The sequence below is a fragment of the Epibacterium ulvae genome, from assembly GCF_900102795.1.
Taxonomy (GTDB): Bacteria; Pseudomonadota; Alphaproteobacteria; order Rhodobacterales; family Rhodobacteraceae; genus Epibacterium; species Epibacterium ulvae.
This window is the reverse complement of the sequence record NZ_FMWG01000008.1, coordinates 1-113,765: the sequence shown is the minus strand read 5'-3', so window position 1 is coordinate 113,765 and position 113,765 is coordinate 1. Positions and strand designations below refer to the sequence as shown.

The 113,765-nt window shown below is 53.8% G+C and carries 111 protein-coding genes, 1 tRNA gene and 3 pseudogenes (1 of these 115 running past the window's edge); 61 read left to right on the top strand and 54 right to left on the bottom strand.

Annotated features, from left to right (window positions below; all coding sequences use genetic code 11):
* Both BLP79_RS13360 and lipB read left to right on the top strand, forming a co-directional pair.
* A protein-coding gene (locus BLP79_RS13360; protein WP_090219716.1) for a TRAP transporter large permease crosses the window boundary here: on the top strand, positions 1–774 show its 3' portion. It extends 627 nt beyond the left edge of the window; only the last 774 of its 1,401 coding nucleotides appear in the window; its start codon lies beyond the left edge, outside the window; it ends in the stop codon at positions 772–774.
* Positions 707–1,549, top strand: a complete 843-nt coding sequence (lipB, locus tag BLP79_RS13355; RefSeq protein WP_269799325.1) for a lipoyl(octanoyl) transferase LipB — start codon at positions 707–709, stop codon at positions 1,547–1,549. Before BLP79_RS13360 ends, lipB begins: the two co-directional genes overlap by 68 nt.
* Positions 1,550–1,607: 58 nt before the next feature.
* On the opposite strand, the gene BLP79_RS13350 is transcribed toward lipB, so the two are convergent.
* Positions 1,608–1,859, bottom strand: a complete 252-nt coding sequence (locus BLP79_RS13350) for a DUF6552 family protein (protein ID WP_090219861.1) — start codon at positions 1,857–1,859, stop codon at positions 1,608–1,610.
* 98 nt (positions 1,860–1,957) lie between these two features.
* Here BLP79_RS13350 and BLP79_RS13345 point away from each other — a divergent pair, with 98 nt between their 5' ends.
* Positions 1,958–2,830: a LysR substrate-binding domain-containing protein gene (locus BLP79_RS13345; protein ID WP_090219714.1), complete on the top strand. Its 873-nt coding sequence runs from the start codon at positions 1,958–1,960 to the stop codon at positions 2,828–2,830.
* A gap of 33 nt (positions 2,831–2,863) precedes the next feature.
* On the opposite strand, the gene BLP79_RS13340 is transcribed toward BLP79_RS13345, so the two are convergent.
* Positions 2,864–3,280: an HIT family protein gene (locus tag BLP79_RS13340; protein ID WP_090219713.1), complete on the bottom strand. Its 417-nt coding sequence runs from the start codon at positions 3,278–3,280 to the stop codon at positions 2,864–2,866.
* Positions 3,281–3,513: 233 nt separating this feature from the next.
* Between BLP79_RS13340 and ctaD the strand changes: the two genes are divergently transcribed.
* Entirely contained in the window at positions 3,514–5,187 is a 1,674-nt protein-coding gene (gene ctaD / locus BLP79_RS13335) for a cytochrome c oxidase subunit I (RefSeq protein ID WP_090219711.1), read from the top strand.
* Between the two features lie 148 nt (positions 5,188–5,335).
* Here the strand turns inward: ctaD and BLP79_RS13330 are convergent, their stop codons facing one another.
* A complete protein-coding gene (locus BLP79_RS13330) occupies positions 5,336–5,695 on the bottom strand; it encodes a DUF7684 family protein (RefSeq protein WP_139163214.1) in 360 nt (119 codons plus the stop codon).
* A 269-nt stretch (positions 5,696–5,964) separates the two neighbouring features.
* Between BLP79_RS13330 and BLP79_RS13325 the strand changes: the two genes are divergently transcribed.
* A complete protein-coding gene (locus tag BLP79_RS13325) occupies positions 5,965–6,537 on the top strand; it encodes a DUF2244 domain-containing protein (RefSeq protein ID WP_408607953.1) in 573 nt (190 codons plus the stop codon).
* Positions 6,538–6,596: 59 nt separating this feature from the next.
* Here the strand turns inward: BLP79_RS13325 and BLP79_RS13320 are convergent, their stop codons facing one another.
* The gene (locus tag BLP79_RS13320; protein ID WP_090219708.1) at positions 6,597–7,070 is read right to left on the bottom strand and encodes a GatB/YqeY domain-containing protein; all 474 of its coding nucleotides are present in this window, start codon (positions 7,068–7,070) and stop codon (positions 6,597–6,599) included.
* 184 nt (positions 7,071–7,254) lie between these two features.
* Here BLP79_RS13320 and carA point away from each other — a divergent pair, with 184 nt between their 5' ends.
* The gene (gene carA, locus BLP79_RS13315) at positions 7,255–8,418 is read left to right on the top strand and encodes a glutamine-hydrolyzing carbamoyl-phosphate synthase small subunit (protein WP_090219706.1); all 1,164 of its coding nucleotides are present in this window, start codon (positions 7,255–7,257) and stop codon (positions 8,416–8,418) included.
* Positions 8,419–8,543: 125 nt separating this feature from the next.
* Positions 8,544–10,520: a glycosyltransferase gene (locus tag BLP79_RS13310; RefSeq protein WP_232716495.1), complete on the top strand. Its 1,977-nt coding sequence runs from the start codon at positions 8,544–8,546 to the stop codon at positions 10,518–10,520.
* Here the strand turns inward: BLP79_RS13310 and BLP79_RS13305 are convergent.
* Entirely contained in the window at positions 10,450–11,100 is a 651-nt protein-coding gene (locus BLP79_RS13305) for a GntR family transcriptional regulator (protein WP_090219704.1), read from the bottom strand. The two genes, BLP79_RS13310 and BLP79_RS13305, sit on opposite strands and share 71 nt — an antisense overlap.
* A gap of 167 nt (positions 11,101–11,267) precedes the next feature.
* Here BLP79_RS13305 and BLP79_RS13300 point away from each other — a divergent pair, with 167 nt between their 5' ends.
* From BLP79_RS13300 to BLP79_RS13290, 3 genes are all read left to right on the top strand, one after another.
* Complete coding sequence (locus tag BLP79_RS13300) at positions 11,268–11,924, top strand: pyrimidine 5'-nucleotidase (protein WP_090219703.1); 657 nt, start codon at positions 11,268–11,270, stop codon at positions 11,922–11,924.
* 103 nt (positions 11,925–12,027) lie between these two features.
* Entirely contained in the window at positions 12,028–12,276 is a 249-nt protein-coding gene (locus BLP79_RS13295; RefSeq protein ID WP_090219701.1) for a hypothetical protein, read from the top strand.
* A gap of 93 nt (positions 12,277–12,369) precedes the next feature.
* Positions 12,370–13,584, top strand: a complete 1,215-nt coding sequence (locus BLP79_RS13290; protein ID WP_090219699.1) for a UbiH/UbiF family hydroxylase — start codon at positions 12,370–12,372, stop codon at positions 13,582–13,584.
* A 57-nt stretch (positions 13,585–13,641) separates the two neighbouring features.
* Here BLP79_RS13290 and BLP79_RS13285 read toward each other — a convergent pair whose 3' ends face one another.
* The 3 genes from BLP79_RS13285 to BLP79_RS13275 all read right to left on the bottom strand — a co-directional run bounded on the left by BLP79_RS13285 (position 13,642) and on the right by BLP79_RS13275 (position 15,736).
* The gene (locus tag BLP79_RS13285) at positions 13,642–14,766 is read right to left on the bottom strand and encodes an aminotransferase class V-fold PLP-dependent enzyme (RefSeq protein ID WP_090219697.1); all 1,125 of its coding nucleotides are present in this window, start codon (positions 14,764–14,766) and stop codon (positions 13,642–13,644) included.
* Positions 14,767–14,828: 62 nt separating this feature from the next.
* Positions 14,829–15,284, bottom strand: a complete 456-nt coding sequence (locus BLP79_RS13280) for an Lrp/AsnC family transcriptional regulator (protein WP_090219695.1) — start codon at positions 15,282–15,284, stop codon at positions 14,829–14,831.
* Positions 15,281–15,736 carry an Lrp/AsnC family transcriptional regulator gene (locus BLP79_RS13275; RefSeq protein ID WP_090219694.1) on the bottom strand — a complete coding sequence of 152 codons (456 nt, stop codon included), beginning with the start codon at positions 15,734–15,736 and terminating at the stop codon, positions 15,281–15,283. The genes BLP79_RS13280 and BLP79_RS13275 overlap by 4 nt, the downstream gene beginning before the upstream one ends.
* Before the next feature lie 130 nt (positions 15,737–15,866).
* Here BLP79_RS13275 and ilvC point away from each other — a divergent pair, with 130 nt between their 5' ends.
* The 3 genes from ilvC (at position 15,867) to BLP79_RS13260 (ending at position 18,926) form a co-directional block, all read left to right on the top strand.
* The gene (ilvC, locus tag BLP79_RS13270) at positions 15,867–16,889 is read left to right on the top strand and encodes a ketol-acid reductoisomerase (RefSeq protein ID WP_090219692.1); all 1,023 of its coding nucleotides are present in this window, start codon (positions 15,867–15,869) and stop codon (positions 16,887–16,889) included.
* Positions 16,890–16,985: 96 nt separating this feature from the next.
* Positions 16,986–17,885, top strand: a complete 900-nt coding sequence (locus tag BLP79_RS13265; protein WP_090219691.1) for a DMT family transporter — start codon at positions 16,986–16,988, stop codon at positions 17,883–17,885.
* A gap of 114 nt (positions 17,886–17,999) precedes the next feature.
* Complete coding sequence (locus tag BLP79_RS13260; RefSeq protein WP_090219689.1) at positions 18,000–18,926, top strand: DMT family transporter; 927 nt, start codon at positions 18,000–18,002, stop codon at positions 18,924–18,926.
* On the opposite strand, the gene folP is transcribed toward BLP79_RS13260, so the two are convergent.
* From folP to BLP79_RS13220, 8 genes are all read right to left on the bottom strand, one after another.
* The gene (folP, locus tag BLP79_RS13255; protein WP_090219688.1) at positions 18,923–19,918 is read right to left on the bottom strand and encodes a dihydropteroate synthase; all 996 of its coding nucleotides are present in this window, start codon (positions 19,916–19,918) and stop codon (positions 18,923–18,925) included. The two genes, BLP79_RS13260 and folP, sit on opposite strands and share 4 nt — an antisense overlap.
* Positions 19,915–20,832 carry a dihydroneopterin aldolase gene (locus tag BLP79_RS13250; protein WP_090219687.1) on the bottom strand — a complete coding sequence of 306 codons (918 nt, stop codon included), beginning with the start codon at positions 20,830–20,832 and terminating at the stop codon, positions 19,915–19,917. Before BLP79_RS13250 ends, folP begins: the two co-directional genes overlap by 4 nt.
* 123 nt (positions 20,833–20,955) lie before the next feature.
* Positions 20,956–21,603: a cell wall hydrolase gene (locus tag BLP79_RS13245; protein WP_090219685.1), complete on the bottom strand. Its 648-nt coding sequence runs from the start codon at positions 21,601–21,603 to the stop codon at positions 20,956–20,958.
* A 170-nt stretch (positions 21,604–21,773) separates the two neighbouring features.
* On the bottom strand, positions 21,774–24,350 hold the full coding sequence (locus BLP79_RS13240) for a putative PEP-binding protein (RefSeq protein ID WP_090219684.1): 2,577 nt from the start codon (positions 24,348–24,350) through the stop codon (positions 21,774–21,776).
* Positions 24,351–24,491: 141 nt separating this feature from the next.
* Positions 24,492–26,651 (bottom strand): glycine--tRNA ligase subunit beta, encoded by a 2,160-nt coding sequence (glyS, locus tag BLP79_RS13235; protein ID WP_425284207.1) that lies wholly within the window; start codon positions 26,649–26,651, stop codon positions 24,492–24,494.
* A gap of 129 nt (positions 26,652–26,780) precedes the next feature.
* Positions 26,781–27,293: a DUF6446 family protein gene (locus BLP79_RS13230; protein WP_090219681.1), complete on the bottom strand. Its 513-nt coding sequence runs from the start codon at positions 27,291–27,293 to the stop codon at positions 26,781–26,783.
* 6 nt (positions 27,294–27,299) lie between these two features.
* The gene (locus BLP79_RS13225; RefSeq protein ID WP_090219679.1) at positions 27,300–27,998 is read right to left on the bottom strand and encodes an FkbM family methyltransferase; all 699 of its coding nucleotides are present in this window, start codon (positions 27,996–27,998) and stop codon (positions 27,300–27,302) included.
* Between the two features lie 18 nt (positions 27,999–28,016).
* Positions 28,017–28,946 (bottom strand): glycine--tRNA ligase subunit alpha, encoded by a 930-nt coding sequence (locus BLP79_RS13220; protein WP_090219678.1) that lies wholly within the window; start codon positions 28,944–28,946, stop codon positions 28,017–28,019.
* Positions 28,947–29,163: 217 nt separating this feature from the next.
* On the opposite strand from BLP79_RS13220, the gene BLP79_RS13215 reads away from it, so the two are divergent.
* Positions 29,164–30,924 carry a trypsin-like peptidase domain-containing protein gene (locus tag BLP79_RS13215; RefSeq protein ID WP_090219676.1) on the top strand — a complete coding sequence of 587 codons (1,761 nt, stop codon included), beginning with the start codon at positions 29,164–29,166 and terminating at the stop codon, positions 30,922–30,924.
* A 78-nt stretch (positions 30,925–31,002) separates the two neighbouring features.
* On the opposite strand, the gene BLP79_RS13210 is transcribed toward BLP79_RS13215, so the two are convergent.
* From BLP79_RS13210 to BLP79_RS13195, 4 genes are all read right to left on the bottom strand, one after another.
* Positions 31,003–31,644, bottom strand: a complete 642-nt coding sequence (locus BLP79_RS13210) for an SDR family oxidoreductase (RefSeq protein WP_090219675.1) — start codon at positions 31,642–31,644, stop codon at positions 31,003–31,005.
* 26 nt (positions 31,645–31,670) lie between these two features.
* Entirely contained in the window at positions 31,671–32,141 is a 471-nt protein-coding gene (locus BLP79_RS13205) for a DUF1178 family protein (protein ID WP_090219673.1), read from the bottom strand.
* Between the two features lie 108 nt (positions 32,142–32,249).
* A complete protein-coding gene (locus BLP79_RS13200) occupies positions 32,250–33,014 on the bottom strand; it encodes an EcsC family protein (protein WP_090219672.1) in 765 nt (254 codons plus the stop codon).
* A gap of 46 nt (positions 33,015–33,060) precedes the next feature.
* Positions 33,061–33,561, bottom strand: coding sequence for a GNAT family N-acetyltransferase (locus BLP79_RS13195; RefSeq protein ID WP_090219670.1), 501 nt, complete (start codon positions 33,559–33,561; stop codon positions 33,061–33,063).
* 84 nt (positions 33,562–33,645) lie between these two features.
* Between BLP79_RS13195 and BLP79_RS13190 the strand changes: the two genes are divergently transcribed.
* Entirely contained in the window at positions 33,646–34,248 is a 603-nt protein-coding gene (locus BLP79_RS13190; protein WP_090219668.1) for a flavin reductase family protein, read from the top strand.
* 105 nt (positions 34,249–34,353) lie between these two features.
* On the opposite strand, the gene BLP79_RS13185 is transcribed toward BLP79_RS13190, so the two are convergent.
* The gene (locus tag BLP79_RS13185) at positions 34,354–35,988 is read right to left on the bottom strand and encodes a SulP family inorganic anion transporter (protein WP_090219666.1); all 1,635 of its coding nucleotides are present in this window, start codon (positions 35,986–35,988) and stop codon (positions 34,354–34,356) included.
* 190 nt (positions 35,989–36,178) lie between these two features.
* On the opposite strand from BLP79_RS13185, the gene BLP79_RS13180 reads away from it, so the two are divergent.
* The 6 genes from BLP79_RS13180 (at position 36,179) to BLP79_RS13155 (ending at position 42,136) form a co-directional block, all read left to right on the top strand.
* Positions 36,179–37,861 carry a pentapeptide repeat-containing protein gene (locus BLP79_RS13180; RefSeq protein ID WP_090219664.1) on the top strand — a complete coding sequence of 561 codons (1,683 nt, stop codon included), beginning with the start codon at positions 36,179–36,181 and terminating at the stop codon, positions 37,859–37,861.
* A gap of 164 nt (positions 37,862–38,025) precedes the next feature.
* Positions 38,026–38,904 (top strand): S-methyl-5'-thioadenosine phosphorylase, encoded by an 879-nt coding sequence (locus tag BLP79_RS13175; protein ID WP_090219663.1) that lies wholly within the window; start codon positions 38,026–38,028, stop codon positions 38,902–38,904.
* 96 nt (positions 38,905–39,000) lie between these two features.
* Complete coding sequence (locus BLP79_RS13170; RefSeq protein WP_090219661.1) at positions 39,001–40,032, top strand: DUF418 domain-containing protein; 1,032 nt, start codon at positions 39,001–39,003, stop codon at positions 40,030–40,032.
* A 55-nt stretch (positions 40,033–40,087) separates the two neighbouring features.
* Positions 40,088–40,720, top strand: coding sequence for a LysE family translocator (locus tag BLP79_RS13165; protein WP_090219660.1), 633 nt, complete (start codon positions 40,088–40,090; stop codon positions 40,718–40,720).
* A 129-nt stretch (positions 40,721–40,849) separates the two neighbouring features.
* A complete protein-coding gene (locus BLP79_RS13160) occupies positions 40,850–41,389 on the top strand; it encodes an adenine phosphoribosyltransferase (protein WP_090219658.1) in 540 nt (179 codons plus the stop codon).
* A 264-nt stretch (positions 41,390–41,653) separates the two neighbouring features.
* Complete coding sequence (locus tag BLP79_RS13155; RefSeq protein ID WP_090219656.1) at positions 41,654–42,136, top strand: fasciclin domain-containing protein; 483 nt, start codon at positions 41,654–41,656, stop codon at positions 42,134–42,136.
* A gap of 15 nt (positions 42,137–42,151) precedes the next feature.
* On the opposite strand, the gene BLP79_RS13150 is transcribed toward BLP79_RS13155, so the two are convergent.
* The 10 genes from BLP79_RS13150 to coxB form a co-directional block, all read right to left on the bottom strand.
* Positions 42,152–43,573 (bottom strand): FAD-binding oxidoreductase, encoded by a 1,422-nt coding sequence (locus tag BLP79_RS13150; RefSeq protein WP_090219654.1) that lies wholly within the window; start codon positions 43,571–43,573, stop codon positions 42,152–42,154.
* 62 nt (positions 43,574–43,635) lie between these two features.
* Positions 43,636–44,226: a GNAT family N-acetyltransferase gene (locus BLP79_RS13145; RefSeq protein WP_090219653.1), complete on the bottom strand. Its 591-nt coding sequence runs from the start codon at positions 44,224–44,226 to the stop codon at positions 43,636–43,638.
* The gene (locus BLP79_RS13140; protein WP_090219651.1) at positions 44,226–45,488 is read right to left on the bottom strand and encodes a M16 family metallopeptidase; all 1,263 of its coding nucleotides are present in this window, start codon (positions 45,486–45,488) and stop codon (positions 44,226–44,228) included. The genes BLP79_RS13145 and BLP79_RS13140 overlap by 1 nt, the downstream gene beginning before the upstream one ends.
* Positions 45,485–46,873 (bottom strand): threonine synthase, encoded by a 1,389-nt coding sequence (thrC, locus tag BLP79_RS13135; RefSeq protein ID WP_090219650.1) that lies wholly within the window; start codon positions 46,871–46,873, stop codon positions 45,485–45,487. The genes BLP79_RS13140 and thrC overlap by 4 nt, the downstream gene beginning before the upstream one ends.
* Positions 46,873–47,550: an SURF1 family protein gene (locus tag BLP79_RS13130; protein ID WP_090219648.1), complete on the bottom strand. Its 678-nt coding sequence runs from the start codon at positions 47,548–47,550 to the stop codon at positions 46,873–46,875. Before BLP79_RS13130 ends, thrC begins: the two co-directional genes overlap by 1 nt.
* Positions 47,551–47,677: 127 nt before the next feature.
* A complete protein-coding gene (locus BLP79_RS13125) occupies positions 47,678–48,490 on the bottom strand; it encodes a cytochrome c oxidase subunit 3 (RefSeq protein WP_090219646.1) in 813 nt (270 codons plus the stop codon).
* Positions 48,491–48,513: 23 nt separating this feature from the next.
* Positions 48,514–49,089 carry a cytochrome c oxidase assembly protein gene (locus tag BLP79_RS13120; protein WP_090219645.1) on the bottom strand — a complete coding sequence of 192 codons (576 nt, stop codon included), beginning with the start codon at positions 49,087–49,089 and terminating at the stop codon, positions 48,514–48,516.
* On the bottom strand, positions 49,089–49,253 hold the full coding sequence (locus BLP79_RS13115) for a cytochrome C oxidase assembly protein (protein WP_090219643.1): 165 nt from the start codon (positions 49,251–49,253) through the stop codon (positions 49,089–49,091). The genes BLP79_RS13120 and BLP79_RS13115 overlap by 1 nt, the downstream gene beginning before the upstream one ends.
* A gap of 1 nt (position 49,254) precedes the next feature.
* Positions 49,255–50,196, bottom strand: a complete 942-nt coding sequence (cyoE, locus tag BLP79_RS13110; protein ID WP_090219642.1) for a heme o synthase — start codon at positions 50,194–50,196, stop codon at positions 49,255–49,257.
* Positions 50,197–50,296: 100 nt separating this feature from the next.
* Positions 50,297–51,196, bottom strand: coding sequence for a cytochrome c oxidase subunit II (coxB, locus tag BLP79_RS13105; RefSeq protein ID WP_090219856.1), 900 nt, complete (start codon positions 51,194–51,196; stop codon positions 50,297–50,299).
* Positions 51,197–51,388: 192 nt separating this feature from the next.
* Between coxB and tldD the strand changes: the two genes are divergently transcribed.
* Complete coding sequence (tldD, locus tag BLP79_RS13100) at positions 51,389–52,810, top strand: metalloprotease TldD (protein ID WP_090219855.1); 1,422 nt, start codon at positions 51,389–51,391, stop codon at positions 52,808–52,810.
* 226 nt (positions 52,811–53,036) lie between these two features.
* Positions 53,037–54,188, top strand: coding sequence for a DNA-processing protein DprA (gene dprA, locus BLP79_RS13095; protein ID WP_090219640.1), 1,152 nt, complete (start codon positions 53,037–53,039; stop codon positions 54,186–54,188).
* Between the two features lie 26 nt (positions 54,189–54,214).
* Here the strand turns inward: dprA and BLP79_RS13090 are convergent, their stop codons facing one another.
* On the bottom strand, positions 54,215–54,412 hold the full coding sequence (locus BLP79_RS13090) for a hypothetical protein (RefSeq protein WP_090219639.1): 198 nt from the start codon (positions 54,410–54,412) through the stop codon (positions 54,215–54,217).
* Between the two features lie 500 nt (positions 54,413–54,912).
* On the opposite strand from BLP79_RS13090, the gene topA reads away from it, so the two are divergent.
* From topA to BLP79_RS13075, 3 genes are all read left to right on the top strand, one after another.
* On the top strand, positions 54,913–57,597 hold the full coding sequence (topA, locus tag BLP79_RS13085) for a type I DNA topoisomerase (RefSeq protein ID WP_090219637.1): 2,685 nt from the start codon (positions 54,913–54,915) through the stop codon (positions 57,595–57,597).
* A gap of 153 nt (positions 57,598–57,750) precedes the next feature.
* Positions 57,751–58,473 (top strand): CoA transferase subunit A, encoded by a 723-nt coding sequence (locus BLP79_RS13080; RefSeq protein ID WP_090219636.1) that lies wholly within the window; start codon positions 57,751–57,753, stop codon positions 58,471–58,473.
* Entirely contained in the window at positions 58,473–59,102 is a 630-nt protein-coding gene (locus tag BLP79_RS13075; protein WP_090219634.1) for a 3-oxoacid CoA-transferase subunit B, read from the top strand. The genes BLP79_RS13080 and BLP79_RS13075 overlap by 1 nt, the downstream gene beginning before the upstream one ends.
* A gap of 113 nt (positions 59,103–59,215) precedes the next feature.
* Here BLP79_RS13075 and BLP79_RS13070 read toward each other — a convergent pair whose 3' ends face one another.
* Both BLP79_RS13070 and BLP79_RS13065 read right to left on the bottom strand, forming a co-directional pair.
* On the bottom strand, positions 59,216–60,019 hold the full coding sequence (locus tag BLP79_RS13070; protein WP_232716499.1) for an SDR family NAD(P)-dependent oxidoreductase: 804 nt from the start codon (positions 60,017–60,019) through the stop codon (positions 59,216–59,218).
* Between the two features lie 180 nt (positions 60,020–60,199).
* Entirely contained in the window at positions 60,200–61,003 is an 804-nt protein-coding gene (locus BLP79_RS13065; protein ID WP_090219631.1) for a lytic transglycosylase domain-containing protein, read from the bottom strand.
* Positions 61,004–61,369: 366 nt separating this feature from the next.
* Here BLP79_RS13065 and BLP79_RS13060 point away from each other — a divergent pair, with 366 nt between their 5' ends.
* From BLP79_RS13060 to BLP79_RS12995, 14 genes are all read left to right on the top strand, one after another.
* Positions 61,370–61,588 carry a hypothetical protein gene (locus BLP79_RS13060; RefSeq protein ID WP_090219630.1) on the top strand — a complete coding sequence of 73 codons (219 nt, stop codon included), beginning with the start codon at positions 61,370–61,372 and terminating at the stop codon, positions 61,586–61,588.
* Between the two features lie 23 nt (positions 61,589–61,611).
* On the top strand, positions 61,612–61,884 hold the full coding sequence (locus BLP79_RS13055) for a Flp family type IVb pilin (protein ID WP_232716501.1): 273 nt from the start codon (positions 61,612–61,614) through the stop codon (positions 61,882–61,884).
* An 82-nt stretch (positions 61,885–61,966) separates the two neighbouring features.
* A complete protein-coding gene (gene cpaB, locus BLP79_RS13050) occupies positions 61,967–62,824 on the top strand; it encodes a Flp pilus assembly protein CpaB (RefSeq protein ID WP_090219628.1) in 858 nt (285 codons plus the stop codon).
* Positions 62,825–63,019: 195 nt separating this feature from the next.
* Positions 63,020–64,414 (top strand): type II and III secretion system protein family protein, encoded by a 1,395-nt coding sequence (locus tag BLP79_RS13045; RefSeq protein ID WP_090219626.1) that lies wholly within the window; start codon positions 63,020–63,022, stop codon positions 64,412–64,414.
* An 18-nt stretch (positions 64,415–64,432) separates the two neighbouring features.
* A complete protein-coding gene (locus tag BLP79_RS13040; RefSeq protein ID WP_090219625.1) occupies positions 64,433–65,059 on the top strand; it encodes an OmpA family protein in 627 nt (208 codons plus the stop codon).
* A 200-nt stretch (positions 65,060–65,259) separates the two neighbouring features.
* Positions 65,260–66,492 carry a CpaE/TadZ family protein gene (locus BLP79_RS13035; RefSeq protein WP_090219623.1) on the top strand — a complete coding sequence of 411 codons (1,233 nt, stop codon included), beginning with the start codon at positions 65,260–65,262 and terminating at the stop codon, positions 66,490–66,492.
* Positions 66,493–66,516: 24 nt separating this feature from the next.
* The gene (locus BLP79_RS13030) at positions 66,517–67,959 is read left to right on the top strand and encodes a TadA family conjugal transfer-associated ATPase (RefSeq protein WP_090219621.1); all 1,443 of its coding nucleotides are present in this window, start codon (positions 66,517–66,519) and stop codon (positions 67,957–67,959) included.
* Positions 67,959–68,927, top strand: coding sequence for a type II secretion system F family protein (locus tag BLP79_RS13025; protein ID WP_090219620.1), 969 nt, complete (start codon positions 67,959–67,961; stop codon positions 68,925–68,927). The genes BLP79_RS13030 and BLP79_RS13025 overlap by 1 nt, the downstream gene beginning before the upstream one ends.
* Positions 68,928–68,937: 10 nt before the next feature.
* Complete coding sequence (locus tag BLP79_RS13020; RefSeq protein WP_090219618.1) at positions 68,938–69,912, top strand: type II secretion system F family protein; 975 nt, start codon at positions 68,938–68,940, stop codon at positions 69,910–69,912.
* Between the two features lie 159 nt (positions 69,913–70,071).
* On the top strand, positions 70,072–70,638 hold the full coding sequence (locus BLP79_RS13015) for a tetratricopeptide repeat protein (protein ID WP_090219617.1): 567 nt from the start codon (positions 70,072–70,074) through the stop codon (positions 70,636–70,638).
* Positions 70,639–70,666: 28 nt separating this feature from the next.
* The gene (locus BLP79_RS13010; RefSeq protein ID WP_090219615.1) at positions 70,667–71,515 is read left to right on the top strand and encodes a tetratricopeptide repeat protein; all 849 of its coding nucleotides are present in this window, start codon (positions 70,667–70,669) and stop codon (positions 71,513–71,515) included.
* A 4-nt stretch (positions 71,516–71,519) separates the two neighbouring features.
* Positions 71,520–72,041 (top strand): prepilin peptidase, encoded by a 522-nt coding sequence (locus tag BLP79_RS13005; RefSeq protein WP_090219614.1) that lies wholly within the window; start codon positions 71,520–71,522, stop codon positions 72,039–72,041.
* A 170-nt stretch (positions 72,042–72,211) separates the two neighbouring features.
* Positions 72,212–73,519: an ATPase gene (locus tag BLP79_RS13000; protein ID WP_090219612.1), complete on the top strand. Its 1,308-nt coding sequence runs from the start codon at positions 72,212–72,214 to the stop codon at positions 73,517–73,519.
* A 225-nt stretch (positions 73,520–73,744) separates the two neighbouring features.
* Entirely contained in the window at positions 73,745–75,616 is a 1,872-nt protein-coding gene (locus tag BLP79_RS12995; RefSeq protein ID WP_090219610.1) for a methyl-accepting chemotaxis protein, read from the top strand.
* A gap of 62 nt (positions 75,617–75,678) precedes the next feature.
* Here the strand turns inward: BLP79_RS12995 and iolB are convergent, their stop codons facing one another.
* Both iolB and iolG read right to left on the bottom strand, forming a co-directional pair.
* Positions 75,679–76,485 (bottom strand): 5-deoxy-glucuronate isomerase, encoded by an 807-nt coding sequence (gene iolB / locus BLP79_RS12990; protein WP_090219609.1) that lies wholly within the window; start codon positions 76,483–76,485, stop codon positions 75,679–75,681.
* A gap of 9 nt (positions 76,486–76,494) precedes the next feature.
* Positions 76,495–77,487: an inositol 2-dehydrogenase gene (gene iolG, locus BLP79_RS12985; RefSeq protein WP_090219852.1), complete on the bottom strand. Its 993-nt coding sequence runs from the start codon at positions 77,485–77,487 to the stop codon at positions 76,495–76,497.
* Positions 77,488–77,619: 132 nt separating this feature from the next.
* On the opposite strand from iolG, the gene BLP79_RS12980 reads away from it, so the two are divergent.
* The 9 genes from BLP79_RS12980 (at position 77,620) to BLP79_RS12940 (ending at position 84,462) form a co-directional block, all read left to right on the top strand.
* Positions 77,620–78,636 carry a LacI family DNA-binding transcriptional regulator gene (locus BLP79_RS12980; protein WP_090219608.1) on the top strand — a complete coding sequence of 339 codons (1,017 nt, stop codon included), beginning with the start codon at positions 77,620–77,622 and terminating at the stop codon, positions 78,634–78,636.
* A gap of 149 nt (positions 78,637–78,785) precedes the next feature.
* Positions 78,786–78,860: transfer RNA gene (locus BLP79_RS12975), tRNA-Gln, on the top strand.
* 243 nt (positions 78,861–79,103) lie between these two features.
* A complete protein-coding gene (locus BLP79_RS12970; protein WP_090219607.1) occupies positions 79,104–79,658 on the top strand; it encodes a metallophosphoesterase in 555 nt (184 codons plus the stop codon).
* A gap of 255 nt (positions 79,659–79,913) precedes the next feature.
* The gene (locus BLP79_RS12965; RefSeq protein ID WP_232716502.1) at positions 79,914–80,492 is read left to right on the top strand and encodes a TetR/AcrR family transcriptional regulator; all 579 of its coding nucleotides are present in this window, start codon (positions 79,914–79,916) and stop codon (positions 80,490–80,492) included.
* Between the two features lie 2 nt (positions 80,493–80,494).
* The gene (locus tag BLP79_RS12960) at positions 80,495–80,953 is read left to right on the top strand and encodes a hypothetical protein (RefSeq protein WP_090219604.1); all 459 of its coding nucleotides are present in this window, start codon (positions 80,495–80,497) and stop codon (positions 80,951–80,953) included.
* Positions 80,954–81,104: 151 nt separating this feature from the next.
* Entirely contained in the window at positions 81,105–81,557 is a 453-nt protein-coding gene (locus BLP79_RS12955; RefSeq protein ID WP_090219602.1) for a hypothetical protein, read from the top strand.
* A 2-nt stretch (positions 81,558–81,559) separates the two neighbouring features.
* On the top strand, positions 81,560–82,216 hold the full coding sequence (locus BLP79_RS12950) for an OmpA family protein (protein WP_090219601.1): 657 nt from the start codon (positions 81,560–81,562) through the stop codon (positions 82,214–82,216).
* A gap of 605 nt (positions 82,217–82,821) precedes the next feature.
* Positions 82,822–83,289 carry a type III toxin-antitoxin system TenpIN family toxin gene (gene tenpIN, locus BLP79_RS12945; protein WP_090219599.1) on the top strand — a complete coding sequence of 156 codons (468 nt, stop codon included), beginning with the start codon at positions 82,822–82,824 and terminating at the stop codon, positions 83,287–83,289.
* Positions 83,290–83,595: 306 nt separating this feature from the next.
* Entirely contained in the window at positions 83,596–84,462 is an 867-nt protein-coding gene (locus tag BLP79_RS12940; protein WP_090219598.1) for a HEPN domain-containing protein, read from the top strand.
* A 239-nt stretch (positions 84,463–84,701) separates the two neighbouring features.
* On the opposite strand, the gene BLP79_RS12935 is transcribed toward BLP79_RS12940, so the two are convergent.
* From BLP79_RS12935 to BLP79_RS12910, 6 genes are all read right to left on the bottom strand, one after another.
* Positions 84,702–86,087 carry an aldehyde dehydrogenase family protein gene (locus BLP79_RS12935; protein ID WP_090219596.1) on the bottom strand — a complete coding sequence of 462 codons (1,386 nt, stop codon included), beginning with the start codon at positions 86,085–86,087 and terminating at the stop codon, positions 84,702–84,704.
* Positions 86,084–87,757 carry an acetolactate synthase large subunit gene (locus BLP79_RS12930; RefSeq protein WP_090219595.1) on the bottom strand — a complete coding sequence of 558 codons (1,674 nt, stop codon included), beginning with the start codon at positions 87,755–87,757 and terminating at the stop codon, positions 86,084–86,086. The genes BLP79_RS12935 and BLP79_RS12930 overlap by 4 nt, the downstream gene beginning before the upstream one ends.
* Positions 87,758–87,844: 87 nt before the next feature.
* Positions 87,845–89,353 carry an FMN-binding glutamate synthase family protein gene (locus BLP79_RS12925; RefSeq protein ID WP_090219593.1) on the bottom strand — a complete coding sequence of 503 codons (1,509 nt, stop codon included), beginning with the start codon at positions 89,351–89,353 and terminating at the stop codon, positions 87,845–87,847.
* 53 nt (positions 89,354–89,406) lie between these two features.
* Positions 89,407–90,630, bottom strand: a complete 1,224-nt coding sequence (hemA, locus tag BLP79_RS12920) for a 5-aminolevulinate synthase (protein WP_090219850.1) — start codon at positions 90,628–90,630, stop codon at positions 89,407–89,409.
* 121 nt (positions 90,631–90,751) lie between these two features.
* Entirely contained in the window at positions 90,752–91,015 is a 264-nt protein-coding gene (locus tag BLP79_RS12915) for a hypothetical protein (RefSeq protein WP_090219591.1), read from the bottom strand.
* A gap of 3 nt (positions 91,016–91,018) precedes the next feature.
* Entirely contained in the window at positions 91,019–91,624 is a 606-nt protein-coding gene (locus BLP79_RS12910; protein WP_090219590.1) for a cytochrome P460 family protein, read from the bottom strand.
* A 63-nt stretch (positions 91,625–91,687) separates the two neighbouring features.
* Between BLP79_RS12910 and BLP79_RS20285 the strand changes: the two are divergent.
* A pseudogene (locus tag BLP79_RS20285) lies at positions 91,688–91,903 on the top strand (LysR family transcriptional regulator); the annotation flags it as partial.
* A 15-nt stretch (positions 91,904–91,918) separates the two neighbouring features.
* Entirely contained in the window at positions 91,919–92,599 is a 681-nt protein-coding gene (locus BLP79_RS12905) for a LysR family transcriptional regulator substrate-binding protein (protein ID WP_232716504.1), read from the top strand.
* A gap of 294 nt (positions 92,600–92,893) precedes the next feature.
* Here BLP79_RS12905 and BLP79_RS12900 read toward each other — a convergent pair whose 3' ends face one another.
* A complete protein-coding gene (locus BLP79_RS12900) occupies positions 92,894–93,916 on the bottom strand; it encodes a hypothetical protein (RefSeq protein WP_139163213.1) in 1,023 nt (340 codons plus the stop codon).
* A gap of 354 nt (positions 93,917–94,270) precedes the next feature.
* Here BLP79_RS12900 and BLP79_RS19540 point away from each other — a divergent pair, with 354 nt between their 5' ends.
* The 4 genes and pseudogenes from BLP79_RS19540 to BLP79_RS20280 form a co-directional block, all read left to right on the top strand.
* Positions 94,271–94,504 (top strand): helix-turn-helix domain-containing protein, encoded by a 234-nt coding sequence (locus BLP79_RS19540; protein ID WP_139163212.1) that lies wholly within the window; start codon positions 94,271–94,273, stop codon positions 94,502–94,504.
* 182 nt (positions 94,505–94,686) lie between these two features.
* The gene (locus tag BLP79_RS19535; protein WP_139163211.1) at positions 94,687–95,019 is read left to right on the top strand and encodes a hypothetical protein; all 333 of its coding nucleotides are present in this window, start codon (positions 94,687–94,689) and stop codon (positions 95,017–95,019) included.
* Between the two features lie 464 nt (positions 95,020–95,483).
* A complete protein-coding gene (locus tag BLP79_RS12885) occupies positions 95,484–96,050 on the top strand; it encodes a hypothetical protein (protein ID WP_090219581.1) in 567 nt (188 codons plus the stop codon).
* A 13-nt stretch (positions 96,051–96,063) separates the two neighbouring features.
* Positions 96,064–96,198 (top strand): annotated as a pseudogene (locus BLP79_RS20280) (IS481 family transposase); the annotation flags it as partial.
* Positions 96,199–96,421: 223 nt separating this feature from the next.
* Here BLP79_RS20280 and BLP79_RS12880 read toward each other — a convergent pair.
* Together BLP79_RS12880 and BLP79_RS12875 are read right to left on the bottom strand one after the other, a co-directional pair.
* Positions 96,422–97,987, bottom strand: coding sequence for a hypothetical protein (locus BLP79_RS12880; protein WP_090219579.1), 1,566 nt, complete (start codon positions 97,985–97,987; stop codon positions 96,422–96,424).
* Between the two features lie 67 nt (positions 97,988–98,054).
* Positions 98,055–99,578 carry a VPA1262 family N-terminal domain-containing protein gene (locus BLP79_RS12875; RefSeq protein ID WP_139163210.1) on the bottom strand — a complete coding sequence of 508 codons (1,524 nt, stop codon included), beginning with the start codon at positions 99,576–99,578 and terminating at the stop codon, positions 98,055–98,057.
* Positions 99,579–100,331: 753 nt separating this feature from the next.
* Here BLP79_RS12875 and BLP79_RS20010 point away from each other — a divergent pair.
* The 4 genes from BLP79_RS20010 to rlmF all read left to right on the top strand — a co-directional run bounded on the left by BLP79_RS20010 (position 100,332) and on the right by rlmF (position 103,111).
* Positions 100,332–100,586 (top strand): metallophosphoesterase family protein, encoded by a 255-nt coding sequence (locus BLP79_RS20010; RefSeq protein WP_232716506.1) that lies wholly within the window; start codon positions 100,332–100,334, stop codon positions 100,584–100,586.
* On the top strand, positions 100,570–100,842 hold the full coding sequence (locus tag BLP79_RS20005) for a hypothetical protein (RefSeq protein ID WP_232716508.1): 273 nt from the start codon (positions 100,570–100,572) through the stop codon (positions 100,840–100,842). Before BLP79_RS20010 ends, BLP79_RS20005 begins: the two co-directional genes overlap by 17 nt.
* 634 nt (positions 100,843–101,476) lie before the next feature.
* Positions 101,477–101,938, top strand: a complete 462-nt coding sequence (locus tag BLP79_RS20275) for a dihydrodipicolinate synthase family protein (RefSeq protein ID WP_408607954.1) — start codon at positions 101,477–101,479, stop codon at positions 101,936–101,938.
* A gap of 252 nt (positions 101,939–102,190) precedes the next feature.
* On the top strand, positions 102,191–103,111 hold the full coding sequence (rlmF, locus tag BLP79_RS12860; protein WP_090219573.1) for a 23S rRNA (adenine(1618)-N(6))-methyltransferase RlmF: 921 nt from the start codon (positions 102,191–102,193) through the stop codon (positions 103,109–103,111).
* A gap of 86 nt (positions 103,112–103,197) precedes the next feature.
* Here rlmF and BLP79_RS12855 read toward each other — a convergent pair whose 3' ends face one another.
* The 3 genes from BLP79_RS12855 to BLP79_RS12845 all read right to left on the bottom strand — a co-directional run bounded on the left by BLP79_RS12855 (position 103,198) and on the right by BLP79_RS12845 (position 105,307).
* Entirely contained in the window at positions 103,198–104,175 is a 978-nt protein-coding gene (locus BLP79_RS12855) for an Lnb N-terminal periplasmic domain-containing protein (RefSeq protein WP_090219571.1), read from the bottom strand.
* 74 nt (positions 104,176–104,249) lie between these two features.
* On the bottom strand, positions 104,250–104,534 hold the full coding sequence (locus BLP79_RS12850; RefSeq protein WP_090219570.1) for a YiaA/YiaB family inner membrane protein: 285 nt from the start codon (positions 104,532–104,534) through the stop codon (positions 104,250–104,252).
* Positions 104,535–104,620: 86 nt separating this feature from the next.
* Positions 104,621–105,307 carry a PspA/IM30 family protein gene (locus BLP79_RS12845; RefSeq protein ID WP_090219568.1) on the bottom strand — a complete coding sequence of 229 codons (687 nt, stop codon included), beginning with the start codon at positions 105,305–105,307 and terminating at the stop codon, positions 104,621–104,623.
* A 106-nt stretch (positions 105,308–105,413) separates the two neighbouring features.
* On the opposite strand from BLP79_RS12845, the gene BLP79_RS12840 reads away from it, so the two are divergent.
* Positions 105,414–106,028, top strand: coding sequence for a TetR/AcrR family transcriptional regulator (locus BLP79_RS12840; protein WP_090219566.1), 615 nt, complete (start codon positions 105,414–105,416; stop codon positions 106,026–106,028).
* A 186-nt stretch (positions 106,029–106,214) separates the two neighbouring features.
* On the opposite strand, the pseudogene BLP79_RS12835 reads toward BLP79_RS12840, so the two are convergent.
* From BLP79_RS12835 to BLP79_RS20185, 6 genes and pseudogenes are all read right to left on the bottom strand, one after another.
* A pseudogene (locus tag BLP79_RS12835) lies at positions 106,215–106,790 on the bottom strand (tyrosine-type recombinase/integrase).
* A gap of 539 nt (positions 106,791–107,329) precedes the next feature.
* Positions 107,330–109,981, bottom strand: coding sequence for a TRAP transporter large permease subunit (locus BLP79_RS12830; protein ID WP_090219565.1), 2,652 nt, complete (start codon positions 109,979–109,981; stop codon positions 107,330–107,332).
* Between the two features lie 10 nt (positions 109,982–109,991).
* The gene (locus BLP79_RS12825) at positions 109,992–110,999 is read right to left on the bottom strand and encodes a TRAP transporter small permease subunit (RefSeq protein ID WP_232716510.1); all 1,008 of its coding nucleotides are present in this window, start codon (positions 110,997–110,999) and stop codon (positions 109,992–109,994) included.
* 78 nt (positions 111,000–111,077) lie between these two features.
* Positions 111,078–112,166 carry a TRAP transporter substrate-binding protein gene (locus BLP79_RS12820; protein WP_090219563.1) on the bottom strand — a complete coding sequence of 363 codons (1,089 nt, stop codon included), beginning with the start codon at positions 112,164–112,166 and terminating at the stop codon, positions 111,078–111,080.
* 396 nt (positions 112,167–112,562) lie between these two features.
* Complete coding sequence (locus BLP79_RS12815; RefSeq protein WP_170830500.1) at positions 112,563–112,907, bottom strand: RidA family protein; 345 nt, start codon at positions 112,905–112,907, stop codon at positions 112,563–112,565.
* A 203-nt stretch (positions 112,908–113,110) separates the two neighbouring features.
* A complete protein-coding gene (locus BLP79_RS20185; RefSeq protein WP_269799326.1) occupies positions 113,111–113,383 on the bottom strand; it encodes a RidA family protein in 273 nt (90 codons plus the stop codon).
* On the opposite strand from BLP79_RS20185, the gene BLP79_RS20000 reads away from it, so the two are divergent.
* The gene (locus BLP79_RS20000; protein WP_090219560.1) at positions 113,382–113,675 is read left to right on the top strand and encodes a transposase; all 294 of its coding nucleotides are present in this window, start codon (positions 113,382–113,384) and stop codon (positions 113,673–113,675) included. The two genes, BLP79_RS20185 and BLP79_RS20000, sit on opposite strands and share 2 nt — an antisense overlap.
* Positions 113,676–113,765: the final 90 nt, after the last annotated feature.

Sequence of the window (113,765 nt, the reverse complement as noted above, 5' to 3'; positions counted from 1 at the left end):
GGTATGGCGATGACTATCAAAGGCTTTGGCCCAGCGGTTTCTGGTTTCACGTGGAAAGAGCGCCTTGTCTCGCTTCCGCCTGCCTTGCCAATTGTCTTCGTCGTCCTGACCATTATCCTCTTTGTTTACAATCCGTTTGGCGGTGAGGCTTGGGGCACACCTACGGAAGGCGGCGCAATCGGGGCCTTTGTGGTCTTTCTGATGGCACTGTATCAGGGCATGCGCTGGAGCGAACTTCGCGACGCGCTGATGGAAACTGCAAAACTGTCTGTGATGATTTTCACCATCATCTGGGGCGTGTTGATCTATGTGCGCTTTTTGGGTTTCGCAGATCTGCCCGGTGCGTTCTCTGATTGGATCACGTCACTGTCCATGTCGCCGATGCTGATCCTGATCTGTATTCTGCTGGCCTATGCGGTGCTGGGGATGTTCATGGATGCAATTGGCATGCTCTTGCTCACGCTACCTGTTGTCTATCCAGCTGTTATGGCACTCAACGGTGGAGAAGCCGTTACAGCAGCCGAAAGCACCTTTGGCATGTCTGGTCCGATGTGCGCGATCTGGTTCGGTATTCTTGTAGTGAAAATGGCCGAATTCTGCCTGATCACCCCACCTATCGGCCTGAACTGTTTTGTCGTCGCCGGGGTGCGCGATGATCTGACGGTGCAGGATGTATTCAAAGGCGTGACGCCGTTCTTTATCGCCGATGCGGCAACCATCGCCCTTTTGGTGGCCTTCCCCTCCATCGTGCTTTGGCTGCCGTCGCTGGCATAAACGTCAACATAGCTCTCTCAAAAGGCCCTGTTTTAACACGCAGGGCCTTTTTCGTCTGGGCTTGGCAGCAAAGCTGCAGCAAGTTAAGCAGAGCCGACACTCATCGAGACAGACAGGACAAGACCCCGTGGTAGAATGGATCACCTCAGATCAGCTGGTTTCCTATGACGAGGCTGTCAGCTTTATGGAAACACGCGCCGCCGCCATTGCGGCAGGTGAGGCGGATGAATGCATCTGGTTGGTGGAGCATCCTCCACTTTATACCGCAGGAACCTCTGCCAAGCGGGAGGACCTTCGCGATGCTGATCGCTTTCCCGTATTTGAAAGCGCCAGAGGCGGCCAATATACCTATCACGGCCCCGGACAGCGCGTCGTTTATGTGATGCTCAACGTTGGCGCACGCGGCAAAGACGTGCGCAGATTTGTCAAACAGCTTGAAAACTGGGTGATTGCAACCTTGGATCAGTTCAACGTCAAAGGCGAGATCCGAGAGGGGCGCGTGGGCGTCTGGGTGGAACGCCCGGAAAAGCCCCTGACCGCAACCGGCAGCCCAGCCGAGGACAAAATCGCTGCCATCGGTATCCGCCTGCGCCGTTGGGTCAGCTTTCATGGGATATCCATCAACGTTGAACCCGACCTAACCCATTTTGAAGGTATCGTGCCCTGCGGCATCAACGATCACGGCGTCACCAGCCTCGTGGATCTGGGCCTCCCCGTCACCATGGACGACGTAGATGTCGCGCTAAAACAAACGTTTGAAGAGGCCTTTTCTTAAAGACGTTCGGTCATCGGCCATCTGCGAATATCAACGGCGACACATTTTAATCGGTTGATCAGCTGCTGGACATACCCGCCAACATCGCTCCAAGTGCAACAATATGCACCAGGATCAAAGCCTTATCATTCCAAAGAACCCCAACCATCATCCAGCCGAACACCCCGACAAGGAAAAGATAAAGGTTCCAAGGAGTCCATCCAAATCCGGTGGCGGTATAACCTAGAATTTGAATGGCCGACGCCGCCCATTTTATCACAAAAACAAACCGCTCAGATCGCAAACCCTGCGCCGCATTTTCTACTGACATTTTCATCTCCATCACATTGCACCTCCACATTTAAAAGCTAAAACTGACAATTCCGATTGAGATTTGATGTTTCATGCCAATAGAATTACTATTGCCATATGACAGATCTTCCCCCTCTGAACGGATTGCGTGCCTTCGACGCTGCTGGGCGGCGGCTTAGCTTTCGGGCAGCCGCAGAAGAACTTGGCGTGACGCAAGGAGCTGTGGCACAACATGTGCGGCAGTTAGAGGCGCATTTGGGCCTGAAACTCTTTGATCGCATCCCTCAAGGCCTCGCACTGACCAGCGAAGGGCGCGCTTATCATGCAAGAGTGGCACCGGCATTTGCGGATCTGCGTGCAGCGACGTCGATGCTAAAACCCGATCTCGGGAAAGTATTGATCAGCGTCACCCCGTCTTTTGCCGCAAAATGGTTGATCCCGAACCTGCCAGATTTTTCCTCAACCCATCCTGAGATTGACTTACGCATTCTGGCGACCGAAAAAATTTCAAGCTTCTATAGTGATGGAATTGATCTGGCTGTAAGACAGGGCACGCCACCCTTTGGAGCTTCGCTGGACGCAACGCTTGTCTTCAAGCAAGATGTGATCGCAGTCGCATCACCGGATATGCTGGGTGCAAATTCGCTTCCCATGCATCGCAACACGCTCGCAGAATTGCCTAAAATTCATGACAGCCATGATATGTGGCCCGCAGCCCTCGCCTCTCTCAATGTTTCTGACACACACAAACGAGGGCTACGGCTAAGCCAAACAGCTTTGGCCATCGATGCCGCTGTTTCTGGGCAGGGTGTCGCGCTTGTCAGCCGCTTTTTGGCACAAAAGGACATCACGACAGGACGTCTGGTCGAGCTGATGACATTGCCGGATATCCACAGTCAGGACTTCTATCTACTACGCCCACGCAAGACTGCTCAACACCAAGCGGCGAATACGGTCGCCGCTTGGCTGCAAACACGGGCTCAGGCATAGCTCCTTGGGCACCCTGACCTCAGAACCCAAAGACTAAAGCGCCGCGCGAATTTTTGATGCAATTGCTTTGATCTGCTCCATGTCGCCCATTTGCCCCGGCGCACGCAGTGGCACGCCGTCGTGGCGCGGCAGAATGTGGAAATGTAGATGGAAGACTTCCTGGCCACCGGCAGCCTCGCTGAACTGCTGCAGCGTCACACCATCGGCCTCAAGCGCCGCCTTGGCTGCAACTGCAAGCTTCTGTGCGGTTTGAGCAACCGCCGCGATTTGGTCTGCACTTGCATCCAAAAGGTTGCGGCAAGGTGTCTTGGGGATCACCAAAAGATGCCCATCCACCCGCGGCATAATGTCCATAAAGGCCAAAGTATCTTGATCTTCAAAAACCACCTCTGCGGGGATCTCCTTGCGCAGGAGTTTGGCAAAAATATTATCGTTATCATAAGCTATCATAGCGGGATCCCTTGAATTTCCACTGTCTCAACCCTTTGTTTACCCATAAGGCACATCGCATGCCAGATGTTGCGTGAAAGCCAAAAGGCCCAGCATGAGGTCAAATATTATTGATCCAAATCAAAGTCGCCCATTGAAGGTGGGCGTGCTGCGCTCTAGAACCTGTTGTTGAGTCTTGGCCGATCGGGACCTGTTCCTATGGCCTTACATTATGCAACAGGAGGCACCCACCGATGGCAGACGCAGCCATTCATGGTCACGGCCACGAGGACGAGCGGAGTTTTTTCACCCGCTGGTTCATGAGCACGAACCATAAGGATATCGGCATTCTCTACCTGATCGTTTCGGCGATTGTTGGTCTTATTTCTGTTATGTTCACCGTTTACATGCGGTTGGAGCTAATGGATCCCGGCGTTCAATACATGTGCCTTGAAGGCGCACGCCTGACGGCTGCAGCCGTGGGCGAATGTACCCCGAACGGCCACCTCTGGAACGTATTGATCACTGGCCACGGCATCCTGATGATGTTCTTTGTGGTGATCCCCGCGCTCTTTGGTGGTTTTGGCAACTACTTCATGCCACTGCAAATCGGCGCGCCCGACATGGCGTTCCCGCGCATGAACAACCTGTCCTTCTGGATGTATGTTGCAGGCACCTCGCTGGCGGTAGCATCCGTTCTGGCACCTGGCGGCAATGATCAGCCTGGTTCTGGTGTGGGTTGGGTTCTGTATCCACCGCTTTCAACCAATGAAGGCGGCTATTCCATGGATCTCGCGATCTTTGCGGTCCACGTGTCTGGTGCCTCATCGATCCTTGGTGCGATCAACATGATCACCACCTTCCTGAACATGCGTGCCCCCGGCATGACCCTGTTCAAGGTGCCACTGTTCTCATGGTCGATCTTTGTCACATCTTGGCTGATCCTTCTGTCCCTGCCGGTTCTGGCGGGCGCGATCACCATGCTGTTGATGGACCGGAATTTTGGCTTCACCTTCTTTGATCCTGCGGGCGGCGGCGACCCGATCCTTTATCAGCACATCCTGTGGTTCTTTGGCCACCCGGAAGTGTACATCGTGATCTTGCCCGGCTTTGGTATCATCTCACACGTGATTGCGACCTTCGCGCGTAAGCCTGTGTTTGGCTATCTGCCCATGGTCTGGGCGATCATCGCCATTGGTGTTCTGGGCTTTGTTGTTTGGGCACACCACATGTACACCGTCGGCATGTCGCTGAACCAACAGGCTTACTTCATGCTGGCCACTATGGTCATCGCGGTGCCCACAGGCGTTAAGGTCTTCTCCTGGATCGCAACCATGTGGGGCGGCTCGATCGAGTTCAAAGCACCTATGATGTTCGCCTTTGGCTTCCTGTTCCTGTTCACCGTTGGTGGTGTAACCGGTGTGGTTCTGTCACAGGCTTCTGTCGACCGTGCTTACCACGACACTTACTACGTTGTGGCACACTTCCACTACGTGATGTCTCTGGGTGCCGTCTTTGCGATCTTCTCGGGCGTTTACTTCTACTTTGGTAAGATGACTGGCCGCCAATACAACGAGCTGGGCGCGCAGATTCACTTCTGGATGTTCTTCATCGGTGCAAACCTGACCTTCTTCCCACAGCACTTCCTGGGTCGTCAGGGCATGCCACGCCGCTACATCGATTATCCTGAAGGGTTCGCATATTGGAACAAGATCTCGTCTTACGGCGCGTTCATCTCCTTTGCCTCCTTCCTGCTGTTCTTTGGTGTTGTGATCTACTCACTGCTGCGCGGTGCACGGATTACCCAGAACAACTACTGGAACGAATACGCGGACACGCTGGAATGGACCCTGCCGTCCCCTCCACCAGAGCACACCTTTGAAATCCTGCCCAAGCAGGAAGACTGGGACCGCTCCCACTCGCACTAAGATGTGTTGAAAAACAAAAAGCCTCGAAGGAAACTTCGAGGCTTTTTTGATAGGCGAGGCTACATAAGCTCTCCTTATTTAAATTAAATGGCGGCTTCGAGCCCATACCTCCCAAACGCTGCGGTGTGTTGCGCTCGAATGGCAGCTTTCAAGCGGCGAGGTAAAGCTTCTCGATCAACTCACTGCGTTCGTGATACGCAAAATCAAGAACTAAGATATCTTCAAGCATCACTTCAGAATAATCAGTGCAGTGTTTTGCAAACTCCACGACTTTTTCAAGCGTTTCGTCTTCATGCCAAGTTGTCATGACGAATTTGCCCTCGGGGTAGTCGCCGAAGTTATAGACCTCTAGAAATGCCCAATCGACGCTATCGTCCCATGCAGAACAATCAATTCCCCATGCCAACGAATAGAGGCATCCAGCTTTAACAAGAGCTTTGCTGATCTCGTTCCGATAGTCCCTACCAACTTCGCGCTCGATAAGTATCAGGCACTTGAATTTGGTCATCTCCTTCGGCAAGGAAATAGAGACGTCAGTAGGTAAGAAAACGTAATTGAACATCTGCATAAAGTGACATTCAGGCCGCCTATTAGTCAAGGTGAGGGATAAGGGGGTATGAAACCTTAGCCACATCAGACCTGGAGATGTACTTCAATAGCGTCAGCTTTGTTTGCACCGCCGACATCCCCTCGCTCCATTAAGAACCGCTTTAGGCGCGCGACCAGAACACATTTTACAATCAGAAGACCGATCCCCGTGCTGTTCAAGCCGCAGTCATGGCAGGCACAGTCAGCGCCCCTTGCACAACCATGGCAAACACCTCACTTTTGCTCGAAAGATCACAAGACCACGGTACCCGCAGCATGCCTTATGCTTGGACAACCCCACCCAGCGACACTGGCGGTGAACTCCACCTTTGGCCGCATCAATCCCTGCCTATCGAAGGCTATGTGCGTATCTTAACCTTTGCGGCACTTATGCTGGCGCTGCCCTTGTTGATGGTGCTGGGCTCCACATTGATGTGGGGGCTGTTGCCCTTTGTGTTGCTGGCACTTTTTGGATTAAAATGGGCGCTGGATCGCAACCGGCGCAGTCAACAGATCTTAGAGGTTCTGACGCTCTCAGACTCAAAGACCACATTGCAGCGCAAGAACGCAGACGACAGCCAGCAGGACTGGCAGTGCAATCGCTATTGGGTTCAGGTTCACCAACATGACACCGATGGCCCCATCCCTTGCTATATCACCCTCAGCGGAAATGGGCGCGAGGTGGAAATCGGCGCGTTTCTGAGCCTTGAGGAACGCCAAAGCCTTTACCAAGATTTATGCCGCCAATTTCGTGCAGCTTAAAGAAAACCCCGCTCCACAAAGGAACGGGGTCTTTGGAATTCAGCGATCTCTTGCAGAGATCAGCAATTACCACCTTGGCACAGCTGGTCTTTGACCATGGGGCCGACTTTGCCAAAATCCATCTGGCCAGTATATTTCCCCTTGAGCACGCCCATCACTTTGCCCATGTCGCGAATTGATTCGGCACCAGCCTCAGCAACGGCTGCGCGAATGGCATTCGCAACTTCGTCCTCATCCAGCTGCTGTGGGAGAAACTCTTCGATGATCGCGATCTCTGAGCGTTCCTGTTCCGCCAGATCCAGCCGACCGCCTTCTTCGTAAGCGCGCACACTTTCGTTGCGTTGCTTGGTCATTTTCCCAAGAATTGCAACGACTTCGCTATCGCCTATCTCGATCTCATCGCCATCAATACGGGCGGCAATCTCTTTGTCTTTGATCGCAGCATTAATCAGCCGCAATGTGGCAAGCCGGGATGTCGCCTTGTCGCGCATCGCTTGCTTCAGGGCTTCGTTAACCCGTAAACGCGTGTCCATATCTCTCTTCCATACCTAGGGTATTTGGAAGGTTGAGCTTTACCCAATTGCATCCCCTACATCAAGCCGGACCCGTTCTCCTGTTTTCAAGACAGAGAGCACACAAAACACGCAGAGCTGGCTTGACCGCCCTTCCGACTGCCCTTAAAAGCCGGGAAGTTTTGCCCAGATTGGAGACAGTGTCATGCCCCTCCCCGCCCAATCCAAGCCCACAGCCTGTTTGGCCCTCGCAGATGGGACCGTCTTTTACGGAACCGGATTTGGAGCCAATGGCGAAACCGTAGCAGAGCTTTGCTTTAACACAGCGCTCACCGGATATCAGGAGATCATGACGGATCCGTCTTATGCCGGACAAATCGTGACCTTCACTTTCCCACATATCGGCAACGTCGGCGTCAACCCAGACGATGATGAAACCGGCGACCCCGTTGCAGCGGGCATGGTTGTGAAATGGGATCCAACGCAATCCTCTAGCTGGCGCGCAACCGAAGAGCTGAAAGCCTGGCTCACCCGCACGGGCCGCATTGCAATCGGCGGCATCGACACGCGCCGTCTGACGCGTGCAATCCGCCAACAGGGGGCACCACACGCCGCGCTTGCCCATAACCCAGATGGGGAGTTTGATGTTGAAGCGCTGGTGGCAAAGGCGCGGACATGGTCCGGCCTTGAAGGTCTGGATCTGGCAAAAGACGTGACCTGTGCGCAAAGCTATAAATGGGATGAAATGCGGTGGGCTTGGCCTGACGGTTTTGCGCGCCAGAATGCGCCCAAGCACAAAGTGGTCGCGGTTGACTACGGTGCAAAACGCAACATTCTGCGCTGTCTGGCTTCGGCAGGCTGCGACGTGACCGTCTTGCCTGCAACTGCCACAGCCGAAGAGGTTCTGGCCCATAATCCTGACGGCGTCTTTCTGTCCAACGGTCCCGGCGATCCGGCAGCGACCGGCACATATGCCGTCCCAATGATCAAAACCATTCTGGACAGCACCGAGCTGCCGATGTTTGGAATTTGCCTCGGTCACCAGATGCTGGCTTTGGCTTTGGGCGCAAAAACTGTGAAAATGAACCACGGCCACCACGGCGCGAACCACCCTGTAAAGGAAAACGCTACAGGCAAGGTTGAAATCACCTCAATGAATCACGGTTTTGCGGTTGATGCGCAATCCCTGCCCGACGGCGTTGAAGAAACACATGTATCGCTGTTTGACGGGTCAAACTGCGGTATCGCGATGACGAATCGCGCCGTATTCTCGGTACAGCAGCACCCAGAGGCCAGCCCCGGCCCGCAAGACAGCTATTACTTGTTTGAACGCTTTGCTCAGGCCATGGACGATCGCAAAAGCGCGTAAACATCGTTAAAAAAAGCAAACCCGCGTGCTGCCTCGCTGCACGCGGGTTTCTTGTTAAGATTACATTAACCATCCAGCGGAATCCTGAACAAGTTATCCACACTTACTTGTTCAAAAGGTGTTTCATGGGTGAGATATGGACCTCTGCAGCCCTGCGCAGACGCAGTCAGCACCAACCTGCCCAGCGTTCCTTTGGACTGCGCCCCAAACGATTGGGGGAAACCCTACTCCAGGGTCAGGCCATAAGCGGCGATCATCTGATGCGCGCTTTGGTCTTACAACAGCATCAACGTGCATCTTTGGGAGATATCCTTGTATCTGAAGGATGGGCGGAGCGTTCCACGGTGCTCATGGCACTTGCACAGCAATACCAGATGCAGACTGTCAATCTCAGCGGTCGCCCTCTCTCCAAACGCCTTCTGGAACGCAAACCTGTTGATTTTTGGCTCGGCCATTGCATCGCGCCATGGATGCAGCTGGGCTCTACCGTCATCTTTGCCATTGCACACCCCGAACAGCGAACACACCTGCGCCAGCTGCTCGCGCCAAGCTTTGGAGACATCCGTTTTGTTTTGACAGACGAAGACGCCATTCGCACCGGTGTTGCCCGTCACATGCAACATAGTCTTGTTCACCGCGCCGTAACCAAAACACCAAACGCCTACAGCTGTCGCGATCTTATGTCTCCTCGTCGATGCCGTATGGTGTGTCTGATTCTGATCTCGGCTGTTCTTGCCTTCGCCCTTGCCCCCAAAACAATCTTTCTAGGGCTGACGGCCCTTGCGATGCTGTCCCTTCTTCTGTTCACATCCTTGCGTCTTGCTGGCTTGATCCATGCTTTGGGAAAACGAGGCAAATCAGCCGATTCACGGACTGGACCTACCCCACGTAAGCTCAAACGCCTGCCGCGCCTCTCGGTTCTGGTGCCCCTCTACAAAGAAGCAGATATAAGCCGGGATTTGTTGCGCCGACTTGGGAAACTCTCGTACCCACGCAGCCTACTTGAAATCTTTCTGGTGCTGGAAGAACATGACGCCGTGACCCGCGCCGCCGTTCAGGCGGTGACATTACCCGACTGGATCAAAGTGATTGAAGTGCCTGCCAATGGCACGCTCAAAACCAAACCACGGGCCATGAACTACGCGCTTGAATTTTGTCGGGGTGATCTTGTCGGGGTCTGGGACGCCGAAGATGCTCCTCAAGGGAATCAACTTGAACAGGTTGCCAAAGCTTTCGCCAGCGCCGACAAAAATGTTGCCTGCTTTCAAGGGGTCTTGGACTATTACAACCCAACAGCCAATTGGCTGGCGCGCTGTTTCACCTTGGAATATGCCAGCTGGTTTCGCCTGATCCTGCCCGCCATGTCACGTCTTGGCCTTGTTTTACCGCTTGGCGGCACAACCATGTTTATCCGGCGCAGCGTCTTACAAGAGGTCGGCGGGTGGGACGCACATAATGTCACCGAAGATGCGGATCTTGGTGTGCGTCTTTACCGCGCAGGCTATGAAACACGCATGTTACCTGCCACCACCTACGAAGAGGCCAATTGCCGCATCTGGCCTTGGGTAAAACAACGGTCGCGCTGGCTTAAAGGGTTTATGATCACCTACCTTGTCCATATGCAACGCCCCGGGCGCTTGGTGCAGGATCTGGGCTGGCGAAAGTTCTTTGGCTTTCAATTCTTCTTTATTGGCGCGGTTGGTCAATTCCTGTTCGCCCCGGTTTTATGGACCTATTGGATCGTTTGGTTCGGCAGCCCTCACCCAATTACAACCGCACTGGGGCCTTCGGTGCTGTCACTGTTCTTTGCCGTGATGGTGGCTTGTGAGCTTACATCAATCTGTGTCGCCACCGCAGCTGCATTTGTGATCAAACGGCCAAGCCTTGCGCTTTGCGCGCCAACCCTGCTGTTTTATTTTCCGCTCGGCACCATTGCCGCCTACAAAGCCCTGCGTGAATTGCTCAACCGGCCGTTTTTCTGGGACAAGACCCATCATGGCTTTCACAGTGATCTGCCCAGCCCACCAGCCCCTAGGGTTTTATCCGATCCCCAGCCTCACGCTGCAATCGGGTCACAAACGCCACTGAAATATGATCTTTAAGCGCCTGTGAAGCCGCATCCCCATCTCGTTGTTCAATGGCGTCAACGATCTTCTTGTGTTCGGCCTGTGCAATCTTGCCACGCCCTTCTGCCGCCAAAGACGTTGTCGCCATCAAAGCCATCGTGCGATGCACAAGATTGAGCTGTTGAACCAGATAGCGATTGTGTGACGCCAGATGGATTTGTTCATGGAACCGTCTGTTGGCCTTTGCCAGCTCGTTGGGCTGATCAACCAGAGCATCATCCGCGTGCACCATGTGTTTCAACACTTGGATCTCTTCAGAGTTTGCATGCTTTGCTGCCAAACGTGCCGCCAACCCTTCCAACTCGCGCCGAACCACATAAAGCTCGGCCATCTGGTTGTGATCCAGCGACGCCACGATCAGCGATCGCCCATCCCGTTCCAGCAAGGATTGTGTTTCAAGGCGCTGCAAAGCTTCGCGAATGGGGGTGCGAGAAACGCCAAACCGCTCGGCCAGATCACTTTCCACCAAACGATCACCAGGCTTGTAGACACCCACATCAATCGCCTCAAGGATCAAGGCATAAGCATCTTTTTGGTTCGTGCGGCTCTGGTTCATTCTGTCCTCGGTGGGTCAACCCACAATATGTAGAGTTTCACAATCTCTACAGCCCCCTTCATGCCAATCAAGCCCAGCTACACAAAAGAGCGCATAAATACACCAAAAATCAGAGCAAACCTCAGTTTGCATTGCTCAAAAGCGGAAAGATGCCTAACACCGCGTGTATGATCAAAGCGCAGTTTTCCCATGTTCGCCACTGGGTGTTCGATCTCGATCACACCCTGTATCCCCCGGCCACCAATCTGTTTGACCAGATCGAGGTCAAGATGACGCGCTATGTTGTCGAAACCCTCGGTGTAAGCGAGGCCGAAGCGGATCATCTGCGCGCAACCTACTGGCGCCAATATGGTACCACGCTCGCAGGCCTCATGCGCGAGCATCAAATCGATCCCGATCCCTATCTTGTCGCCGTTCATGACGTTGACATGTCGCATCTCACCCCTGCCCCCGATCTTGCAGGCCATATTGCGGCCTTGCCAGGACGTAAAATTGTCTACACCAACGGATCTGCGCCTTACGCGCAACGCGTGCTGGCCGCGCGCGGGCTAGACGGGCTGTTTGATGATGTGTTTGGCGTCGAACATGCGAATTACCAGCCCAAACCAGAACGCGCCGCCTTTGACATGGTTTTTAACCGCGCAGGCGTTGTGCCAGAACAGGCCGCTATGTTCGAAGATGATCCGCGCAATTTGGCCGCACCGCATGCGTTAGGCATGCGCACCGTACATGTGGCTGAGCGCGCGAAACCTGCACCCCACATTCATCACCATACCGATGATTTGACAGGGTTTTTAGCACAACTTACAACGGACAATCCTTAAAATCCGCGCAAAAAGCCGCAATTCGCTACCAGATGTCGCATGGTCTGGCCACAGTCAAAGACCTATCTGAAGCGCATCATTTCTTGCGCCCGGAGTGCCTTAGATGTCGACCATTACCCTGCCCGATCGCCTGTCTCTGACTGAAAAAATCATTTTCGCCATCCCCCTCTTTGGCCGCATCGCCAAAGAGGTCTCATACGGGCCAGAAGAAAACCTGTACTATGCGCTCGCAACCTTTCTTTGCCTGTGGGGATGTTCAGCGCTTTTGTTTGGCCTGCCGGGCCTTTATCTGCCAGCTCTGGGTCTCGTCCCTGTGATCTGGCTTGCCTTGTTGGCGATCACGCGCGGCTGATCTCGTTAAATTCAGCCCCCTGCGCGACCAAGACGCATGTACTTTGCCGTCGCCCCCCCCTATCTCTGAGTTAAGACGATAGAGGTGGTGGTGATGACACAGACAGGGAAACAGACAGAGCGCTGCGATATTCTGATATCGGGGGGCGGGGTTGCTGGGCTGACCGCAGCGGCGGCATTTGGTGCGTCCGGATTCTCTGTGATTTGTGTCGATCCAACCCCACCAGTCACAGAGCGTGATGCCAAAGGCGCAGATCTGCGCACCACTGCCTTTCTGCAGCCTGCGCAAACCTTGCTTGAAACCATCGGACTATGGCCGCGCTTTGCAGATCACGCCGCCCCCTTGCAGGTGATGCGCATCGTGGATGCCGGAGGGGCTGAACCCACCGCGCGCGTGGTCAAAGAGTTCAATGCCGCAGAAATCTCAGAAAAACCCTTTGGCTGGAACCTGCCCAATTGGCTGCTGCGGCGCGAACTGATCGCCCGTCTGTCTGACCTGCCCAATGTGGACTTTCGTGCAGGCGTGGGCAGTCAATCTCTCTTTACCCGCACCGATGAAGCGCGCGTTACCCTGACGGATGGCAGCCAGATTACAACCCGGCTTGTTCTGGCCTGTGATGGGCGCAACTCTCCTATGCGTGACGCAGCGCACATCCCGGTGCGCACCACCACCTATGGGCAAAAAGCACTGGCTTTTGCGGTAACGCACCCAGTGCCCCATAAAAACGTTTCAACCGAGATCCATCGCAGCGGCGGCCCTTTCACGCTGGTCCCCTTGCCTGACTATCAGGGCAAGCCGTCTTCAGCCGTGGTCTGGATGGAGCGCGGCGCCCGCGCACGTGATTTGCGGAACCTTCCCGTTGATGCCTTTGAAGCAGAAATGACGCGGCGCAGCTGTGGCCTATTCGGCGATCTCACGCTGGCCTCACGACGCACACTCTGGCCCATCATCAGCCAATCTGCACAGCATATGGCGGGGGAACGCGTGGCGCTGATGGCAGAAGCCGCCCATGTGGTGCCTCCAATTGGAGCACAGGGACTGAATATGTCCCTAGGTGATCTTCAAGCCCTGCTGGATCTGGCCCAAACACGCCGCGAGGGGCTTGGGGATGTTGCAATGCTCAATGCCTATCACAAAGCACGCCACGCAGAAATCTTATTGCGGGTCAAAGGCATTGATCTGTTGAACCGAACCTCCATGCTGGCCCCCCGTCCCTTGCGTGACCTGCGCGCGCTTGGCCTTGGGGCCTTGTATTCCTTGCCGCCGGTGCGGCGGACGCTGATGCAAATGGGGCTTGGCATGAAATAACGCTGTCACGGCAGACAGACGGAAAAGGCCGCTCTGATCAGAGCGGCCTTTAATTTATTACAGCACCTGATCCAGTGCTGTTTTCAGGCGCGCTATCGTGGCCTCCACGTCATACAGCTTGTCGAGACCAAACAGGCCAAGGCGGAAGGTGCGGAAATCATCAGGTTCATCACATTGCAGCGGCACACCGGCAGCAATCTGCATACCAATGGCGGCAAATTTCTTACCGTTGTGGATCTCTGCATCCGCAGTGTAGCTGACCACAACGCCCGGCGCGCCAAAGCCATCCGCAGCAACGGATGTGATACCTTTGTCTTTCAAAAGCGCACGCACCCCGTCGCCCAGCGCGAACTGGGCCTCGCGCAGCTTTTCAAACCCATATTCCTTGGTTTCCAGCATCGTATCACGAAACACCCGTAAGGCATCTGTTGGCATCGTTGCATGATAGGCATGACCGCCATTTTCATAAGCCTGCATGATTGCACGCCACTGTTTCAAGTTCAGCGCGAAACTATCAGATGCCGTCTCAGCCAGACGAGCTTCAGCCCGCGCGGACAACATCACCAGCCCTGCAGAAGGTGACGCACTCCACCCTTTTTGAGGCGCAGAAATCAACACATCCACGCCAGTGGCTTTCATATCAATCCAGGCGCAGCCGGATGCGATGCAATCCAGAACCATCAGCGCACCGACCTCATGGGCCGCATTCGCCAATGCGGTGACATAGTCATCCGGCAGGATCACACCTGCTGCGGTTTCCACATGCGGTGCAAAAACGATATCCGGCTTTTGGGCGCGGATTTCGGCAACCACGTCCTCGATTGGCGCAGGCGCAAAAGGCGATGGCGCAGAATGACCCGTCTGACGCGCTTTCATTACAGTCGCGCTGGCGGTCAGACCACCCGTTTCAAAAATCTGGCTCCAACGATATGAGAACCAGCCATTGCGCACCACCAAAGCTTTTGCGCCTTTAGCGAATTGCCGTGCAACAGCCTCCATCGCATAGGTACCTCCACCGGGCACCAGCGCAACCGCATCGGCTTCATAGACCTCTTTCAGCATTGCGTTGATGTCCAGCATGACCTGCTGAAACGTCTTTGACATATGGTTCAACGACCGATCGGTGAAAACCACTGAAAACTCATCCAGACCCTCTGGGTCTACGTTGTCCAAAATCGCCATCAGGGCATCCTTTCCTTATGCTGCTTTCTGGCTACCCTGTGGAGGGGACAGGCGCAACGTTTCTACAGCGGTCCCGGGCGGCGTTCTTCGCTAAGCAAGACATTTGCATCCACATTACCAACCCCCGGCAACGTCATCACGCGACGGCGCAGCACCCGTTCAAAATCGGCAATATCGCGCGCTGTAACCCGCAGTCGATAATCATACATGCCTAAAACATGCTCCACCGTCTGCACCTCGGGGATGGCGGTCACCGCCCGTTCAAAGGCCTCAAGGCTGACCAAGCCTTTCGTCGCAAGCTTGATCCCCAGAAAAACCGTAACGCCAAAACCCAGTTTTTCCTTGTCCAGATCCAACCGCCGTCCCGCGATAATCCCAACCTCTTGCAACCGCTTGATCCGCCGCCATGTGGCAGGCTGGCTCAACCCCAAACGACGTCCCAACGCGCCCGCGCTTTGGGTTGCATCTTCAGCTAAAGCGCGCAGCAGGCTGCGGTCGATTTCATCTAACTCCATCATAGCGGTAAAGTTTCGTCTGATTTGATTCGGGACACATGCATCAGGGCTTCGATGTCAGCGATATGTGGCAGGGCCAGAATACGGCTGCGGTAGATCTGTTGATAATGCGTCATATCATGGGCAATGACTGAAAGGCGTACATCTACACGGCCCAGAAAGGTCTGAATTTCGATCACTTCAGGGATCTTACGTGCGCCTTCAATAAAGTCATCAAACGCCCGCATTTGGGTTTTATCCAGCGTGATCCGCAATGACACCTCAACCTCATAGCCGAGCGCGCGCCAATCGATCACAGCCCGCTGCCCACGCAACACGCCACTGTCGCGCAGCTTGTCCAGCCGACGAGTCAGCCGCGCTACGGTAAGGCCAATCTGCGTCCCAAGGTCAGGAATCGACTGGTCGGGATTGTTTTGCAGCAGGCGCAGAATGCGCCGATCCAGATCATCAAGCATAAATCACATGATATTTTTAAAATTTACGAATGAAAACATCAAAACTAGGCGAAATACACATGTATTTCAGGCTCGCACCCGACAAAACTCTGTCTATGATCGCCGCAACACTAACAAAAGGATGCCGATCATGCGCGTTTATTACGACAACGATTGCGATGTGAACCTGATCAAAGACAAAAAAGTTGCCATTCTGGGCTACGGCTCACAGGGTCACGCGCACGCGCTGAACCTGCGTGACTCTGGCGCAAACAACCTTGTTGTTGCGCTGCGTGAAGGCTCCCCTTCTGCGAAAAAAGCCGAAGGCGAAGGCCTGAAAGTTATGGGTATCGCAGAAGCTGCAGCATGGTGTGATGTGATCATGTTCACCATGCCCGATGAATTGCAGGCTGACACCTATAAAAAATACGTCCACGACAACCTTAAGCCTGGGGCAGCCATCGCATTTGCACACGGCCTGAACGTACACTTTGGCCTGATCGAGCCCAAAGAAGGCGTAGACGTGATCATGATGGCGCCTAAGGGCCCCGGCCACACCGTGCGCGGCGAATACACCAAAGGTGGCGGCGTGCCTTGCTTGGTTGCTGTTGACACCGACGCCACCGGCAATGCGCTGGAAATCGGCAAATCCTACTGCTCCGCAATCGGTGGTGGTCGTTCCGGTATTATCGAAACCAACTTCCGCGAAGAGTGCGAAACCGACCTGTTTGGTGAACAAGCTGTTCTGTGCGGTGGTATCGTTGAACTGATCCGCTGCGGCTTTGAAACACTGGTTGAAGCAGGTTACGCACCTGAAATGGCCTATTTCGAGTGTCTGCACGAAACCAAGCTGATCGTTGACCTGATCTATGAAGGCGGCATTGCCAACATGGATTACTCGATCTCAAACACTGCGGAATACGGTCAGTACGTCACCGGCCCACGGATCCTGCCTTACGAGCAGACCAAGAAAGCCATGAAAGAGAGCCTGGCGGACATTCAGTCCGGTAAGTTTGTACGTGACTTCATGCTGGAAAACGCGGTGGGTCAGCCCACCATCAAAGCGTCCCGTCGTGCCAATGACGAGCACCAGATCGAAGTTGTCGGCGGCAAACTGCGCGATATGATGCCTTGGATCTCGGCTGGTAAAATGGTCGACAAAGAGAAAAACTAAGGCCCTTGCGGTTTAAGCCGCAGCCTTTTTCCTCTGCGGGGCGTTTCGAGCAATCGGAACGCCCTTTTTAATTATACTTTCAAAGGCCTCAGTTTCATGAATGTAGGTTTGCACAATTGGATAAAACTCTTGATGCTTGGCTGCATCTGGGGCGCATCGTTTATGGGTGTTGCCGTCGCGCTGGAAGGCTATACGCCGCTCACAATTGCCGCCCTGCGCATCTCCCTCGCTGCCATCTGCCTTACAACGCTGGTTTGCATCACGGGGCCCGGGCTGCCCGCATTCAACACCGCGGAAGGACGCATCGTCTGGCTTTGCGCCCTGTTGATGGGGGTCTTTTCCAACGCGGTGCCGTTTTCTCTGCTCAGTTGGGGCATGACACAGGTTGCCAGCGGGTTTGCTGGGGTCACGATGGCAGTGGTGCCGCTTTTTGTGCTGCCGCTTGCTCATATTCTGATCCCCGGTGACAGGATGAGCCTGCGCAGCACAATCGGATTTTGCTGCGGCTTTGTTGGCGTTGTGGTTCTGATCGGGCTTGATGCCTTTGCCAGCACAGGTGCGGATCTGGAAACCCTCGCGCGCCTTGCCTGTGTTGCGGCAGCCCTGTGTTACGCCATCGGTGCAATCGTGACCCGCCTGTGCCCCAACACCAATATGCTCTCCCTCTCTGCTGCCGCCCTTCTCTGTGGTGCTGTCCTTATTCTGCCAATTGCACTGGTAAAAGAGGGGATTCCCTCGTCTGCACCGGTACGGTCAACCTTTGCAGTCATCGCCCTTGGCCTCATCCCAACAGCACTGGCCCAGGTGATGCTGGTTCAAGTGATCCGCAGCGCCGGACCAGCCTTTTTGTCCTTGGTCAATTATCAGGTACCAGTCTGGTCTGTAATCTTTGGGTTTGCACTGCTGGCAGAAACCCTACCGCGTCAGCTGTTTGTCGCACTGGCGCTCATCTTAGGCGGGCTTTTGATCACAAGCGCGCAACGAAAAAAACGTTGAGCGCACTATTGCCGTAAAATGTACCACGCGAGCTGATTGAGGGGTGCTCCAATATGCGCCCCTTGCCCTGCCAATCATAAGCCTCTAAGGCGAGTTGAACAACAGGAGCGCGAAATGCCGGATATTTCCCCACGCTATTGGCTGATGATCGCCACCTTGGGTTTTGTCTGGGGTGGGACGTTTTTGCTGATCAAAATTGCCCTGACAGATGTCACCCCGTTCTGGCTGGCCGCTTATCGCATTACCTTGGCCGCGCTGCCCATGACATTGATCTGGGGTCTACGCGGGTTTCGCCTGTTTCAGGGATCAAGCGCATGGCGCACTGTAGTCTTAATCAGCATCCTCAGCACCGCCCTGCCCTTTGCCTTAATCAGCTGGGGGCAACAACATGTGCCCTCTGGCTTTACCGGTGTCAGCATGGCCGCAATTGCGTTGATGATCTTACCTCTTGCCCATTTCTTTGTGCCCGGTGAACAGATGAGCCTACGCAAAGTGATTGGCATGTGCTTTGGGTTTGCAGGTGTCACTGTTCTTATCGGCGCCAAAGCCTTTGACAGCTCCGGCTCTGACCTGGAGGCCTTTGGTCGTGCGGCCATCCTTGCCTCGACAGCCTGCTATGCGGTGCAATCCATTCTGATCCGCCGCCTTCCCCCGGTGGACCCGGTCGGCCTCGCAACTGTTTTACTGCTGATCGGTTCCGTGCTGATTGTGCCGCTCGCGATTACCACCGAAGGCGCACCCATTGTCCCACCACCACAAACACTGTGGATCATTCTGGTGCTTGGCGTGGTGTCGACTGGTTTGGCCAACCTGTTGCGCGTGCTTGTCGTGCGCGGGGCAGGACCAACTTTTATGACCCTAACCAACTTTCAGGTGCCCCTGTGGGCCGTTGTCTTGGGCGCGCTGCTTCTAGGAGAAGACCTGCCCTCCTCCCTGCTCAGCGCGCTTGCTCTTATCCTGTGTGGGTTAGGCTTCAGCCAATATGGCCCGCTCAAACGCCTGTTCTTTGGAAAACGCTCTGCCGAAAAGGTCGCCCCTTAACGAACGGCCTGCCACAAGCGCACCGCTTGCGCAGTGTCCGCCACGTCGTGCACTCGCAAAATCTGCACGCCTTGCGCAATACCAGCAAGCCCCACCGCGATAGATCCCGGCACCCGCGCCGATGGGTTATCTTCCTCGGCAATTGTGCCAATAAAGCGCTTGCGCGACACGCCCAGCAAAACAGGGCAACCCAATGCATGAAACAGGCTGATGTTCTTAAGCAAGGTCAGGTTATGTGCCAGCGTCTTGCCGAAACCGATGCCGGGATCAATCACGATCTGCTCGCGCACAACACCAATCGCCTCTAGCCGGTCCACCTGTTCGGCCAGAAAATCATATACATCCAGCAAAACATTATCGTAAACCGGTTCATCTTGCATGGTGGCAGGATCGCCCTGCGCATGCATCACACACACCGGTACACCTGCCTGCGCCGACAATGGAGCCAGCGCCATATCATAGGTGAAACCTGACACATCATTCACAAGATCCGCCCCGGCCTCCATCGCTTCCATTGCAACAGCGGCTTTGCGCGTATCAATTGAGATTGGCACATCACTTTGGGCACGCAGGGCTTCAATCGCTGGGCGCACGCGCGCGACTTCGTCATTCTCGTCGACAAGTTCAGCACCGGGGCGTGTGCTCTCACCACCCACATCCAGCAATGTTGCCCCATCCGCAATCATCTGCAAGCCCACCGCGCAGGCCATCTCAGCATCTGCCAGCTTGCCGCCGTCAGAAAAACTATCAGGAGTGACGTTCAAAATACCCATGATCTGTGGCGTAGACATATCAAGCCCGGCGATTGAAGCCCGGCGCGCAGTCAATCTGCGTCGATCTTCTTCTGGAACCAGCCCTGCCGGCACCACACGTGCAGGCGCGCCGCGGTCCAGAATTTCCACCTCAGAAAACCACAATGCCCCCCCAGCTAAGGGGTATGCCCCTTCCGGTCGAGCCTCTCCTGATCTTACCAGCGGTCTATAATAACTCAAAGTTGCGTTTGCTCCAGTTTAACGGCACGCAAAGGAACGCTCGGGTCTTCAGGCAAGGCTTCGTCAATAACGATCATCTCACCCGCTTCAAAAGTCGCGGCAAACCATGCAGCCAATTGCACTGCATCATGCGATGCAGCTGCAGGACTGTCCACAGCATCCAAGACAACTTTAGAAGGTGCCCAGACGCAAATTTGCCCGTTTTTCATCGCCCAGTCGAGTTCAGTGCGCGTTGACACAACCACACAGCGATTATCCTTTGATGCCAAGCGCCAAGCGTTCTGTTCTATGGCCAAAAGATCAATCCGACGTTGAGTCATTTTATGACCCGTCTGGGGCATAGGTTGATCATGACGGCCAACACATAGAATCAAAGGCCGTTCACGACACTCCATCTGATCGATCCAGCCAGCCAGATTCACACTGTCGATGGCTGCATTGGATAGATACATTAAACGAGGGTGCGGAACCTCTTCCTCATGAACGACATGACGTACCTGATCCTGCGCGCGCACGATCTCAACGCCCAAAGCACCAGGACCCCGGTCCAGCTTTTCAATCCGCACAAAAGCGCGCACAGCCTGTGGTTCCGTCAGAATCCGCTCGGCAATACGTTCGGCCAAAGTCTCTAATAGGTTCAGACGTTCTGCGGCAAGCTCATGAGCAATGGCTTCCGTCACCCGATCATACGACAGGATACGATCCACGTCATCGTCCAGATCAGCTGGCAAAGGTTCGATCTCAACCACGATATTGAAGCAGATCCGCTGAGTGGTGCCGCGTTCTGCCTGAAATGCCCCAATCTCAACTTCGACCAGATGATCCCGCACTGAAAGACGATCAAGCGGCTGCCCAGCCGTCGCACGGGAGCGCTCATCCGGGTGTTCAAAGGCGAGGCGGATCTCAGAAGACATTGGGTCGTCCTTTGGCTGGCGAGACATATTCAGAGGCCCCGCTATAGCCTATCAGCACTCGAAAAACAGTATAAACTCCGCCGTTTCAGCGGCCAATTGCGCCAAATCAAACGCAGATACATCCTATTGAGAGGCCGCTGTACGATATCTATCGTCACGGTAGAACATGTGAACACCGATACGAGCAGTCTGTGTAAAGGCCCGGCGCCAGCTTGGACGCACAGCGGTCGTGTGATAGTAGGTTGCGCCATCTGTCACCTTTGACACGGCGCCATCCATTGCCAGACGTGCAACCTTGGCAACACGTTCATAGGCTTTGGGTTCACGGATAACTTCTTTGTGGCCATCGCAGGTATAGGTAAACTGGCACTGATATTTGCGACCGGTGCCCTGATTGATCACAGCACACAAAGAATTGGGGAAGCGCTTGCTCGCAACACGGTTCATAATCACTTCGGCAACAGCAAACTGACCCTTCACCGTCTCTCCACGCGCTTCAAAGTAAAGCGCCTCAGCCAGACAGGAAAATTGCTCTCCGCCCTTTGCAGAAGGTTGCGCATCCAGAAAAGATTTGCTGAACTGTACCTTATTCTCAGGGCTCTGGCGGGACTTGCGGCCAAAAGACAGGAAGCGGGCCACGCGTTCTTCGGGCAGGTTGTCCAAAGAGGTGCGCTCTGTACGGAACAATGCGCTCAGATCTGCCTCGGCCTGCGCCAAACTGGCAATAAAAATTGCTGCGGCCGACAAGGCCGACAATAAGGTCGTTTTCATGTGGGTATCCCCCCAAGTTCACGTCACACGCTGGGCAACTACTATGCGTGCAGGGGCGCTCTTTAAACGAAAGCGCTCAAAAGGTCCAGTTTAGGCCAAACTTTTGACATACCCATCACACCGCAAAGCCACCGCAAGCTCCCAACACGCGCGAAATAGCAAGGGAAATGTTAATTTTTTCTTTCACTTACGGGCGAATCGCCCAATTTATCTGCGATCGCCAACTGAGCGGCGGCAAGCCGCGCAACTGGGACGCGAAACGGTGAGCAAGACACGTAGTCAAAGCCTGCTTTGCGGCAAAATGCAATTGATTCGGGGTTTCCGCCGTGCTCTCCGCAGATCGACAAGGTCACATCCGCATTTGCCCTGCGGCCACGCTGAACCCCCAGTTGCAACAGTTCGCCCACGCCATCGACATCCAGCACATGGAACGGATCTTCGCCAAACACACCTTTCTGAACATAGGCGGACATAAAGCGCCCTGCATCATCGCGCGACAAGCCGTAGGTCATCTGTGTCAGGTCATTTGTACCAAAGCTCAGAAAAGCTGTATGCGGCGCAATCTCTTCAGCACGCAAGGCTGCACGCGGGGTCTCGACCATCACGCCAAAACGATAGGTAAAGTCACATCCCGTCTCTAGCCGAACTGCCGCGGCAACAGCATCGATGCGGGTTTTGACCAGCTCAACCTCGCGTTTGGCTGACACCAGAGGAACCATAATTTCAGGCACTACCAACGCCCCTCCTTTTGAGGCTTCGACTGTGGCTTCAAAAATTGCGCGCGCCTGCATGTCATAAATTTCAGGGACCGTCACGCCAAGGCGCACGCCCCGCAAACCCAGCATCGGGTTATATTCGCCTAACTCCTCAACCCGGCGCGTCACTTCGCTGACAGGAATACCCAAGGCTTCAGACAGTTCGCGCTGTCCGCTCTGCCCGGTTGGCAGAAATTCATGCAAAGGCGGATCAAACAAGCGAATACAAACCGGAAGTCCTTCCATGATGCGAAACAATTCGCGGAAATCGTCCCGCTGCATTGGCAAAAGTCGCGCCAGAACGGCCTCACGCCCAGAAGGGGTTTCCGCAAAGATCATCTCGCGCATCACCGTCAGGCGACCGGGATCAAAGAACATATGCTCGGTCCGGCACAAGCCAATGCCCTGCGCATCAAAGTTGCGCGCCGTCTGCGCATCCATCTGCGTATCCGCATTGGCCCGAATACCAATATCACGCGCCGCATCTGCCCAGCCCATCAGAGTCTGAAAGGTTTCATCCTGCGCCGCTTCCACTGTTTTGGCTTCCCCCGCCAAAACCTGACCAGAGCTGCCATCAATTGTGATCACATCGCCCGCCCGGAAAAGGCGCCCATCTTCCGCCTTTAACCGCTTGCGGCGGCTGTCAAATTTCAAACTGGATGCACCAACAATGCAAGGTAGTCCAAGACCGCGCCCAATCACAGCCGCGTGGCTGGTCATCCCCCCCTTTTCCGTCAACACAGCAACAGCTGCATGCATGCCCCGCACATCTTCAGGAGAGGTTTCGCGCCGCACCAGAATACAGCGTTCATTGCGCGCCGCACTTGCCTGCGCCTCCGCCGCTGTAAAGACCAGCTTGCCAGTGGCCGCGCCAGGACTTGCCGCAATGCCTGTTCCAATCACGTCCCGCTTGGCATCGGGGTCAATCTGGCGGTGCAGCAATTCATTCAGTGCATGGGCGTCCACCCGCATCACAGCTTCTTCGGGCGGAATAATGCCGTCCTGCGCCAATCCAACAGCAATGCGAACCGCCGCGCGCGCTGTACGCGCCACCCGCACACCATCCAGAATATGCACGGCGCCATCCTGAAGCACGAATTCCACCTGCATCTCCTCACGCAAGCGCGCGCGCATCAATCTCGCATGCACTTTCAGGCTCTCAAACGCCTCCGGCGCCAGATCTTCCAACGCCTCGCCCCGCGCGTCTCGCTCTAGGTACATGGCCGAAACCCCACGCCCAAGCGCATCTCGCCCCTGCGACTGGCTCAGGTAACGCCCCGAAATCTGCGGCTCACCCGTGGTGCTACTGACGAGCTGCAACACACCTGACCCACACACGCCAGGCCCTAACCCCGGCACCATTTCCTGCACCACAAGGCCAAGCCCCGCATCCGCAGGTGCACCTTTCGCCTGTCGCAACAGGCGCGCAGAGGTGCCTTCCCAGGCCCGCGCCATGGATCGCAACACCGCGCCCAGCTGTTCGCTGCGATCTTGCGGGAATTTTTCATCGGTTTCCGCTTCATAGGCCTGCAGGATCTCGGCCAATGCATCCGGGCCACCATCTTCCACATCATCAAACACATCCGGATCCAGACGCGCAACATGCACCGCATAAGACTGCACAAACCGCAAATACAACGCTGCAGCGGCCTCTGGCCCCAGTTTTGTGCACAGATCCGTATAGGTCGTCTCATTGATACCGATGTTCAAAATGGCCCCTGGACCACCCCAATCAGGATCCTCTGAAGACGGGCGCACACACAGCAGCGCATCCTCTGGAAACTCTTTCAAAACCTCTGTCAGGTCCGGCATCCGCCCTTCGGCGATGGCATGCACCGCATCAAAAGACAGCGCCACAGTGCGCGGGACAGGCAGATCCAGCCGCACCAGACGCTGCAAACATTTCGCCCGCCCCCCATGGGTCGACAGCGCGATACAGGCGCTTGGCGTAATTTCAGTCGCAAATGGTGTCTGGTTGGAATTATTCTGCACTGCAGCACTCCCTCTTTGCCCCGCAGCATAAGCCCTTCAGAGGCCCGTGCAAGGGGCTTTCCAACCCACCTCTCCCCAAAACAAAAAGAGCAGACCCTCAGGCCTGCTCTTTCTCTGTCACAATGTGAATGAAAGCCGCCTTTAGCCTTCCAAACGCGACAAATCTGCGACTTGGCCGCACAGTTTTCGGATATCACTCAAAACATTCAATCGGTTACGACGCACCACCTGATTGTCAGAATTGACCTGAACCCCCTCAAAGAAGGCATCCACCGGTTGGCGCAGTGCGGCCAAGCCGCCCATGGCGGCCGCGAAATCTTCGGCCTCGATGGCCGAAGAGATCGCCCCTTCGCCTGCTTCTAGCGCGTCAAACAAGGCAATCTCAGCGGCCTCTTCCGCATATTTGCGGTCCGCACCGTAAGAATACTCCACACCGTCGTTCTCTTCGGCCTGGCTCAGAATGTTATTGGCCCGCTTAAAGCCCTGAACCAGATTTTCGCCATCTTCAGTTTTCATGAAATCTTCCAGCGCGCGGGCGCGTTTGACCAAAAGCGTCAAATCGTCGTTTCCATCCATCGCAATACAGGCGTCAATCACGTCGTGGCGAATGCCCTGATCCCGCAGGAACACTTTCAGACGGTCATGGAAGAAAGACAGAAGATCTTCGCCAGATGTGTTGATCACCGCTCTTGCGGCCTCAACCTGATGGGCCATATCATGAACCCGCTTCTTGGCTGCCTCCAGCGTGTCCTCACCTGCTGCAGCCTCCGCAGTTTTTGCCTCCAGAACCGCACCCTGCCATTCCGCAAGTTTCAGCAAGACTTTCAAACTGGCTTCAAAGCTGTCTTTCAAAGTCATCCGCAGATTATTGTTCAACACCAACCGGATCACACCCAGCGCAGCACGACGCAGCGCATAAGGGTCTTTTGATCCTGTGGGCTTTTCATCAATCGCCCAGAACCCGGTCAGCGTGTCCAACTTATCCGCCAGCGCCACTGCAACAGAAACCGCCTCAGATGGCACATCATCCGATGGACCCAGTGGGGAATAATGCGCTTCACAGGCATTGGCCACGTCTTGCGACAAGCCAGCGGCCTCTGCGTAATAGCGCCCCATCAGGCCCTGCAGTTCCGGGAATTCATAGACCATTTCAGACGACAGATCCGCCTTGGCCACTTTTGCCGCCTGTTCCGCCAGATCCGCGTCCGCACCCACAACTGGGGCAATCTCGCGTGCCAGCGCTGCAATGCGATCAATCCGCGCAGCCTGGGTGCCCAATTTGTTGTGGAAGGTCACATTCGACAGCTTTTCGGTCCAGGCCGTCATGCCGCTTTCGGATTTGGCAATGCGCAGGTCATTTTCCCAGAAAAATTTCGCATCTGCCAAACGGGCTGACAAAACCTTTTGATTGCCTGCCAGAATGGTTGCGCCGGTGTCACGGGTTTCACGGTTGGCCACGGTGATGAATTTTTCAATCCGCCCCGTTTTAGGGTTCTTCACCGAGAAAAACTTCTGATGCTCTTTCATCGAGGTCTGAAGAACCTCTGCTGGCAGATCAAGAAATTCATCATCGATGCTTCCCAGCAGTACAACAGGCCATTCAACCAGCCCTGCAACCTCTGTCAGCAGACCCTTGTCTTCGACCACTTCCAGCCCACTCGCAAAGGCCTGATTGGTCGCGTCTTGCCAGATCGCATCCGCACGCTCTGCCGGATCAAGCACCACATAGGCGCGTTTCAGCTTGGTGCTGTAATCCTCAAAGCTAGAGACAGTGATCTCCCCCGGTGCCATGAAACGATGGCCCTGTGTCACATTGCCAGCCTTGATGCCGTCAATGTCCAAATCAACAACCCGCGCGCCCTCTTCATCAGACAAAATGCACAGGATCGAATGCAAGGGACGCACCCAGCGCAAAGATCCCGCGCCCCAGCGCATGGATTTGGGCCAGGGAAAGTTTCGAATGGTTGCTTCCAGAACCTCAGCAATGATGACTTGTGCCGGGCGTCCGGCTTTTTCGATGCTGGCAAAATACACTGCGCCCTTTGGCGTCTCGCGCTCTTCCAACTGATCACGGCTCACACCTGCGCCACGCAAAAAGCCCTCAATCGCCTTCTCCGGCGCCCCCACTTTGGGCCCTTTTCGCTCTTCGCGCACGGTGGGGCTTTCGGCCAACAGGCCTTCCAGTGTCAATGTCAGGCGGCGCGGTGTCGACAGGGCCGCAGCCCCTGCATAGGTCAGCCCTGCCTCAACCAGACCATCCGTGATCCGTTTTTTCAGATCTTCAGCCGCCCGCGCCTGCATACGGGCGGGGATTTCTTCGGAAAACAGTTCAATCAACAGATCGGGCATTTCATGTCCTCGAATGGCGGGCGCTCAAGACGCGCAAAATTCAGTAGCGCCACCTCAAGGGCGGCAAGGCGCAAGGCGCCGTTATCGTTCTGGGCAAGCCTCACCTACGACGGTTCCGTCATAGGCTTTCTTGCCGCATTGGTTCAGCTCGTGCCAGGCAAAGCCCAGCCCCTCGTCGGTGATCGCCACAATACGATCCACCCCGTATGAGATGTTTTTCACAGACAAAAAAGCCGTCGCGCGGCCGTCTTTCAAAGCCGCGCCCAAGGCCGCTGCATCAAAACAGTCAAACCACGGCGGCGCGTTGCGCGGATCTTTCTGATCAGACAGGGCAAAAACCTGCGACAGCTCTGCCGGGGTAAGCTTTGTTGTAAAACAGGCCCGGTAGCGAATGGGAGAGCTGTCCGCATCAATGGCTTCAAAATCCGCATAGGCAATCGGACGTGGCGTTTCAGCCCCAAGCGGCATCAAAACTACATCTTCGCCGGGCGTCAGCGCGACCTCATCGTAAAACCCATAGATCTGCAGGTAGTACATGCCAACGCCCGCAGCCAATGCAGAGACACCTAAAAGGATGGCGAGAAACTTGCCCATTTTTGTTCAGATCCAATCCAAGTTGACGCGTTTCGCAGGGTAATTTTTTGCACGCTCCGCCAATGCAGCAAAACGTGCGCGCTTCTTCGGAAAAAGACCCGGATGTGTTTCAACCAGAAAAGGGCCAGTTTGATCCGGGACACCGCGATCCAGTAACACTTCCATCAAATCCAGCTCTGCGCCTTCAATATCCATTTTGACCATCCCGATACGGCGGCCTTCATCCAGACGGGCTTGCAGCCAGGCTGGGAAATCAATGACCTCAACCGGGATCGCATCGCCAGATGCGTCCACGCTGCGCGCATCAGCCATCAAAGAACTGCGTATGGATTCCTTGTGCCGATCATCCTCAAAGCTCCCACTTCGATATAAAGACAAGGTTCCAGCCTCAACGCCAACCGCTGCATTGATCCGCGTGACATTATCATAATCCGCAGTGGCCTGCTCAAGCTGTTTAAACGACCAAGGATCGGGTTCAAAGGCCACCACGTCTGCACCGCTTTGTGCCAGTCGCAGTGTGACACTGCCAACATTCGCACCGCAATCGACCACAAGATCGCCGGGACGCAAAGTCGCAATTACTCCATCCAGAAACCCTTCAGCGGCCGCGCGTCGGTTGCTCTTTTCGGCTGTGCGGCGCAATCGCTTGATCCGATTGCGCAGCCGTTCCTCAAGCTCCTGTGCATCACTGGACTCTTGTCCCATTCTGAGTTCCCTATCAGCTTAGGCCGCAAAGCCACCTGCTTCAGTCTGCACAAAAGCATCCGCACATTGTTTGGCCAACGCCCGCACACGGCCAATATAGGCCTGTCGTTCCGTCACAGAAATCACACCGCGCGCATCAAGCAGGTTAAAGATATGGCTTGCCTTGATACATTGATCATACGCCGGATGCGCCATAATGATACGCTTGCCGGTTTTAGGGTCGTCATGTTCCTGCGAAAGGATCGCCGCACATTCCGCCTCGGCCTCTTCAAAATGGCGCAACAACACGTCGGTGTTGGCCACATCAAAGTTCCAACGGGCATATTCTTCTTCAGTCTGCTTGAAGATATCGCCATAGGTCAGCGGCTGAGGAGATTGTGGATCGTTAAACGGCATATCCATCACGTGATCCACGCCCAGAATATACATGGCCAAACGTTCCAGACCATAAGTCAGCTCACCAGAGACCGGCGTGCAATCATGGCCGCCGACCTGCTGGAAATAGGTAAACTGGCTGACTTCCATACCATCGCACCAGACTTCCCAGCCCAGCCCCCAGGCGCCCAATGTGGGGCTTTCCCAGTCGTCTTCGACAAAGCGCAGATCGTGCAGTCCTGCGTCAATCCCAATGGCTTCCAGGCTGCCCAGATATAGCTCTTGCAGGTTAGGCGGAGAAGGTTTGATCAGAACCTGATACTGATAGTAATGCTGCAGGCGGTTTGGGTTTTCACCATATCGACCATCCGTCGGACGGCGCGAGGGCTGCACATAGGCCGCAGCCCAGGCTTTGGATCCCAGCGCGCGCAATGTGGTGGCCGGGTGAAAAGTCCCCGCGCCCACTTCCATGTCATAGGGCTGCAAAATCGCACACCCTTTAGAGGCCCAATAGGTCTGGAGCCTTAAAATGATCTCTTGAAAGGAGCGCGGCGCGCTGGATGTTTGGGTCATGACGTATCCCTTTTGGGGCAGCAAATGCGACTGTCTTCCTATGCAAGCCGCGCCACAGGGTCAACGGGCAAACCCCCTCTGTGCCCGTCAAACAGAGGCTGACCTGATGAATTGCTGCAGCAATAGAGGAATTCCCCCGCTAACAGGAGTTCCCATCCGCACCTTTTATCGCTATGAGCCGAGGAAATTTATTATTCTCGGGAATAGAGGTCTTGCAATGAAAAGACTGTTTGCCACATGGGCCGTGGTGATATGCGCCATGTTCTTTGCATTCGTGGAAACCGCGCAAGCGCAGCAAAATTCGGTCTGGATTCAGATCGCAGCGCACCCTTCACGCGCAGATGCTGAAGCACGCGCACGTGACTTTGCATCACAACTGCCAGATGTAGCGGGCTTCTCGCTGGGCGCAGGCTGGTTCGGAGTGGTCCTGGGCCCCTACACACGCCCGGATGCTGAACGGATCTTGCAGGTCTATCGCCGCGAAGGATCCATTCCAAGAGACAGCTTTATTGCTTTCTCTCGCAATCTGCGGGCCCAATTCTTCCCGGTGGGCCCCGTTCAAAACACCGCACCTGTTGTCGCGCCTGCGCCCACAGAAGTGCCTGCAGTTGAGGAACCGATTGCTCAAACCCCGGAGCCCGCACCAGCGGCGTTGCCTGATGAAACGGTTTCCGAGGCACGGCGCAGCGAAAGCCGCCTCACCCGCGCTGAACGTGAAGCCCTGCAGATCGCCATGAAAGCACAAGGGTTTTACACCTCCACCATCGATGGCGCTTTCGGACGCGGCACCCGTCGCTCCATGGCAGATTGGCAAGCCGCAAACCGGTTTGAGCCCACAGGCGTTTTGACAACCCTGCAGCGTCAGACCTTGCTGGATCAATATAACGCCCCGCTGATTTCAGTTGGCATGCAGCGTATCGAGGATGCTCCGTCAGGGATCGCACTGGACCTTCCCGCCAAAGAGGTGGCGTTTGATAGCTATGAATCCCCTTTTGTGCAATACAAAAGCCTGACCGATCTGGGCGCGCGTGTGTTCCTGATCAGCCAACCCGGCGATCAGCGCACCCTGCACGGGCTTTATGATATCATGCAGACGCTTGAAGTGATCCCGCTGGACGGGGAGCGCAAGCGCAACGCCAATGATTTCACCATCGAAGGCCGCGGCAAGGGCATGGTGACCTACACCCAAGCCACCCTGCGCAACGGTCAGATCAAAGGCTTTACGCTGATCTGGCCGGAAGGCGACGAAGAACGCCGCAGCCGCGTGCTGACAGCCATGCAAACCAGCTTTACCCGTCTGGATGGCGTGCTTGATCCTGCAGCGGGTGCCGATGCGCCACAGAATGTAGATTTATTGGCCGGCCTGCAGATCCGCCGCCCCCGCCTGTCGCATTCTGGTTTCTTTGTCGATGACAGAGGCACCGTCATCACCACCTCTGACGTGGTCGCCAGCTGCTCTCGCATTACGCTGGATCATGATTACGAGGCCGAAATTCTGCTGAATGACGCAGCCAACGGTTTGGCGGTCTTAGCTGCAAAAGATGCGCTTGCCCCCATCGCCGTGGCGGAATTGGCGACAACGACACCTCGCCTGCAGTCTGATGTTGCGGTCTCTGGGTTTTCGTATCAGGGCGTTCTTGGCGCACCCAGCCTGACTTGGGGCGTGCTCAGCGACCTCAAAAGCCTTGATGGCAACGAAGGCGTCGCACGCCTCGCCCTTGCGCCGCAAGATGGTGATGCAGGCGGCCCCGTGATTAACAACACAGGTGCGGTGATCGGAATGCTCTTACCAAACCGCATCGGAAATCAACAACTGCCCGACGGGGTCAGCTTTGCCGTCAACGCGGATGCTCTGCGCCTCGCCCTGAACAGCGTAGACCGCCGCCCCTTGGCCAGCGCCGCAGAACAAAGCGTTCCAAACGAAGCCCTTGTGCGCGCAACAAGCGGTATGACCGTTCTGGTCAGCTGCTGGGAATAACAGCTGCCGCCATCAAACAGAAAAGCCCGCCTCTGTGTAATGCAGAGGCGGGCTTTTTTCTTCGAACCAACCGTTCGATCAATAGGGCGCGATCTGTCCATCCCAAGTGTGAAAACACCCCGTGCTTTGCAAGGACAGCAGATCAAATTCCGAAATCAATCCCGCCGCTGAATCCTGCACAGACACATCTCCTTCTGGGCCGCCCATGTCGGTGCGCACCCAACCAGGGTGATAGATCCCAACAGCGATCCCCTCAGACTGCAAATCTGTTGCCAGATTACGGCCCAAATTCAAAACCGCAGCTTTGGATGCCCGATATGCGTAGCTTCCCCCCGGAGCGCGCGCATGGCTCGCCATCTGCGATGAGAGAATTGCAATTTTGGGCTGCTCCGCCAGTTTCAGATTGGGCATTAAAGCCTGCACCGTCAGAAAGGCTCCAGTGACATTTGTCGCCAGCGTTTTGGTCCAGATTTCAGCGCTGAAATCTGCAAAGGGGGTACCTTTGTCCAGATAAACACCGGCATTACAGACCACCAGATCCACAGGCCGCCCTTTAAGGTGCGCAGCAAATCGCGCTTGCTGTCCCGGATCGGTCACATCCAGACGCGTATCTGCCGAGTGATCGCGCGACGTTGCCGTGACCTCATGGCCCGCCTCCCGCAGCTGTTGTGTCAGTTCTTTCCCAATGCCGCGGCTTGCGCCGGTAATCACAACATGCATGCTTTTCGCCTTTAAATATGTATGCGCTAATTTGTCTTACGTTTCGGAGTAAAGGGAAGCGGTAAAACCGGTACCCCATCTTCAATCAAGTCTTTTGCGTCTTCAAGCTTGGCTTCGCCATAAATCGCACGCTCAGGCGCCTCGCCCAAATGCATGGCGCGCGCCTCAGTCGCGAAGTCTTCGCCAACATAATCAGAATTGGCCTCAACGGATTTGCGCAAATCTTTCAGCGCCTGTTGCATCTCTTCGCTTGGCGCAGCTGGCGGCGGTGTTTCAGCGGCCACTGCGGGCACCGATGGTTCAGGATCGCCAAGCCCAGAAACCGCTTTGCGGCCCGGACGCACGCGCGGTGCCATAATCGCTTTTTCGACATTCGCATCGCCGCAAATTGCACAGGTCACATGACCTGCAGCGGCAAGCTTGTCAAAAGCGACGGCCGATTGAAACCAGCTTTCAAAGCGGTGGCCCTTGGCACATTTCAGCACGTATTGAATCATTCGTTTCCTCTTAACAGATCACAGGGTTACGGATCACCTGCCAGAAGATCAAGAGGTCAACAGATATTCAGACTTTCAAAGCCCTGCGATCTTGTTTCACCGCGCAACTTAGCCCGCAGTCAAAACATCCTGAAGCTGCAAGCGCAAAGCCTCTTCACTCTGGTCACACACCGTCGCAAGCCTGCGCACGCCAAAATGCACCCGTGCCATATTTTGATAATACCCCGTAAAGATATAATTGGCAGAGGCTCCCGCAGCGCCGCCCAAAACAGGCACTGCTTGCGCGGCCAGTTTCTGCCCCAAAACCATGCCCAGCTTGGGCGCCACCTGTGCGATGAGTTTCTGCAAACCTGTGCCCGTCAACGACAGCCGCGTCATCAGAAAATCCGTATCCGTCTGACCCGTGTCTGCAAAGGGGCCAGACGCCCCAAAAACCTGTATCGTATCAAACAGCACGCTTTCCGAGGTCACATCAAACCCCTGCCGTGCAGCCTCACTTTGGATGCTGCGCAGCAAAAACGCGGTGGTCACAGGCAGTTCCGCCAAGGTGCCGGGCAGGCCTGTCGCCCCACCAGCCGCGCCCAGCGCCGCACCGATCAAACGGTTCACCTGCGCACTTGGACGCGGCAAATAGCGATCACTTTGCGCGGTATTACGCACCGCTAACCACAAAGCCGCCTCAGTCGCAGATGCCAGATTGTTGCGCACAGGTCTGGGCAAACGTGCAAGCAACGTTTCAGCCCCGCCGCCAAGCCTATTCAAAAACCGCATAGCAGAGCCTGATGCAGCCCGCTGGCATGTCGCCAATTGTTTCAGTTCCGCCTCGATCTCAGCCGCCGTCAAAAGGGGCGCAGGCGCAAGAATTTCGCTCATGTGACCTCCATTTACATAGACTAGATCAGCATGAAGAGCATAAATTTCAACTGCCCCAGCGTATAACCTGTCCAGAAACACCCTTCCAGCCATCTGGTCTTAGATCAAGTCCCAGCACCCGGTCTGGGTTGGTTGGGGGCGGCATTTCAACCCCATTCAGGCGCTCAAATCCAAAGCGCTGATAATAGGGCGCATCCCCCACAAGCATCACCCGTGCCCAGCCGCTGTCTTGGGCCTGTGCCAGACTATCCCGGATCAACGATCCCCCCAGCCCCTCCCCCTGGCGGGTGGGGTGCACCGCAACAGGGCCAAGTAAAAGCGCATCCCAGCGGGCCTGCACGCCGTTGATATGAACAGGCCAAAAACGAATTGCGCCGCCCAATATGCCATCAGGATCACGCGCAACCTGGCTCAATCCCGTGACAGGTGGCACATCATCGCGCAAGCGATAAGACGACAGCGCCTCTCGCCCCGGTGCAAAGCACAGATCATAAAGGGCCTCGACCTCCCACCGATCCTCTGGTTGCTCTGCCCTGAGTTCCAACACGTTTTTGCCCCTTCTTACCTTGGGTGGCTGGTCATCGCCCTATCACGCACATAAGTGTGGGGCAAATGCCTAGGAGACACAGTGATGTTTTACAATCCCAAGGACGGCCACGGCCTGCCCCATAATCCCTTTAGCGCCATTGTCAGCCCGCGCCCCATTGGATGGATTTCCACTCGCGCAACCGACGGGATCAACAATCTGGCCCCCTATTCTTTTTTTAACGCAGTGGCTTATGAACCACCGCAGGTGATGTTTGCCTCAACCTCCACCAAAGAAGATCAAGATGGCACCAAGGACAGTGTGGCCAATATTCTGGCAACCGAAGTCTTCTGCGTAAATATCGTCGAATACGCGATGCGTGACGCAATGAACGCAACCTCTGCCAACTTGGGCAAAGAGGTGGACGAATTTGCCCATGCCGGACTTGAACTGGCCGATTGCTCCAACATCAACTGCGCACGCGTGGCTCAAGCCCCGGCGGCCCTAGAGTGTAAACTCACACAGGTGGTCTCACTCCCTGGAGCGCACAACCGCGTGGTGTTTGGCGAAGTCATCGGCGTGCATCTGCGCGATGATTGCATTGTAGAGGGGCGCTTTGACGTCACCAAATACACCCCCCTCGCACGACTGGGCTATCGCGACTACACATCGGTCGAAAAGCTCTTTGCTCTGGAGCGGCCTGAATAACCCCTTCCGCCCGTCCGCCCGTCCTTCACGCCGCCCCATTGGTTCAATGTCATACCAGTGCATCGAAATAAAAAAGGCCGGAGTAATTACTCCGGCCTGTTCATTTTAATGCCCACCAAGGATCCCGGTTTTGACGCTGTAATCTACTGCAACGCCGTATTCAGGATCATCGTCGCTATCGACCACCAGATGGCCTGCATTGGTCAGCAGTTGATGGCAATCGCGGGTCAGGTGGCGCAGGATCAGGGCTTTCCCAACCGCTTCATATTTGCCAGCCACAGCTTCAATCGCCTGCAGAGCGGATTGGTCCACAACACGGCTGCGGGCAAAATCCACGATCACCTTGTCCGGGTCGCCTGCCACATCAAACAACTCCACAAACCCTTCGGTGGAACCAAAGAACAGCGGACCTTCGATTTCATAAACCTTCGCGCCCGCTTCCGTTTCAGACTCGCGGGTGATCGCGTGAATGCGGCGCGCATTGTTCCACGCATAGGCCAGCGCCGAAACGATCACACCAACCACAACCGCAATCGCCAGATCTTCGGCCACGGTCACGGCTGTCACCAACACGATCACAAAAGCATCGGTGCGCGGCACTTTGGTCATGATCTTAAAAGAATTCCACGCAAAGGTGCCGATCACCACCATGAACATCACCCCCACCAATGCGGCCAGCGGGATTTGTTCAATCAGCGGTGAGGCCACAACGATAAACAGCAACAGAAACAAAGCCGCCGCAATCCCCGCAATCCGGGTGCGCCCACCGGATTTCACGTTGATCATCGATTGCCCAATCATCGCACAGCCGCCCATGCCACCAAAGAAACCGGTCACAATGTTTGACGCCCCCTGCGCGATACATTCCTGGCTTGCGCCACCGCGCTTGCCGGTAATTTCGCCCACAAGGTTCAGCGTCAGCAGGCTCTCGATCAGGCCAATCGCCGCCAAAATCACCGCATAAGGCAGAATGATCTGCAAGGTTTCAACGTTCAGCGGCACCAAAGGCACATGGAACGCAGGCAAGCCCCCCTCGATCGAGGCCATATCCCCAACCCGCGGCACATCAATGCCAAAGACAATCACCAGAACGGCCACAATCCCAATCCCGGCCAAAGGCGCAGGGATCACTTTGGTCAGCTTCGGCGTGCCCCAGATGATCAGCATCGTCAGACCCACCAGCGCCAGCATCGTCACCAGCTGCGGCCCCGCCAGCCATGCGCCCCCCCCGGCACCATGGCCGGTGTTCACAATGGTATCGGGATCTTTAAACTGCGTCAGCTGCGCCAGAAAAATCACAATCGCCAGACCGTTCACAAAGCCCAGCATCACCGAATGCGGCACAAGGCGGATAAATTTCCCCCAATGCAGCGCCCCCGCGATCACCTGCAGAATGCCCATCAACACCACTGTGGCAAACAGATACTCCACCCCGTGTTCGGCAACCAGCGCCACCATCACAACGGCCAAAGCCCCCGTCGCACCCGAAATCATGCCGGGACGTCCGCCAATCACGGCGGTGATCAATCCCACCAGAAAGGCCGCATAAAGCCCCACCAACGGGTGCACCCCGGCCACAAAGGCAAAGGCCACCGCCTCGGGCACCAGCGCCAGGGCCACGGTCAGGCCCGACAGCACTTCGGTGCGCAGGCGGCCCACAGACCAGCCCTCATCCTGCATGATTGACAGGTTCGGCGGAGATATTCGATTGGCCAACAGGCCCAAAGCGGCGCGTTTCATCAGGGATACCCGTAAAGTTCGCAAAGACAAGAGAAAGAGGTTGCCCCGCCCCTACCCCAATTTCACAGGTGGAGCAAGGAACCCCGCACCCCACCAAGAAACAGCGCCCCAAAAGCGACGCCAAAACCACCATCTTGCCAGCCCCGCGCCGCCGTTTCATAGTCTCCCTATTGATTAAAGGAGCATTTGCGTGCGCTATTCCAGCTGGAAACAGATCAAAGATGCCACCCCAGCAGAGCGAAAGCTGAAAGACTGCGCAGAAGCGGGCGAGCCTTGCGAACTTGGCCCTCACGATAAAATCCCGCGAGAGCCTACAGATTGGGCAAAGCCGGACGAAAACCGCCACATCCGCGCCGATGTCCTGCGGTTTCTGATCCTGTCAGACACCACCACCGAAAAAGGCATAATGATTGAAGGCGGCTATATCAGCGATGCACTCGACCTGAGTGATTGCACCATACCTCGCAAATGCATGTTTTTCGGGTGCCGGTTTGAAGGCCCACTCTTTCTTACACGCTCTACCATAGAGAGCGACTTACGTATATCAAACAGCGCACTATACAATGTTGACGCCGCAGGCAGTCGCATCGCTGGACAGCTAGATTTCGGTGGCACACAATTTTTGGCGACAGAGATACCTGCGCTTAATCTCCAACATGCTGAAGTCAAAGAAAGTGTCTTGTTAACCAACACAAGTTTCACCTCAGCTGCCATTTTGGCCGGAATCAAAATCGGCGGGCAACTCGATTTTTCTCGCGCAACCTTTATGATCTCAAGAGCCCCCCCGAACTATCTGTTCTCAGGAGACACCGCACTGACACTCGAACGCGCCGAAGTAAAAGAAAGCGCTTTCTTCAACTGCATAAGTTTGACAGCGACGGCAAATTTAAGCGGCATCCGTATTGGGGGGCAATTGGATTGCACCGGCGCTGCATTCCTCGCCAAGACGGACGTCGCCCTATTCATGCGCAATGCAAAGGTCCAATCAGAACTTATAATCAAGGATCTGGAAGAAGTTAACGGTTTGATCGACCTATCGGCAACTTATGCTGGATCGTTGACAGACGACCAAAACAGCTGGCCTTCGAATAAGAAGTTGATCCTTGATGGTTTTACCTATGATCGAATTATAGGAGCCACCGATGCAAAAAACCGTCTGGACTGGCTAGCCAAAGGAGATCGCTGCTCCCCTCAAGACGACGAAGAAAACGAAGACGAGAGGTTTTTCCCCCAACCCTATAAACAGCTCGCCAAGGTCTTGCATAATATGGGGCATGAGGCAGATGCGCGGGAGGTTTTGTTTACCTTGGAACAAAAACTCTCAATCGAACGTCGAAACGCGCTGCAGCAAGACATCAAAACCCTACGCCAGACCGCGCCAAAAACAGGTTTGGATATTGCACGTCTCCTCATCCTTGGAATGGAGCGTGGCAAGGACTGGCTTTTACGCTCTATCATTGGCTATGGCTACAAACCCTTTCGCAGCCTTGCCGCGCTCGTATTGCTCGTCTGCCTGTTTTGGCTCTTTACCCTTGCGGCATGGCACACGGGCGGCTTTGCTCCCAATTCCGGCGTCATCCTGACCAGCCCGGATTGGACCGCCCTTGGCACCGATCATCCCAATGCAGCCGCAGCATGGGCAGCACTCGCCCCCGCTGGACAGGATTGGGAGAGCTTCGGCAGCTTTGCCTATGCGCTGGACGTGGTGATCCCAATTATTGAATTTGGCCAAACAGACGCTTGGGCCCCCTCCACCAGTCGCGGTCTGGCCGGTACAATCCTATGGTGGGCCCGCTGGCCTTTCACCATCGCTGGCTGGATCGTCACCGCTCTGGGGGCAGCGGCGCTCACCGGGGTGATCCAACGGAAATAGCCTCCTTTTGTGCGGGTGCATCGCCGGTGTACAGGGGGTGCATCGGGGGTGTACGGATGTCACCCCCGGTTTTTGGCTAAAAACACCCCCTTCACCGGGTTCGCCTCTTGCCAAATGTGCCGCGCCTTGGCCTTATCCGCGCAAACCCCGCAGGAGATAAAACCATGACCAAAGACACCATGATCGCCGTCATCGGCGGCTCGGGACTTTATGAAATTGACGGGCTGGAAGACACCAAATGGGTGGATGTTCAAACCCCTTGGGGGGCGCCCTCGGATCAGATCCTTACAGGGCGTTTGAACGGCGTCAAAATGGCCTTTCTGCCCCGCCATGGACGCGGCCATGTCCACGCCCCAACCGAGGTGCCCTACCGCGCCAATATCGACGCGCTGAAACGACTTGGCGTCACGGATGTGTTCTCGGTCTCGGCCTGTGGCTCCTTTCGCGAAGAGATGGAACCGGGGCATTTTGTCATTGTAGATCAATTCATTGACCGCACATTCGCGCGCGAAAAAAGCTTTTTTGGCACCGGCTGCGTCGCCCATGTGAGCGTCGCACACCCAACCTGTGATCGCCTGTCTGATGCCGCCGAAACCGCGGCCCGCGACGCAGGCATCACCGTGCACCGGGGTGGCACCTATTTGTGTATGGAAGGGCCGCAGTTTTCCTCGATTGCCGAAAGCAAAATGTACCGCGAAAGCTGGGGCTGTGATGTCATTGGCATGACCAATATGCCCGAAGCCAAACTGGCCCGCGAGGCGGAGCTGTGTTACGCTTCGGTTGCGATGGTCACCGATTTTGACAGCTGGCACCCCGATCATGGCGCGGTGGAGATCACCGATATCATCGCCACCCTGCAAGGCAACTCCACCAACGCCCGCAACATGCTCCGCCGCCTCCCCGATCTTTTGGGCGCATCCCGCGAAGATTGCCCGCAAGGCTGTGATAAAGCACTGGAATTTGCCATTATGACAGCTCCAGAAAAGCGCGACCCTTCGCTGGTGGCCAAGCTGGATGCGGTTGCAGGCCGGGTACTGAGCTAGGCAAACCCACCGGAGGTCAGATATTCCTGACCTCCCTTTTTTACACCACTGTGCCATGCTGCATGGGGTCTGTCCCGATCTCAAAATAGGTCAAAAATGCGCTTATACGGTATTGATGTTGCGCGGTTCCTTGCCTTTTGCGGTATGGTCTTGGTCAATTTCCGGCTGGTCGCCGAAATGCCAGAAGCGCAAGATCTGTCCAGCTGGCTGGGTGCCGTACTCGAAGGGCGCGCCGCTGGTCTTTTTGTAATCCTTGCAGGTTTGGGTCTGGCACTGGGCACACCTGCTCCGTCAGTCGTGGTGCGACGCGGGTTGGTTTTGATTGGTTTTGGAAGCCTCAACCTATTGATATTTGAGGCAGATATACTGCATTATTACGGGCTGTTTTTTCTGATTGCCCTGCCCTTTCTTGGCTTGTCCTCGCGCGCGCTGATCCTCAGCTGTGCCCTGATCCTTGCTCTCAGCTTCACGCTGCAGCTCACGCTCAACTACGATGCGAATTGGAACTGGGAGACGTTGACCTACAGCAACTTCTGGACCGTTCAGGGGCTTTTACGCCACAGCCTGTTTAATGGCTGGCATCCGGTTCTGCCCTGGATCTGTTTTCTGCTGTTTGGCCTGTGGCTGGGCCGTTTGCCGCTGGCCCGCGCCTCGGTTCAGGTACAACTGATCCTTTGGGGGAGCCTGACAACGGTATTGACGCTCATGCCTGTGCGCTTTGCAACAGATCCTGAGATCATTTTCCTCCTGCAGACCGCGCCTATCCCACCTGTGCCGTTTTACGTATTATCTGCAATGGGCAGCGGAGCAGCGGTTCTGGGGCTCGCGCTCTGGATCACCCCACGTCTGCCGCAAGCTGTCATCAATCCAATGGTGCACACCGGACGACAGACGCTGACGCTTTACATTACGCATATCTTGTTGGGCATGGGGTTAATGGAGGAATGGGGCTGGCTTAACAGTCCGCCAAGTTCAGACAAAATGGTGACATATAGCTTTGTATTTTGCGGGTTTTGTGTCCTATATGCTGTGATTTGGGCGCGATTTATGAAGCGCGGACCATTTGAAGCGCTCATGCGGTTTGCAAGCGGTACCGGGATTGCACAAAAGTCTCGTCAGACCAATTGACGCGGCGCATCAGCTCTGGCTTGGTAAACTGTCTGTTTGTTCTGGAGCCTTGTTCATGGATTTCAATCTTTGGTTGGCCTTTGTCGCCGCCTCCATCGCCCTTCTGATTATTCCCGGCCCAACTGTTTTGCTGGTGCTAAGTTATGCGCTGTCCAAAGGACGTCAGGTCGCTGTGGCTTCAGCCTTGGGGGTTGCAACCGGCGATTTGATTGCGATGAGCGCATCCCTTGCCGGCCTCGGCGCGTTGGTCCTAGCCTCTGCAACAGTGTTTTCAGTACTGAAATGGTTGGGGGCCGCCTATCTGCTCTATCTGGGCGTGAAACTCTGGCGGAGTGCAAAAGATGCGCAGGGATTAACTGCGCTCAGCACTGGCGCCGACATCCAAGCGCGTGGCGTCTTTGGCCATACGGCGGTGGTGACAGCGCTCAACCCTAAATCCATCGCGTTTTTCATTGCCTTTGTTCCGCAATTCCTGCGCCCAGAACAGCCGTTGGTGCCACAGTTTGTGATATTAACCACAACATTTGTGGGACTGGCTGGTGCAAATGCACTGCTTTATGCGCTGTTGGCGGATCATCTGCGTGCCCGCATTGCCCGGCCAAAAATCATTGCCGGGCTCACCCGTCTGGGAGGCGCGGCACTGGTTGCGATGGGTCTTGCAACTGCAGTGCTACGCCGCCCTGTTTAGGGCAACGCGCAAAACAGTCTCTCCCCTTGCAAGTATAGCGAAATTCGCCAATATCGGCTTTTGGGTTCTGGCCATATTTAGGCCAGAACCCATGGACCGATCCTGTCAGATCTTATGAGAACCAAAGCCATGCCCAAAAAGCCCGACGTCAAAGATTATATCCGCACCATCGTGGACTTTCCTCATGAAGGGATCATGTTTCGCGATGTCACCACGCTGTTTGAAGATCCGCGCGGCTTTCGCATGGCGATCGACCAGATGTTGCACCCCTATGCGGGTGAGCAGATTGATAAGGTTGTCGGGCTGGAGGCGCGTGGCTTTATCCTTGGGGGTGCCATTGCCCACCAGTTGAGTGTAGGTTTTGTGCCGATCCGCAAAAAAGGCAAATTGCCCGGCACCACCATCAGCGAGGAATACAAGCTGGAGTACGGCGAGGCGATTGTTGAAATCCACGATGATGCGATCAAACCGGGTGAAAAGGTTCTGGTGGTGGATGATCTGCTGGCCACGGGCGGCACGGCGGGTGCCGGCATCAAGCTGATCCAGCGTCTGGGCGGCGATATCATATCATGCGCGTTTATTGTGGATCTACCAGAACTGGGCGGGCGCAAACTGCTGGAAGCACAGGGCATGGACGTGCATGTCTTGTGTGAATTCGAAGGGCTTTGAGCCTGTCACAGGCCTCTTTCAAGCGGATCCAAAAAGGTGAGAAAACCGGTGCATCCGTGCGCCGGTAACCTCTTTTGACATCACGTCAGATCACAAGGGATCACGAAAATTTGAATTGAATTTAAGCTTATCGCCAGCTTAGCCCGAGACCGGCAAGCGTCAAACGCTGCTTGGCGGAAAGCCGCCAGATCCAGAGCACAAAGCACTGCGTAACTCTCCCACAATGTCAGATCGGCATTGGTTCAACTCTATGGGAGAGACATTATGACCGCATTTCGTACCCGCTTGCTGACCACTGTTGCTGCAACTCTTGTGGCGGGCGCTGCCTTTGCGGGCGGACAGGCCAAAGACATCGTCGGTACCGCCAAAGCCGCAGGTGATTTTGGCACGCTTCTGGCCGCGGCGGAAGCTGCAGGACTGGTAGACACGCTGAAAGGGGATGGACCTTTCACAGTATTTGCGCCCACCGATGCGGCCTTTGCTGCACTGCCAGAGGGCACAGTTGAAAGCCTGCTAAAGCCGGAAAACAAAGACCAACTGGTGTCAATCCTCACCTATCATGTGGTCCCGGGTAAGGTGATGTCAGGTGATCTGGTCGACGATATGAAAGCTGCAACCGTACAGGGATCATCCATCACAATTGATCTGGATGATGGCGTGAAAGTTAACTCAGCCTCGGTCACTGCGGCTGACATCGAAGCGAAAAACGGCGTGATCCATGTGATTGATCAGGTGATTTTGCCTTGATCTGACGGGTGGGTCTTATCCCGCGCGCAACACCGCGCCGGGGTTGAGAATGCCGTGTGGATCCAGCGCCTGTTTTATGGCGCGCATGGCGGCCAGTTTGACCGGGTCGCCATAGCGCTCCAGCTCTCCAACCTTCAGGCGTCCCACCCCATGTTCTGCGCTAAACGATCCCTCGCAATCGGCGACCAGATCATGGACCACACGACTGATTTCACCCCGCAGGGGGGCGTAGTCATCCCGGCTGCGCCCTTTTGCGGGGAACACGTTGTAATGCAGATTGCCGTCGCCCAGATGGCCGAAACAGTTGATCCGCATATCGCCCAGTTTTGCCAAAGCCATCCCTGCCCGTGTGATAAAGTCAGGGATCAGCGATATCGGCACTGAAATATCGTGGCTGGCAATGGAGCCCACGTGTTTGTTCGCCTCAGGGATGTGTTCACGCAGAGACCAGATCTCTTGCGATTGGGTCAAAGATTGCGCAATTACGCCGTCGCTCACAAGGTCACGCTCCATCGCCTGTTCAAACAGGGTGATAAGATCCGACTCGGGGTCGCGTCCTTCGGGCAGGCCAAGGTCCAACAGGACACACCATTCAGGCGCAGTGTCAAAGGGTTGGCGGATGTCTGGCAAATGGTCTGCGACAAACTGCAGGCCTTGTTTGTGGATCAATTCAAAGGCGCTGATACCTTCGCCAATCAGATCCCGTGCCAGCGCCAAAAGATCAATCGCGGCCTCTGGTGAAGGCACTACCAACAGGGCTGTGCCCTGATGGCGCGGGCGCGGTGCAAGTTTCAGCGCGGCTGCGGTGATAACACCAAGCGTGCCTTCGGAGCCTATCAGAAGATTGCGTAGATCATAGCCAGTGTTGTCTTTGCGTAGGCGGGTCAGACCATTCCAGATCTCACCATTTGGCAGCACCGCTTCCAGTCCCAGACAAAGGTCGCGGGTATTGCCATAGCGCAGGACATTCACGCCGCCCGCGTTGGTCGCCAGATTGCCGCCGATCTGCGCCGTGCCTTCCGCAGCCAGTGACAGTGGGAACAATCGGTCTGCGCCCTCAGCTGCGGCTTGGACATCCGCCAGAATCGCGCCAGCCTCCACGATCAGGACATTTTCCTGCGGGTATATCCCGCGAATGGCCTTCATACGTCCTAAGCTCAGCAACAGCGGCAACGGTCCCTCACTGCTGACCTGCCCGCCAACCAGTCCTGTCCCACCGCCATAAGGAACAACGGGCACGCGCGCGTGGTGGGCGCGGCGCAGAATACTGGAAACCTCTTGTACAGAGCGCGGCAAGGCAATTGCTGCCGCTTGCCCCTGATGGCGCCCGCGGGGTTCTTCCAGATAGCGTGGTTCAGGCTGGCGCAGGCTGTCAGCAGGAAGATCAGCCGCAAGAGCTTCTAGGAAGGCGGAGGAGGCAGCGTTCAGATGTGTCATGCCTTTGCATGGCGTCTGAGCGCTGATTTGACAAGAGATTTCAGCTTGTCCTGCCCCCGGCGTCAGGCCTGCCCCGCCATCGTGCGACCACGGCGATCATGGCGCAACGCGGCATAAAGCACATGGGTGCGCCAACGCCCGTTGATCTGCAGATAAGACTGCGCGACGCCTTCATATTTGAAATTCGAGCTTTCCAGCAAACCACGAGATGCGGTGTTTTCTGGCAAACAGGCAGCTTCAATCCGGCTGAGGTCCAGTTTGGTAAAGGCGTGGTGCAACACAGCCCCAATGGCTTCACGCATATAGCCCTGACGGGCAAAGGGCAGCCCTGTCCAATAGCCAATTGTGCCGGCCTGGGCGGGACCGCGGCGAATATTATCGAGGGTCAAAGCCCCGACGATGGCCTGATCTGTACGTCGTAACAAAAACAGCGGGATCGCCGTGCCAGCCCCCACCGAGCGCTGCGCCCAATAGACCCGGTTGGAAAAGGCTTTGCGGCTGAGATGATCTGCCGCCCAGCTGGGCTCCCATTGGGTGAGATGTTCCTGACTGTGCAGTCGCAGGGCCGCCCATTCGCGAAAATCGGAATGGGTCGGCAACCGAAGCGTCAGGCGTTCAGTTTCCAGACGGACCTTACGACGAGAGAGTAGCATCACGCGGCGCGGCGCTCCTGTAGTTTGGTCAGATCCGGTGCCCCCGCAATGGGACCATAGAGCGCCAGCGCTGCGGGGGCCTGAACCGCATATTGTGCTGCAATATCGCGCACATCCTGCGTGGAGACCGCATCAATCTTAGCAATCGTATCTTCCAGTGATGGCACGTGGTCCCAGACCTGAACCAGACGCGCCAGACGTTCAGCCCGGTTGGACGGGCTTTCAAGCCCCATCAACATGCCTGCTTTCATCTGGGCACGCGCACGCGCAACCTCTTGATCCGTCATATCATCCGCTGCGCGTTTCAACTCATCAATGGCGACCGTTGCCAACTCACCCATCTGTTCACCAGAGGTGCCTGCATAGATCGTCAGCGCGCCGGTATCGGCATAGGCACCCGCCTGCGAAAAGATCGTATAACACAAGCCACGCTTTTCGCGAATTTCCTGAAACAAACGGGACGACATGCCGCCGCCCATGGCGCTGGCATAAATCTGCGCCGTGTAAATTGCATCATCACGGTAACCGGGGCTTTCCAGAGCCAGGGCAAAATGCGCCTGTTCCAGCGCCTTGTCCTCACGAACTTCACCACCGGTAAAGCGCGCCACATCCATCACCGCATTCGGTTTTGCAGACATGCCGCCAAAGAGGCTTTCTGCCAGCTTTACGATCTCATCATGATCAATACCGCCTGCGGCGGAGAGGATCATTTGCGATGGGCCGTAATGTTCCGCGATAAAACCTGCAAGGTCAGCCTGCGTAAAGGATTTTACCCGTTCTGCAGGACCCAGAATGCTGCGACCAATGGGCTGATCACGGTAGCATTGCTCTTGCAACCAATCAAAGATCACATCATCGGGCGTATCCAGCGCTTGCCCAATTTCCTGCAAGATCACATTGCGTTCAACCTCGATTTCACGCGGATCAAGCACAGAATTTTGCAGAATGTCGGCGATCACTTCCATCGCAAGGCCAGTATCCTCTTTCAGGACACGCGCGTAATAAGCGGTCACTTCACGCGAGGTATAGGCATTGATGTAGCCGCCCACATCTTCGATGCTTTCCGCGATTTGCAAAGCAGAGCGAGTTTTGGTGCCCTTAAACGCCATATGTTCAAGGAAATGTGCGATACCATTTTGCGCGGCGCGTTCATTGCGCGCGCCTGCCGCAACCCAGATGCCAATGGATGCGGACTGCAGCCCCGGCATCTGTTCGGTTACGATGCGAAACCCGTTTGCGAGCCTGTGTTGTTGAACGGTCACTGAGCGATGGTCTTTCTGATATGAGCTTCGAGGGCAGAGAGATCATTTGTGATCTCGGTCAACTGTTCAGGACGATCGTAAAGATCTGCCATGCGTGCCGGCAGATCTGGGTGAACATTCGCAGCCTCTTTCACAGCGGCGGGGAATTTTGCCGGATGCGCCGTGGCCAGCGTGACCATTGGGGTGTCGTTTGTGCGATGTTCGTTTGCAACTTTCACCCCCACAGCCCCATGAGGACACAAAAGCTCACCCGAGGCGGCCAGTTCAGATTTGATGGTCGCCATGGTTTCGGCCTCAGATGCGCGGCCAGACACATATGTTTCCGTCAAAGCCTGCATCGCGCCTTGAGAGACCTCAAAACCGCCCTGCTTCAGCTCTTCCATCAATTGAGCGACTGCCTTGCCATCCTGGCCATAGGCATAGAACAAAGCCCGTTCAAAATTGGACGAGACCTGAATATCCATCGATGGCGAGATCGAGGGGATGGTATCGCCCTTGTGGTACCCCTGCCCGCTGAGGCAGCGGTGTAGAATATCGTTTTGGTTGGTCGCCACCACCAGCTGATCAATTGGCAGGCCCATTTGTTTGGCAATAAAACCTGCAAAAATATCACCAAAGTTACCCGTGGGCACGGTGAACGAGATCTTGCGATCAGGTGCACCAAGGCTGACAGCGGAGGTGAAGTAATACACCACCTGCGCCAGAACACGGGCAAAGTTGATGGAATTCACACCGGCCAGTTTCACCTCATCGCGGAAGGTGAAATCGTTGAACATATCTTTCAGGCGGGCCTGACAATCATCAAAATCGCCATGCACGGCAAGCGCGTGGACATTTGCGGCTGAGGGTGTCGTCATCTGGCGGCGCTGTACCTCGGAGACACGGCCATGGGGATACATGATAAAGACATTGACCGCATCCAAGCCGCCAAAGGCCTCCATCGCAGCCGACCCCGTATCCCCTGAGGTTGCGCCAACAATTGTTACAGTTTCTCCGCGGCGTTTCAGCGCCACCTGGAACAACTGACCAATCAATTGCATCGCAAAATCTTTGAACGCCAAAGTCGGGCCATGGAACAGTTCCAGCAGGAAATGATTGGGTGCAAGCTGTTTCAGCGGTGCTTTCGCGACATGGTCAAAGCCATCATAGGCGCGGGCGATGATATCGCGGAACTCCTCATCCGTGAAACTGTCACCAACAAAGGGGCGCATCACGCGAAAGGCGACCTCTTCATAAGACAGGCCGCGCAGCGCTGCGATGTCATCCCGGCTCATCTGGGGGATCTCTGCAGGCACATAAAGACCGCCATCACGGGCAAGTCCGGTCAGCATGGCCTCTTCAAATGTCAGTTCTGGCGCCTGACCACGGGTTGAGATGTATTTCATCACGTTGAACCTTTGGAAGTGGCGCGCGTGCGCCATAGAAAATAGGCAGTCATTGCGGCCCAGATGAAGGCCAGCGAAAACCAGGTGAGTGCATATTGCAAGTGATCATTCGCAATCCCGTCGATCCCCACGGGAGTAAGGCGCAGGCCTGACGCAGGGTCAGTGCGTTGAATGACCAAAATCGGATCTGTTTGTAAGGTCTCGGCCATGGGCACCACATCGCGCGCATACCAGACATTGGTGCCGGTATCGGGTGTTGGCGTAAAGCTGTCGACTTCAACCGGCCAATGCAGATTGCCAATCAATTTTGCAGCGCCAAGCGGGCGATCCATGCGCTTGTTGCGCGTGGGCACAAAACCGCGTTCGACCATAATACGCCGCCCGTCATCGGTTTGGAACGCCGCAATAATGCGATAACCCGGCCCCGGCCCTTTGATCGAGGTAATCACATGGATTTCGCCCGGTTCAAAGTGACCGCTGATTTCAACAGGTCGGTATTTATCAGCTTCTGGATCTGGTGTGTGTGGCAGCGGGGTCGGAGCGGCCGCGATTTTGGCCTCGATCTCAGCCAGGATACCTTCTTTCCACGCTAGGCGCTGGAGTTGCCAGACCCCAAGCGAGAGCAGGATCACAAGACCCAGCCCGCTGGTCAGCAGAAAGAAGAACGTGCGCCGCATATGGCCTCTCATACAGTGCAAAAGCGCGCAGGACTTATCCCCGCGCGCTCTGCTAAATACGCTGTGTCTTTGGCTTTGGAAACCACAAAGATGTGCGGGTTACATTGCCTCGGATTGCATCATTGGCTTAGTGAACCGGTGCGCCCCAGATGTAAACGGCGACGAACAGGAACAACCAGACAACGTCAACAAAGTGCCAGTACCAAGCTGCCATTTCAAAGCCAATGTGCTGTTCTTGATTCATTTCACCTTTCATCGCACGGATCAGGCAGACAGTCAGGAAGATCGTACCGATGATCACGTGGAAACCGTGAAAGCCCGTCGCCATGAAGAAGTTTGAGTAATACTCATCTCCACCAAAGGTCCAATCTTCGTGTGCGATCAGCTCATAGTATTCAAAGGCCTGCAGGAAAGTGAAAAAGACGCCAAGCGCGATACCAATTGAGAGGCCTTGGATCAGCGCTTTGCGGTCGTTGTTGTGCACCAGCGCGTGGTGTGCCCAGGTTACAGCACAACCAGACAGCAGCAGAACCAGCGTGTTTATCAAAGGCAGTTCAAATGCGTTCACCGCGTGGATTGCAGGGGCCACATATTCTGTGCCTGCATAAGTCTCCATTGGGTAGATCGCATGTTTGAAGAACGACCAGAACCACGCAAAAAAGAACATCACTTCGGACATCACAAAGAGGATGAAACCATAGCGCAGACCAATCCGTACAACGGGTGTATGATCGCCGATTTTGCTTTCCTGATTGCATTCACGCCACCAGCAGTAAGCCGTGAAAATAACCAGAGCAAAGCCACCCCAGAACATTGCAGATGTCACATCAGACATCCACAACACCGCTCCGAACAGCATAATGAAGGTGCCCACCGAGGCCAACAATGGCCAGATCGACGGGGGCAAAATATGAAAATCGTGGTTTTTAGCATGCGCCATGTCAGTGTCCCTCACCTAGCGGCCTAGTTCGTGTTTGTGTCTGCGTTTGTCTCAAGAGTAGCAATCTCTTCAGGCAGATCAATCTCATAGAAAGTGTACGAAAGTGTGATCGTATGCACATATTTTGCGTCCCGGTCTGTTACCAGTTCCGGATCGACAAAGAAGGTAACGGGCATTTGCACCCGCTCCCCCGGTTGCAGCACCTGCTCGGTAAAGCAGAAGCAGTCAATCTTTTCAAAGAAACCACCCGCCTCATAGGGTGTCACGTTATAGGCCGCCTGACCTGCAACGGGACGATCCGTGGGGTTATAAGCTTCATAAAAGGCAAGACCGGTTTCGCCGATGCGCAGCTCCATCTCGCGTACAACTGGGGTAAACTCCCACGGCATACCGCGTTCTTTGGAAGCGTCAAAGCGCACTTTGATGGTCTGATCGAGGATCTCTTCTGATGCGCCCTCGGCAACACCCGTGACGCCGCCAAATCCGGTGACACGGCAAAACCAGTCATAAAACGGAACAGACGCCCAGGACAGGCCGCCCATCAGCACAACCACGCCCACCAATTGTAGGACCGTTTTCTTAGGACCGTTCATTGCCATCAGTTCTGCTCCGCGAGTTCGCTGGGGAATTGGAATCCGTTTGATGTCACTTTGACCATCGTCAGAGCGAGCACCAGCACAACGAATGCCCCCAGAACCAGACCCAGGCCAACATTTCGACCAAACCGGCGTTTGTGCAGATCGTGTTCCTTGTGAAGTCCCATCTTACCAGCCTCCCAAACCATAGGGTTTCAGCAGTGTCTCAGCCAGAATCGCACCAAAGTGCAGGAAGAGATAGAGCAGTGATAATTTGAAAAAACTACGCTCAACCTTGAAATTATCAGCTTCGCTGTCTGCTTCGGTACGGCGGAAAATCTTCCATGCGCCCATCAGGAACATAGCGTTCAGAACCAATGCGACCGCCAGATACAATGGGCCACCCACGCCAGAAAAGGCGGTTGCAACAGCCAACAGGGCCAACAGCACGGTGTAGGCAAGGATATGACGGCGTGTGGCCCGACGTCCATGTGTCACGGTCAACATTGGTACGCCCGCATCATCGTAATCAGAGCGCATAAACAGTGCCAGTGCCCAGAAGTGAGGCGGCGTCCACATGAAGGTCAGGGCAAACATCAACCAGGGTTCGACGGCCATTGTGCCGGTTGCAGCAATCCAGCCGATGACAGGCGGGAAAGCACCCGCTGCGCCACCAATAACAATGTTTTGCGGCGTCGAGCGTTTGAGCCACATGGTGTAGACCACCACATAGAAGAATATCGTGAAGGCCAGAAACGCACCAGCAAAGACGTTTGTTGCCAATGCGAGCATGATCACCGAAAGGCCAGACAGAGCAAGACCAAAAACCTTGGCCTCTCCTTCTGAGATCTTGCCGGCAGGGATTGGACGGCCCTTGGTGCGTTTCATCACCCGGTCGATATCCGCATCCCACCACATGTTTAGCGCGCCAGAGGCTCCGCCACCGATGGCGATGAACAGAATCGCCGTAAATCCGATGACGGGATGAACCGAAATAGGCGCGGCCAAAAGGCCAACCAATGCCGTAAACACAACAAGAGACATCACCCGCGGTTTCAGCAGGGCAAAGTAATCCCCAAAGCTGGCCTCGTCCTCACGGACAGAGCTGGCATGGATGCTTGCGTCAGTCATTGCGTTTCAGATCTTTCAGTTAGATATGAGGGCCGCATATTGCAGCCCCTCAAGAGATATTCAGGATCGGAAGAGCGGCTCTAAACGCCCCTCTCTTACCTTAGTTAGCAGCGACCTGAAACGGGGTTGGCAGGCTCGCATATTCAGCTTTCGCCTCTTCCAACCAAGCTTCATAGGCTTCTTCGCTCACAACCTTGATGGTGATGGGCATATAGGCATGGTCTTTGCCACAAAGTTCTGAACACTGGCCAAAGTAGATGCCTTCTTTTTCGGCTTTGAACCAAAGCTCTGCCAGACGACCAGGGACACCGTCTTGTTTGACGCCAAAGGCAGGCATCGCCCAAGAGTGAATCACGTCTGCTGCAGTCACTTGCATGACAACAACCTTGTTCACAGGAACAACAACAGCCGTGTCGGTTGCCAGTAGGAATTCGTCTTCATTGTAACCAGCGTTCACCAGTTTGGCGCGCATAGCATCGTCCAGAATATAGGGGGTTTCACCCTTATCTGTATCGACGGTCGCAGGATTGCCCAGCATGTAGCTGTCAAACGCAAAGTCGTGATCGGTGTATTCGTATCCCCAGTACCACTGGTAACCGGTCACTTTGATATTGACTTCACCTTCTGGGATAACCTGCTGACGGAACAATTCAGGTAAAGAGAAGGAGCCAATGAACACCAGAACCAAAATTGGAATAATGGTCCAGGCAATTTCAATCGGAGTATAGTGGCTGAACTTCGACGGTGTCGGGTTCGCGCGGCGGTTAAAGCGGACGATGGCATAGGCCAGAAGCGCGGCAACAAACACACAGATGATGGTGATGATCACCAGAAGCATGTTGTCTAGCTGCTGCAGCTTGCGTGCCAATTCAGTCGCGGGCGGCTGAAAGCCCAATAGGCCATCATGCGGCTTACCAATGGTTTCTAGACCTTCTTGCGCTATAGCTGGAAGGCTTGAAAGGCCAGCGAATAGGCCCGAAAGCGTCAAAGCATTCTTCATATCATGTCCTGATCGGTTGATCGCATCGGTTTGGGGTTTGTTACACTTCGTAGAACCAATGATTCCAAAAAACAAACTTACCCAGTTGTCTTTGTTGCATGTAAAAATCATATTCCTCGCGACAGATAAAGAGGAATGCTTACGTTAAACCGTCGCTTTCTTGATTTATATCAAAAAAACTGGGTGCCATTCATGGATAATATCAATTTTCGACCCTTTGAAACCCAATTGCCCGAACCTGATGCGTTGGCCACTTTGCGCAGCGCATTGGCTGGTGCAGATGATGGTGAGATCTTTGCCGAACGGCGTAAATCAGAGAGTTTAGTCTTTGATGACGGTAGGTTACGCTCTGCGAGTTATGATGCGAGCGAAGGATTTGGCCTACGCGCAATCCGCCAAGACGTCACCGGCTATGCCCATTCCACAGATCTATCGATAGCGGCATTACGTCGCGCCTCGGATACCGTACGCCTTGCGGTGGCAGATGGCGGCGGCACTATGGCAGATGCGCCACAGCCACCGCAGACACGTTTATACACCGACATTGACCCGATCAGCACACAGCCTTTCCAGATCAAAGTGGACACCCTGCGCGAAATCGACAGCTTTGCCCGTGATCTTGATCCACGTGTGGTGCAGGTTTCCGCATCTTTGGCAGCCTCCTTGCAGGAAATAGAAATTTTGCGCGCAGATGGCACTCAACTGCGCGATGTTCGCCCCATGGCACGCCTAAATGTCTCGTTGATTGTAGATGAAAATGGGCGTCGGGAGAGCGGATCAGCAGGTGGTGGTGGTCGTGTTGGCCTAGATGGGCTGATTGACCCTGCAGATTGGAAACCAAAGGTGCAAGAAGCGCTTCGCATTGCTTTGGTCAATCTTACAGCTGTTCCCGCCCCTGCCGGTGTCATGGAGGTGGTGCTTGGCCCGGGATGGCCCGGAATTCTGCTGCACGAAGCCATTGGGCACGGGTTGGAAGGAGACTTTAATCGCAAAGGCTCTTCTGTGTTTGCAGACATGATGGGACAGCGCATCGCCGCCCCCGGCGTTACGGTGCTGGATGATGGTACAATTCCCGATCGTCGCGGCTCTATCACCGTGGATGATGAAGGCACTCCCAGCCAGAAAACGACGCTGATCGAAGATGGCGTTCTAGTTGGCTATATGCAAGACCGCCAAAATGCCCGATTGATGGGGACAACCCCAACAGGAAATGGACGGCGGCAAAGCTATGCCCATGCGCCTATGCCCCGAATGACCAACACTTATATGCTGGGCGGCGGCACCGATCCAGCAGATCTGGTGGCTGATATCAAAGATGGCATCTGGGCTGTCGGGTTTGGCGGGGGACAAGTGGATATCACCAATGGAAAATTTGTGTTCTCCTGTACAGAAGCTTATCGCGTCAAAAATGGCAAAGTTGGTGACCCTGTCAAAGGCGCCACTTTAATAGGAGACGGAGCAACAGCACTGAAACAGATTCGCGCTCTTGGCAATGACATGGCGCTTGACCCCGGCATGGGGAACTGCGGCAAGGCCGGCCAATGGGTTCCCGTCGGCGTTGGACAACCCAGCGTGCTGATGGGAGGTCTCACCGTTGGTGGTGCTGCAACCTAGCCGAAAAGATATCAAAGCTTGTGGATAAATCAGGATAAGCACCAGAAAACCGGTGCTTATTTTGGTATAAAAGTACTCAAACGGTTAAATTTGAGCGCTGGAATAGCAAGCAATTACATCGAAAGTATATGTATTTTTCAATAAAATAACGCAAACCCTCCAATCATTCACCAGCTGTTAACCTTCATTCCGTTAATTCTATTTCTGCAACATGGCGGAGTAACGGATGACCGAAGATACCCCTTCTTCCACTCACCCCCCACTCCCACCCACCACGGAAGATATTCAGTTCTCCTGGCTCCGCCTGTTGCGCTCTCGACGTGTCGGCCCGGTGACGTTTCACCGCCTTCTGGCCGAATATGGCACAGCGCAGAATGCGCTTGCCGCGCTGCCTGAATTGGCACGCACCGCTGGTGTAAAAAGGTATGAAATATGCCCTGAAGGCGCCGTGGAGAACGAACTCCAAGCCGCAAAAGCCGCAAAAGCGCGGCTTTTGTGTGCTGGTTCTCCTGACTATCCTGAAATCTTATCTGATCTCCACGATGCGCCTCCGCTTTTGTGGGCGATTGGCGATGTTGCCTTACTGCACCAGCCAAGCGTGGCGCTGGTGGGCGCGCGAAATGCCTCCTCTTTGGGCTTACGTATGGCCCGCGCGCTTGCCCGCGATCTTGGCGAATCGGGATTTATCACCACCTCCGGTCTGGCGCGCGGTATTGATGCCGCAGCCCATGAAGCAGCGTTAAACGCGGGCACAATTGCCGTTGTCGCAGGCGGTGTTGATGTCATCTACCCGTCAGAACATGCTGACCTGACCAAGAGAATCGCTGAAAGAGGCCTGATTTTATCTGAACAACCCATGGGGCTCGCACCACAGGCGCGTCACTTTCCCAAGCGCAATCGTATTATCGCAGGCCTTGCCCGCGCGTTGATAGTTGTTGAAGCCGCTGCGCGCTCTGGCAGCTTGATCACCGCGCGTGATACGCTTGATCTGGGGCGCGAAGTGCTTGCGGTGCCGGGCCATCCCTTTGATGCCCGGGCTGCGGGGTGCAATATGTTGATCCGTGATGGCGCGACCTTGGTCAGAAATGGCGCTGACGTGCTGGCGGCATTACCCCCCTCAGCACCAAAGCCTCCTAATCCTCAACCACGTTTGGAAGACTTGCCCCCACCGCCCCCCGAACAACGCAACCTGCGCGAGACCCATGCGCTTCATCAGCATATTTTGGCCCGTCTTGGTCCCGCACCGACAGCCGAAGATCAATTGATCCGCGATATTTCAGTGCCCGCGCGCGACATCGCACCGATTCTGACCGAGCTTGAACTGAACGGAGAGATTGATCGTAGCCCCGGCGGACTTCTGAGCCGTCGGATGAAATAGCCCGCTTCAAAGCAGATCAAAATAATTTACGTTCCAATACGTTGCTCGGCATCTTCCAAAGCATTTTCCAAGCCTTCGCTTGTGATATCGTAGATGCGCTCTTCATGTATCAATGTAATGCGCCCGCCCTCTTTCAGAATATCTAATAAAGCCGCCGCAGAATATTCAAGCGCGCACCAACCTTCCCAAGGGGAATTCGCTTCTAAAATCGTACTGTCAGGCAAGCTTAATTTTGCACCTGCCCTAGAGAGCCAAACCTTTGATTTTTCTGCGGGTACAAGGCCTGTAATCGCTATTAAAAGTTCTGCATTAGACTGAAGTCCTCAGGCTAGGACAGTTGTATCCCCATATCCTCCTCGATATCGCAAATAACAACCCAGTTTGCATATTGCTTCACAAGCTCGTAGGGACGTGGCGCCTCTGCCCAAGCAGGAACCGTCACAAAAAGAATGAAAAGCGAAGAAAAAAATCTTTTCATAGCAATAATATAGTCTCGATGAGTTAACTTAAGCATCTCTGTAACATGCAAATTAAGACAACTGTGTGAAATTACGTATACGGCGTGACAAAAGAACACAGATGCTGCTGAGACACGCGCCAAAAGTCAGACATTCTATTATTTGTTTGACGTTAAATCGCAGGCAGAGATTGACAATCTCCCCTTGCGTCCCACACTCAGCGCACAATAGAACGCGCCCTACTCGTCCGAAGAGGTTATAAATTTATGCCCGTTGTTGTCGTCGAATCGCCAGCCAAAGCAAAAACAATTAACAAGTATCTTGGCTCCGATTACACGGTCCTGGCTTCCTATGGACATGTAAGAGATCTGCCGGCAAAAAATGGCTCGGTTGATACCGACGATGATTTTGCCATGACCTGGGAAGTGGCCAATGACAGTCGCAAACATGTCAAAGCCATCGCCGATGCGCTAAAGACCGACGACGAATTGATCCTCGCAACCGACCCTGACCGCGAAGGGGAAGCCATCAGTTGGCACCTGCAGGAAGCGCTGACCAAACGGCGCTCGATCAAGAAATCCACCAGCGTCAGTCGTGTGACCTTTAACGCGATTACCAAAGAGGCCGTGACACAGGCGATGCAAAACCCGCGCCAGGTGGATATGCCTTTGGTTGAAGCCTATCTGGCGCGGCGCGCTTTGGATTATCTGGTTGGCTTTAATCTGTCGCCGGTTCTGTGGCGCAAACTGCCCGGTGCGCGGTCGGCCGGTCGGGTGCAATCCGTTTGCCTGCGTCTGATTGTTGAACGTGAAACAGAGATCGAAGCCTTTGACCCGCGCGAATACTGGTCTGTCAGAGCACAGCTGCAAACTCCACGCGGCCAAGGGTTTGAAGGCCGTTTGACCGTATTGGGCGGAGACAAGCTGGACAAATTCACGCTAGCGAACTCCACTGCAGCGGAACTCGCGGTACAGGCCGTGGCCAGCCGCGATCTGGCGGTTAAATCTGTTGAAGCAAAACCCGCGTCACGCAATCCTTCTGCCCCGTTCATGACATCCACCCTGCAACAGGAAGCCAGCCGCAAATTTGGCATGGGCGCAAAGCAATGTATGAACGCAGCCCAGCGCCTTTATGAAGCGGGTTTGATCACATATATGCGGACGGACGGGATCGACATGGCGCCCGAAGCTGTCTCTGAGGCGCGTGCTGAAATCGGCAAACGCTATGGTGCAGACTATGTGCCTGACAGTCCGCGCATCTATAAAAATAAAGCGAAAAATGCCCAAGAGGCGCATGAGTGTATTCGCCCCACAGACATGAGCCGCGATGCCGCAAGCTTGAAAGTTTCAGAAGATGATCAGCGCAAGCTTTATGATCTAATCTGGAAACGCACGCTGGCTTGTCAGATGGCAGGCGCCCGTATGGAGCGCACCACGGTAGATATCGCGTCCGCTGATGCACAGGTGGTGCTGCGCGCTTCAGGACAGGTGATGCTGTTTGACGGCTTCCTGCGCGTCTACGAAGAAGGGCGCGATGATGTTGTAACCGACGATGACGACAAACGCCTGCCTCAGATCATGGAAGGCGAAGCGGTCAAATTTGGTGGTTCTTTGAAAGCGGACTATGACAAAGCTGGCGCAGAGGCGGCTTATCTGTCAGAAAATGCAGCCGTTCTGGCCCTGCAACACCACACGCAACCGCCCCCCCGGTACACGGAAGCGACATTGGTTAAGCGCATGGAAGAGCTGGGCATTGGCCGCCCGTCGACCTATGCCAGCGTCATCACCACGATTCAAGATCGTGAATATGTGCGCAAAGACAAAAATCGCCTTTTCCCCGAAGACAAAGGCCGTATCGTTACGATCTTTTTACTGAATTTCTTCCGCACCTATGTTGGCTATGAATTCACCGCAAACCTAGAAGCCCAGCTGGATGATGTAAGTGCTGGAGACGGCGATTATAAAGCCCTTTTAGGAAAGTTCTGGCGCGACTTTTCAGCAGCGATTTCAGAAACCTCTGATCTGCGAATTTCTGAGGTTCTGGATGTATTGGATGATGCGCTTGCGCCCCAGCTTTACCCGCCGCGCGAAGACGGCACCGATCCACGCAGCTGCCCCAAATGCGGCGCGGGTGCGTTGCATCTGAAAACGTCACGGACAGGCGGTTTTGTGGGGTGTGGGAACTACCCCGAATGCAACTATACACGCCCCATTTCTGGTGAAGGTGCGGAAGGTTATGAGCGTATCCTCGGCGAAGACGACGGGGATGAAATTCACCTGAAGTCTGGCCGTTTTGGCCCTTATGTGCAGCGCGGTGAAGTCACGCCTGAAAATAAAAAGCCCCCACGCGCGTCTTTGCCAAAACAAAACCGCAACTATCTGCCCGGTTGGAGCCCGCAAGAAATCACACTGGAAGGTGCACTGACCCTATTGACCCTGCCACGTGAAATCGGCCCGCATCCTGATGGGGGTGTGATCGCTGCCAACTTGGGGCGTTTTGGTCCCTATCTGATGCACCAGCTGCCGGATGAAGAAAAACCGATCTATGCGAATCTCAAAGAGACGCTTGAAGTGTTTGAAATCGGTATGAACCGCGCGGTGGAGCTGATCACGGAAAAACGCAATAATCCTGGCCGCCGCCGTGGCAGTGCAGCCAAGGCGCTAAAGGAATTGGGAGATCACCCAGATGGCGGCGCGGTGAACGTCTTTGATGGCCGTTACGGCCCATATGTGAAATGGGAAAAGGTCAATGCAACCCTGCCCAAGGATCTGGACCCAAAGGACATCACGCTTGAACAAGCGATGGCTTTGATCACCGAGAAGGTCGGTAAAAAACCTGCAAAGAAGAAGACAGCAGCAAAAAAGACCACCACAAAGAAAGCCACTGCCAAGAAAGCTCCGGCGAAAAAGAAAACGACCGCTGCAAAAACAACTGAAGACGCAGAAAAGTAATTTCTGCCTCTCTGCACGAAAGCCAAAGCAAAGGGTGACCATTTGCTTTGGCTTTTCAGGGCTTCCGTAGAAATACGTAAGCGTCTCAGTATTCATTGACAGCCTTCCCCAAAGCGCGGCAAAGTTTGCCAAACCTCACGCTGGGAGAGCTTTATGAAGAAAATCTACCCCAATGCCGCAGCTGCCCTGGATGGGCTTTTAAGCGATGGCATGATGATTGCTGCAGGCGGTTTTGGCCTTTGCGGTATTCCCGAATTGCTGCTGCAGGCCATCAAAGACGCCGGCACCAAGGATCTGACATTTGCCTCGAACAACGCTGGCGTTGATGACTTTGGCATTGGCATCCTGTTGCAGACCAAACAGGTCAAAAAGATGATCTCGTCTTATGTGGGGGAAAACGCTGAATTTATGCGCCAATACCTATCGGGTGAGCTGGAGCTGGAATTTAACCCACAAGGCACATTGGCTGAACGGATGCGCGCTGGCGGTGCTGGCATTCCCGGTTTCTTTACCAAAACCGGCGTTGGCACCGTGATCGCAGACGGCAAGATGGAAAAGCAATTCCCCACCGGCCCAGATGGCGCAGCAGAAGACTATATCATGGAAGAAGGCATTTTTGCTGATCTCGCCATTGTCAAAGCGTGGAAAGCTGACGAAACTGGAAACCTGATTTTCCGCAAAACGGCGCGCAACTTTAATGCGCCAGCGGCCACCTGTGGCAAGATCTGTGTGGTTGAAGTGGAAGAGATCGTTCCAACAGGTTCGCTTGATCCCGATGCCATCCACCTGCCCGGCATTTATGTACATCGGATCATTCAGGGTGATCATGAAAAGCGCATTGAACAGCGCACCACACGTCAGAAGGAGGGTGCATAATGCCTTGGGATCGCAATCAAATGGCCGCACGTGCGGCACAAGAGCTGCAAGACGGCTGGTATGTAAACCTTGGTATTGGCATTCCAACACTGGTCTCGAACTACATCCCTGAGGGGATTGAGGTAACGCTACAATCCGAGAACGGCATGTTGGGCATGGGTCCTTTCCCTTATGAAGGGGAAGAAGATGCCGATCTGATCAATGCAGGCAAACAAACCATCACCGAGCTGCCCCAGACTGCCTATTTTGATTCTGCGCAGTCTTTTGCGATGATTCGCGGCGGTAAGATTGCGATGGCGATTTTGGGCGCCATGGAAGTGGCCGAAAACGGTGATCTCGCCAACTGGATGATTCCTGGCAAGCTGGTGAAGGGCATGGGCGGTGCAATGGATCTGGTTGCAGGTGTGGGCCGCGTGGTTGTGGTGATGGATCACACCAACAAACATGGTGACAGCAAAGTTTTGACAGAGTGCACGCTGCCTCTCACTGGCAAAGGCGTCGTGGACCGGATCATCACCAATCTGGGCGTTTTGGACGTCGTTGACGGCGGGTTGAAAATCGTGGAACTGGCCGATGGTGTCAGCGAAGACGCGCTGCGCAGTGCCACCAAGGCGACGATCATAGATTAACATATCTGGTGTCAGGGTGATTGCACCCTGACACCTAATCTAAACTGACGATTTATTTCGTACAGGATGCATCATCAGTGATCGGATTGACGACCCCATCACGCAAAAAATGCTTACCAGAGAGAACCTGCATTCACCTGAAAATCCTCCATTGTCAAAGCACGCGCAGCATCACTGACAAGAAATGCAGCCAGTTCCGCCACCTCAGAGGGTTGAACAAGCTGGTCTTGAGGGTTTGACTTGCAGTATTCGGCACGCACCTGCTCGAAAGACTGACCAGATGATTTCATGTCTGCGTCGATATAGCTGCGCAGCATTTCAGTTTCGACCCATGTAGGGCTGATGGACACACAAGTCACCCCATGTGCTGCTCCTTCAAGACTCACACAGCGTCCCAAACCCAAAAGACCTGCTTTTGACGCGCAATAAGCCGCATTGTTTTCCATCCCGTTGTGCGCAGCAACAGAGGCAATATTGACAATGCGCCCCCATCCGGCCGCTTTCATATGAGGCATCGCGGCACGGATCATACGAAACGTGCCGCTTAGATTTGTATCGATATGGTTCATCCAAACATCCTCTGGATGGTCGATGATCGCAGCCTCTTCATATATTCCAGCCGCATTTACAAGAATGTCGACACCGCCCGCAGTCGCCACAACCTGCGCAACACAATCATCCACGCTGTCACGCGATTGCACATCCAAAGGAAGTGACACAATACGATCAGCGTCTGCTCCCAAAACATTATGCACATGATCCTGATCGCCACCGCGACGTGCACCGACAAAAACAGATACCCCATCACGGATCAGCCTGCGCGCAATGGCCAACCCGATTCCAGACAGCCCCCCAGTTACAATTGCGGTTTTCGTCTTTCCATTCACGTCACCAGCCTCCATGCTGTTTCGCCTCATTTGTTTGCGCCTTTAAAGACCGCTGCCACGGGCCAATCACTGCCCGGTTTGCAAGCGCAGCCACCCAGACTAGGGCCTTATTGAAAAGCCTGAAGCGTTTCTTTTCTGTCGCTGCAAAGTCGGTGTCTCTACCGATAAACAGCGTTTAGAAAAGACAGTCCGCCTGTTTATAACGTCAATTTAATTCATGTTTTGAAAAACGCAGCCATCTGAGATCAGCAAAGGAGGAGTTTTACACATGCTGCGGGCAACATCAAAAGTCGCCAGAACTTTGGGCACATAGTCCCGTGTTTCCACATAGTCAGGCACCCCCTGGTGATCCCGAATAGCCCCAGCCCCGGCATTATAGGCTGCAAGAACCAAAACAGGGTCGCCATTAAAACGCTCCATCAACCAGCTAAGATAGGCCACGCCCCCGGCAATGTTCTGGGCAGGATCAAAGACATCCTTGACGCCAAAACGCTCTGCCGTTTCAGGGGTGAGCTGCATCAAACCCTGCGCGCCTGCGCTGCTTACCGCATCCAAGCGCCCAGAACTCTCTACCGCAATCATCGCAAGCACCAACGCAGGAGAAATCTGCGCTTGGACCGTCTCAGTCAGAATAGACACCGCATGCTCTGAGACAATCTTTTGCAAATCATCCAAACGGGCCACAGATACGGATTGCGCCCCGCGAATGGCCTGCAACGCATCATCAAGGCGCGCAGGTCCGATCTCTTCCAAGCCGGGCGATATATCCTGCCAGAACCAAGAATAGCGCGCCTCGCCCTCGACAGTTGGCAAGGCGGCAGGCGCCTCGGGTATAACCACCTCTGGGGCGATTTGTATCGTGATCCGTTTTTGGCTGCCCGGTTGTGGTGGCTTTAAGGTTTTAGATTCGAACTGAGGAAAGGGAGCAGGTGTCTTACGCGGCGAATCCACGGCATCGTCTTGCGCGAAACAAGGGTTTCCCAGAAGAACCGCCCCCAACAGGGCATATGTCATAGTTTTGACCACAAGACTCGCCTTTTTATTCCTTAGGTCTCTCTCAATATTTCGGGCAGAAACCTTCTCAATTCCCATCGAAATTCGGGCATTTTTGCCATATTTGACCTACTTTGTCATCATCATACCCCAAGCATGATGCGGAGGTTTAGGTTTGTTCCCATATTTTTCAGAAGCTTAACGAGTTTCCTAGCAAAAAGTTAAAATTAGGCAGGCCTTTTCAGATTCCGGCCCCAATCCTGCCATGCTCCAAGGGCTATATATATTCACACCACGGCGGACAGGGGACATGCTGGTGAGAGAGCACACCCCAGCAACGGCCACCGAGGTTGATTGAAACGACGAGATCCTTTGGAGGGACTAACCATGATCAAATTCATCAAAAACTTCCGTAAAGACGAAGACGGCGCCGTAACTGTAGACTGGGTTGTGCTGACTGCGGCTGTCGCGGCTCTGGCAGGCGTTGCATATACCAGCATCGCAGGTGGTGTTGACGATATCGCGAGCGCAACAGAAACCGCTCTTGACGGTGCGAATGTTGTAGTAAATCTGGGTGAAAACCCTGGCGCTGCTCCTGCCCCTTAATAAGATTTCTTAATAACGTAATCATGCAGGCCGCCTGCTGCCAAGTGGGTGGCCTGTTCTCCCTTCTCGAAACGCAACAGAGCAGTTGCGAAAAACGAATTGGTGGAGATAAAATGAGATCAATGAAACGCTTTCTAAAAAGCGATGACGGTGCTGTAACTGTTGACTGGGTGGTGCTGACCGCCGCCATCATCGGTCTTGCAATATTTGGCTTTGGGGCTTTTCGCGATGTCGCCTTCGCTATCGCAAACGCACTGTCTTCACAAATGTCTAGCGTCGTGGTGAGCGTTTTCTAACACAATGAAAACAACGCCTCGCCTTAAAGGTGCCGAAAGGCTTTTCCTGTAACTTTGCGACTATCCCGGTGAAAGGTACATCATGCGCGCAGCTTTTGCTCTTGTTCTTTTAGTTGGTCTTGCCCTTGCAGGCGGTGCCGCAATGATGGTGCAAAATCGCTTTGATGCCTATAAGGCTGCCTTGGCACATGAACGCGCTAATCGCGGGCAAGCGATTGCAACCGTTGATGTTCTTGTCGCGACAGAGCCGCTAAAATATGGCCAACAGCTTAGCAGAAATCAGGTTGCATCGGTAAAATGGCCTCAAGCCAGCCTGCCAGAAGGAACCTACCAGACGTTGGACGCATTGTTTATCTCAGAACGTCCTGAAGATGAACGCGTCGTTTTACGGGCTATAGAGCCCGGAGAAGCCATTTTATCAGTAAAAGTCACCCGCCCAGGCGAAGATGCAGGTATTACATCACGCCTAGAGCGAGGCATGCGGGCCTTTGCGATCAAAGTTGATGTCTCATCGGGGGTTTCAGGATTTCTGCGCCCCGGCGACAGCGTTGACGTTTATTGGACCGGACGTATCCCTGACCAAGTGAATGGTAACCGTGGTGATGTTACGCGTCTGATCCAACCGAATATTGAATTGATCGCTGTTGACCAGAAAGCAGGCGATGTAAACCAAGCCGTGATTGCGCGCACTGTGACTGTGGCGGCACGCCCTGAACAGGTTGCAGCATTGGCACAGGCACAATCAACCGGGCGTTTATCTCTGTCTCTTGTAGGTGCACAGGATGATACAATTGCGGAACTGGTCGAAGTGGATCAACGTACACTTTTAGGATTGTCTGATATTCAGGCACCGGCCCCAGCCCAACAAAAGCGCGTTTGCACAATCCGTAACCGTCGCGGTGCAGAAGTTGTGGTAACAGAAATTCCCTGCACCAACTAATTTTACGAGACGCAATACCGATCATCGCAAACAGGGATAGAGTTCTATCCCTGTTTTACCTGCCTGTTGCCCCTCTTCCACAGCATAAAAAGGCTGCGAGAAGTTTCCTTGCAATACTATTCAAATTCACGCAGTCTTCTTCTCAATAATGGGCGCTAGACCCGTATCTGAGGCGTGATCGGAAAGGCAGGTCACATGAAATTTTCTCGTTTTGTCGCAGCCACGTTATTGGGCTGCGCTCTTACCAGTGTACCTATTGCACATGTCGCAGCGGCGAATGAGCTGCGCGTGGTCCGCAAAGGTGCCAGCGCGACACTTGATGTGCCCATGAACCGCGCGGTTGTGGTGGAGAGCGAAACGCCTTTTGCTGAAATCACCATCGCCAATCCCAGCATTGCGGATATCTCTTCTCTGTCAGACCGGTCCATCTACGTCTTGGGGAAAACGCCAGGGCTAACGACGCTGACCCTTCTGGATGCGGCGGGGCAGTTGATCAGCAACGTAAACGTGCGCGTGGCAGCAGATGTGAGTGAATTTAAGGAACGGCTGCGCCAGATCTTGCCAAATGAGCGTATTGAAGTACGCACCGCGAACGACGGTATTGTGCTATCGGGCACTGTTTCAAGCGCCGCGCGACTGCAACGCGCTTTGGATCTGGCCGAACGCTATGCCCCGGAACGCGTTTCAAACCTGATGTCTGTCGGTGGTGTGCAACAGGTCATGCTGAAGGTGCGTTTTGCAGAAATGCAGCGCAATGCATCAAAACAGCTCCGCTCGTCTTTTGCTTTAAGTAGCCAAAGCGGCAGCACCGTTGCCGAAACAGGTACTTTTTTGATTGGTGACAACGGGATCGGGTCACAAATCGAACTGCGTGGTGGTGACGAAGGCGCGATTGCCTTCAGCTTTGGCGTTGGCTCGGTTCAATTAGGCCTGTTGTTCGAAGCACTTGAAAGCAAAGGAATTGTTCGCACGCTGGCGGAACCGAATCTCTCAGCCCTTTCTGGACAAGAAGCACGTTTTCTGGCGGGCGGTGAGTTCCCGATTCCTGCCGTCGATAGCGATGGCAACGTGAACGTTGAATTCAAACCTTTTGGCATTGAACTGGATTTTGTCCCGCGCGTGGTTGATCAAGACCTGATCAATCTGGAATTGAAAGCAGCTGTGTCTTCTATTGATCCAGACAATACATTCAGCTCTGCGGGCCTTGAAATTGCGGCCTTCAATCGGCGAGAAACAGCAACCACTGTAGAACTTCGTGATGGTGAGAGCTTTGCGATTGCCGGCCTTATTCAAGACGATTTCGTGGATTCCACGTCACAACTGCCTTGGATTGGAGATGTTCCAGTTCTTGGTTCTCTGTTCCGCAGCGCCGAGTATCGCCGTGATCAAACCGAACTGGTCGTGATCATCAGCGCTCATCTGGTTTCTCCGACACGTGGCGAAGCCTTGGTTTTGCCCACAGATCGGGTAGCCCCCCCCAGCGAGGCTGATCTGTTTCTCTTTGGACGGACCTCACGCAGTCAAAGTGGCGCAGCAGGCGAGGTCGCGCGTCAGGGCTTTACCGGATCATACGGCTATGTACTTGATTAAAAAACGGAGTTTGGGATCATGTTGAAACGTTCACTGCTCTTGTGTCTAACCATGGCAGCCGGCGCCTGTACCAACGAGGCAGGTCTTGAGCGCCAAAGTGTCTTTGGAGAAGCCACCCGTCATAATGCTGCGGTGACCTCAGGTGATTTAAACTTTGTTGTTCAACTTGGACAACGATTTGCAAATGAAGTGCCCACCACAATCAACTTCGATTTCAACAGTGCTCGCCTCGACAGTCAGGCGAAAGCAGTCCTAGACCGCCAAGCAGATTGGATTAAACAGTTTCCCGAAGTCCGTTTTAAGGTCTTTGGGCACACAGATGCTGTTGGCAGCGATGCTTACAATCGTCGTTTGGGCAAACGTCGTGCAACCACTTCTGTAAACTATCTCATTTCAAAGGGTATAAGCCGCAAGCGCTTGGAAGCCGTCGTCTCTTTGGGAGAAACAAAACCGGTTATTGCCAGCCCGAATCGTGAGCGCGAGAATCGCCGCACAGTGACGGAAGTCTCTGGCTTTGTCCGCGATAACCCGCTGCTGGATGGAAAATATGCCGCCATTGTCTATCGTGACTATGTTCAAAGTGCGGTTGTCGAAGGCACGTTAACACTGGATGATGGGCTAGAAACCAAGCTCGGTGGTGAGTAAACAATTCATATAAATAGGAAACACGTGAATCTGTGCGTGTTTCCACCTCTTAAACAATTCCTCACAATTGGGGCTTTTCAGCCCAAATCTTGCCCATATTTTCCGCGATCCTTCTCTCTATGAGGTGAGCTGCATCCAAGACAGGCTGCGGTCCAGCCTGGCAGAATGCCAAGCACACCGATCGAAGAGGATTGAAGGCTATGAGCAGCGATCAGCCGCAGACAGAAACAAATGCAATCACCGCCTGTACCATCAGCCGGGATGTGCAGAATTTCGACCTGTTGATCGAAGACATGGAAACCGCACTCGGCGAGGCTTGGGGCGATCTTAGCTTTTCCGAAGCACTGGCCTTCTTTCAGCAAGACGAGGCCAAATCGCTTGAATTTGTAGCGATCGCTCTTGATGCTCAGGATGAAGACAATCTGAGCCAAATGGGTGAAATCATCACGCAGGCCAAAGCGGTTGGAATCAAGATTATCTTGATTGCTGAAGACGTCACCCCTGCAGTCCTGCATAACTTGCTACGCCAGGGTGCGGATGAGTTCATCCCCTACCCGCTGCCAGAACAGGAATTGCAGGCGGCTATTGATCGTCTACGGATCCAAGGCTCTGAAATGGCGGCACCTCAACCTGCGACATTAAAGTCTGATAACAACTGTGACGGCGCCGTGGTGGTCTGTCACGGTTTAGCTGGTGGCGTCGGTACAACAACGTTAGCCGTAAATCTTGCATGGGAAATTGCGGAACGCACTTCAGGAGACAGGCCACGCGTTTGCCTGATCGACCTTGATCTACAGCATGGGTCAGTTGCCACCTATCTTGACTTGCCGCGCCGTGAAGCGGTCGCTGAGTTATTGAGCGAAACCGAAAGTTTGGATGATGACCTCTTTGCGCAAGCCTTAGTAACCTATCAAGATAAGTTGCAGGTTTTCACTGCGCCAAGTGAAATGCTACCGATGGAATTTGTGGGCCCTGAAGACGTGCAGCGCCTGATCAATATGGCGCGGTGTCATTTTGATTTCGTCGTCATTGACCTGCCACGCACGCTTGTTCAATGGTCTGAGACCGTTTTGAGTATGGCACATTTGTATTTTGCGGTGCTGGAGCTTGATATGAGATCAGCGCAAAATGCGCTTCGTCTGAAACGCGCGTTGCAATCAGAAGATCTACCTTTTGAGAAATTGCGATTTGCGCTGAACCGCGCCCCAAAATTTACCGATCTGAGCGGTAAAAGCCGGGTCAAACGTCTGGCTGAATCCTTGGGGATCTCGATCGATATACAGCTGCCTGATGGTGGCAAAACAATCCTGCAAAGCTGTGATCATGGCCAGCCTCTTGCAGCCGCGGCGCCCAAAAGCGCATTGCGGAAAGAAATCGGCAAACTGGCGCAATCATTACATGAGTTGGGCAAAAACGAAACCGAAGCGGCATAACCCGCATGAAGGTTGGGGTGAGTAATGTTTTCCAGATATAAGAAACAAATTTCCGAGACAGCGGCCAAACCTCAAAAGGTGGCAGCAACACCTTCTGTAGCACCGGCCGCGCCCGCACCTGCAAGCCTGCGCAAACCTGCTTTGCAAAAACCGGCGAAAGCCGCCCCTGTGGATAAAGAACGCAAACGCAAAGAACGGCTTGCTCAAATCAAGATTGAGATGCACCGTGAGTTGCTGGACAATTTGAACCTGTCAGCATTAGAGCACGCGTCAGAAGCAGAACTGCGATCAGAAATTTCTGATATCACATCAGAACTTCTTGCAGAACGCAGTGTCGTATTGAACCGAGAAGACCGCCAGACCCTGAACAAAGAGCTGTATGACGAGGTCACTGGCCTTGGCCCTCTAGAGGTGCTGCTGCAGGACGATACGGTCAGCGATATTCTGGTGAATGGCCCCCAACAAATCTTTATCGAACAAAACGGTAAACTCAGCCTCTCTGACATCAGTTTTAAGGATGAAAAACACCTGATGCGGATCATCGACAAGATCGTCTCAGCTGTGGGGCGTCGTGTGGATGAGAGCAATCCATATGTTGATGCGCGGCTTGCTGATGGTTCCCGATTTAACGCGATGGTACCACCCATTGCGGTGGATGGATCTTTGGTATCGATCCGGAAATTTAAAAAGGACAAACTGGGCATCGATGATCTGGTCAATTTCGGCGCCTTCACAGAAGAAATGGCGGCCTACCTGCAAGCCGCTGTTGCCACACGATTAAATGTCATCGTCTCTGGCGGAACCGGTTCTGGTAAGACCACAACGCTGAACGCTTTGTCTTCGTTTATTGACAATGCCGAACGTATTTTGACCATCGAAGACACCGCAGAATTGCAATTGCAACAGACCCATGTTGGCCGGATGGAAAGCCGCCCGCCAAACGTGGAAGGCAAAGGTGAGGTCTCCCCACGCGACTGTCTGAAAAACGCGCTGCGGATGCGTCCTGATCGGATCATCGTGGGGGAAACGCGTGGCGAAGAGGTGATCGACATGCTGCAGGCCATGAACACTGGCCACGATGGATCGATGACAACAATCCACGCGAACTCTGCCCGCGATGGGGTGTCACGTCTGGAAAACATGATCGCAATGGCTGGCATTGAAATGCCGCTCAAAGCTGTGCGCAGTCAGATTTCCTCTGCGGTCAATGTGATTGTTCAGGCCTCGCGCCTGCAAGACGGATCCCGTCGTATGACATCCATCACCGAGATAACCGGGATGGAAGGGGACGTGATCTCGATGCAGGAAATATTTCGATTTCAACGGGTTGGCCTCACACCCGACAACAAGATTATTGGTCATTTCACAGCCACTGGTGTGCGCAGTCACTTCTCTGAGCGATTCCGCCTGTGGGGTTACGACCTGCCATCATCGATCTATGAACCAACATTGTCGGAGGGTTTGTAATGCAAATACCAACCGAAATTCTGATTTATGGTCTAATTATTCTTGCCGTGCTTGCGCTGGTTGAAGGCCTGTATCTGGTGACCTTTGGCAAATCCATTAGTCTGAACAATCGGGTCAACCGACGCCTTGAGATGCTGCAAAAAGGCAGCACGCGAGAGCAAGTATTGGACCAACTCCGTAAGGAGATGGGCCAGCATATGCGCACGCAATCTATCCCGCTTTATTCGTTATTGGCGGAGCGCGCCCAAAAAGCAGCAATCGCGTTTAGCCCAAAACAACTGATCATGATCATGGGAGCACTGTCTGCCCTGGTCTTTGCAGTGCTCAGTGTTGCGACGCAAACAGATCTCGCGCTTCGCGTTCTGGCGTCGATTGGTATTGGCGTGGGAGCGGTGTTTTTCTGGGTCAACAGCAAAGCCAAAAAACGGCTCGCGCTTATTGAAGAACAACTGCCTGATGCTGTTGAACTTATGGTGCGCTCATTGCGGGTCGGGCATCCGTTTACCTCTGCTGTACAAATTGTTGCCAAAGAGGTTGATGATCCTCTGGCCACCGAATTTGGCATGATTGCAGATGAGACTGCCTATGGTGGTGATGTTGGGGACGCTTTGAAAGATATGGCGGAGCGGCTGGACATTCAGGACATGCGGTTTTTGTCAGTCGCCGTAACCATTCAACAGCAATCCGGAGGCAACCTGGCCGAGGTGCTGGATGGGCTGGCCAAAGTAATCCGTGCACGTTTTCGGCTTTTCCGTCGTGTCAAAGCAATTACCGCCGAGGCGCAATGGTCCGGTAAGTTCTTGTCAGCCTTCCCTCTTTTGGCGCTGATCGGCACTTTGGTGAAAGACCCCCATTACTATGATAATGTGATGGATCACCCTTGGTTTATTCCCGCCTGTTTTCTAGTGGGTGGCATGTTGACCATCAATCTATTCGTCATGCGCGCGCTGACGAATATCGAAGTGTGAGGGGGATAAGATGGCAGCACTTAATGATTTTCTGATCACACAATTTGGCGACATGGGGCCTTTTCTGGCGCTTGGTGGTCTTGGTGCTTTGTTGATCTTTGGAGCAGGTTTTTTCTTTCTCAACCAGCCCGAGGACCCGCTCGCAAAGCTGAACCGGGATCTCAACCAGAAAAACATCGCCCAGCCTAAACGAGAACGATTGCGCCAAACTGGCCGCAATGAACAATTGCAAAAATTCGCAACCTTTCTGGAGCCGCAAGACGCTGAAGAGCTTTCCGCTATGGCCCTCACTCTGCGTCAAGCGGGTTATCAGTCAAAAGATGCCGTTCGACTGTTTTACTTTGCGCAGATGGCACTTGGCCTTATTGGCCTGTGTTTAGGGCTTATCTGGGTTTACGTGCTGAATGCTGATACAACCTTTGACAGTCAGCAAATGGTACTCCGCATTCTTGGCCCCGGTGCGGCAGGGTATTTTCTGCCAAAATATTGGATCACACGCCGCGTCGAGGAGCGTAAAAAGAAAATCACGCAGGGGTTTCCGGACGCGCTGGACATGATGCTGGTTTGCGTTGAGGCGGGCCAATCACTGGAACAATCAATTATTCGCGTTTCAAAAGAGCTTGTCGCATCTTATCCCGATCTGGCGGAAGAATTTCAGGTCGTTGCGCAGGAAATGAAGGCCGGGAAAGACAAAGAGAAAGTCATGCGCGATCTGGGGACGCGTTGTGGTGTGCAAGATATTGCATCGTTCACGACAGTGATGATCCAATCATCCGCTTTTGGTACATCAATCGCCGAAGCACTGCGTGTTTATGCGGGTGAAATGCGAGACAAACGCGTCATGCGCGCCGAGGAAGCTGCGAACAAATTGCCCGTGAAAATGACACTGGCGACGATGGTGCTGACGGTTCCGCCTCTGTTGATTATTCTGGTCGGCCCTTCCGCGCAGAATATCGCCAATCTGGGCAGCGGTGGCGCACCGTAATTAGACGACGCGGTTCCCCTCATCTGCCATCAAGACTTCAGGTGGGGTTGTTTCTTTTGTCACGGGGCACTTCACATTTAGCAGATGAGCCAAAATACCCCTATCGTTACCTGCTGTTTCTGGTCTACGTCTGAGGCACTGTGAAACAGAATTGTGCCAATGATTGATATACGTGCCGCGATAGGTGTCGGTTTTTGTCTGTGCTGTTTAATGGGCTGTACGGCCCAAAAGACGGCCTTACATCAGGGCGGTCTATGGGCGCCCGGCGTCGACACACGCAAAGAGGCCATTGACCCTCTGGTTACCGGTCATCGCCTAATGGCTGCTGGACAATATGAATTGGCACTGGACTCTTTCACCCGTGCCGGGCTTGTGCATGGATTGAACGGAGAAGTTCTGTCATCTCTTGGGTCCGCAAATCTTGCGCTTGGGCGTTTGGGGCAAGCAGAAGATTTGTTGCGCCAATCGGTGGCAAAAGCGCCAGACTGGCCAGAAGCCTTAAACAATCTCGGCGTTGTTTTGATGGAACAAGGCAAATATCCCGAAGCAGAGCAGTATCTGCGACGTGCCGTTGCTTTTGATAATGGCGAAAGTGACGCAATTCGTGAAAATTTACGTGTTGCTCTCGCCAATTTGGATGCCGACTCACATAATGATCAACAAGAACAGCCTTATCAGCTGATACAAAACGGCGGCGGCAGCTATTTGCTGAAACGCACGCCTTAAACAAGGCAGAGCAGCAAGAGGACGCAAAATGCGCCAGTCTATTTTCATTTCTGCAGGCTTAGCAGCCGTTTTGGCACTTTCCGCCTGTGCGCCAAAATCAGAGATCGATATCGAAGAAGCCATAAAAGATATCAACGTGGTCGATGAAACCAATCTCAATGATGTGTTTCTTCAGGCATCCGATCCGAATGAGGCTGTGAGCTATTTCAATAGATCTCTTAAATCGGATCCTGACCGAACAGATTTACAACGGGGCCTTGCCACCTCTCTGATCCGCGCGAAGCGCAATACAGAAGCTGTGCCCGCGTGGCGGCGTGTGGTTGCGCAGGAAGATGCAACGTCAAATGACAAAGTGCAGCTGGCAGACGCGCTGATCCGGACCAATAATTGGGATGACGCCAAACAGGTCTTGGATTCTGTGCCGCCAACGGTTGAGACCTTTCAACGCTATCGGTTAGAGGCGATCGTTGCCGACTCCCGCAAGGACTGGAAGCGCGCGGATAGCTTTTACGAAACAGCCGTTGGCCTGACCACGACACCTGCCCGTGTCATGAACAACTGGGGTTATTCCAAGCTGACCCGTGGAGATTTCAGCGGGGCCGAAAAACTGTTTTCCGATGCTATTCGCCAAGACAGCACATTGTTTACCGCCAAAAACAATCTGGTACTCGCGCGTGGAGCCCAGCGTAATTACACGCTGCCACCTGTTCCTGTCACGCAAAGAGAACGAGCGCTTTTATTGCACACCAGTGCGCTTTCCGCCGTCAAACAAGGGGATGTGAGCACAGGGAAAGGCCTGCTGCGGGAAGCAATCGCAACGCACCCTCAGCATTTTGAAGAGGCTGCACGCGCCTTAAGCACTCTGGAAGGTGGCTGACCCAATGTTCGCCCAGCTTCTGGAGACGCTTCAGATCCAGACGAGCGTCGCGAGCGCCTTTTTGATTTTTATGCTGCCGCTTTGCGCAATTGTTGCCTACAGCGACCTACGCGGCATGCGCATTCCCAATTGGACCGTTGATCTGACGGGCGCTATTTACATTATTGTGGGTCTATTCGTCATGCCAAGCTGGCCAGACTATGGCTGGCAGCTGCTCCACCTGCCTGTCGGCCTGCTGATTGGTTTTCTGCTTTACGCGGGCGGTGCAGTGGGTGCAGGCGACGCAAAATTCGTTGCTGCTGCTGCACCTTTTGTTGATTATGGAGATCTAGCACTGATCCTGTTGATTTTCTGCGCCAACCTTCTTGCAGGTTTCACCACGCATCGGGTCGCAAAATACACCGCTTTGCACAAGATGGCCCCAGATTGGAAAAGTTGGCATGTGGGCGCGAAATTCCCCATGGGGTTTTGCCTTGGTACAACCTTGGTAATCTATCTGGCGTTAGGGGCGTTTTATGGAACTTAACTCCACCTCAGATCGTTGCTCATCCGCATCTTAATCCTAAAATTCTGAGTTATATCAAGCCATGGTCCCGGAATTGCACGGACTTGGCCTATCTGTTGCCACAGTCCTAAATAAACTGTTCCTGTGACCAGCCACCCAAAACGTCGGCATTGTTATAGGATCAGACCAAGATGAACATGCACGCTTCTTCGGTAACCGCGCCCCCTGCCCCCAGAGGGTTGGCACAGATGCAGCTGCCGGTCGTCATGATGCGCGATATTCTGCTGAAAACCATGTTCCGCAACAATCTGGACATGGTGAGCGAAATTTCAGCCGCTATCTGTTTGCCCATCCCTGTCACTCAAGAGTTGGTTGATATCGCACGGGAGCAAAAGCTGCTGGAGGCGACAGGAACGCTCAATGCGAACAGTGGCAATGAAATGGGCTATCAACTGACGGATGCGGGACGCGCACGCGCGCTGGATGCGCTCAGCCAATCTGAATATTTTGGTGCAATGCCGGTCCCGCTTGATGTGTATCGCGAACAGGTAAAGCGCCAATCTATCCGCAATATTATGGTGACACGAAAACAACTAACAGATGCGATGGGGCATCTGGTTTTGCCAGATACGTTATTGGGGCAACTTGGGCCAGCCGTAAGCGCGGGACGCTCCATTCTGATGTATGGCCCACCCGGCAACGGGAAATCATCAATATCAAACGGAATTCGCGATGCCCTAGGGGATCATATATATGTGCCCCGTGCCATTGAATATGCCGGTCAAGTGATAACGGTCTATGATCCTATCGTACATACACACATCGAAGAGGATGCAGAAGACCCAACACAATTGCGCCGTCCCAAACGGTTTGACACGCGCTATGTGAAATGCGAACGCCCCACTGTGATCACGGGCGGAGAATTGTCACTTTCGATGTTGGATCTGGTCTACAACCCGACCGCGCGCACGTATCAGGCGCCGCTGCAGCTTAAATCAGCTGGCGGTGTGTTCATCGTAGACGATCTGGGGCGCCAAGCAGAACCGCCACAAGCACTGGTCAACCGCTGGATTGTCCCGCTGGAAGAAAACAGAGACATACTGGCGCTACAATCAGGTGAAAAGTTTGAAGTACCTTTTGACACTTTGGTTGTTTTTTCAACGAACTTTCATCCAAATGAGATCTTCGATCAAGCCGCGCTGCGTCGGATTTTCTTCAAGATTAAAATTGACGGGCCAAACCAAGAGAATTTTCTCAAGATCTTTGGATTGGTGGCTCGTAAAAAAGGCATTCCCTTGGATGAAGACGCTTTGGTGCATCTGTTACGGAACAAATATCCTACCATCGGGAACATTTACGCGAACTATCAGCCAATCTTTCTCATCGATCAGATTATGTCGATCTGTGATTTCGAAGGCATTCCCTATCAAATGACCCCGGAACTGATTGATCGCGCCTGGGATAATATGTTCGTCCAAGATGAGACCATCGTGAAATAGCATATATGTGCTCTCCCCCGTAGTCTTTCCGCCCAATAGAATAAGGCTCATAGCATGCACGTCTCAAAGTCCGCAGGACAAACAAAGGGACGTTCGCCCTTCGACCAATTTGCCCAATAAAATTAAAAGGTAGCAATATACAATAATAAGATGGAATCGAAACTTTCTTTTAGCACCTTCAGACTAAGAATTATTCATTCCGGTTTGCCTCGAAGGACGGTTTCAATGCCCAAAATGCTCTTTAGCCTTCAAATGCGTATTTATGCCATCGTGTTAATGGCACTGGCACTTGCGTGTTTTCTTACATTCACGTTGCTCAATCGCTCTATCGACAACGCTTTTGAAATCCGGAAATCAGATGTGCGTTCTATCACCGAAGTCGCGGTCAGCGCTTTGCAGGATTTAGATCAAAAAGTGAAAGCTGGGGAGATGTCTCTTGAAGAGGCGCAAGCCCAAGGCCGCAACGAACTCGAGAAATTAAACTATGGTAATGGCGGCTATTTCTTTGCGGTCAATCATGATCATTTCTTTGTCGCACACCGCGTAAGCCCCCATTTGGTTGGTACAAATCAACACGGCCTAACCGACAAAGCTGGTCAGTTTCTGGTCCAAAATATTGTGAACATCGGGAAAAGCGAAGGCGCTGGGTTTGTCACTTATCTTTGGCCACGTCCGAATTCGCAAGAAATTGACAACAAACTTAGCTTTGTGATGAACTTTGCTCCTTGGAACTGGGTCATCGGAACTGGCGCGTATATTGAGGATATTCAAGAAGAATTCTCGAGCATGCGAAATGGGGCGATCATAACCCTTGCTGCTGGACTGTTTTTGATGAGCTTTGCAAGCTATCTTCTAATGCGGACAATCACCAAGCCTTTGGATCGTCTCTCAAAGCGAATGCAGAGCATGGCAAGTGGCGATCTGGACTCTAGTGTTCCTGAACGAGAAGCACGTAGTGAATTTGGGACTATGTCTTACGCAATTGAACAATTCCGTCAGGGCCTTTTGAAGCAGAAAGAACTCGAAGCAACCCACCAGGAGACTGAAGAAGCACGCAATAAAGTCATCGCGGCGCTCAGTGATGCGCTTTCCAAATTGTCAAAAGGGAACCTGACCAACAGTTTGGAAGACCCTTTCCCAAGTGAATTCGAACAGTTGCGCAAGGATTTCAACGCCACCCTGTCGACGATGGAAAGCATCGTGAACCAGCTCATGGACACGGCATCATCAATCCGCAACGGTGCAACCGAAATCAGCCAATCTGCAGATGACCTTTCCAACCGTACAGAAAGCCAAGCTGCAACGTTGGAGGAAACCGCGGCAGCTTTGGACGAGCTGACAGCAAGTGTCCGCTCTGCCGCGGATGGTGCGCGCAATGTAGAAACCACCATGCAAGAGGCCGGGCGTGAAGCCGAGGCCAGCGGTGAAGTTGTTCAAAACGCAGTCACAGCGATGACTGAAATCGAGACAAGCTCTAATCAGATTTCACAAATCATCAGCGTCATTGATGATATCGCATTTCAAACCAACCTACTTGCTCTCAATGCAGGAGTCGAAGCGGCTCGTGCTGGTGAAGCTGGCCGAGGCTTTGCGGTGGTTGCGTCCGAAGTTCGTGCTCTGGCGCAGCGTTCGTCAGATGCGGCAATGGAAATCAAAACCCTGATCTCCGACTCATCTCAACAGGTAGAGCGCGGTGTTGATCTTGTGGGCAAGGCGGGCGACGCACTGAATGCAATTGTCGGACAGATCGGCCATATTTCGTCTCTTATCTCTGGTATCGCTGAAGGCGCTGCTGAGCAATCAACCGGGCTGGGCGAGATCAACACAGGTATGACCCAACTGGACCAGGTGACCCAACAAAACGCGGCCATGGTTGAACAATCAACCGCTGCAAGCCACCTTCTGAAAAGCGATGCTGGCAAGATGATGGAGCTGATCTCTCATTTTGACACCGGTGTAAGCACCCCGATGTCAACACTGGCGCCCACACATACTCCCGCTGCCCCTGCGCCATCCGCACATGGGGATTGGGATATCTCAGATGCCCCCCAACCGACACGTGCCGCCGCAAATGGCGATATCTGGCAAGAATTTTAAACGTACGAACACCAAAGACCGGCCTTTGCAGCCGGTCTTTATGATTCCTTTGACCAATAGGTCTAACCATCTTTCTCTAGGATCCACGCAACCTCTGGCGCAGCAACGAAACGCCACTTTCGCAACGGCCCCGCCATCACGTTAAGATAATACATCTCAAACCCGTAAGGCGCACCGCAGGGATGATGCCCTTTGGGCACCAAAACCACATCGCCATCTGCAACAGCCATGGTTTCATCCAATGTCCCATCATCCGTATAGACACGCTGCACACCAAACCCATTGGCAGGGTTCAGACGATGGTAATAGGTCTCTTCCAAATAGGTGATCCGGGGGAAATCGTCTTCATCATGACGGTGTGAGGGAAAACTGGACCAATGCCCTGCCGGCGTAAACACCTCAGTAACCAAAAGGCTGTCTGCAATATCCTCGTTCTCCATCGCGATATTGTTGATGTATCGGGTGTTTGTTCCCTTGCCGCGTTCGGTCAAAGTAATACCATCGGGACCAATTCGGCGCGCGCTATGCTCTCTTTTGCCCGGTGCAGAACACACTGCAATCACGCAATCCGTTTCGGCACGGGCGTTCCAATCGCTCTCGTTTGGGACATAAAGACAATGCGGTGGCGTTCTTTCAAAAACGCTCATCCGATCCCCCAATACGCCCCAGTCCTGCCCAGCCGCCGCGAAATGTGCCTTACCTTCAACCATCACAAGTATCACTTCTCGTGCCATGGTCTGTTCTGCAATCTCGTCACCCGGTTGCAAATGATAAAGCGCGAAACCTACATAATCCCACCCTGCGGAATTCGGTGTAATATCATGCACTTTGCCAGATTGTGCGATTGGCTTACGATGCAAATTACTCATATCATTACCTCAGAGATCAAGAGCAACAGGCTGACCCGTTGCCGCCGATTGTGCCGCTGCATCCGCAAGTGCCAACGCGGTAATCCCATCTTGTAGGGTCGCAGGCACTGGCGTGTCGTGAAGCGCTGCATCAACAAAAGCTTGCCACTCCACCACATAGGCCTGCGCATAGCGTTCAAGAAAGAAATGTTCCGGCTTTGCGCTTAGCACGCCCTTTTCTGTTGCTTTCGATATTGTGGATTCACGAATATTCTCAAGTGAAAGCAAACCCTTAGATCCAAGCAATTCCACCCGCTGATCATAACCATACGCAGCGCGCCGACTGTTTTTTATCACCGCCAAACGCCCATCCCCATAGGTCAAAGTTGCAACGGCTGTGTCCACATCACCTGCAACTCCGATCTCTGGGTCAACCAAGGCGCTACCGACCGCTGATATTTTAACCGGTGCTTCTCCCATCAGAAAAGTCGCCATATCAAGATCATGGATCATCATATCCCGAAACAAGCCGCCCGAGACTTTGATGTATTCAAGTGGCGGCGGCGCCGGATCAAAGGATGTGATGGACAACAGCTCCGTTTTTCCGATTTCGCCACCTGCTGCCGCTTTCTGCAATGCCGCAAAATTCGGATCAAACCGGCGGTTAAATGCCACCATAATGGGTCTTGTCGCCTCTTTTGTCCTTGATTGACAAAGACGAGCTCGATCCACCGATAGATCGACGGGTTTTTCACACAGAATCGCCTTATTTGCTGCTGCTGCTGCTTCAATTAAATCAGAGTGCGTATCTGTCGACGTCGCGATCAAAACCGCATCAATTGCTGGGTCCGCAATAATCTCCTCTGAGCTGCGCACCGTTGCATCATATTGTTTTGCCAGCGCGTCCGCGGCTGGAGCATACACATCAGAAACTGCAACCAGTCTGCTTTCACGATTCCCCGCAACGTTTACCGCGTGGACCTGACCAATGCGTCCAGCCCCCAAAATTCCAACGTTCAGCATGGCATCCTCCCTTGCACATCCTTGATTTGTGCGCAGGCTCATCGCTTTTGCACCCATGTGCAAGATATTTTTGCACATGGGTGCAGAAAACTTGCTAGAATATAGCGAAACAATTCAGAGTAAGACCCATTTATGACGCAAAATCCACCTCCCCTCTCTGCCGAAAAAGCCACCATCGAGGATGTGGCACGCGCGGCTGGAGTGTCGCGATGGACGGTCGCAAGAGCATTTAAAACCAACGCTTCGGTCTCATCAAAAACCCGTGCCAAAGTCTTGGGCGCAGCAAAAGAGATTGGCTATCTCCCCGATTTACAGGCCGCAAGCCTTGGCGCAAATCAGTCCAATCTGGTCGCGCTTTTGGTAGATGATTTTAAGAACCCACATAAACTGCTCTTGATTGAGCAAGTTAGCCAAACATTGCGCGATCATGGCTGGGACAGCCTCTTAATCAATACAGGCGGCGCACAAGACACAAACGCCGCGCTTCTTACAGCCAGCCAACGGCGCGTGGACGCAGCTATTTTGCTTGGGGTTCATTTCAATGATGCTGTGCTCGACACCGCCGTGGGCGCAGAGCGTGTCAAAAAACTCATCGTGTTTGCACGCAGCTCTAAACATCCGCGCACTCTATCGATTTGCGTTGATGACGCCGCCGCCATGGCCATCGTCGCGGATCATGTCTTGGCACAAGGCTATCAGAGGCCTTTGTTTCTTGCTGGTCCTCAAACAGGCTCAGCACACCTGCATCGCCAAGAGACCTTCGTCCAACAATGGTTTGAAGCAACAGGAGATGCCCCGCACTCTCTAGAAGTACCCGTTTATGATAGCGCGCTCTCTTACACCGAGATCTCCAAATATCTCGCTGAAAGCAAGTCCTACCCCGATGTTATCGTTTGTGAAAACGATGCATTGGCGTTGGGGGCAATGGATGCCATACGCCTTTCCGCAGGTTTAAGCGTCCCTGACGACATAGCTGTCACAGGCTTTGATGATGTGCCCCAAGCAGGTTTTGCACAATATCAACTCACCACTTATCAGCAACCGATCAAAGAAATGGCCGAACACCTCGTCAAGCTTCTCCGTGGCGAGGCACAGGCCAAAGACAGGTATGACTTTAGCGGCACTCTGATTGAACGCAGTAGTACTTAATGAAGTGGTATCCTTTATGAAAACCATAAGATAACCCTGTGAAATCTAACGCGTTTCGCATTTTTAAAAGTTTTTTCCAAAAACCCGTTTTTTTTTGAAAATTCCTCTTGCACGCCCCTGTTCTAATCATTAGAACGCCCCACAAGAGTTGGGATGTAGCCAAGTGGTAAGGCAACTGTTTTTGGTACAGTGTACCGTAGGTTCGAATCCTACCATCCCAGCCATATTAATCATTGTGCTGCCCAGCTTGAATTTAGATTTATCCAGCTTGAAAACGCATTTTGTCCATTCAAGATTTATACTTCACGCGATGTAAGCACCTGAGCTGTTGAGCTCCTGCAATTAACGCCCGGCGCAAAAAACCGCCTCTGAGACGTGAAAGTCATTGCGTTTCGGTTTTTCTGATCGCTGAATTGCCGCCCTTAGCCCCTCCAGCTACACTTCTCTCAAAATAGATGAGGAAGCAGATGGCCCATTGGTACACAGCAGATCCGCATTTCGGCCACTCCCGGATCATCGAGTTCTGCAAACGCCCCTATCGTTCAACCGAGGACATGAACGCGGCGCTAATCCGAAACTTCCAAAACTGCGTCGGGTTTGACGATGACCTCTGGATTCTCGGCGATTTCGCCTTTGGGCAGTCGACAGATGCGGCACGGTTCGAAAACTGGTTTCACCAAATCCCCGGTCGCAAGCATCTGATCATGGGCAATCACGACGATGAAGCAGTGGCCCTGCTGCCCTGGGACAGTATCGCAGACCTGAAGGAGATCAAAGATGGCGCGCAGTCACTGGTGCTGTGTCACTATCCGATGATCACCTGGAACGGCGCCCGCCGGGGCTCGTTGCAGCTTTTTGGCCATGTCCACGACCAATGGGCAGGCTCACGCAACAGCATCAACGTTGGCGTCGACCAATGGAATTTTCGCCCAGTCCAAATCAGCGACATTCAGCGCCGCGCAAAGAAGCTGCCCGTGAACAAACATTGGAGCGACGTTGAGCACGGCAACGAACTTGACTGAGCAGCCTCCCGGGCGCACGCCTCGTTCACCACTCCCCCAAGTCGATCAGGGAGATCTATGCCCTCGTTGCCACCCTACAATTGCTCATTCCGTCTACCATGTGCGGCCACGCCTTGTTGAAGAGGGCTGACAGCGGACATTCGCTGCACCCTGGGCCAGGGTCAGCTGTGCGGACGAAGTTGACTTTCGCCGCGTCTGCATGAATGTCTGCTTGTAGCAGAATAATCATTCTGTTACACCTTTGACATGCCACGCATGACATCTTTCACTTCTGCACAGCTTTCCGACCGTGCGCTCGAGCATTTCTGGGCCAACGGTTTTCATGCCTCATCGATGGATGACCTGGTAAAGGCGACGGGGGTAAGCCGACACGGCATCTACAGTAGTTTTGGCGGAAAAAAAGCATTATTTCTGTCGTGCTTTGACAGGTATCGGCAAAGCGTTGTGACCCCTGCGTTTGAGGTGGTGGAAAGTCCGGATGCGACTCTGCAGGACGTATCAGACTATTTCGAGCGGCAGATCTCACTGGGTGAAAGTGTAGGCCTGCCTGGGCCGGGGTGCTTTGTCGCAAATTCAGCCACAGAAGTTGCACCCGGCGATCCCGATGTCATGGCAGAGGTCGCCCGACATAATGATCGTCTTCATAAGGGGTTTGTGTCGGCACTCCAGAACTCTGCACCGCACATTAAGCCGCAAAGAACACGTGAACTGGCCGACGTGATGGTCATCTTTACCAACGGGCTTTGGACCAAGTCGCGCACCGTCAGCGACGGCGACGTTTTGCGCGAAGCCGTCCAGAGCTTTCTTACCCTTTTGAAGGACACTCTAAAGTAAGCATGATTACCGAAAACGCAGGAACTTCTACCCGCCTAGCGCCATTCACCATGGCGCTCATTGCCAATTTTGTATGGATCAATGCCTCAGAGGTTTTCCGGTATTTCGCGTTCGTCATGCCTATGATGCGCGAAGCGTTGCCAATGATCACAGACGTTGCTCCGATGAACATCCCGGTGTTCATGATCTGGGGTGTTTGGGACACGGTCCTCGTGCTGACGGCGACACTTATTCCGTGGATGGCAATGCAAGTCTTTGGATCTTCAGTTCAGCGCGCTGCTTTGTACGGCACTGGCGTGTGGATGTCCGTTTTCATGATCCTTTGGCTGGGCCTCTACAACATGAACTTGGCCACTGTCGAAGTGTTAGCGATCGCGCTCCCAATGGCATGGTTAGAAATGGTCGTTGCCGCGCTGATCGTGTGGTGGTTCACGGCCCGAAATCAGAAACAAACCCAATGAGCAACGAAATATTCGCCTCTGCGCTAGCTTCTCTAGCGGTCAGTCTCAGACTTAAACTTTCCGTCAGGTCAGCCCTATCCTGTTTCCTTGATCCGGAAACACTATTACCAAAGAACAGACGTTCTCTACTTCTTAGCCTACAGGAAATACAGTGAAAAATTTTGCTTTGGCACTTGCCATATCTTCGCTCCTCTCAACAACCGCTTTGGCACAAGAATATATCGAAAGTCAGCCGGGACCAAACGGCGTTGAGATACACTTGAAACAGGTCCAGCTGAGAAACAACCAGATGACCGTGGTCTTGGTCGTTGAGAACACTTCGGATGAAGGTATTGAGTTTGCTGGCGGCGATGTGAACGATATCTACGTCGTAACGAGTGACAAGAAGTACCCTGTTTTGACTGACTCGGAAGGCCAGTTTGTTGGCGCTCCAATCGCGCAGGCATTCGATGCATGGTTTGAGCGTACACAGTTTGAAGACCTTGAACCCAATTCGACTCAACAGAGTTGGTTCAAATTTGAAGCACCTGCCGATTCGGATTGGCCCGTTGAATTGGCTTTACCCGGAGTAATTCCGTTCTTGCTGGAAAAACCCGAAAGCTGACTATGTCTTTAGATTGCATTTGGAGTGCACAGCTGCGCTTTACAGTGGTTCTGTGCACAAGTGTTTTAGGAAACGTTGTTCAGGCTGGCGGGTATGATCCAAATGCCCCCTTCAACCCCATATGGGACCAAGATGTTTCGACGTCGGAAAGCCTTGAAATAAGAGGGGCCCCTTTGGGCTTGCTGTCCGGTGACAACGTCTTGGTCAGCGAGGTTGAAGTGCTAGAAGGTGCGACGCAGATCGCAAGTGATCCCAACGGCTTTGGTTTCAGTGTTGACTTGTCCGGGGACTACCTCTTCGATTTCGATCAACACATCCTAAAGCCAGAGGCCCAAACGGCGCTTGAAGGCCTGATAGAACTGTATGTCGCATATGATGGCAGAGAAGTTTTGATCGTAGGACATACGGACGCGAAGGGTTCGGATCAGTATAATCAGGCCCTTTCTGAGCGTCGCGCCGAGTCCGTGCGTGCTTGGTTTGCCGATCGTCAAGTTGAAGAAGGTCTGCTGACGGCAATAGGGCGCGGTGAAGACGAACCTGTTGCGTCGAATACAGTCGGCGGACAAGACAATCCTGAAGGCCGCGCACTGAATCGACGTGTCGAAATCACAGTTACAACTGAGAAAAAGGTCAACCATCTTCCCATCATCGGCAACTAACCAGATCTGCTGAGACCGAAAGGTAGTCGCGATGTTTCATTGAATACTTACGAATGTGACTCTAGTCTGTTGTGTCACCTTCGCCTCACTGGCTCTGGCAGAAACTACCCATGGCACTGAGAGATTGAAGCAGGTTGTAACCACCCTTTCTGGAACTGCTTTGAGACAGAGTGACACAGCTACATTGGAAGGTTCAATGTCAACTCAGCGCAGAAAACGGGCTTTGCAAAGTCTGGCCCGTTTGTGGAAAGCGGACCTTGGTGAGAGGCGCGGCACAGTCGAGCTCAGAGCTCATTGTGATGAATCCTGCAGCTTTCTTAGTAGCGGCTTAGCTGTCGTTCGGGTAGTATCTGTACATTATTGAAATTACGAATTTTAATGTACCGTGCGTAGAGGTACCCCAAACCACATAATGCTTGACAGTGGCTCTTGGTTGTGACATTTTTGGTGCTGTAGTGGCGATAGGGTGAGTCCCACGTAAAAATAGAGAAATCCCCGATGGAAGCTGTGGCGATAGGGTGAGTCCCACGTAAAAAACTGAAGTCCCCAATTGAATGAGAAAGGGTTTGGTTTAGGCCAGCCCTTTTTCTTTGTCCGGACAGAACATGAAAATATCTAAACTACTTCCAGTTTTTTATAACAACAACAATCATTTATCTGAAACTTTGGATGGAACCGGAACTCCAGGTGAGAAGAACCGCGGCTATGGTATTGTAGTAATTGAAGTCAACAACGGCATGCGCTTTGGCATTCCGTTGAGGTCAAATCTTAACCACAAACATGGTTTCAAAACCATTGGTGGCAAGGGACTTGATTACTCAAAGGCTGTTTTGATAGGGAATGCTGTGTTCATCGGGCAACCATTCAAAATCCCCCACGATGAGTACGTCAAGATCAAAGATCGAGAGCATTTCATCACGTCCCGTTTCCAGAAATATGTTGAACGATACATAGTGTTGGCCAACAAAGGGGACAATAATGCACTGCAACAGTCATACCGATACACGACGCTGGTGAATTACCATGCCGAGTTAGGCATTACCTTACCTGATGCCGCTCTCGACAACGACTAACAGTTACCTAGCCTTACTTCACGGTTGCAGGGCCGAACTTAAAGAGCGCTGCAACATCTTTCACCTTACCCATCAGGTCAAAGCGTACAAAATGTCTGCAATCCGCTCAAAGCGTGGAAAGACGATTACCGCTTCGCGCCGTGAGTGGCGTCGTCACAAGGGGAGGCATCCTCGCAAGCTAGTCAGCCCTATACGTCATTGGGTCAAATCCAATATGAGAGCTTATCGCAAAAGTATACGATAGAGTTAGTGTAACAGTGATGATCTTTACTTAACTATGTTGGTAATCCCGGCGAAGGAATTCCCATGTTCGACACCCCTCTGAACCACTTTAAGTCAGTCTTTGCACACAAGTTTTTCGTTGCACCCTCCGACCGCAATTACTTCTTCGCGAGATTTTCAAAAACCTACGGGATAAATGAAGAATTCTGGTGGGAAGCGCTCCAAACAATCGAAAAACTATTAAAGGCCGGCCTTGTCCTCAATGGGGTATCGGTGAAGGGAGGATATGGCCACGACATTGAAAAACTCTGGAACAAACACAGGGAGGTATTCGGAGACTTGGCAGTAACTAACCTTACAAGACCGGACAAACTTGCTGAAAGGTTCTGGACCGATAGCCCTCTTGAAGATTGGATTACTAGAGTGAACGAGATGGGACACCCCGATAGTCGGTACGGGCTTCTCTCCTACAGTAACAACAATGATGATATGTTCAAATTCGATCAACTTGCCTTTGAACTCCGTCGAAGAACAATTGGCTTAGACTGGATCATCGGCGGCGACTTTCCAGACAACGAGCTAACCGAATTCTATGGGCAACCTTACCGCAATGTCATCGCTCAACATCCAGAATATCAAATTCGATCTATGAAGTCACCGACAGGTTCAATCGGAGTGACAGGCGCAAACCTTGAGGATGTTATACATTCTTGGAATTTCGCGTATTTCCGAAGTGATGCCGACCTGGAACGATCAGTACCTTCGACGGTATCACCCGCAATGGCCGGATTTGATAACTCCTACCTTTATCTCCTCTGGAACAACATAAATGACGCGGAGGTCACTGACCTTGCAAGGGAACAAGTTGAATGGCTGCTGGGAAATATCCAGATTGGACGAGACGCCGAAGAAGAATTCAAAAAGATACTGGCAGCGGATCGCGCAGACTGAGGTAGTGCTGCACTGACCACCAAGGGCAGCTTTGGGGAGGTTGCAATGCAGCGACAGACGCAATGATGAAAGTCGGGTTTGGGCTGCTAAACGACCTGACGGTTGGTTGGTCACGGATTACCGCAGTACGGACAAAGTTAGCTTTCGCTGCGGTTTCTCGAATGGCCGGTTTGAGATCCACCTCAAGAACTGCCAGGCAAAGAGGTTAGATCTAGCGGATCACTACACCGCCCAATACTTCACAACTGGATCACGGCTATCTTGTCCTGCGTCATGTCGTGGATCGTGTAACCGATACCGCCGGTATTATATCCAGACTGACGGCGACCTGCGAATGGCATCCAGTCAACCCTGAAGGCGGTATGATCGTTCACCATGACCGCAGTAGCATCCAGCCGCTGAATGGCCTGCATTGCGGTATCGAGATTCTTGGTGAAAACCGCAGACTGAAAGGCAAAGTCCAGACCATTCGCGGCATCGAAGGCATCCGCGATAGTGTCATACCCATAGATGCAGACAACCGGCCCAAAAATCTCGGCAATTGAAACGCGTGCTTCGGCGGCTGGGTTCAGCAGGACCGTTGGAGCATATGTTGTTGGTCCAAGCCGTTTTCCTCCGGCCAAAACGGTCGCGCCTGCCTGCACGGCCTCATCCACCCATTGTTCCACCCGGTCAACCTCGGTCGGGCGAATAAGGGGACCGCAATCTACATTGGGGTCACGAGCATCCCCGACCTTGAGTGCCGCCGCCGCGTCCGCCAGTTTCTGCGCGACCTCAGCGACCATACCGGACGGCGCATAGACGCGCTGAACCGAAACACAAACCTGACCGGAATGATAGAAACTACCCTTGGTCAGCAAAGGGATCACCGCGTCTAGGTCAGCGGTTTCATCGACGATGACCGGAGCCGCGCCGCCGTGTTCAAGGGCACAGCGCGTGCCCGGCGCAAGTTTTGAGCGCAACATCCAGCCAACTCGTGCCGAGCCGATGAATGAGAAAAAGCCGACACGCGGATCGATGATCATTTTCTCGGCCACGTCATTCTGACAGGCTGCAAAACTGCACCAGTCTTTCGGCAAACCCGCATGATGTAACATGTCGACAAACGCCTCACACGACAAAGGTGTATCTAGCGCAGGCTTGACGATCACAGGGCAACCAGCAGCCACAGCCGGAGCAACCTGATGAACAATCAAATTGAGGGGATGATTGAACGCACTTGCCGCGACCACCACACCGATGGGCTCTCGTTGAGTGAAGGCGATGCGTCCTGATCCCGCCTCGGTTAGGTCCATCGGTATTTCCCGACCGCTCATCTGGCCGATTTCGTGGATGCACAGCTCGACCCCATCGATGGCACGCGTGACCTCGACCCGGGCATCAATCAAGGGCTTGCCGCCTTCGCTGGCAATCAGCAAGGCCAACTCCTCGGCCCGCCCGGACATTTGTCGGGCCGTTTCCTTCAGAATTTCGATCCGTTTGTAAGCAGGCAGCCACCCGTCGCGATTGCGGTAAAGGGTATGGGCAACGCCAAGCATGGCATCGACATCATCCCATTCGCTAAGTTCAACACTCCCTACTTTGGTCTGGTCGAAGGGGTTCACAACATCCAAAACTGCGCTCATATCAGGCAGGCCTTTGCAGCTAGCTCATCAATCAACACGCGCTGGTTTTCGCTGTAATCCACAGGCAGATCGATCAGATGCACGCCGCCAGCGGCAAATGCAGCTTCAAAGGTTGGCACCAGATCTTCGGTGCGCTCAATCCGGTGGCCAGTTGCTCCGTAGCTGTTGGCGTATTGCACGAAATCGGGATTGTTGAATTCTAACCCCCAATCATCGAAGCCCGCATGCGACTGCTTCCAGCGAATCATTCCGTACGAGCTGTCGTTCAGCACCGTCACCACCAGATTCAGGCCTAGCCGAACGGCCGTTTCGATCTCCTGACTGTTCATCATGAACCCGCCATCGCCGCAGATCGCCATTACTCGGCGGTCAGGGTAAAGCTTGGCCGCCATCATCGCTGACGGAAGCCCAGCCCCCATCGTTGCCAGCGCGTTGTCCAGCAGGACGGTGTTGGGTTGATAGGCCTGATAGTTGCGCGCGTACCAAATCTTGTAGATGCCATTGTCTAGCGCGATGATATCGCAATCCCCCATGACCTTGCGTGTATCGGCCACAAAGCGCTGCGGGATCACCGGGAACCGGGCGTCATCTGCCCCTGCCGAAGTGTGCAGATCGGTTTCCAGTTTAACGCGTTCGAAATAGCTGCGATCAAATTCCAACGGCCCAACCAGTTTCTCACCCAGGCGTACGATGGATTGCGCCAGATCCCCGACCACCTCAACCTGTGGGAAATAGACCTGATCGACCTGCGCGGCCTTATAGTTCACGTGGATCACCTTGGTGCCGCCTTCCTCCATGAAGAAGGGCGGTTTTTCGACCACGTCATGGCCCACATTGATGATCAGATCGGCTCGGTCGATGGCGCAGTGCAAGTAATCTCCGTCGGACAATGCGGCCGTGCCAAGGAACAGTTCAGAGCGTTCGTCCACCACGCCCTTACCCATCTGAGTATTGAAGAACGGAATCTGCGTGTCTTTCACAAACTGACTGAGGGCACTGCGCGCGTGCTTCCGGTTGGCCCCAGCTCCCAACAACAGCAACGGCATCTTCGCCGCTCGGATCAGATCTGCGGCTTCATTGAGGACCGTGTCACCGGCCACGGCATAGTGGCGTGGATGTGGTTTCAGCACAGGTTCGTCGGTTTCCTCGGCTGCGATGTCCTCGGGAAGTTCCAGCAGGACCGCACCGGGGCGTTCCTCTTGAGCGACGCGAAACGCCTCGCGGATCAGGGACGGGATGGTGTTGCCGTGCACGATCTGCTTAGACATCTTGCAGATTGGTGCGAACAGGCCCACCACATCGATGATCTGAAACTGACCCTGTTTGGATTTCTTGATCGGCTTTTGACCGGTGATCATGATCAGCGGCATACCACCCAGATGCGCATAGGCCGCCGGGGTGGCAAAGTTTGTGGCCCCGGGCCCCAGCGTTGCCATGCAGACCCCGGCCTTGCCTGTCAGGCGACCATAGGTGGCCGCCATGAAGGCCGCGCCCTGTTCGTGACGCGTTAGCACCAGCTCAATCTTTGAGGTTCTGAGCGATTCCAGAACGTCCAGATTTTCTTCGCCCGGAACTGCAAAGATGTATTCAACACCCTCGGCCTCAAGCGCGGCGACCAACAGGTCCGAGGCTTTGGTTGGGATTGTTGCGATTGGTGTTGAAGGTGACATGTGATCTCCTGATGTTTGCGGGGTCAGCGCGAATGGCCACCCCGCAGGCAGCCGGGGCTGCCGTGTCCTTTGATTATACAGATAAGTTTATTCAGCTGCCTGCATTTGTTGTGGTTTTGGGTAAAGGTCATCCATCGATGCCGAGCGTCCGTTGTCCAGAACGATGCGCGCATGATATCGTTTCAGCAGACGCGGTTCGGCCACACCGCAGCTGTGAGCGATGATCCCAATCTCTTTTTTCATGTTCTTGGCATAGCTGGCGACACGTTCCGCCTTGCTGACGGGATCAAGCCCGAATTGCAGTTTTTTATTGTGGGTCGTGATGCCCGTTGGACATGTATTCTTGTTGCATTGCAGGGCCTGAATACAGCCAAGCGCAAACATGAACCCCCGTGCCGAGTTCACGAAATCAGCACCTGCGCAAAAGGCCCATGCCACCTCGGAGGGGTTGATCATCTTACCACTGGCGCAGACCTTCACCCGATCTTTCAACCCATACTTTCTGAGCATATCCACCGTCAGCGGCAGGCTTTCGCGAATGGGCATGCCCATATTGTCGATCAGGCTCATCGGGGCAGCGCCCGTGCCGCCATCAGAGCTGTCGATGGTAACGAAATCCGGCGCACTTTCAGGACCACGTTTGAGAATTTCCTGACACAGGCTTTCGAAGAATCCATATGCTCCGATAACCGCCTTGAAGCCGACCGGCTTGCCGGTCACATCGCGCACATAGTTGATCATGTCCAACAGATCGCTCACGCTGTTGATCTCGGGGTGCCGATTGGGGCTGATGGCGTCCTGACCGACCTTCAGGCCACGAATGGCCGCGATATCCTCGGTGACCTTCGCGCCGGGCAGAATGCCCCCCTTGCCGGGTTTGGCGCCCTGGCTCAACTTGATCTCGAACATCTTCACGGCATCATGGGCCGCAACAGCGCGCAGCTTATCTTCGTCAAAACCGCCTTCGGATTTGCGTACGCCAAATTTGCCGGTCCCGATCTGGAAAACGACGTCCGCGCCACTTTCCAGGTGATAGGGCGACAAGCCGCCCTCGCCAGTGTTGATCCAGATACCCGCGGCTTTTGCACCGGATGACAGCGCCCGCACGGCCGGAACAGAGATTGCGCCATAGCTCATGCCGGAAATGTTAAAAACTGAATCAGTGGTATATGGGTGCTGCGCAAATGGCCCGATGGTCACGGCTGATGGCTCTTGCGCGTCCTGTTCCAGCGTCGGAAACGGGCAGTTCACAAAATAGACCGTTCCGGTCGGGCGCAAATCACGGGTCGAGCCAAAGGCCACAGTGGAATCCACATTCTTGGCGGCGCGGTAAACCCAGGACCGTTCGGCCCTGTTGAACGGCATTTCTTCGCGGTCCTGAGCAAAGAAATACTGACGAAGGAACTCGCCCATGTGCTCAAAGAAATAGCGGAACCGTGCGATCACCGGATAGTTGCGACGCAAGGTGCTTTCGGTTTGGGTCTTGTCGCGAAAATAAGTCACCACCACCCAAAGTACGGCCAGACCGATGGCAAAGATGAAAGCATATGAGAGGATTTGCAAAAGCGACAGGATCACATTCGATAGCTGTGACATAAATATTTAGCTCCGGAAACTTGTTGTTGGTTGTTGGCGGATCGACAAGCGCGTTATCCAGCCCGTTCATCGCGATTCAGTTCACATTGGGTCCAAAGTGCGTTTAGTCCAGTCACGAGCAGATCAAGTTCTTCTGATCCATGCACCGGTGACGGAGTAAAGCGCAGGCGCTCGGTGCCGCGCGGAACGGTTGGGAAGTTGATTGGCTGAACGTAAATGCCGTAGTCATCCAGCAGCATATCGCTGAGCTTTTTGGTATGTATCGGGTTGCCGACGATCACGGGAACGATGTGGCTGCCGTGATCGATCAGCGGCAGGCCCATCCCCTTCAAGCGCAACTTGAGAATACTGGCCTGGGTCTGATGCTGCTTGCGCAGTTCAGGGGCGGATTTCAGATAAGCAACCGAAGCCGCCGCCCCTGCCGCGACCGCTGGCGGCAGCGAGGTGGTAAAGATGAAACCCGGAGCGTAAGAGCGCACCGCGTCACAAAATTTCGCGCTGGCTGCGATATAACCACCTATCACGCCAAAGGCTTTGGCAAGGGTGCCGTTGATGATGTCGATACGATGCGCCAGACGATCACGCTCGGCCACGCCGCCACCGCGCGGGCCGTACATGCCAACTGCGTGGACCTCGTCAAGATAGGTCAGCGCGCCGAATTCATCGGCCAAATCGCAAATTTCCTCGATCGGACCAAAATCGCTGTCCATCGAGTAGATGGATTCAAACGCGATCAGCTTCGGTGCCTTGGGATCGTCGGCCTCAAGTAGTTCGCGCAGATGGGCCACATCGTTGTGACGGAAGATGCGTTTGGCACCGCCGTTGCGGCGCACACCCTCGATCATCGACGCATGGTTGAGCGCATCGGAATAGATAATCAGGCCGGGAAACAGTTTCGGCAACGTGCTGAGGGTCGCATCATTGGCGATGTAAGCACTGGTGAACAGCAGCGCGGCCTCTTTTCCATGCAAATCGGCCAGTTCGGCCTCGAGACGTTTGTGATAAACGGTGGTGCCGGAAATGTTGCGGGTCCCGCCCGAGCCGGCACCAGTGGCATCAACCGCTTCGTGCATGGCGTTCAGAACAACCGGGTGCTGGCCCATGCCCAGATAGTCATTGCCACACCACACGGTGATGTTCTGCTGCGACCCGTCCGGGCGTGTCCGCACCGCATGCGGGAAATGACCATTGCGGCGTTCGATGTCGATGAAAGTCCGGTAACGTCCTTCATCATGCAGCCTGGCAATCGCTGTATCGAGCTGAGCAGTATAGTCCACCGGTATCTGCGCTCCTAGGTTCGGTGGGCGTCGCAGGTTTGAGAAACGCTTCATTCCAATACTCCAGTTGACCGCGCAGGTGCACGAACAATCCTACAGGTTCGAAACATGGACAACTCGCTCACTCCCAACTGCAACGGGAACGGATCGTTTTAGCTAATCCGCCCCGCTGCGTATAGACAACGTGCTGTCCAGTGGCTTCGCCTTCGTCCAGAATGGTCCAGCTACCCAGCATTGGCCAACTGGTGCGAAACTCGCCCTTGGGCATGTGGATGCTTCCATTTGATCCAACGACCCCTTCGGTCGACACAGAAAACTCCTGTGCCGACCCGGGGAGCGCTCCGATTGGGCTAATCAGAGCGAGGCAACCCAATAGACGTTTCACGTCTCAATTTCCCTGAACGGCGCGAAGCACAGGATAGAACTGGGTAAACACGAAATCGGTATCTGCGTTGGATTCATGACAGGCGTTGCAGGATTCTGCTGGGAAGGCCTGTGCTGTTTCAGCATAGGGTTCGCCTTCGTGCCCAAAACTGTAATAGACCCAGCCGCCCGGTTCGCCACTGAACCGTTCCGTATCTTTGACCGTCAGTTCAAGACCGACGAATTCGCCCTGAAAGTACCCGTTGCCGGACACTTCGAAACAAGCGCCATCTTCTTCGGTGCAATTGCCGCCTTCGCGGATCATCACCAATTCTTTGGCAATCTGCGTACCATTTGCCCATTCACCGGTTTCTGCAAAATGGTCATAGGCCGAAGGTTCGACATAGACATTGTGAAACTCTGGAAAAGGAGCCTCGCCGTCATTCAGGGCATTGGGGGTCAGTGGCGAACCGATGAAAACCCAGCGACGGTAATCAGTGGGAACATTGACTGACCCGTCGTCATTAAAGGCCGCTTCGGCAATATTTTCTGCTGAGGATTGAGCCAGAACTGCACCCGCCAAAGCAAAAGCGACAATTCCTGTGGCAGCAGCGTAGTGTGGTAGCTTCATCGAGAGGTCTCCTTGTGGCTGACCTCAAATCTAGTGCATCCAATCATATATTTTAGTTATGGTATGTATAACTGGCCCACCCGCCCCGCTGAGGTACAAGACCCTATGGAACTTCGTCGCATTCGATATTTTCTTACCGTCGCACGCACACTCAATTTTTCTCAGGCTGCGAGAGAATTGAAGATCTCGCAACCTGCATTGAGTAAAGCAATCCAGCAGCTTGAATCGGAATTTGGCGGATCTCTGATCCGAAGAGAAGGGCGTTTGACGCACTTGACCCGCCTGGGTGAACGCATGCGTACCTCTCTTCAGGAGGTGGAGGATGCAGCAAGTCGCGCTGCACAGCTTGCATCACGGATTGCGAAGACCGAAACCGCATGTATCCGTATTGCGATCATGTGCACCATAGACCCAGGCAAGGTAGGCCGTTGTCTGGCGCAGTTCCAGCAAGACAACCCGACGCTGTCGATTGAGCTGTTGGATTTCACCGCTGCAACGATTCAAGAGGCGCTATTGAATGGCAAAGTCGATGTCGCAATCATTGGCAGCCCTGTCGAAGCTGTTCCACGAGTGCGCACCCATGAATTGTTTCAGGAACGCATGGTGATGTCCTGCGGATTGCAAAACCGGTTGGCTCAACGCGAGTCGATCCCTCTGAAGATGATCGCCGAGTTTCCCTATATAGACAGGTTGCGATGCGAGTTTCGGGATATGATCTTGTCGATGGTTGACAAGAACGATGTGAACCTGAATGTCGTGGCCAGCAGCGAGCGGGAAGATTGGATAAAATCATTGCTTGCGCAGGATCACGGTATCTCAATCATGCCGGAAAGTTCTGCCAGTTCAGCGGGCCTGAAATCAGTGGCCTTGCGAGACCAGAATCTACTCAGATCGGTTTATTTGACGATCCCCGCTGGACGCGAAGACCTGCCCCCTGTTCAGGCGCTGATTAAACACGTCAAATCGTTTTATTGATCACTTGCGTCGGGGTAAGCGAACGCTTTTGAATAGTCTGACTGACACCAACGTAGTAAACGCTCCACGTCCAAAGCAGGCTTTCGTTGGTATCGTGTGCAATTGCATTGGGCGTACCATAACGCAACTCCTCCAACAAACCAAAGCGGACATTTGTCCACACTGCGGCATGTGGTAGTTTGGGCTCATACCTGTCTTTCGCCGCCAGGTTCAAGAATGTCGGCTTAGGGCCGTCTTAACAGCACATCTCGCCGACTCCGATTCAGGCCATTTCGAGAATGGACGCCGGGTAGCTTAGCTCTCAATTCGCGGCCCCACCACCCGCACAGGCAATCCTCGACTCGCAGGCTGACCCCGCTTGTGCGCGCGAATCCGTACAACCTTTCCGTTCGAATAGTGCCTTTCATGCTCAGCGACCCAGTGCTCCACTGGTGTTGCACGTCCAGAGGCTTGAACCTGTTCGAACTGCCGCCGAGCCTCGCGCTCGGTCAGGTGCCGCTCGCCTGCAGGCCCGATCTGGATCGTGATGTGCGACCGGAGCGTTTCGGCCATCCAGGTTTTGCCGAATTTTCGTGCCGCCTTCGCCTGCGAGGTCGAAAGGCTTGGAGCTTCGCGCGATAACAGGTCGTCCTCGTGTGCGGCCAACGCAGCAAATAGCATGAAACCAATCACCATCTCGTAGGTTAAATAACCTTTGTGCGTTTCTATATGTTCCTTCAGGTCGTGCTGCTGGTCGCCGGAACTGAGTTGCATTCGCGATAAGATGACGTTGTTCTGCAGTTGCCAGTTTGCGTTGCTGAAGTCGAGGCGGCCACCTTGAGACTTGTTGAGAACCAGTGTGACAGGTGAGTCCCAGAAATTGCGATCAGTGATGGCAGTGAAAAGTTGAACGGTCATTTTGTCTGGAGATCGATTGTCGAATAGGAACCCGCGCTGATGCCAGATACTCAGCTCGTCTTCGCTCATGGTCGTTAGGCCGCGTGCTACACGGTCCTCCCAGAGCTTTCGGCTGTCATACTCGACCCAAACCAAATCCTGCGGGAAATCAACTTCGCGCACATAACCTTGGATGTGGGCCTCCGGTCGATCCTCCCAAGGCATACCTTGGACATCCATTCGAAGGCTATCGAGGTAGTTCGCAGCGCGGTGGTCGAGCAGGTAAATCCGGGCCGCGGCGAGATCGTGCAAGATACCCTGCCGTTGTATGCGGGTTTCCTCCGTTGGACCCACACGCGCCACGAGATCGTACTCATCTCCGGATAGGCCGGTTTCGAGGTAGCGCCCATACTGCAAGGCGATTGTCTTGTAGAGTATCATCTTATGGCCCCAAAACAGAAACTGGCGAGATCTCGATGTCCCGTGCGCCACCTCTCTTTTACGATCTTATGTGCCGCAAGCAATCGCTCTTTGTTTCTATGGTCTACGTGCGAGGTAGAGGCGCGATTAAACAGGTTGAAACACGATTGGTCGCGCTCAACGCAACTGCGCTGCCTAGGGCGGCTTCTAAATGTCTACTGTAGAATCGACAGTAGATAGCAATGAGGAAGCGCCATTTAACTACATGTTATTGAATAATAAAATTACGAATCCGGACACACTTAGTTGTTGCCACCGAATCAGATCAGCCATATTATCGGTCAAGCCGTCAATGTGCATTGCTGGGAGAATTCCGTGAAACTTCGTAGGGCCGCAGAGACGATAAAGTTTAGGCTTCTCATGGAAGCAGGCCTGACAATTCAGGAGTTCTCCGATCTCATAGGGCGGCACCAAAGCACTGTCAGTCTGGTGATTGGCGGTCGCAGAATAAGCCGCCCGGTTGTGACGGAACTGGCCAGCGTGCTTCGCGAAGATCCCGACGAATTGGCAACTTATTTGCTTAGCGACCAGAATGAGGTGCCTAAATGATTTAGCGAAATCACCTGGATGAAATGAAACAGGCCCCGCAGCGCAAAGCGTGCAGAGCCCGTTGTTAGTTTGGTCGCTACTTTCATCCCACGCAACCACGTCGAAGTCAACAGGCGCCTATCGGGCCAACGGCTTGGTGCGCCTGTTTCCTCCATCTTCTTTCGAGACTGGGATGAATTCTTATGTTCACCAAAAACTTGTCGTCTACAAATGTGGCTTCGCTCCCTATGCCCCGTGATCTGTCGGGCATGCCTGAAGTAATACGTCGGCTAAACGCCCGAGAGCTACGCGATGAAGTTCAGCTACCTGACCTGACGGTCGACGCGGATCCACCGATCCCGTATCAGGGCAATCGCACGATAAATCCCAGATCGCGTGGGGCCTGCAGGTTGTTTTCCGTCTTGCCTGACCTGCCGACAGGCCGTCCGCGCATATATGGGCTCGACAGTCAGTTGGAATATCACCACCTTGCGCTTGTTCTCTCAAACCCATCGGTTGAACAAGTACAGGAATAATTTGGGCCAATCCCATTTCGGGACGAAGACGGAAACCCCCAAAACCATTACTTCGACTTGGTCGCGCGCTACAAATCCGGCCGTGTGGTAGCCATCGCCGTGAAGCCGACCGAGCGACTTCAATCCGGGCGTTTCTTACGCGAACTCAGGCAACTTAGAGCTTCAGAACATTGTTCGCAGTTTGATGAAATCCGTTTGGTCACTGAGAACTGCTTCAAAAGGTTAGATGCTACCAATGCTTTGACCTACCTAAAGTTCAGGCTCTTTCCAGATTGGGATGTCCTTAGTCGTCTTGATGAAGTTATCCCGACAATACGCGGCATTCTCGCGATCCACGATTTGATGAAGCTTCTAAAGATGGGGGGGCGGAGCTACCGCTCGATTTATCGGGCCATCTTTGAGGGAAAGCTCGAAAGAGTTAGCCCAGGCAAGATCAATGAATTCACTCTGATCCGGGCTGCGGCATGAGCAGGAAGTTCCGGTTTTCGAAATCAGACCTCTATCTGATTGATCGTATCCCCTACCGCTTTGTTGCATCCCACGCCAAGTTTGCAACGTTTCGCAGAGACGACGGATCTGAAGTTACCGAACAGTTTTCGTGGGAGCAATTGGATCAAATTGTTGGCGGCCCATCCTGGGATTGCATCAGGAAAACTGTAAATCAGGCTGACGCGTCGCCAGTCCCTGACCCTTATCGGTCGGTCTGGAACGAAAGCAAGAAGCAACAGATACTGATCTTTACGAGATGGTTCTTTGTTTGCGCCCTCGCAAAACTGCACTCTGAAGAAACAGTCAAACTGACGCCCTGTTCGGTCAAAGAGAATATGGGCCTAATCAGACTAGAAGCCGTGCTAAAAGAGTCTTTGGACAGCTTTCTGCAAGAATATCAAACAGCGAGGACTGTGGCACAAGCTAACGGCGTTTCTGTTGGGACAGTGAGGTCGATCATTGCTCGAAAGCAAATATCGAAAGCCGCTGTCGTCAAAGGCACCCCGATCTACCGTAAGGAAGATGTGCGGGCGCTGGTGTAAACTGTGACAGTCCTACAAGATCCACACGATCCTGACGGATAACGGCATCCAATTCACCAATCGCAAGCAAGACACATCAGCATTCAAACACATCTTCGAACGAACCAGACCGATCCATTCTAAATCCAACCCACCACATTCCTGGACTGAACACCTAGGCCCTTGTCTTACAACGCTTACCTGAAGCCAAGCAGCACTATGGCCGTTTTGACCCCAAAACCCCTCAAAGAAACAAACCCATTCTATCCAGAAAGCGCGGCGGCTATGCATATTACCTTGGCAATTGTTATCGAGTGAGTACTTGCAAAGGTCGGCGAATTGCGCTGGAATCGGAACGAAATGCATTATGTCCGAAGTGCAACACCTTTGCGCTACTCAAACAATACTCGATAGCCATGCCCATCCCAGGGGCGGAATTCCTCCAGCATAGCGTCTACCTCCAGAATAAGGCTGTCGGCAGCCTCGCGACTTTCACCGTCGCATAGCTCTGCTGCTGCAATTCCCATTGTTACAATCAGATGCAATGGAGCCGCAGGGTTGCGGTGGTCACTCGCGTCATCTTCTTGGTCGTTTAGGACACCGCCAGCGGCCAGCTCGCGCAACACCAGCGCTTTATTCCAGAGCGAGGACAGGCGCTCAGCTCCGGCCGATCCTGTGAAGGCCTTCGACAAGAGACGCGTGACAGGACCAAAGGGCGGATGGCCCGCAAGGCCAAAAGCTGCCCAGGAAAGATCCGCGCCGCTCGTCCCACGAATGAATTGCTCCGGCTTAGTTGGGAGCAGCGAAGCAAGATGAGCCGGGATGTTCTGTGCGTCCGGAGCCAGGCGGCACGCTGCTTCAAGAAGCAGCGCATCACGTCCCGTACCGGGATCGAAGCTTGCCCAACCACCGTTCCGCGCCAGAGCCTGCGCGGTTCGATAGGTCCCGTCTTCGAGGCCGGAGCGCCCATCCCGCTCGCGTTGGTTGGCCTGCCCCAGCAGGTCGGCGCACCAGCGCCATGCTGTGACACCCCCTTCTGCGCGATTGCGGACCACTTGTGCGACGTCGTTGGGCGTGGCACGTACCGCCTCAGTGTCGAGGGGCATATACCTCAGGTGTCCTTCTGCGCGCCACAGAAGCAGTGGCAGCGCAAGACCGCGCGCCGCGCCATGCCTGCCGATCCAACCGCCTTCATCCCAGGCAGACGGGGCATTTCGAATGGCGCGTGCCCAGGCCTCAAAACTTTCGACGTCCAGATGGACCCACTCAAGGCAGAGCACAGCATCAAGTGGCGATGGCATGCTCTCGAGCAGATCTATCGCCACGTCTGGTGCGGCATGCGACAAGGGGGCCATCAAGCAATGGATCGGTGTGACGAGCGTAACTTGTGAAGCCCACAAGAAGGTCGTTCGCAACTCGTGAAGGTTGCGCTTTTCAGGCTGGGCCCAGTCTGCGCGAGACTGAAGAATGGCCTGACGCGCGCCCTCAACAATTTGATTGGGTTCATCGGCCCTTCCGTCATCGCGAAAGACTGGCGGTTGGGCAAAAGCGGTGCACAGCCCTTCGACAATATGGTCGCGGAACGTCGCATTCACCAAAGCCTCTACGACAAGCTGTTTTCCGACCGGCGTACTGCAGTCCAAGCCAAGCCGATGCGCTGCATCGACAGGCGGCAGGTCGGCCGCCTCCGCAAGGGCAACTTCTGCACGCAGGCCATCCCCGATCCGCAGCCATGAGCCGCTGTCCTCCTGCCGAATGCGCGCCGCCAGATCGGGAGAGATGGGCTCAACAGCGGTTGCGTCTGTTTCTGGGTCGCGTCGGGAGGTGGCAACGTCATTCAAACACCTCCCTGCCTCAAGCCGTTGAGACAGCGATCGGTACTCCGACAAAAAATGCTCCATCTCCACGCGAACTCGGTTGGAACGGTCGATATCCTCATCCGGCCAGTGCAAAGTCATCTCTGGTTTTCCTTCAATGCATTAAACCCTATCGAAACACCTCTTCCAGGACGGGTCTTCGGGCATATCATTTCGCCCCCTCAATCGGTGCCGCCTTCAGCCAAAGCTGCATCAATCGTTTGCACACAGGCCGAGCCTCTCTCAGGCGCACCAGCATGGTGGCCTGTTGGCCAACACCGTTCAGGCTCGCACCCAAAGACCAGACCGCCCTGTCGACCACCAGGAAGCGATCATGCAGTGCATTCTGCGGCATCCGCCGGACGGTAACACGTCGGCCAAGTTCTCTCAGCGCAGTGATGCCTTGGGGAAGCGCGACAAATGCGCGGCCTGTCGTGCTTTGCTCCGCCGTCAACATGCGGACCTTGGCGCCCGTACTGAATGCACCATAATCTGCAAGGTCCAACCCATCGGCGTAAGGGTCGACCAATGTGATCACGTTTCGCGCCTTTGACAGGATGCCGTGGATCACATCGCGCGCCTGGGTCGGGTCATCCAGCCAGAACTCCGAAGCTTGCGCACGCCTGAGACGACGCAGTTGCGCGCCCTCGTTAAGGCGGCCAATAGGCGTAAGGGGCGTTCCAACCTGTACCGTTTCAACGCTTGCGACCTCTTGCACAACGCGCGACGAAGACGGTGCTTTTTTCCCGCGACCATCCTTGCCTTCGATGGTGATTTTTCGTCCCATCACATGGCTCTGCGAGTGGGTCGAGCGCCCAAACCCAGTCATCGGCATCGCGGCTATGACACCACGGTCAGGATGAACCACATCCCATGCGATCTCTCGAACAGGGCTTCGCCGAGGTATTCTGACCGGATCGTCACCCTGCAAGCTGAACGTTTTGGCCAAAGACAGCCCGCCATGGCGCTGCTCCCGCACCACCAGTTCCAGGGGCTTGGCCGGAGCCACGCGCCAGTCCGGCTCCGCGACGATTGTCTCAACGCCCGCTGCGTCCCGGTCAAGGCGCGTCGCCAGATTGCGCAACTCTGGATCTGGAGCGATCAGCACCGCCGAACCAAGCATTTCCGGGTAAAGCGTAAAATCCACCCAAATCCGCAAACGAAGCCACTCAAAGGCTTTCTGCTTCTTTTCTTCGGCAAGGTCTCGAAGAGCGTCCACCGCAGGATCCCCAACAGACAAACGTCGATGTACCCGCACCGCCTCTCTGTTTTTGCCAGAGAAAGGATCAATTCGATCATCCTCCGCAGGCCCGGGAAAGACCGATGGTGGGATCGGCACCACCAGCGCTGGCCAGATGTCATCTGACCATGAGGGTTCATCCGCGAGGGGGCCATGGCAAAGCGCGCGGCCAATATGCGGTCCGGTCGCATCTGGAAGCGTATTGAGACGGCGATACCAGTCAAGCGCAGCCTGAGCTGATAAAGCCACACGACGGAACATCAGCCGCCCTGCTTTTGTGGAAAGGCTGGGCGGGAACCCTTTGTCATCAAGCGGCGTCTCATCCGGCAGTGCCCGCCCGCGCGGCAGCATTTCAACGGAAGCAAAGACAAGATGCGGGACCTGCGCACCTTTTGGCTGCAAACAACTGAACCGAACGATCGCGTGCTCGAACGGGAAATCAACTGGAGCCATCTTCATAAACCTATGTGCTGCTATCAATGCGAACCGTGTAAATCCGGTTCAGGGCAAGACGGCACATCTTTGCCCCGATTGCCATCAGATTAGTTCAATCCGATGCAATTGCGCTACAAGACAAGGCCAAGGAATACGACCCTTCTAAAATCGGCTTTCAAACGGACATTGGGTGTCCACTGCCAACCATCAACGCTTGGGGGAAATTTCCCCCCAACTTGGTCATACCTGCAGCGATTGGACCGCGGTCACGGGCATCACAACAAATGCCGCAAGGCCGGAATACCTCATTTCAAGGGGGTCGATCACAACGTTAGCTGTTCGGAGAAAACTGTAGGGAGCGGGGCTGTCTCCCCCCTCTGCCGTCCGCGGTCATTGAACGGTCCCGTGCATACCAAAACTCAACTTCTGCCTGGACAAAATCGAACTTCATTTTGGACCAGCTTAGCGATTTACTTCGACATCAACATGTTAAGGTTTCACCAGAGTCAAAATCTCGCTGGACGGCACATCATCGTATGACGTCTAGCTTGAATTTAGATTTATCCAGCGAGAAGACGTACTTAGCCTAGCCAAGACACAAACCCTGATGAAATCTGCGCCTGTACGTGGTTGTTCCGCCTGTCTTGCGGTCTGAAAGTCAAAACTGCCCTCTTCCCGCCCGGAGACTGCATGCGCTCCTTTGCGCCGCCCATAAATTTGTCGCGATGGCTGGCGCAGTTCAGTACCTTGGAGTTTCTAAAGGAGCGTGACATGGCCAATTGGTACACAGCAGACCTGCATTTCGGTCATGCGCGGATCATTGAGTTCTGCAAGCGGCCCTACAGCTCCACAGAAGAGATGAACGCGGCCCTGATCCGTAACCTGCAAAACTGCGTCGGGTTTGATGACGACCTCTGGATCCTTGGAGATTTCGCCTTTGAGCAGGCCTCTGATACCCAAAAGTTCGAAAACTGGTTTCACCAGCCCCCCCGGCCGAAAGCATCTGATTGTGGGCAATCGCGATGATGAGGCCGTTGCGATGCTGCCATGGGACAGCATTTCAGACATCAAAGCAATCAAGGATAGCTCCCAAGCGCTGGTGCTCTGCCACTATCCGATGATCACCTGGAACGGCGCGCGCCGCGGGGCCCTGCAGCTTTTGGCCATGTCCACGACCAATGGGCAGGCTCGCGCAACAGCATCAACGTTGGCGTCGATCAATGGGATTTTCACCCGGTGCAAATCGGCGATATTCAGCGCCGGGCAAGGAAGCTGCCCGTGAACAAACACTGGGCTGACGTCGAGCACGGCAACGAATTGGACTGAACCGCCTCACGCGCGTTTCTTCCACGACTTCCCTATGTAACTCTCGGAGAGTTATGCCCTCACAACCACCCTGCAATTGCTCATTCTGTTCAGCGAGTTGCAACCGCACCTTGCTGGAGAGACAGCGGGAACAGGACGGGTACGATGGATTGTAGGGAAAGTATGTTACGCGCAGATAGTGGGTCCAGCAAAGCCGATTTTCACAGTACATCCTAAGGGGTATGGCCGCCTCAATCGGATATGCAAACCTGCTCTCATGGGATCTTGAATGCCCCCTAAACTGGGCATCCGGTGATAAGAGCGTTGGGGACTATTTCCAATTTCCAACGCGCGATCGAGACCTCTCGCTACTTTGCGATAAGAACGCTGGAGCCACATCTGAACGACTTACCCAGATATTGCGCGGCTTTAGTTACACCACCACCTAACTCAAGTAGCGAAACAGATACCGACCTTCTGTAGCTCCATTGAGATTGGGTCCTTCGCAATGGCTGCTATGGCGCTCTGTTATTCGGCACGGCCGGTGAAAGCCCCTCATACGGCATTATGGCACGGTAACGCGCCTTGGATGAAATCATGCGCAAGGCATTTTGTCTTCTTCGCTGCTTGTTGGGACGAGCTGTGCATCCACCGAAAACACGATGACACTGAGCAATCATGCGATAAATAAAAGATCCGCAAATACACTGGTCCTTCCACCGTTTTTCTCCAGGCCAACTGATGACGATGGGATCGTAGACTTCTATCAGCAATTTGTGCGCCGCCTTAGGACGAATGCCCAAAACATCGTGCTCTACCATTTCCCTGAAACTGCCGGTGATGAGCTAAGCGTGGACGCAATCCAGCGCCTTGTGACCACATTTCCAAATGCATCTGCGGGTCTCCAGGACAGTTCCGGCAACCTTATTTCAACATTTACCTTCATTAATGCGTATCCTGATCTCGCCATACACTGGCGACGACCACCTGCTTTGGCCGGTATTGGAATATGGCGGGCATGGCACCATCACGACTACAGCAAATTTGTCCCCCAACGTTCTCCGGGATATTGAAGAAGGGTGGTCACCACCTAAGGTCCGCTCAGGGCCAATGATGGAAGTCGCTCGTAGAAATGGCAGTGTGTATCCCGCGGGCGGGCAAACGCAGCAAGGCCCTGATGGCAACGGTTACACTCCAAATGAACTGCGCAAGCAAAACGAAACGACGGGTACGCATTCTCTCCATTTTACTCTTCGCGGATCTCAGCCTACAAGCGGGAAACCGTCTGATGAGCGACGTCAAAAAATTTGAGAGAAGGCGTCCCCATGGCCACAAAAACGAAGCTGCACCCCCGCAATCAACATTCAGAAGGTTATGACTTTGCACGTTTGGTCGCGCAGACCCCTGAGCTTGAAGCCTTCACAATCAGCAATCCATCCGGTCAAGCGACAATCAACTTTCAAGACGCCGATGCCGTCCGCATGCTGAACCGCGCACTGCTAAAGACACATTACGACATTAATTCTTGGGATATTCCCGCAGGCTATCTATGTCCGCCAATCCCAGGCCGGGTCGACTATATCCACTATCTCGCCGATTTGCTTGCCCAGAGCAACAACCAAGAAATCCCGCGAGGCCGTCATATCAAAGTGCTGGATATCGGCACCGGTGCTAGCCTAGTCTACCCGCTTACCGGACAGCACGAATACGGTTGGCACTTCACAGGCGTTGATATCGATACAGGCGCGATCAAATCCGCAATGAAAATATGCGCATTCAACAAGTTGGATATCGCTGTTCGGCGTCAGAACAAACCTGAGAACATCTTTCGCGGAGTAATCCGACCCAAAGATCGCTTTCACTTGACCATGTGCAATCCACCGTTCCATGGATCAATTGAGAAGGCGAGCAAGGGGACCCAACGGAAATGGGCGAACCTTGGCAAAGGACGCTCGACACAACTCAACTTTGGAGGCCAAAACGCTGAACTTTGGTGCCCCGGCGGCGAGATTAAATTCGTTGCGCGCATGGTTCAACAAAGCATGGAATTCACGAACCAGTGCCTGTGGTTTACCTCCTTGGTGTCCAAAAAAGATAATCTCCAGCCTCTCTCCCGCATCCTAAAGAAAGCCAAGGTTGCTGAGTTTAAAGTCACCGACATGGCACAGGGACAAAAAACAAGCCGTTTTATCGCTTGGACCTACAAGTCTAAGAGACAGCGCGCCGCCTTTGCAAAAGAGACCTAACTGACCCGGCCTTGCTGGCGAAATCTGGACTGGCACCACCCTCCATCACGGCCCTCGCAAACGTCTGGATATCAAGCCCAAACTGATTAGCGCGCCCGAATGGCTTGTGAGTACGGCAGATCGGATGTTTCGCGTTCGGCGGGCCCGGGCAACAATGCCGCATTGTGGCGTTCCTGCAATGTACCGTCACCGCCAAGCACGCCCAAACCATCCAAGTATTGCGGCAATCGGCCCGACAGGATCAAGCTTTTCCGAAGAGGCAAATCCGATTTCAGATTGCGCGCCAATCCATAGACCACTGTTGTGCAATTGGCTGAAATCGTATTGTAAAACCTGGGCTTACGTTCAAGCTCCTGGGCCAAGCCAACATAGGACATGAATAGAGCGCGCCGCTGGTCTGGAGTCAAATTGACTGGAAACATGCGAACCTCTTCGCCGCGATAATCGGTGCGCAGCTTGACAATATCCCGTTCGGTCGCGCCAATCAGCACCAGTTCGAACTGGCGGAAAAACCCACCGATTTCACTGAACTTCTCACCCTTTTCGCGGCGAATCTCAACAGAGAACACCACCCGTTTGCCATCGGCGAACCCGAAACTCACCAAAAGATGAGCAATGTCAGGGTTGCTCCAGACCGAGGTTAGCATCTCCACACTGTCCAATTGGTCCAGGTCAAAGTCCTGCGTGATCCAACGTTCTGTGGCGCTGTCTTCGCTCTGCCACTTAAAATCACGCAGATTGGTCAAGGTGACATGAGAGCCATCCACCAGAGCCTTAACCCCTCTGGACACGTCAGTGGCCCATTCGCGGTCCGCACGCGGCTGAATTGTCTGATACCAGCCCGTCACCACCACGGCAGAGAGGACAAACCCCAGCCAACCCCAGCTCCGTTTATAAATACGTGCAGCAAGGGTCGCCAATACCAGACCAAACAGCAGGCCAAGCGCCAAAATGCGGGGAACACCCGACAGGTTCAACCAGATCGCGGTTGTCGACCATGCGCCGTATGCCAAAAGGGTGAGACCAAAGAGCCCATGGAAGAAAATATATGCGATATGGATCATCGTACTGCTCTTAAATCAGAAAATCGGGAAGAAAACTTGGCCCGCGCGCAGGTATCCGACGCGGGCACGGCAACTTAGTCTTCGTCTTTGGCTGACACTTCGGCCAACATACGTTCGGTGCGCGCCTCTTCGATCTTGTTGTAAATGCGATCGCTTTCTTCCTTGTCACGAATAGCCTTGGTGACGGCAGCAGTGGTATAGACAAGCATTAGCGCCGCCATGGCATAATACCCTTTTGCCGTAAAACTTGCCTGAAGCGACCAGATGCCGCCTGCCATCATAACCGTCGCAATAGCGAACATGATATAGGTGAAGCTGTTCCAAGCCTTCTGGGTCACTTTGGGAGTATGTTGGGTCATCACTATTTTCCTAGAAATTCTTCAGATTTGAGTTGTGTTTCTGCTGCAGCACCTGCACGCCTTGGGAATGAGGTGCGGGTCTAGTGTCACGCAGACGCCGTCGTTTTGGACCGCAGCCGTGCCAAGACATCTGCCGCCTCTGAGCGCAAAGGCGCGCCACAGCCCGCTGCAGCCAGACGGGCACTTGTCGCTTCTGCACTGGACGACGCGTTGAGGTCGGCCAAGGCCGTCTCGACTTCTTCGGAATGGAACTGGCGGGCTTGCAGACGCTCTAGTGTGTTTTCGGCCTCTCTAAGGCTGGTCAACACACCATCAGGCATTGTGCCGCGCAATTTCTGGGTGCGTTGAGCGGCATCGGCAATCTGTTTACCACGCTGAAGGGCGCGCAGGCGTCGCTCGGCCAGAGTGACCTGTTCACGTAGCTTGGAAATTTCGCCTTCGTATTGCGCAATCGCGATCTCGCAAGCGCCCCGCTCTGCCTCCAGTTCGGCAATCGCCGAGGCAGCCTCCATCGCCAGATCCTCGCGATCCTTTTGCAAGGCGTCCAGCGCGCGATCTTCCAGATCCGCCAATTGCCTTTCTACATTGGCGGCTGACTGTTTCTCTCGTTTTGCATGCGCCATCACCACCGCCACGGCTCGCTTCGATTGTGCTAACCCATTTGCAGCATCGCGCAATTGCTGCTGCAGGATTGGCAGAGCATTGGCATCGGTGATCGCCTCAGCCATGTCGTGACTGCGCCCGCGGATCAATGTGGTCATCATCTTGAACATACTCTATCACTCCGTTATGAACGACGTTCAAAAATGTAGATAAGGCAAAAATGAACGGCGTTCAAGATATTTTTGAACATCGTTCACAAAAATTATTTGGTGACGTATGGGAAACAATCGGGACGAGAAACGCGCTGACCTGCGCAAGCGGTTGATCGACGCTGCAGAGGAACAGATCGCAAAGCACGGATGCGCCAGCCTCAAAGCAAGGGCTGTGACAGCGCAAGCCGGATGTGCACTGGGCGCGCTCTATAACGCTTTCGATGACCTCGACACGCTGATCATGCACGTAAACTCGCGTACACTTTCGCGACTGGGCGAAACCCTGCAATCCGCACGCCCAGGCCCCGAGGCCACAGCCGAAGATGTCATGCAGGCGCTTGCCGCGCACTATGTCGAGTTCGCCTGTAAAAATCGTCTCCTGTGGATTTCACTGTTTGAGCACCGTCCACCAGAGGGGCAGGACATCCCAGACTGGCACCGTCAGGAACATGCCGTTCTGATAATGGGGATCATGGCACCGTTGAAACGGTTGCGCCCCGATCTGAACGAAACCGACCTCGCCCTGCGCGCCCGCACGACATTCGCGGCAGTGCACGGAGTTGTCCTGCTGGCGCTTCAAGGCCGGTTCGTCGGCGTGCCATTGGCATCTCTTTACCAAGAAGTCAGCGCGCTGGTCTCCGCCATGACCCGCGGAGCCCATCTTGCAAGCGAGAACTAGTCGTTGCTCTAGACACACTGTTGAAATCTTAGCCGCGCAACGTAAGTCCGGTTCGGCGAAACTGCATAGCGGCGCGGCTTGACCCGATGAATGTCCAGTAAGGACCGTCTGCGAAGACGGCCCATGTCTTTAGATTGCAATGACTTCCGAGATGGCCAAGGCATCTTCAAGCTCGACACCTAGATGTCAAACGGTGCTGTCCATCTTCGTATGGTCGAGCAACAGTTGTACCGCACGTAGGTTGACGGTCTTGCGATAGATATGTGCAACCTTGGTTCGTCTCATAGAATGGGTTCCAAATGGTGTAGGATCGAGATCGATTGACTTAACTCAATCCGGAACAAGCCGCGCATATTGCCGGGTCGAAATGTGCAGCCATACGTGAAACCGGCTGGGCCACAGGTATTCCGAACCAACCATCAGCGGCTCCTCCATCCATTTCACAATTGATTTGCGTGTGCCCTCGGTGATCTCAAACCGCACGGGTCGCTGAGTCTTGTTTTGTATGATCGAAGCCCGTTCCTTGATCTGCCCCTAGGTGTATATGTCCGTGACTTTCAGTTTCACCAGATCACATCCACGAAGCTTGCTATCGCTCGCGAGATTGAAGAGCGCCAAGTCGCGATGGTTCTCCACTATTACGAGACGCATAGGTATTGCCCAAACATGTTTTGGCATCAGTGGGTGTTTTTGTCCCACGACGCGGTCTTTGTTCCAGTCAGAGCGACAAACTCGTATGGCCGGTAAGTTTGCAATGCTCATGACGGTTCCTCCCATCCGCCAGGATCCACCACAGAGCCAACCAGACGTCGGCGTCTCAAGATAACATACTCATTCATGTGTACCTGCGGCAAATTCCGGCTTCGGAACTCTATCTGTAATTATAATTTCCTCGCTGCGTGCGCTCGCAGCACGCTTATCGCTGCTCGTGCGTAAATGTCTACGCGGCATCGCGGTAGGAATAACAGCCGTTCAGATAAATAGCGGTGGGGATAAAGAACCGAAGGATCACGTGCCGGACTAAAGCGACAATGAAGTTGGTATCTGAATGACCTATCTTAGGTAAGAATTCTAAGTGTAAGGCTGATATTGCGAGGTATTTGAACAGATGCCTTTTGAAGCTGCCACTTCACCACGCAACAGCAGTTTTCGCAAAGTTGCGCGTCTAGCGATCGACAAAAAAACACGTATCCGAGAGGCCTTACTCGAAAAACGACGGCTGTTCGTCACATCTACTACACCTAACTTATAATAACTGATGGGCCGAAAATCTGACAATTGCACTCGTAACTTTTGTCTCTCTAAAAATTCAAACCCACATTCTTATGCGTGGACAGACAGCCAGCCACAAACAGGGCTTCGTCTTTGCCCAGTTTTGGTTGTTGGCGAAGGCCAATAGTAAACTGAACGGTCGCCGCCAAGTTTTCCAATGGAGCGCTTAGCTCCTGTTGGGCCTTCAAACGCCATTCCAGGCCAGCACCGTGCAGCTCCTGCGCTTCGAGTAGCAACTCTTTCGCCTTTTCTGGATCAGCTTTTCTGCCCTTCAAGGCACGCCGTGCTTTACCAAGCAAGGAACCGATTTTCTCAGCCCCGGCGATACCACGCATTTGCTGTTCAAGGGATTCAATCTTAGCCATAACGTCTTCGGCACTGTCGTTGGTCACAGCTGAAACCAAAGGCTCAAACTCAGAAGAAACATTCCCATAGGAATCGCCTGCCAATGCAATCGCCTGCAGAGACGCCAACGCATCCCAGGTGCCATCAACCGAACGACGATAGGTAGCGCGCGCCTTGCTTTCAGCTTTCAGAACCTCAGTAAACTGCGCATACTCATCATTCCACTCAGAAGGAATTTGTGCGGCAAGTTCGTCATTCTCAAGCTGTAACTCAGCAATACGCTGTTGCGCCCTTTCAATGACGACCTCGTCGCCACGAGCACGAGCGATCTCAGTTTCCGCTTGCTCTACTTCGGCATCATTGGCCCAAATACGCCTTTGAATTCCGCGCACGTCGCTATGCAAAGGACGATAGTCGACACCAGCATCCACAGTCGCTTGTTCAGCAAACTTAACCTCGTCGATCAGAGTAAAACTGCTTTCGACACCCATCAGAACCGAATCCAAATCCTTTGCGACCGAATTAGGGAGGAAGCCTAGATCCACCGCTCTCACCCCAGCAAGTGCTGCCTGAATGGAGGCCTCATCTTTAGCCAAGGCCTGATCAACGTGGTCTTCCAAACAAACTTGAAGGCGCGGGTTCCGTGGTGGTGGCGCAGTTTCAGACAGCAAAGACACGCGATTGGGGAGGTAGTTCACCAATTGCGGGTAGAAACCGACAATCCCCAATGCGGCCAGCTGCAGTAGGATGAACGGAATAACCCCTCTATACATGTCGATGGTTTTGACCACCGCTGGGGCGACGCCACGTAGATAGAAAAGGGCGAAGCCGAAAGGCGGCGTGAGGAACGACGTCTGAATGTTCAAACCAATCATAACACCCAACCAAACGGCGGTGATGTTGGCGTTCGGATCTGCAAGCAAAATCGGTGCCACGATAGGCACGACCACCACAGCAATCTCGATGTAATCGAGGAAGAAGCCCAAGACAAAAATAACAAACATCACGATGGCAAATTTTGTCCAAAACCCGCCGGGCAACCCTTCGAGGAAATGTTTAACCAGTTCTTCACCACCAAAGGCACGGAATGCCGCGGTCAACATTGCTGCACCCAACAGGATCACAAAAACAATAGAGGTGGTTTTAGCTGTTTCCAGCATCACCTCAGACAGAGTGTTTTGGATTCGATAGGTCCGGACGCTGCTCCAAGTTAGAGAAATCAGCAACAATACAACGGCAACGGCCCCAATCCAGATACCAGTTTGATCATTGCTGGATTGAATGTTTTTGACATTCATATCGTAGTTAAGCAGCGCAAATGCAGCCAAACCTATAGAGATTAGTGCTAAAATAGCTGGGTAATAGGCGTTCTTACCGCCCTCTTTCAGTCGATAGCCTGCCATGATAATAGCACCGGCAGCACCAATAGCACCGGCTTGGTTCACCGTAGCGACGCCACCAATGATCGACCCGAGAACAAGAAAGATCAGTGCCAAAGGTGACACCAATGTCAGACACAACTTGGCAATGTACCGGCCAGTGACCTTAGCATCAAAGGGAACAGTTGGCGCAGCGGCTGGGTTAATCAGCGCACGCACCAGAATATAGCCCATGTACAGGCCTACCAGTAGCAGGCCGGGAATAAAGGCCCCCAAAAACATTTCACCCGCGCTGGTCGATGTCACGTCAAAGGCTGATGGCATAGACAATTCGCCAGTGGTTGCTTTGTGCAATGCTTTGCGCGCGCTTGAGGCCTGATCTGTTGCGCTAGACAACTGATCGGCCAGAATAATCAGAACAATCGAAGGTGGGATGATTTGCCCCAATGTGCCGGAGGCCGCGATGGTCCCTGTCGACAAAGGGACGGAATATTTGTTGCGCAGCATAGCGGGCAAAGAAATCATACCCATCGCCACGACAGTTGCGCCCAAAATCCCAGTTGTTGCAGCGAGCAACGCACCCACAAACACCACCGAGATACCCAATCCACCAGGCACCGGACCAAACAACTGCGCCATCGCTACAAGCAGATCTTCGGCGATCTTTGAGCGTTGCAGCATAATGCCCATGAAGATGAATAACGGGATCGCAATCAGCGTGTCTCGTTCAACTTCCCAATATATGCCCCGCAGGTTTGTCACCCCTGCGGTTAACCATTGCGACAAACCGCCTGAGTGGAAATAGGCATCCATATCGCCCGCAAACAAAGCACCGCTCGCGGCGGCTAAGCCGATTGTTAGAATGGCAGAGCCGGGCAAAGCAAAGGCCACAGGATAGCCCGAAGCCAAGGCTCCGGCCATCAGGATCAACAAAAGCGCAAGAAAGAAAAGTTCCATTGGGATTGCCTTAATGTGCTGCAGGCGCGGTTTGCCGCTTGCCAGGGTCACCGCGATAATCGGCGTAAGCTTCGAACAGGTAACTTACGAATTGGATCAACATGGTGATCGCAAACACCGCTAAAAACGCGGCCATCTGATATTTGATAAACAGGCCGGAAGACCCCGTCTGCGAAATCTCGAAATTGGTCACAGGGCTATTGATGATTGCACGGGCATGCCCAAAACCAATCACGATGATGGTCCAGCATGTTGTGATGCCAAGCAACACAGTACCAATCCCGTTGACTGCGCCCTTTTTGCGATCCCGGAACCCGGCATACAAAACATCAACGCGCACATGTGCATCAGCAAACAAGGTATGGGCCGATGCAAAGAGAAATAAAGCCGCATACCAATAGCGCACGAGGTCACCCATCAACGCCTGCTCATAAGAGAACAAAAAGCGAGAAATCACGATCACCAGTTCGGCCAGAACGATCATAAAGGCGAGCCAAGTAAAGCCAAGTCCCCGTGTAAACGCTGCCACCACAAACCCGCATAAGATTAAAGGAATATGGATGTATTGCCCCACAAAGTGTGAGCGCGCAAAATTCTTAACTAGGGTTTCGCCTGTGAGCATAACCAGCAGATTCTCGACTCTCATAAAGGCAATCACAGTGTCAAAGAGACCAACGAAAAGCACCGCGAAAAAGCAACCGCGGATAATATAGACATTTGCTCGGTTGATCCGTTCTGCATCCTCGCGCAATTCAAGCGCTGGACCGCGAAAGACGTAAATAACCGGCAAGATGATGGCCATGCCCATTAGGACCCAAAATGGGTAAGATTTCGCGAGGCCAGAACCAAGCTCTAATGGTCCAGAAAAACCCGCAGACACAACCAAAACGTTGTTCAACAAAAGCGCAACAAGGACCGCCAGATTGATCCAGCCAAACGCACGCATAAGGGAAACGCCCCTATTCATAGATGGTGGTGTCGGTGTGTGGGGCTCTTGAGAGATCGAGGCAATTGTCATCACGCTCTCCTTGGCAGACAGAGACGCAAATGAAACCGAACCAAGGCCCGGCTTCATTCGTTTTACAAGGTCTTCGAATTAACCGAGGTCGAACACCCGGTTACGTTGACGTGAGAATGCAACTTCAGCACTTGCGCGGTAGCCACCAATTTCGCGCATCGCATCCATATATGCGTCGCCAATTTTAGCCGCCATTGCAGAATGGTCGCGAGTTTCCTCGTGAACTTCGATCGCCGCTTCGCCAAATACGTCCCAAACGTCTTCGTTGAAGTTGCGCAACTCAACACCGTGCTCATTTACCAAACGTGCCAAGTATTCGCCATTTTTCGCAGCAACTTCTTGTGCACCCAAAGCGTTTTCTTCCTGACAAGCAGCGCTAATAATCGCTTGTTCCCAATCGCTCAGGTTTTCCCACCAAGTCTTGTTCAGACCAAATGCATTACCGCCGCCCGGCTCGTGCATGCCTGTGACATAGTAATACTTGGCCGCTTCATAAAGCTTCAGGAAGTAGTCATTGTAAGGTCCGACATATTCTGTCGCATCAATCGCGCCAGACACCAAGTTTTCATAAATCTGACCACCTGGCAAAGATACTGTGGACACGCCCAATTTAGACATGACGTTGCCGCCAAGACCCGGAATACGCATCTTAAGGCCACGCAAATCTTCGGGTGAGTTGATCTCTTTGTTAAACCAACCGCCGGATTGTGTACCAGTCGAACCACATGGCAGTTTTTTCAGACCAAATTCGGCAGAAAGCTCGTCCCAAAGAGCTTGGCCACCACCGTAATTGATCCATGCATTCCACTCTGGAGAGGTCATGCCGAAAGGAACGCCAGTAAAATACGCAAAGCCCGCATGTTTGCCAGTAAAGAAGTAGTCGGCGCTGATGTAGGCTTGCGAGTTGCCGCCTGCAACATCGTCAAATACGTCGAACGCTCCAACGCGCTCACCTGCCGCAAAGTATTCTGCGCGAATACGGCCCTCGGACAATTGGTTGATACGCTCAACAAGACGCTGTGCCGAAATTCCTAGACCCGGAAAATCCCGACCCCAAGTTGATACAATAGTCATTTCGCGCACAGATTGCGCAATTGCAGGCGCGGCGAGTGTTGTTGCAGCAGCAGTTGCCAATCCTGCTCTACTCAGAAAATTACGTCGATCCATTTTTATCTCCCAGTGTTGGTGTAGTACAGATTGTCTCTGTTTTCGTTCTCCAACCGATAAGTTTGAAACCGGTCCCATCGGCCCAAGCTAGGGTCCATCTAGAAAGAACCGTCGCGGATCGTCAAAAAGCCAATGCCTATGGCAGGTATAGCTAAGCGAGAGGTTAACGAATTTTAACATTTAAAAAATGAAGCGGTTAGTTTTAATTGATATTTATATTTAGGCACTTAGGGCATCCAGAAACCAATAATCGCGAACCGTAACAATGTGTGAGCTCAGCGAGCGCTGAATGTAAACCGATTATCCAAGGTGATTTTTTGATTAAAAAGTAAGCATATACATCGAGCAATGTTGAGGCATCCCGGACGCTCTGCAACATCACTCGTGTGTGCAGCGTTAAATTGCAGCTGTCACAATAAATTCGACAAGATAATCTGGAGTTGCAAGCTTGGCCTCACCGCACGCACGTGCTGGCGGAGCCGCCGGGTCGATCCAAGCATCATAGACACTATTCATAGCAGCGAAATCTTCCATATCCGCCAACCAGATCACAACTTGCAGCAGCTGCGATTTGCTGGATCCGACTTCCGCCAGCAATTTGTCGACCGCATCCAGGCAGTCTTTTGTCTGGGTTTTGATGTCAGCACCTGCAGTGCCAACTTGTCCCGCCAAATAAGCTGTGTTGCCATGGACAACTGCTTGGCTCATACGAGGGCCAACGCCGATATGCTTGATAGTCATAATACTCTCCTAGTCGTTCTAACTGCTGTTGGATACTTAACCAGGCATCAAAAGGCGATCAGAATAGCTATTTTCAAGCATAGGCTAGCGCTATGATTGACAAACAGTTTTGTTCGTATCAACAGGCAACTTTGGTCCACGGTCGCGATTTTTCTATTTCAAACCTCAGCGATACAATCGATTTCCACATCGAAAGGCAGCGGTCAAGCATCAACAGCGATGAACGAGCGAACAGGATAAGGTGCACTGAAATAGCGTTCATAGACCTCGTTAACCGGCCCAAAATGCGCGGTATCAGTCACATAGATGGTAACCTTAACCACCTTCTCCATGCTTGAACCCGCGCCTTCCAGCGCTTGTTTCATGATTTGCAGAACGGCCTCTGTTTGCTCACCTGAGCTACTCCCGGAAACCGGACACTGACGTAAGCTACGATTTGTTGTCTGCTGATCTTCACAACGAAGGAGATCGAAGATGTCGAAACGGAAGCAACATTATCCAGAGTTTAAGGCCAAGGTCGCGCTAGAAGCCTTGAAAGGCGAGGAGACGGTCAGCGAGTTGGCCAGTCGGTTCGGCGTGCGTCCGACAATGATCTATCAATGGAGGCGTGCGCTGCTGGAAGTGGCGTCTGGCGTCTTCGAACGCGGAGGCCGGAAAGCGCTGGAGGTTGATGAGGAGCAGGTGAAAGACCTGCACGCCAAGATTGGGGAGTTGGCCGTCGCCAACGATTTTTTGGCAAGAAAGCTCAAACCCTGGACCGGCAAGTGAGGCGTAGGATGATTGAGCCGAACCTGCCTGGCCTGTCTGTTGGCAAACAATGTGCGCTGCTGTCGATCTCACGGTCGTCATTTTACTATG

Excerpts from the sequence above, each read along its gene's own strand:
- glyS (WP_425284207.1), bottom strand. The coding sequence starts at position 26,651 with ATGCAGGCGCGGGCGGCTGAAGATCTGAAAAAACGGATCACGGATGGT.
- BLP79_RS12960 (WP_090219604.1), top strand. The coding sequence starts at position 80,495 with ATGATTACCGAAAACGCAGGAACTTCTACCCGCCTAGCGCCATTCACC.
- BLP79_RS13035 (WP_090219623.1), top strand. The coding sequence starts at position 65,260 with ATGAGCAGCGATCAGCCGCAGACAGAAACAAATGCAATCACCGCCTGT.
- BLP79_RS13000 (WP_090219612.1), top strand. The coding sequence starts at position 72,212 with ATGAACATGCACGCTTCTTCGGTAACCGCGCCCCCTGCCCCCAGAGGG.
- iolB (WP_090219609.1), bottom strand. The coding sequence starts at position 76,485 with ATGAGTAATTTGCATCGTAAGCCAATCGCACAATCTGGCAAAGTGCAT.
- BLP79_RS13150 (WP_090219654.1), bottom strand. The coding sequence starts at position 43,573 with ATGACACATCTGAACGCTGCCTCCTCCGCCTTCCTAGAAGCTCTTGCG.
- BLP79_RS13075 (WP_090219634.1), top strand. The coding sequence starts at position 58,473 with ATGCCTTGGGATCGCAATCAAATGGCCGCACGTGCGGCACAAGAGCTG.
- BLP79_RS13210 (WP_090219675.1), bottom strand. The coding sequence starts at position 31,644 with ATGCATGTTGTGATTACCGGCGCAAGCCGCGGCATTGGGAAAGAACTG.
- BLP79_RS12980 (WP_090219608.1), top strand. The coding sequence starts at position 77,620 with ATGACGCAAAATCCACCTCCCCTCTCTGCCGAAAAAGCCACCATCGAG.
- BLP79_RS13165 (WP_090219660.1), top strand. The coding sequence starts at position 40,088 with ATGGATTTCAATCTTTGGTTGGCCTTTGTCGCCGCCTCCATCGCCCTT.
- BLP79_RS13330 (WP_139163214.1), bottom strand. The coding sequence starts at position 5,695 with ATGACCAAATTCAAGTGCCTGATACTTATCGAGCGCGAAGTTGGTAGG.
- BLP79_RS13045 (WP_090219626.1), top strand. The coding sequence starts at position 63,020 with ATGAAATTTTCTCGTTTTGTCGCAGCCACGTTATTGGGCTGCGCTCTT.
- BLP79_RS13115 (WP_090219643.1), bottom strand. The coding sequence starts at position 49,253 with ATGGGACTTCACAAGGAACACGATCTGCACAAACGCCGGTTTGGTCGA.
- BLP79_RS13030 (WP_090219621.1), top strand. The coding sequence starts at position 66,517 with ATGTTTTCCAGATATAAGAAACAAATTTCCGAGACAGCGGCCAAACCT.
- BLP79_RS13055 (WP_232716501.1), top strand. The coding sequence starts at position 61,612 with ATGCAGGCCGCCTGCTGCCAAGTGGGTGGCCTGTTCTCCCTTCTCGAA.
- cpaB (WP_090219628.1), top strand. The coding sequence starts at position 61,967 with ATGCGCGCAGCTTTTGCTCTTGTTCTTTTAGTTGGTCTTGCCCTTGCA.
- BLP79_RS12910 (WP_090219590.1), bottom strand. The coding sequence starts at position 91,624 with ATGAAGCTACCACACTACGCTGCTGCCACAGGAATTGTCGCTTTTGCT.
- BLP79_RS20000 (WP_090219560.1), top strand. The coding sequence starts at position 113,382 with ATGTCGAAACGGAAGCAACATTATCCAGAGTTTAAGGCCAAGGTCGCG.
- BLP79_RS13250 (WP_090219687.1), bottom strand. The coding sequence starts at position 20,832 with ATGTCTTCTGAGATCCGCCTCGCCTTTGAACACCCGGATGAGCGCTCC.
- ctaD (WP_090219711.1), top strand. The coding sequence starts at position 3,514 with ATGGCAGACGCAGCCATTCATGGTCACGGCCACGAGGACGAGCGGAGT.
- BLP79_RS13065 (WP_090219631.1), bottom strand. The coding sequence starts at position 61,003 with ATGACATATGCCCTGTTGGGGGCGGTTCTTCTGGGAAACCCTTGTTTC.
- BLP79_RS12940 (WP_090219598.1), top strand. The coding sequence starts at position 83,596 with ATGTTCGACACCCCTCTGAACCACTTTAAGTCAGTCTTTGCACACAAG.
- BLP79_RS12880 (WP_090219579.1), bottom strand. The coding sequence starts at position 97,987 with ATGACTTTGCACTGGCCGGATGAGGATATCGACCGTTCCAACCGAGTT.
- BLP79_RS13185 (WP_090219666.1), bottom strand. The coding sequence starts at position 35,988 with ATGAAACGCGCCGCTTTGGGCCTGTTGGCCAATCGAATATCTCCGCCG.
- BLP79_RS13340 (WP_090219713.1), bottom strand. The coding sequence starts at position 3,280 with ATGATAGCTTATGATAACGATAATATTTTTGCCAAACTCCTGCGCAAG.
- BLP79_RS12820 (WP_090219563.1), bottom strand. The coding sequence starts at position 112,166 with ATGGATCGACGTAATTTTCTGAGTAGAGCAGGATTGGCAACTGCTGCT.
- BLP79_RS13155 (WP_090219656.1), top strand. The coding sequence starts at position 41,654 with ATGACCGCATTTCGTACCCGCTTGCTGACCACTGTTGCTGCAACTCTT.
- BLP79_RS20010 (WP_232716506.1), top strand. The coding sequence starts at position 100,332 with ATGGCCAATTGGTACACAGCAGACCTGCATTTCGGTCATGCGCGGATC.
- BLP79_RS13040 (WP_090219625.1), top strand. The coding sequence starts at position 64,433 with ATGTTGAAACGTTCACTGCTCTTGTGTCTAACCATGGCAGCCGGCGCC.
- BLP79_RS13245 (WP_090219685.1), bottom strand. The coding sequence starts at position 21,603 with ATGAAAACGACCTTATTGTCGGCCTTGTCGGCCGCAGCAATTTTTATT.
- BLP79_RS12825 (WP_232716510.1), bottom strand. The coding sequence starts at position 110,999 with ATGACAATTGCCTCGATCTCTCAAGAGCCCCACACACCGACACCACCA.
- BLP79_RS13020 (WP_090219618.1), top strand. The coding sequence starts at position 68,938 with ATGGCAGCACTTAATGATTTTCTGATCACACAATTTGGCGACATGGGG.
- BLP79_RS13325 (WP_408607953.1), top strand. The coding sequence starts at position 5,965 with ATGGCAGGCACAGTCAGCGCCCCTTGCACAACCATGGCAAACACCTCA.
- BLP79_RS13125 (WP_090219646.1), bottom strand. The coding sequence starts at position 48,490 with ATGGCGCATGCTAAAAACCACGATTTTCATATTTTGCCCCCGTCGATC.
- BLP79_RS13005 (WP_090219614.1), top strand. The coding sequence starts at position 71,520 with ATGTTCGCCCAGCTTCTGGAGACGCTTCAGATCCAGACGAGCGTCGCG.
- BLP79_RS13300 (WP_090219703.1), top strand. The coding sequence starts at position 11,268 with ATGATCAAAGCGCAGTTTTCCCATGTTCGCCACTGGGTGTTCGATCTC.
- BLP79_RS13070 (WP_232716499.1), bottom strand. The coding sequence starts at position 60,019 with ATGAGGCGAAACAGCATGGAGGCTGGTGACGTGAATGGAAAGACGAAA.
- BLP79_RS13190 (WP_090219668.1), top strand. The coding sequence starts at position 33,646 with ATGTTTTACAATCCCAAGGACGGCCACGGCCTGCCCCATAATCCCTTT.
- BLP79_RS13220 (WP_090219678.1), bottom strand. The coding sequence starts at position 28,946 with ATGACCCAAACATCCAGCGCGCCGCGCTCCTTTCAAGAGATCATTTTA.
- BLP79_RS13275 (WP_090219694.1), bottom strand. The coding sequence starts at position 15,736 with ATGCTTGATGATCTGGATCGGCGCATTCTGCGCCTGCTGCAAAACAAT.
- BLP79_RS13260 (WP_090219689.1), top strand. The coding sequence starts at position 18,000 with ATGCCGGATATTTCCCCACGCTATTGGCTGATGATCGCCACCTTGGGT.
- BLP79_RS12970 (WP_090219607.1), top strand. The coding sequence starts at position 79,104 with ATGGCCCATTGGTACACAGCAGATCCGCATTTCGGCCACTCCCGGATC.
- BLP79_RS13080 (WP_090219636.1), top strand. The coding sequence starts at position 57,751 with ATGAAGAAAATCTACCCCAATGCCGCAGCTGCCCTGGATGGGCTTTTA.
- BLP79_RS13175 (WP_090219663.1), top strand. The coding sequence starts at position 38,026 with ATGACCAAAGACACCATGATCGCCGTCATCGGCGGCTCGGGACTTTAT.
- BLP79_RS13205 (WP_090219673.1), bottom strand. The coding sequence starts at position 32,141 with ATGATTCAATACGTGCTGAAATGTGCCAAGGGCCACCGCTTTGAAAGC.
- BLP79_RS12855 (WP_090219571.1), bottom strand. The coding sequence starts at position 104,175 with ATGATCCATATCGCATATATTTTCTTCCATGGGCTCTTTGGTCTCACC.
- cyoE (WP_090219642.1), bottom strand. The coding sequence starts at position 50,196 with ATGACTGACGCAAGCATCCATGCCAGCTCTGTCCGTGAGGACGAGGCC.
- BLP79_RS13225 (WP_090219679.1), bottom strand. The coding sequence starts at position 27,998 with ATGGGACAAGAGTCCAGTGATGCACAGGAGCTTGAGGAACGGCTGCGC.
- BLP79_RS13285 (WP_090219697.1), bottom strand. The coding sequence starts at position 14,766 with ATGGCGATTTTGGACAACGTAGACCCAGAGGGTCTGGATGAGTTTTCA.
- ilvC (WP_090219692.1), top strand. The coding sequence starts at position 15,867 with ATGCGCGTTTATTACGACAACGATTGCGATGTGAACCTGATCAAAGAC.
- BLP79_RS12900 (WP_139163213.1), bottom strand. The coding sequence starts at position 93,916 with ATGATACTCTACAAGACAATCGCCTTGCAGTATGGGCGCTACCTCGAA.
- BLP79_RS12885 (WP_090219581.1), top strand. The coding sequence starts at position 95,484 with ATGAGCAGGAAGTTCCGGTTTTCGAAATCAGACCTCTATCTGATTGAT.
- BLP79_RS13145 (WP_090219653.1), bottom strand. The coding sequence starts at position 44,226 with ATGCTACTCTCTCGTCGTAAGGTCCGTCTGGAAACTGAACGCCTGACG.
- BLP79_RS12845 (WP_090219568.1), bottom strand. The coding sequence starts at position 105,307 with ATGTTCAAGATGATGACCACATTGATCCGCGGGCGCAGTCACGACATG.
- BLP79_RS13170 (WP_090219661.1), top strand. The coding sequence starts at position 39,001 with ATGCGCTTATACGGTATTGATGTTGCGCGGTTCCTTGCCTTTTGCGGT.
- BLP79_RS12950 (WP_090219601.1), top strand. The coding sequence starts at position 81,560 with ATGTCTTTAGATTGCATTTGGAGTGCACAGCTGCGCTTTACAGTGGTT.
- BLP79_RS13160 (WP_090219658.1), top strand. The coding sequence starts at position 40,850 with ATGCCCAAAAAGCCCGACGTCAAAGATTATATCCGCACCATCGTGGAC.
- BLP79_RS13215 (WP_090219676.1), top strand. The coding sequence starts at position 29,164 with ATGAAAAGACTGTTTGCCACATGGGCCGTGGTGATATGCGCCATGTTC.
- rlmF (WP_090219573.1), top strand. The coding sequence starts at position 102,191 with ATGGCCACAAAAACGAAGCTGCACCCCCGCAATCAACATTCAGAAGGT.
- BLP79_RS12830 (WP_090219565.1), bottom strand. The coding sequence starts at position 109,981 with ATGGAACTTTTCTTTCTTGCGCTTTTGTTGATCCTGATGGCCGGAGCC.
- coxB (WP_090219856.1), bottom strand. The coding sequence starts at position 51,196 with ATGAAGAATGCTTTGACGCTTTCGGGCCTATTCGCTGGCCTTTCAAGC.
- dprA (WP_090219640.1), top strand. The coding sequence starts at position 53,037 with ATGACCGAAGATACCCCTTCTTCCACTCACCCCCCACTCCCACCCACC.
- BLP79_RS13200 (WP_090219672.1), bottom strand. The coding sequence starts at position 33,014 with ATGAGCGAAATTCTTGCGCCTGCGCCCCTTTTGACGGCGGCTGAGATC.
- BLP79_RS13010 (WP_090219615.1), top strand. The coding sequence starts at position 70,667 with ATGCGCCAGTCTATTTTCATTTCTGCAGGCTTAGCAGCCGTTTTGGCA.
- BLP79_RS13295 (WP_090219701.1), top strand. The coding sequence starts at position 12,028 with ATGTCGACCATTACCCTGCCCGATCGCCTGTCTCTGACTGAAAAAATC.
- BLP79_RS12815 (WP_170830500.1), bottom strand. The coding sequence starts at position 112,907 with ATGACTATCAAGCATATCGGCGTTGGCCCTCGTATGAGCCAAGCAGTT.
- BLP79_RS12925 (WP_090219593.1), bottom strand. The coding sequence starts at position 89,353 with ATGTCACAGCTATCGAATGTGATCCTGTCGCTTTTGCAAATCCTCTCA.
- BLP79_RS13025 (WP_090219620.1), top strand. The coding sequence starts at position 67,959 with ATGCAAATACCAACCGAAATTCTGATTTATGGTCTAATTATTCTTGCC.
- BLP79_RS13310 (WP_232716495.1), top strand. The coding sequence starts at position 8,544 with ATGGGTGAGATATGGACCTCTGCAGCCCTGCGCAGACGCAGTCAGCAC.
- BLP79_RS13320 (WP_090219708.1), bottom strand. The coding sequence starts at position 7,070 with ATGGACACGCGTTTACGGGTTAACGAAGCCCTGAAGCAAGCGATGCGC.
- BLP79_RS13280 (WP_090219695.1), bottom strand. The coding sequence starts at position 15,284 with ATGATGGAGTTAGATGAAATCGACCGCAGCCTGCTGCGCGCTTTAGCT.
- topA (WP_090219637.1), top strand. The coding sequence starts at position 54,913 with ATGCCCGTTGTTGTCGTCGAATCGCCAGCCAAAGCAAAAACAATTAAC.
- BLP79_RS12995 (WP_090219610.1), top strand. The coding sequence starts at position 73,745 with ATGCCCAAAATGCTCTTTAGCCTTCAAATGCGTATTTATGCCATCGTG.
- iolG (WP_090219852.1), bottom strand. The coding sequence starts at position 77,487 with ATGCTGAACGTTGGAATTTTGGGGGCTGGACGCATTGGTCAGGTCCAC.
- BLP79_RS13345 (WP_090219714.1), top strand. The coding sequence starts at position 1,958 with ATGACAGATCTTCCCCCTCTGAACGGATTGCGTGCCTTCGACGCTGCT.
- tldD (WP_090219855.1), top strand. The coding sequence starts at position 51,389 with ATGGATAATATCAATTTTCGACCCTTTGAAACCCAATTGCCCGAACCT.
- tenpIN (WP_090219599.1), top strand. The coding sequence starts at position 82,822 with ATGAAAATATCTAAACTACTTCCAGTTTTTTATAACAACAACAATCAT.
- thrC (WP_090219650.1), bottom strand. The coding sequence starts at position 46,873 with ATGAAATACATCTCAACCCGTGGTCAGGCGCCAGAACTGACATTTGAA.
- BLP79_RS12875 (WP_139163210.1), bottom strand. The coding sequence starts at position 99,578 with ATGGCTCCAGTTGATTTCCCGTTCGAGCACGCGATCGTTCGGTTCAGT.
- BLP79_RS12930 (WP_090219595.1), bottom strand. The coding sequence starts at position 87,757 with ATGTCACCTTCAACACCAATCGCAACAATCCCAACCAAAGCCTCGGAC.
- BLP79_RS13265 (WP_090219691.1), top strand. The coding sequence starts at position 16,986 with ATGAATGTAGGTTTGCACAATTGGATAAAACTCTTGATGCTTGGCTGC.
- BLP79_RS13305 (WP_090219704.1), bottom strand. The coding sequence starts at position 11,100 with ATGAACCAGAGCCGCACGAACCAAAAAGATGCTTATGCCTTGATCCTT.
- BLP79_RS12935 (WP_090219596.1), bottom strand. The coding sequence starts at position 86,087 with ATGAGCGCAGTTTTGGATGTTGTGAACCCCTTCGACCAGACCAAAGTA.
- BLP79_RS13015 (WP_090219617.1), top strand. The coding sequence starts at position 70,072 with ATGATTGATATACGTGCCGCGATAGGTGTCGGTTTTTGTCTGTGCTGT.
- BLP79_RS12840 (WP_090219566.1), top strand. The coding sequence starts at position 105,414 with ATGGGAAACAATCGGGACGAGAAACGCGCTGACCTGCGCAAGCGGTTG.
- BLP79_RS12905 (WP_232716504.1), top strand. The coding sequence starts at position 91,919 with ATGCGTACCTCTCTTCAGGAGGTGGAGGATGCAGCAAGTCGCGCTGCA.
- BLP79_RS13130 (WP_090219648.1), bottom strand. The coding sequence starts at position 47,550 with ATGCGGCGCACGTTCTTCTTTCTGCTGACCAGCGGGCTGGGTCTTGTG.
- lipB (WP_269799325.1), top strand. The coding sequence starts at position 707 with ATGCGGCAACCATCGCCCTTTTGGTGGCCTTCCCCTCCATCGTGCTTT.
- BLP79_RS12850 (WP_090219570.1), bottom strand. The coding sequence starts at position 104,534 with ATGACCCAACATACTCCCAAAGTGACCCAGAAGGCTTGGAACAGCTTC.
- BLP79_RS13350 (WP_090219861.1), bottom strand. The coding sequence starts at position 1,859 with ATGTCAGTAGAAAATGCGGCGCAGGGTTTGCGATCTGAGCGGTTTGTT.
- BLP79_RS13060 (WP_090219630.1), top strand. The coding sequence starts at position 61,370 with ATGATCAAATTCATCAAAAACTTCCGTAAAGACGAAGACGGCGCCGTA.
- BLP79_RS13230 (WP_090219681.1), bottom strand. The coding sequence starts at position 27,293 with ATGGGCAAGTTTCTCGCCATCCTTTTAGGTGTCTCTGCATTGGCTGCG.
- BLP79_RS13120 (WP_090219645.1), bottom strand. The coding sequence starts at position 49,089 with ATGGCAATGAACGGTCCTAAGAAAACGGTCCTACAATTGGTGGGCGTG.
- BLP79_RS13290 (WP_090219699.1), top strand. The coding sequence starts at position 12,370 with ATGACACAGACAGGGAAACAGACAGAGCGCTGCGATATTCTGATATCG.
- BLP79_RS12965 (WP_232716502.1), top strand. The coding sequence starts at position 79,914 with ATGACATCTTTCACTTCTGCACAGCTTTCCGACCGTGCGCTCGAGCAT.
- carA (WP_090219706.1), top strand. The coding sequence starts at position 7,255 with ATGCCCCTCCCCGCCCAATCCAAGCCCACAGCCTGTTTGGCCCTCGCA.
- BLP79_RS19535 (WP_139163211.1), top strand. The coding sequence starts at position 94,687 with ATGTTCACCAAAAACTTGTCGTCTACAAATGTGGCTTCGCTCCCTATG.